The organism is Vibrio sp. 10N.239.312.D08 (assembly GCF_041466145.1).
GTDB lineage: Bacteria > Pseudomonadota > Gammaproteobacteria > Enterobacterales > Vibrionaceae > Vibrio > Vibrio crassostreae_C.
The window spans coordinates 30,990-146,332 of record NZ_JBFSSD010000001.1 but is presented as its reverse complement, the minus strand read 5'-3'; the positions used below and the strand labels follow the sequence as shown (position 1 = coordinate 146,332).

General features: G+C 40.5%; 99 protein-coding genes and 1 pseudogene (1 of these 100 only partly in view). 54 read left to right on the top strand and 46 right to left on the bottom strand.

The features are described 5' to 3' along the window. The 3 genes in view from AB6D58_RS00690 to traF are tightly spaced (at most 18 nt apart) and all read right to left on the bottom strand, a layout consistent with a single transcriptional unit that may run on beyond the window. On the bottom strand, positions 1–2,672 hold the 5' portion of the coding sequence (locus AB6D58_RS00690) for a conjugal transfer protein TraG N-terminal domain-containing protein (RefSeq protein WP_372156097.1). It extends 1,711 nt beyond the left edge of the window; only the first 2,672 of its 4,383 coding nucleotides appear in the window; its start codon is at positions 2,670–2,672; its stop codon lies off the left edge, out of view. 2 nt (positions 2,673–2,674) lie between these two features. Next, positions 2,675–4,237 carry a conjugal transfer protein TraH gene (locus AB6D58_RS00685; RefSeq protein WP_372156096.1) on the bottom strand — a complete coding sequence of 521 codons (1,563 nt, stop codon included), beginning with the start codon at positions 4,235–4,237 and terminating at the stop codon, positions 2,675–2,677. Positions 4,238–4,255: 18 nt separating this feature from the next. Continuing rightward, positions 4,256–5,305 carry a conjugal transfer protein TraF gene (gene traF, locus AB6D58_RS00680; protein ID WP_372156095.1) on the bottom strand — a complete coding sequence of 350 codons (1,050 nt, stop codon included), beginning with the start codon at positions 5,303–5,305 and terminating at the stop codon, positions 4,256–4,258. Positions 5,306–6,087: 782 nt separating this feature from the next. Here traF and AB6D58_RS00675 point away from each other — a divergent pair. The 16 genes from AB6D58_RS00675 to AB6D58_RS00600 all read left to right on the top strand — a co-directional run bounded on the left by AB6D58_RS00675 (position 6,088) and on the right by AB6D58_RS00600 (position 27,104). After that, positions 6,088–6,870, top strand: a complete 783-nt coding sequence (locus tag AB6D58_RS00675) for a hypothetical protein (RefSeq protein WP_372156094.1) — start codon at positions 6,088–6,090, stop codon at positions 6,868–6,870. Positions 6,871–6,919: 49 nt separating this feature from the next. Beyond that, positions 6,920–7,960: a hypothetical protein gene (locus tag AB6D58_RS00670; RefSeq protein ID WP_372156093.1), complete on the top strand. Its 1,041-nt coding sequence runs from the start codon at positions 6,920–6,922 to the stop codon at positions 7,958–7,960. 66 nt (positions 7,961–8,026) lie between these two features. Then, entirely contained in the window at positions 8,027–12,385 is a 4,359-nt protein-coding gene (locus AB6D58_RS00665; RefSeq protein WP_372156091.1) for a TraI domain-containing protein, read from the top strand. A gap of 59 nt (positions 12,386–12,444) precedes the next feature. Next, positions 12,445–14,376 carry a conjugative transfer system coupling protein TraD gene (gene traD / locus AB6D58_RS00660; RefSeq protein WP_372156089.1) on the top strand — a complete coding sequence of 644 codons (1,932 nt, stop codon included), beginning with the start codon at positions 12,445–12,447 and terminating at the stop codon, positions 14,374–14,376. Continuing rightward, positions 14,376–15,026, top strand: a complete 651-nt coding sequence (locus AB6D58_RS00655) for a DUF4400 domain-containing protein (RefSeq protein ID WP_372156088.1) — start codon at positions 14,376–14,378, stop codon at positions 15,024–15,026. The genes traD and AB6D58_RS00655 overlap by 1 nt, the downstream gene beginning before the upstream one ends. A gap of 237 nt (positions 15,027–15,263) precedes the next feature. Next, positions 15,264–15,653, top strand: a complete 390-nt coding sequence (locus AB6D58_RS00650) for a hypothetical protein (protein WP_372156087.1) — start codon at positions 15,264–15,266, stop codon at positions 15,651–15,653. Positions 15,654–15,743: 90 nt separating this feature from the next. Beyond that, positions 15,744–16,037 carry a type IV conjugative transfer system protein TraL gene (locus AB6D58_RS00645; RefSeq protein WP_372156086.1) on the top strand — a complete coding sequence of 98 codons (294 nt, stop codon included), beginning with the start codon at positions 15,744–15,746 and terminating at the stop codon, positions 16,035–16,037. Between the two features lie 5 nt (positions 16,038–16,042). Then, positions 16,043–16,789 (top strand): TraE/TraK family type IV conjugative transfer system protein, encoded by a 747-nt coding sequence (locus AB6D58_RS00640; RefSeq protein ID WP_372156085.1) that lies wholly within the window; start codon positions 16,043–16,045, stop codon positions 16,787–16,789. 20 nt (positions 16,790–16,809) lie between these two features. Beyond that, on the top strand, positions 16,810–18,090 hold the full coding sequence (locus AB6D58_RS00635; protein ID WP_372156084.1) for a hypothetical protein: 1,281 nt from the start codon (positions 16,810–16,812) through the stop codon (positions 18,088–18,090). 12 nt (positions 18,091–18,102) lie between these two features. After that, on the top strand, positions 18,103–19,740 hold the full coding sequence (locus AB6D58_RS00630; protein ID WP_372156083.1) for a TraB/VirB10 family protein: 1,638 nt from the start codon (positions 18,103–18,105) through the stop codon (positions 19,738–19,740). A 46-nt stretch (positions 19,741–19,786) separates the two neighbouring features. Beyond that, a complete protein-coding gene (locus AB6D58_RS00625) occupies positions 19,787–20,368 on the top strand; it encodes a hypothetical protein (protein ID WP_372156081.1) in 582 nt (193 codons plus the stop codon). Beyond that, on the top strand, positions 20,368–21,204 hold the full coding sequence (locus AB6D58_RS00620) for a hypothetical protein (RefSeq protein WP_372156080.1): 837 nt from the start codon (positions 20,368–20,370) through the stop codon (positions 21,202–21,204). The genes AB6D58_RS00625 and AB6D58_RS00620 overlap by 1 nt, the downstream gene beginning before the upstream one ends. After that, the gene (locus AB6D58_RS00615; protein ID WP_372156079.1) at positions 21,204–21,938 is read left to right on the top strand and encodes a TraV family lipoprotein; all 735 of its coding nucleotides are present in this window, start codon (positions 21,204–21,206) and stop codon (positions 21,936–21,938) included. The genes AB6D58_RS00620 and AB6D58_RS00615 overlap by 1 nt, the downstream gene beginning before the upstream one ends. 12 nt (positions 21,939–21,950) lie before the next feature. Then, positions 21,951–24,596 carry a TraC family protein gene (locus AB6D58_RS00610; RefSeq protein ID WP_372156077.1) on the top strand — a complete coding sequence of 882 codons (2,646 nt, stop codon included), beginning with the start codon at positions 21,951–21,953 and terminating at the stop codon, positions 24,594–24,596. A 71-nt stretch (positions 24,597–24,667) separates the two neighbouring features. Then, entirely contained in the window at positions 24,668–25,375 is a 708-nt protein-coding gene (locus tag AB6D58_RS00605) for an HD-GYP domain-containing protein (protein ID WP_372156076.1), read from the top strand. A gap of 424 nt (positions 25,376–25,799) precedes the next feature. Next, entirely contained in the window at positions 25,800–27,104 is a 1,305-nt protein-coding gene (locus AB6D58_RS00600; protein WP_372156075.1) for a ParB N-terminal domain-containing protein, read from the top strand. Positions 27,105–27,187: 83 nt separating this feature from the next. Here the strand turns inward: AB6D58_RS00600 and AB6D58_RS00595 are convergent, their stop codons facing one another. The 3 genes from AB6D58_RS00595 to AB6D58_RS00585 form a co-directional block, all read right to left on the bottom strand. Next, on the bottom strand, positions 27,188–27,490 hold the full coding sequence (locus AB6D58_RS00595; protein WP_372156074.1) for a hypothetical protein: 303 nt from the start codon (positions 27,488–27,490) through the stop codon (positions 27,188–27,190). 169 nt (positions 27,491–27,659) lie between these two features. Next, positions 27,660–28,022 (bottom strand): hypothetical protein, encoded by a 363-nt coding sequence (locus AB6D58_RS00590; RefSeq protein WP_372156073.1) that lies wholly within the window; start codon positions 28,020–28,022, stop codon positions 27,660–27,662. Between the two features lie 57 nt (positions 28,023–28,079). Next, positions 28,080–28,469, bottom strand: a complete 390-nt coding sequence (locus AB6D58_RS00585) for a hypothetical protein (protein WP_372156072.1) — start codon at positions 28,467–28,469, stop codon at positions 28,080–28,082. 257 nt (positions 28,470–28,726) lie between these two features. Between AB6D58_RS00585 and AB6D58_RS00580 the strand changes: the two genes are divergently transcribed. The 3 genes from AB6D58_RS00580 to AB6D58_RS00570 all read left to right on the top strand — a co-directional run bounded on the left by AB6D58_RS00580 (position 28,727) and on the right by AB6D58_RS00570 (position 30,331). Then, complete coding sequence (locus AB6D58_RS00580) at positions 28,727–29,443, top strand: hypothetical protein (protein ID WP_372156071.1); 717 nt, start codon at positions 28,727–28,729, stop codon at positions 29,441–29,443. Between the two features lie 204 nt (positions 29,444–29,647). Beyond that, positions 29,648–29,875 carry a hypothetical protein gene (locus AB6D58_RS00575; RefSeq protein WP_372156070.1) on the top strand — a complete coding sequence of 76 codons (228 nt, stop codon included), beginning with the start codon at positions 29,648–29,650 and terminating at the stop codon, positions 29,873–29,875. A 66-nt stretch (positions 29,876–29,941) separates the two neighbouring features. Continuing rightward, positions 29,942–30,331, top strand: a complete 390-nt coding sequence (locus AB6D58_RS00570; protein WP_372156068.1) for a hypothetical protein — start codon at positions 29,942–29,944, stop codon at positions 30,329–30,331. 360 nt (positions 30,332–30,691) lie between these two features. Here the strand turns inward: AB6D58_RS00570 and AB6D58_RS00565 are convergent, their stop codons facing one another. The 13 genes from AB6D58_RS00565 to AB6D58_RS00505 all read right to left on the bottom strand — a co-directional run bounded on the left by AB6D58_RS00565 (position 30,692) and on the right by AB6D58_RS00505 (position 46,138). Next, a complete protein-coding gene (locus AB6D58_RS00565) occupies positions 30,692–30,919 on the bottom strand; it encodes a hypothetical protein (RefSeq protein WP_372156066.1) in 228 nt (75 codons plus the stop codon). A gap of 336 nt (positions 30,920–31,255) precedes the next feature. Then, positions 31,256–32,419, bottom strand: coding sequence for a hypothetical protein (locus AB6D58_RS00560; RefSeq protein ID WP_372156064.1), 1,164 nt, complete (start codon positions 32,417–32,419; stop codon positions 31,256–31,258). Positions 32,420–33,320: 901 nt separating this feature from the next. Then, positions 33,321–33,851: a hypothetical protein gene (locus tag AB6D58_RS00555; protein ID WP_372156062.1), complete on the bottom strand. Its 531-nt coding sequence runs from the start codon at positions 33,849–33,851 to the stop codon at positions 33,321–33,323. A gap of 223 nt (positions 33,852–34,074) precedes the next feature. After that, on the bottom strand, positions 34,075–34,500 hold the full coding sequence (locus AB6D58_RS00550; protein WP_372156060.1) for a hypothetical protein: 426 nt from the start codon (positions 34,498–34,500) through the stop codon (positions 34,075–34,077). A gap of 59 nt (positions 34,501–34,559) precedes the next feature. Next, complete coding sequence (locus AB6D58_RS00545; RefSeq protein WP_372156058.1) at positions 34,560–36,401, bottom strand: hypothetical protein; 1,842 nt, start codon at positions 36,399–36,401, stop codon at positions 34,560–34,562. 1,497 nt (positions 36,402–37,898) lie between these two features. Further along, positions 37,899–38,513 carry a hypothetical protein gene (locus AB6D58_RS00540; protein ID WP_372156056.1) on the bottom strand — a complete coding sequence of 205 codons (615 nt, stop codon included), beginning with the start codon at positions 38,511–38,513 and terminating at the stop codon, positions 37,899–37,901. A 486-nt stretch (positions 38,514–38,999) separates the two neighbouring features. Then, positions 39,000–39,599, bottom strand: coding sequence for a hypothetical protein (locus tag AB6D58_RS00535; RefSeq protein ID WP_372156054.1), 600 nt, complete (start codon positions 39,597–39,599; stop codon positions 39,000–39,002). 124 nt (positions 39,600–39,723) lie between these two features. Further along, positions 39,724–40,164, bottom strand: coding sequence for a hypothetical protein (locus tag AB6D58_RS00530; protein WP_372156052.1), 441 nt, complete (start codon positions 40,162–40,164; stop codon positions 39,724–39,726). A gap of 164 nt (positions 40,165–40,328) precedes the next feature. Beyond that, positions 40,329–41,093 carry a hypothetical protein gene (locus AB6D58_RS00525; RefSeq protein ID WP_372156050.1) on the bottom strand — a complete coding sequence of 255 codons (765 nt, stop codon included), beginning with the start codon at positions 41,091–41,093 and terminating at the stop codon, positions 40,329–40,331. 345 nt (positions 41,094–41,438) lie between these two features. Beyond that, positions 41,439–42,293, bottom strand: coding sequence for a hypothetical protein (locus tag AB6D58_RS00520; RefSeq protein WP_372156048.1), 855 nt, complete (start codon positions 42,291–42,293; stop codon positions 41,439–41,441). A 435-nt stretch (positions 42,294–42,728) separates the two neighbouring features. Continuing rightward, positions 42,729–43,124: a hypothetical protein gene (locus AB6D58_RS00515; RefSeq protein ID WP_372156047.1), complete on the bottom strand. Its 396-nt coding sequence runs from the start codon at positions 43,122–43,124 to the stop codon at positions 42,729–42,731. 240 nt (positions 43,125–43,364) lie between these two features. Further along, a complete protein-coding gene (locus AB6D58_RS00510; protein ID WP_372156045.1) occupies positions 43,365–44,753 on the bottom strand; it encodes a ParB N-terminal domain-containing protein in 1,389 nt (462 codons plus the stop codon). A 2-nt stretch (positions 44,754–44,755) separates the two neighbouring features. Beyond that, a complete protein-coding gene (locus AB6D58_RS00505) occupies positions 44,756–46,138 on the bottom strand; it encodes an AAA family ATPase (protein WP_372156043.1) in 1,383 nt (460 codons plus the stop codon). A gap of 844 nt (positions 46,139–46,982) precedes the next feature. Between AB6D58_RS00505 and AB6D58_RS00500 the strand changes: the two genes are divergently transcribed. Continuing rightward, a complete protein-coding gene (locus tag AB6D58_RS00500; RefSeq protein WP_372156041.1) occupies positions 46,983–48,293 on the top strand; it encodes a hypothetical protein in 1,311 nt (436 codons plus the stop codon). A 30-nt stretch (positions 48,294–48,323) separates the two neighbouring features. Continuing rightward, positions 48,324–49,535, top strand: a complete 1,212-nt coding sequence (locus AB6D58_RS00495) for an AAA family ATPase (protein WP_372156039.1) — start codon at positions 48,324–48,326, stop codon at positions 49,533–49,535. A 359-nt stretch (positions 49,536–49,894) separates the two neighbouring features. Here AB6D58_RS00495 and AB6D58_RS00490 read toward each other — a convergent pair whose 3' ends face one another. From AB6D58_RS00490 to AB6D58_RS00380, 23 genes are all read right to left on the bottom strand, one after another. Next, positions 49,895–51,121 carry a hypothetical protein gene (locus tag AB6D58_RS00490; protein WP_372156037.1) on the bottom strand — a complete coding sequence of 409 codons (1,227 nt, stop codon included), beginning with the start codon at positions 51,119–51,121 and terminating at the stop codon, positions 49,895–49,897. A gap of 408 nt (positions 51,122–51,529) precedes the next feature. Then, entirely contained in the window at positions 51,530–52,042 is a 513-nt protein-coding gene (locus tag AB6D58_RS00485) for a hypothetical protein (RefSeq protein ID WP_372156035.1), read from the bottom strand. A 246-nt stretch (positions 52,043–52,288) separates the two neighbouring features. Continuing rightward, on the bottom strand, positions 52,289–53,095 hold the full coding sequence (locus AB6D58_RS00480) for a PRTRC system ThiF family protein (protein WP_372156033.1): 807 nt from the start codon (positions 53,093–53,095) through the stop codon (positions 52,289–52,291). A gap of 92 nt (positions 53,096–53,187) precedes the next feature. Beyond that, positions 53,188–54,615, bottom strand: a complete 1,428-nt coding sequence (locus tag AB6D58_RS00475) for a hypothetical protein (RefSeq protein WP_372156031.1) — start codon at positions 54,613–54,615, stop codon at positions 53,188–53,190. A 271-nt stretch (positions 54,616–54,886) separates the two neighbouring features. Next, positions 54,887–56,305, bottom strand: coding sequence for a hypothetical protein (locus AB6D58_RS00470; protein ID WP_372156029.1), 1,419 nt, complete (start codon positions 56,303–56,305; stop codon positions 54,887–54,889). Then, positions 56,305–57,090: a hypothetical protein gene (locus tag AB6D58_RS00465; RefSeq protein WP_372156027.1), complete on the bottom strand. Its 786-nt coding sequence runs from the start codon at positions 57,088–57,090 to the stop codon at positions 56,305–56,307. Before AB6D58_RS00465 ends, AB6D58_RS00470 begins: the two co-directional genes overlap by 1 nt. Positions 57,091–57,364: 274 nt before the next feature. Next, positions 57,365–57,595 carry a hypothetical protein gene (locus AB6D58_RS00460; RefSeq protein WP_372156025.1) on the bottom strand — a complete coding sequence of 77 codons (231 nt, stop codon included), beginning with the start codon at positions 57,593–57,595 and terminating at the stop codon, positions 57,365–57,367. A gap of 17 nt (positions 57,596–57,612) precedes the next feature. Beyond that, positions 57,613–57,837: a PRTRC system protein C gene (locus tag AB6D58_RS00455; RefSeq protein WP_372156023.1), complete on the bottom strand. Its 225-nt coding sequence runs from the start codon at positions 57,835–57,837 to the stop codon at positions 57,613–57,615. Positions 57,838–57,849: 12 nt separating this feature from the next. After that, positions 57,850–58,350: a hypothetical protein gene (locus AB6D58_RS00450; RefSeq protein ID WP_372156021.1), complete on the bottom strand. Its 501-nt coding sequence runs from the start codon at positions 58,348–58,350 to the stop codon at positions 57,850–57,852. A 118-nt stretch (positions 58,351–58,468) separates the two neighbouring features. Next, on the bottom strand, positions 58,469–58,921 hold the full coding sequence (locus AB6D58_RS00445) for a hypothetical protein (protein ID WP_372156019.1): 453 nt from the start codon (positions 58,919–58,921) through the stop codon (positions 58,469–58,471). 259 nt (positions 58,922–59,180) lie between these two features. Beyond that, entirely contained in the window at positions 59,181–61,271 is a 2,091-nt protein-coding gene (locus AB6D58_RS00440; protein ID WP_372156018.1) for a ParB N-terminal domain-containing protein, read from the bottom strand. A gap of 176 nt (positions 61,272–61,447) precedes the next feature. Beyond that, positions 61,448–61,849 carry a hypothetical protein gene (locus AB6D58_RS00435; protein ID WP_372156017.1) on the bottom strand — a complete coding sequence of 134 codons (402 nt, stop codon included), beginning with the start codon at positions 61,847–61,849 and terminating at the stop codon, positions 61,448–61,450. A 112-nt stretch (positions 61,850–61,961) separates the two neighbouring features. After that, positions 61,962–67,007: an N-6 DNA methylase gene (locus tag AB6D58_RS00430; protein WP_372156016.1), complete on the bottom strand. Its 5,046-nt coding sequence runs from the start codon at positions 67,005–67,007 to the stop codon at positions 61,962–61,964. Positions 67,008–67,422: 415 nt separating this feature from the next. Further along, complete coding sequence (locus AB6D58_RS00425; RefSeq protein WP_372156015.1) at positions 67,423–68,046, bottom strand: hypothetical protein; 624 nt, start codon at positions 68,044–68,046, stop codon at positions 67,423–67,425. A gap of 161 nt (positions 68,047–68,207) precedes the next feature. Then, complete coding sequence (locus tag AB6D58_RS00420; protein WP_372156014.1) at positions 68,208–68,831, bottom strand: hypothetical protein; 624 nt, start codon at positions 68,829–68,831, stop codon at positions 68,208–68,210. Between the two features lie 188 nt (positions 68,832–69,019). Continuing rightward, a complete protein-coding gene (locus tag AB6D58_RS00415) occupies positions 69,020–69,448 on the bottom strand; it encodes a hypothetical protein (protein ID WP_372156013.1) in 429 nt (142 codons plus the stop codon). Further along, positions 69,445–69,825: a hypothetical protein gene (locus AB6D58_RS00410; protein ID WP_372156012.1), complete on the bottom strand. Its 381-nt coding sequence runs from the start codon at positions 69,823–69,825 to the stop codon at positions 69,445–69,447. Before AB6D58_RS00410 ends, AB6D58_RS00415 begins: the two co-directional genes overlap by 4 nt. A 10-nt stretch (positions 69,826–69,835) precedes the next feature. Further along, positions 69,836–71,365 (bottom strand): hypothetical protein, encoded by a 1,530-nt coding sequence (locus tag AB6D58_RS00405; RefSeq protein ID WP_372156011.1) that lies wholly within the window; start codon positions 71,363–71,365, stop codon positions 69,836–69,838. A gap of 154 nt (positions 71,366–71,519) precedes the next feature. After that, entirely contained in the window at positions 71,520–72,215 is a 696-nt protein-coding gene (locus AB6D58_RS00400; protein ID WP_372156010.1) for an HAD domain-containing protein, read from the bottom strand. Then, positions 72,208–73,185: a GGDEF domain-containing protein gene (locus tag AB6D58_RS00395; RefSeq protein WP_372156009.1), complete on the bottom strand. Its 978-nt coding sequence runs from the start codon at positions 73,183–73,185 to the stop codon at positions 72,208–72,210. The genes AB6D58_RS00400 and AB6D58_RS00395 overlap by 8 nt, the downstream gene beginning before the upstream one ends. A gap of 2 nt (positions 73,186–73,187) precedes the next feature. Then, positions 73,188–74,009 carry a hypothetical protein gene (locus tag AB6D58_RS00390; protein WP_372156008.1) on the bottom strand — a complete coding sequence of 274 codons (822 nt, stop codon included), beginning with the start codon at positions 74,007–74,009 and terminating at the stop codon, positions 73,188–73,190. Further along, on the bottom strand, positions 73,996–74,274 hold the full coding sequence (locus AB6D58_RS00385) for a hypothetical protein (RefSeq protein ID WP_372156007.1): 279 nt from the start codon (positions 74,272–74,274) through the stop codon (positions 73,996–73,998). Before AB6D58_RS00385 ends, AB6D58_RS00390 begins: the two co-directional genes overlap by 14 nt. Before the next feature lie 170 nt (positions 74,275–74,444). Further along, a complete protein-coding gene (locus AB6D58_RS00380) occupies positions 74,445–76,373 on the bottom strand; it encodes an ATP-binding protein (RefSeq protein ID WP_372156006.1) in 1,929 nt (642 codons plus the stop codon). Between the two features lie 635 nt (positions 76,374–77,008). Between AB6D58_RS00380 and AB6D58_RS00375 the strand changes: the two genes are divergently transcribed. Next, positions 77,009–78,100: a hypothetical protein gene (locus tag AB6D58_RS00375; RefSeq protein ID WP_372156005.1), complete on the top strand. Its 1,092-nt coding sequence runs from the start codon at positions 77,009–77,011 to the stop codon at positions 78,098–78,100. Positions 78,101–78,124: 24 nt separating this feature from the next. Here AB6D58_RS00375 and AB6D58_RS00370 read toward each other — a convergent pair whose 3' ends face one another. Together AB6D58_RS00370 and AB6D58_RS00365 are read right to left on the bottom strand one after the other, a co-directional pair. Then, the gene (locus AB6D58_RS00370) at positions 78,125–79,426 is read right to left on the bottom strand and encodes a DNA cytosine methyltransferase (protein ID WP_372156004.1); all 1,302 of its coding nucleotides are present in this window, start codon (positions 79,424–79,426) and stop codon (positions 78,125–78,127) included. A gap of 39 nt (positions 79,427–79,465) precedes the next feature. After that, complete coding sequence (locus tag AB6D58_RS00365; protein ID WP_372156002.1) at positions 79,466–79,864, bottom strand: hypothetical protein; 399 nt, start codon at positions 79,862–79,864, stop codon at positions 79,466–79,468. A gap of 103 nt (positions 79,865–79,967) precedes the next feature. On the opposite strand from AB6D58_RS00365, the gene AB6D58_RS00360 reads away from it, so the two are divergent. The 5 genes from AB6D58_RS00360 (at position 79,968) to AB6D58_RS00340 (ending at position 83,923) form a co-directional block, all read left to right on the top strand. After that, positions 79,968–80,507, top strand: a complete 540-nt coding sequence (locus AB6D58_RS00360) for a hypothetical protein (protein WP_372156001.1) — start codon at positions 79,968–79,970, stop codon at positions 80,505–80,507. Between the two features lie 122 nt (positions 80,508–80,629). After that, complete coding sequence (locus AB6D58_RS00355; protein ID WP_372156000.1) at positions 80,630–81,796, top strand: PD-(D/E)XK nuclease-like domain-containing protein; 1,167 nt, start codon at positions 80,630–80,632, stop codon at positions 81,794–81,796. Positions 81,797–81,932: 136 nt separating this feature from the next. Beyond that, positions 81,933–82,526, top strand: coding sequence for a hypothetical protein (locus tag AB6D58_RS00350; protein ID WP_372155999.1), 594 nt, complete (start codon positions 81,933–81,935; stop codon positions 82,524–82,526). Between the two features lie 18 nt (positions 82,527–82,544). Further along, positions 82,545–83,321, top strand: coding sequence for a thioredoxin fold domain-containing protein (locus AB6D58_RS00345; protein WP_372155998.1), 777 nt, complete (start codon positions 82,545–82,547; stop codon positions 83,319–83,321). A 5-nt stretch (positions 83,322–83,326) separates the two neighbouring features. Beyond that, a complete protein-coding gene (locus AB6D58_RS00340) occupies positions 83,327–83,923 on the top strand; it encodes a hypothetical protein (RefSeq protein ID WP_372155997.1) in 597 nt (198 codons plus the stop codon). Here the strand turns inward: AB6D58_RS00340 and AB6D58_RS00335 are convergent. Continuing rightward, positions 83,920–84,288: a hypothetical protein gene (locus AB6D58_RS00335; protein ID WP_372155996.1), complete on the bottom strand. Its 369-nt coding sequence runs from the start codon at positions 84,286–84,288 to the stop codon at positions 83,920–83,922. The two genes, AB6D58_RS00340 and AB6D58_RS00335, sit on opposite strands and share 4 nt — an antisense overlap. Positions 84,289–84,481: 193 nt before the next feature. Here AB6D58_RS00335 and AB6D58_RS00330 point away from each other — a divergent pair, with 193 nt between their 5' ends. From AB6D58_RS00330 to traN, 6 genes are all read left to right on the top strand, one after another. After that, a complete protein-coding gene (locus AB6D58_RS00330) occupies positions 84,482–88,804 on the top strand; it encodes a hypothetical protein (RefSeq protein WP_372155995.1) in 4,323 nt (1,440 codons plus the stop codon). Positions 88,805–88,876: 72 nt separating this feature from the next. Continuing rightward, positions 88,877–89,422: a S26 family signal peptidase gene (locus AB6D58_RS00325; RefSeq protein WP_372155994.1), complete on the top strand. Its 546-nt coding sequence runs from the start codon at positions 88,877–88,879 to the stop codon at positions 89,420–89,422. Beyond that, the gene (locus AB6D58_RS00320; protein WP_372155993.1) at positions 89,409–90,839 is read left to right on the top strand and encodes a TrbC family F-type conjugative pilus assembly protein; all 1,431 of its coding nucleotides are present in this window, start codon (positions 89,409–89,411) and stop codon (positions 90,837–90,839) included. The genes AB6D58_RS00325 and AB6D58_RS00320 overlap by 14 nt, the downstream gene beginning before the upstream one ends. Next, positions 90,836–90,970, top strand: coding sequence for a hypothetical protein (locus AB6D58_RS00315; RefSeq protein ID WP_372155992.1), 135 nt, complete (start codon positions 90,836–90,838; stop codon positions 90,968–90,970). Before AB6D58_RS00320 ends, AB6D58_RS00315 begins: the two co-directional genes overlap by 4 nt. Next, a complete protein-coding gene (locus AB6D58_RS00310; RefSeq protein WP_372155991.1) occupies positions 90,967–92,019 on the top strand; it encodes a TraU family protein in 1,053 nt (350 codons plus the stop codon). The genes AB6D58_RS00315 and AB6D58_RS00310 overlap by 4 nt, the downstream gene beginning before the upstream one ends. Positions 92,020–92,220: 201 nt before the next feature. Continuing rightward, the gene (gene traN, locus AB6D58_RS00305) at positions 92,221–96,792 is read left to right on the top strand and encodes a conjugal transfer protein TraN (protein WP_372155990.1); all 4,572 of its coding nucleotides are present in this window, start codon (positions 92,221–92,223) and stop codon (positions 96,790–96,792) included. A gap of 70 nt (positions 96,793–96,862) precedes the next feature. On the opposite strand, the gene AB6D58_RS00300 is transcribed toward traN, so the two are convergent. Then, positions 96,863–97,840, bottom strand: a complete 978-nt coding sequence (locus tag AB6D58_RS00300; RefSeq protein ID WP_372155989.1) for a hypothetical protein — start codon at positions 97,838–97,840, stop codon at positions 96,863–96,865. Positions 97,841–98,011: 171 nt separating this feature from the next. Between AB6D58_RS00300 and AB6D58_RS00295 the strand changes: the two genes are divergently transcribed. The 21 genes and pseudogenes from AB6D58_RS00295 to AB6D58_RS00195 all read left to right on the top strand — a co-directional run. Further along, on the top strand, positions 98,012–99,835 hold the full coding sequence (locus AB6D58_RS00295; RefSeq protein ID WP_372155987.1) for a UvrD-helicase domain-containing protein: 1,824 nt from the start codon (positions 98,012–98,014) through the stop codon (positions 99,833–99,835). 471 nt (positions 99,836–100,306) lie between these two features. Then, entirely contained in the window at positions 100,307–100,558 is a 252-nt protein-coding gene (locus AB6D58_RS00290; protein WP_372155986.1) for a hypothetical protein, read from the top strand. A gap of 250 nt (positions 100,559–100,808) precedes the next feature. After that, complete coding sequence (locus tag AB6D58_RS00285) at positions 100,809–101,261, top strand: hypothetical protein (RefSeq protein ID WP_372155985.1); 453 nt, start codon at positions 100,809–100,811, stop codon at positions 101,259–101,261. Between the two features lie 189 nt (positions 101,262–101,450). Beyond that, positions 101,451–101,861: a hypothetical protein gene (locus AB6D58_RS00280; RefSeq protein ID WP_372155984.1), complete on the top strand. Its 411-nt coding sequence runs from the start codon at positions 101,451–101,453 to the stop codon at positions 101,859–101,861. 161 nt (positions 101,862–102,022) lie between these two features. After that, the gene (locus AB6D58_RS00275) at positions 102,023–102,292 is read left to right on the top strand and encodes a hypothetical protein (protein ID WP_372155982.1); all 270 of its coding nucleotides are present in this window, start codon (positions 102,023–102,025) and stop codon (positions 102,290–102,292) included. A gap of 107 nt (positions 102,293–102,399) precedes the next feature. Further along, a complete protein-coding gene (locus AB6D58_RS00270) occupies positions 102,400–102,588 on the top strand; it encodes a hypothetical protein (protein ID WP_372155980.1) in 189 nt (62 codons plus the stop codon). Between the two features lie 295 nt (positions 102,589–102,883). Then, positions 102,884–103,372 (top strand): hypothetical protein, encoded by a 489-nt coding sequence (locus AB6D58_RS00265; protein ID WP_372155978.1) that lies wholly within the window; start codon positions 102,884–102,886, stop codon positions 103,370–103,372. A gap of 187 nt (positions 103,373–103,559) precedes the next feature. Further along, positions 103,560–103,979 (top strand): annotated as a pseudogene (gene radC, locus AB6D58_RS00260) (DNA repair protein RadC); the annotation flags it as partial. Positions 103,980–104,262: 283 nt separating this feature from the next. After that, positions 104,263–104,733 (top strand): hypothetical protein, encoded by a 471-nt coding sequence (locus AB6D58_RS00255; protein WP_372155976.1) that lies wholly within the window; start codon positions 104,263–104,265, stop codon positions 104,731–104,733. A gap of 243 nt (positions 104,734–104,976) precedes the next feature. After that, a complete protein-coding gene (locus AB6D58_RS00250; protein ID WP_372155974.1) occupies positions 104,977–105,387 on the top strand; it encodes a hypothetical protein in 411 nt (136 codons plus the stop codon). 1 nt (position 105,388) lies between these two features. Beyond that, positions 105,389–105,844: a hypothetical protein gene (locus AB6D58_RS00245; protein ID WP_372155972.1), complete on the top strand. Its 456-nt coding sequence runs from the start codon at positions 105,389–105,391 to the stop codon at positions 105,842–105,844. Positions 105,845–105,896: 52 nt separating this feature from the next. Continuing rightward, entirely contained in the window at positions 105,897–106,415 is a 519-nt protein-coding gene (locus tag AB6D58_RS00240; protein ID WP_372155970.1) for a hypothetical protein, read from the top strand. Positions 106,416–106,874: 459 nt separating this feature from the next. Then, positions 106,875–107,165, top strand: a complete 291-nt coding sequence (locus AB6D58_RS00235; RefSeq protein WP_372155968.1) for a hypothetical protein — start codon at positions 106,875–106,877, stop codon at positions 107,163–107,165. A gap of 77 nt (positions 107,166–107,242) precedes the next feature. Further along, positions 107,243–108,271 (top strand): hypothetical protein, encoded by a 1,029-nt coding sequence (locus AB6D58_RS00230; protein ID WP_372155966.1) that lies wholly within the window; start codon positions 107,243–107,245, stop codon positions 108,269–108,271. A gap of 494 nt (positions 108,272–108,765) precedes the next feature. Then, positions 108,766–109,773, top strand: a complete 1,008-nt coding sequence (locus AB6D58_RS00225; RefSeq protein WP_372155964.1) for a hypothetical protein — start codon at positions 108,766–108,768, stop codon at positions 109,771–109,773. A 119-nt stretch (positions 109,774–109,892) separates the two neighbouring features. Further along, the gene (locus AB6D58_RS00220) at positions 109,893–110,132 is read left to right on the top strand and encodes a hypothetical protein (protein WP_372155962.1); all 240 of its coding nucleotides are present in this window, start codon (positions 109,893–109,895) and stop codon (positions 110,130–110,132) included. Positions 110,133–110,225: 93 nt separating this feature from the next. Then, a complete protein-coding gene (locus AB6D58_RS00215; protein ID WP_372155960.1) occupies positions 110,226–110,402 on the top strand; it encodes a hypothetical protein in 177 nt (58 codons plus the stop codon). A 12-nt stretch (positions 110,403–110,414) separates the two neighbouring features. Next, entirely contained in the window at positions 110,415–111,035 is a 621-nt protein-coding gene (locus AB6D58_RS00210; protein WP_372155958.1) for a hypothetical protein, read from the top strand. Between the two features lie 116 nt (positions 111,036–111,151). Beyond that, the gene (locus AB6D58_RS00205) at positions 111,152–112,711 is read left to right on the top strand and encodes an AAA family ATPase (protein WP_372155956.1); all 1,560 of its coding nucleotides are present in this window, start codon (positions 111,152–111,154) and stop codon (positions 112,709–112,711) included. 80 nt (positions 112,712–112,791) lie between these two features. Continuing rightward, positions 112,792–114,429 carry a DUF3150 domain-containing protein gene (locus tag AB6D58_RS00200; protein WP_372155954.1) on the top strand — a complete coding sequence of 546 codons (1,638 nt, stop codon included), beginning with the start codon at positions 112,792–112,794 and terminating at the stop codon, positions 114,427–114,429. Between the two features lie 63 nt (positions 114,430–114,492). Continuing rightward, positions 114,493–115,343, top strand: an 851-nt coding sequence (locus AB6D58_RS00195) for a hypothetical protein (protein ID WP_372155952.1), incomplete at its 3' end; no start/stop codon positions are given.

Sequence of the window (115,343 nt, the reverse complement as noted above, 5' to 3'; positions counted from 1 at the left end):
GCCTCCATATCACCTTCTGGAATACCAACGTGTCTAGCCATAACGCTATCCACCGACTCGAACGAATAATTTCCATCACCATTTGAAGATATTCCATATTTAGACAAATCTTTGTTGAATGCGGCTACATCTTCCGGAGTTGATTCCTCATTGATACCTGCGTTTTGCTTAATTCGTTCAAATAAAGCTTCTTTGTGGGTATCTTTTAGAGTCTCTGGTGTACCCTCCGATAGATTCTTATGAATAGCCTTCCACTGAGGATCTGCAATATCTTCATTCTTCAAGCCATCAATGCCAGCTGCGTGCATTAAGAACGAAGAGCGTTGAGTGTTCATTAAGTTGTCAGCGCCGTTACTAAAGATTTCCTTGGCTGCTTCAGGTCTTAATGCAGCATCGGCAAAGAAAGTACCGGTCGAGGCTGAAGAACCCATTTTAACTGCATCATTAGCTGCAAGCTCATCGATCCTTGATTTTTGAGCTGCATATTCAGCTGCAACCGCATTGGTCTCATTATCTTGTTCGGTATAAGTATCTGTGTTGTTAGCTTGTATCGTTTTGTTAGATGTATTGGAATAAACATCGTTAATCTGTTCATTTAGCCCCTGAATCTCATTAAGTACCTGTTGAATTCTCTCGGCACGTGTAGAGCCCTCTGCAAATTTTGAATTATCTTCTAGTGCAGCATTAAGTGAGGCTTGTGCTTTGCCGCTTAAATCCAAAACGCCAAAAAGATCTCCACCTGCTGAAATATCAATACCTCCTCCTGCGGCTGCTGCTACCTTACTACCTAACTCTCGAGAAGCTTTTTCATCCACCCCGTAAGTCTTGTCAAAAGTATTCGTGAAGGCATGATTTTTCATCTGTACCTTTGACATCTGGGAGGCGCCAGCTTCAGTAATAGAATTACCATCACCCATAGCTGTACTTTCAGCCACCACCCTTTGGTAGCCGTTAGCATTAGCCACCTTAAATGCTGCCATTTCAGTTTGAGCTGTGGACAATTTACTAGAATAAGTCGTATCAGGATTGATTGACATTTTCTGGTCAGTAGCTGTTCCATCAAGCTGGGTAGCTGACGTTCTATTCACCTTACCGTTGAAATTACCTTCGATATCCTTAGTCTCAGCAATTTGGTCGTTAGAAAATTTGCCAGAACCATCTTTTACAGCGATTGCTTGGTTCGCATGAAGCGTACCCTTACCTATACTTGCGCCTTGAGCCAAGCTAGCACCCATGCCTTGCAATGTGTGTACACCAGCAAAGATTATAAACATTGCAAGCGCTGGCACCATAGCTTGAGCAGTGCCGGCAAAGGCAACAAACGATTCTAGATCAGTCCAAACCGATTCTTGAGCAGAGATTGATGCTAGAGAATTGCCCGCGACATCACCCTTGACTGCAGAAGCTAACCACCTGTTAAAGTATACGTTCAGATAGACATCAACCAGAACGTTACAAACTGGTATTAAAACTATCCAAAGTAAAGCAGTGAAATACTTACCCATCATCTTCAGACCAGCCGCACCAGAAAATAGAACTAAAACTATTGCAAAGGGCGAAATAGCGTAAACAAATCCCTCAATAAAAGTGATCATTGGCCCAAGCATTTCTAAGAAACTTTCGTACTTTGATGCTTCGCTATATCGCCTCTCCATGACCGAATCATATTGAGAAGTACAAGTTTGAACCGCAGCCTCACCAAGTGCAGTAGCTTTTGAACATGCCCCTCTAGACGTGTAATGAGTGATGTAGTTTCGAGATAAGGAAAAGAGGCTTTGTGCATTGTTTGCATTGTCCATGTCTATCCACATATCAAGAACTTTATCGAACGTCTCTGATTTGTTAGCAGTTGAGTCTTCACTAGTTGATGAAAGTAAAGCACCCATTACATGTTGCTCTGCTCGCTCTGCGAGAGCTGTTCCAATATCTCCATGCGCATTGGCACAAGTAGTGTAATAGGAGCGTCCATCAAGCGTTATGTCGATAACCCAACCTTCATCAATAAACAATGATTCCCACTGGTCCTCAGCGTTTATCGAAGCATTGAAATTCTGAACGTATTTCTTCGCATCAGAGTCATACTTTGCAATTGCCATCGCTTTGAATACACAATCGGTATAGTAGGTCTGCATTGATTCTTCAATACCGCTAGATGCATTACCTGGGTCATCTGGATCTGAAAGAAGATCACTCTTCTCGAAATGACCAGTAACATTCGCATTTCGTATCGCAATTAGTGACTCCAACGGAGACAAACCATGATCGAGGATTGCATTGTTGCTAGTCATACCCCAACCATAGTTTACAGCTACGATATTCTCTTTAAATCTCTCAGCTATCTTGTGCCCAATCAAAGAAATATAATGAGCAGGAAACATCACCCCAACAGGGAAGTCGCCAGCAATAGGTCGGTAACCTTCATTCTCTTTGTACAAAGTAATGGTGGTCGTAGATGAAAACATTATTAAGTAAAGAAATATCGCTTGCCAAAAACTTGTCAAAAACCCACTTTTTTGGTCAGTAATATACTTGGCTAAACTCAATAGAGCATTAGCCAAAAGAGCCATAGCAAATATTTGGCCCATGAAGCCATCATTATAAACATGCCCAAGGCCTGTCATAATTGATTCCATGAAGGCCAAATCACCACTTGTGTATATTTCAAGTGCCATGATTATTCATCCTTTCCTTCAGAGTTCTTCACAAGGTTCTCTGCCTTTCTAATCTCGAGAGAACCCTTAACATCACCCGCTAATTTGAGCACAGCAGCCTGAACCTTTTGCCAAACATCGGCAAACTTAGCCTTAGACTGAACTTTCTTGGAAAAGTGGATCATCTCTACAACTACTTTGCTCTCTATACGATCGATAACGTTTTCTGTTTTTTCTCTCACTACTTCTACTAAGGCACCACACTCCACATGACTGTTAACTTCTGTAATATCTAGGTATTCACCCTTAGCATTTAAACGATAAAGGTCACGCGTATATTGAGTGCCAAGTAAAGAAGCAATCCAAGCTTGGCTATCTGTTAGAGTGTTTGTGTAACCATTACCTACGGTTAAGTTCTTAGCAAACATGGAGTCAACACCCTTTTTGACATAATCACCCTCACAAATATCTTCAATCACAGGATTACCTTCACTGTTAATACCCTGAGAACCGAAAACGTCTTCCATAATCTGATACTTCAAAGCAGGAGCTTTCGTTGGGTAAGCTTTTACAACTTCAGTGTATGTTTTCTCGGTATAGTCACAAACAACAAATGAACCAAAAGAAGTAGTGCCAATACTTTTAGTTTCACGACAGTCAGGTAGTGTCAGTGTGCTCATATCTGCAGAGTCACCCATGTTATTCCCATAGATGAAATCTGAATATTGGTGTGCATAGTCAGACTTAGATAAACCACAATAAGAACCATCGGCAGTCTCTTGTGTTTCACTAATACATTTTTTACCTTCAGAAAGAACAGACCAAGTTGCAGCCTTCGCTAAATCTTCATCATAAAAAGGGAATAAGTGACTATGAATGTTTGTATTGTACGCAATAAAAAAACCGATATCGGTAGTGTCTGGTATCTTACCCGGACTCTTTTCAAGCATATCAGCGATTTCAATACCTTTTGCCAAAATACGCTTCAGGTAGTTATCGGTTGTGTCTGAACCTAGATAACTCTCAGGATCAGTCCAACCTTCAACTTTTTGACCAAAAGTATTCCAATCTGAATCAGAAGGCGGTTTGGATTCTTCTTCTTTATCAGCGTCCTCCATAACCTTAAGAGCATCTTGACAACTCATGTTTGCTAAAGCGTTTAGCTTTTCTACCCAAGCTTGAATATTTTGCATGATAGAAGCACAACTTGGGCACACAGAATTAAGCGCGAGCTTAAAGGCATATACAGTTGCTGCTGCCGCTATGTTTCGACCTAACTGGATCACCTCATCGCGACTACCAAAACCTATAGAACCTGCAAAAAAATCAATACCTGAACAACTGGCAGAAACTGAAGGCGGTTGAAAGTCAATAAGTTGTACATCCTCTACTCCAAAGCGCAATGAGTAAGCACCTCCTGTATAAACGTTATCACCAGAACTTGAACGAAAGTTATCTGGACCACCACTGGTAGTAAAGGAACGGTATACACTGTCAGTAAAGTCTCGAAGTGAACCAGCATTTGAAGTTGTCGCTAGAGACAAACTAATACACGCTGCAAGTGAGAGTGTTGCGATTTTCTTCATCACTTAACTCCAATAAAATTAATTAGAATCTGGCACAGTGCCAGGGATATCAAACTCACGATCAGGACCCATATATTTTTCATTAAAAGTCTTGCGGAGCTTGTCAGCTAGGTAGTCAGGATTTTCGTAAAGTTCTTCTTCGTCCACCATCAATGGAGATTCATCGCCATTTGGTACAAGGAGGATGTCTTTAACTTGTTTTGCTGTTTGATATTCGGTTTCAGTTATAACCTCTGTAACACGCATAACATCAAACATTAAAGATTCAAATTTAGTCGCATTGATGTATCCATTGACCATCATTGCTGCTTGACCTGTTTGTTTATTCATAAGATAAAACGTAGGTGTCACTCGAACCGGCATTATTTCGGTTAAAGTACCATCGTCATAAACAGTTTGAGTTGCCCAATCTGGACGGTTAGGAATTGGCATACCATCGATTGATACAGGAAGAATATCAATTGTCTTAAATTTACGTCTTATGATATCCAATTCTTTAAGCATCGCGGCACAGTAAGAACACGAACTAGACATATAAAAGAAAATACCAAAGTTGTCATAGTTATCCGCTACAAGCTTCTTCTTGTGCTTATCAATTTCTTCATTCATAACCAACAATTGGTTACCAGCTGTAGGGCGTCTTAACGTCTCATTTAATGCTTCTTCACGCTGAGAAACCTGACCGTACAAAGTTGAAAAAAGAGTCGCTCGATCAAGCGCAATACGCTGCGCGTACATGTAACGGCGAACATTCTCATACGTTGGATTATCTTGTGCTTCATCCAGCAACAAAGGAAGATTTTCTCTTAACCAAGCAGAGGTGATTTCTACTTCCTTATTAGGCTCTTTTTCCTCTTCGTTTTCTTCTGGTTTTTCTTCTGGTTTTGGTGCGACTTTTTCTTGCTCGACAACAGGTTCAATTTCTTCATCAGGATCTACGTAAAAGTACCAACCGTCAGGTTGGTATTCTTGAGCAAAGCCAGGCACTTCTTCAGAGGCCAAAGAAGGTTGTAAAATTAAACCAGTAATGAGAGCAGAAAGAGTGGCACGTTTAAAAACGCGACTCATACTAGAGCTCCGATACTTAAAATATAAGGATGTGATAGACCAACATTTTAACAAAAACAATGATCACATGAAAGAATCAAATGTCTAATAATCAGACGATAAATGGATATTGCTTGCATTAATCTTATCGACTGTTCACACCATGAACGCTGGTATAGATGGCTTTTCTCCCGATTATAATCTGACAGCAATTTATTGGCTGATTATAATCTGACAGTTATTTTACTGTGGTTGCTACATACAGAAATAAGCGCCATTCTGAAAAATATCTGTCCAGTTAGAGTCAACTCTAATATTAGAATCGGTTTATAATAAGATTAGGCTTCATTCCTTCCATAGATAGCTATAAACCCCGCTCAGGGTTCATACACAACTCAGTAAACCACTCAAATACTCTCACTAAGTGGTAATTGGGGCTTTTCCAAAAATCAGCGTTACTGTATATTTGTTTCCATTCCAAGGTTATGGGCCATCAAAATTTCATAATCATCCAGAAGGTTTCAAACCACCAGAGTTAGACTTACTAAACACTGATCACCTTCTCGAGATTTAGAACGTCCAGATTGTTCGAGATTTAGATCAACTAGATCACCAGGCAATTACGAGCCTCAGTCATAGATCATCTTGGTAGTTTGTATAGCACCAATTGGACCAATAAAATGATCCATTTGAAATGCCTCATTAGGACGTCAAATTGCATTAACAAAATGATTGGAAAAATAATCCAAATTAACCAATGAAAAATCCATTAGAAAACTACACAAATACCTAGGCAAAAAAGAATGGCAAAACGTAGAGTAATTAAGATTGAAGATCACGAGATTGGGGGGCTAGAAAAATTAGTGTTCCCTGCTCTGAAAAATCTTCAAGAAACTTGGGACATAGCAAAGCAAGAAATCGAACGAATACAAGAGTCATATTGGACCAATGTAAAAGCTGAAGTCGAGATACTAAAACATCGTCAAAACAATGCAGTTGCAAAGCTCCCTGCAGAAACATTTCTTAGCTCAACTTTTATTGTGTACAGACCTTACTTTCGTGTGCCAGATAAAATCGCAACGGATACTGTGAGGTTAACTTGGGGTGCAGCTAAGTACCAGATGTCTAAACCTGGCGGTCGAGGTAGTTTCACTAAAACAGATCATATTAAGATCAACGCATCGCAAAGTAGTCTAATGCCTGGGTTCTACGCAGACTCCAAGTTCAAGTACAAAACTGAAGCTGAATGGCAGAAAGAATTTGTGCTTCGCACTGAGAGGGAAATACATCACTACCGGATTCTCATGCACAAGCTACAGATAGGATCTAGGGAACTCACAAGTATTGCTGAAGAACTTAACAAAGTTATTGACAATCCAACGCAACTTCAAGATCCTAATGGCTCTCCACAAGATGACCAAGTTCAACAAGATCCATTGATGGCCGCAGCAGAAGCTCTGTCAGCTGCATATGACAACATAAACGCTATCGATAAGGTACATGCAGAACTTTTAGTTAAAACCGACGATGACACGCTAGAGAGTTACAATATCGATCCTGACATAAAGGATATGTACGTGGGCTAACTCCCTACCCTGATCACCGTAAAATAATTTTCAAACTGAGGATTTGTCGATGACGGATGTATCCAAAGCTGTGGAAAATAAACGTCCAACAGCAAAAAAAACAAAGCCGGAAGCTGATACAAGCATCCAAAAGGAAAAGAACTCTCAAAAAACTGATCAGCAACAAGAAGTTTCAACAGAAAAAAATAACGGTCAACAGGCCTTAGTGGAGGCTCTAGAAGATCAGCAGGCAAAACCAGAAGCAGTAGTCGAAGAAAATAACCGTCAACAGCGTAAACGTGACCAGAACCGTGGTACTAACACGCAACAAGACGAGCAAAATAAACGTCAAGGCAGTCGCCGCCAACAATCTGGTGCAAGCGGTCGCCAAAGAGCTACGCAGAGAATGCTTGCTGCTATCGCTTCTAAGTCAGAAGTAGTTGAGAATGAAGAGGCGCAAAATTACAGCGCGATCACTCCTATCGTTCAGTTCCGCTCACACACATTGTCACGCTATCTAAAATCGGAACTTCAAAACATCATGTTAGCTGCTTCTGATGTGATTCCTTTAATTCAAGCAACACAACGTGTAGAAGAGTTCAACTCACTGTTCGACGACTTCACGAAAGAAACAATCGAAGCCGTTAACGAAGTAAGTAGCTCAAACTTAGAGGTTGTTGGGATCATCAAAGAGAACGATCCGCGTATCGAGCAACGCCTATCTGCAATTGAGATGTCATCTCCGGTGGAATTCAAATTTGTGTTCCTACATCCGTTCTTCTGGGATTACATCAACATGCTGGGTAATGCCGACCAAGCACTACACGAAATTGAGAAAGTAATTCTTACTGGCGCAATGAACAAAGACATGGAGCAACTGAAGACAGATATCATTCAGTCAGTCCGTCAAGCTTTCACCGCTCTGAGCTTCATTTCTAAGATTCGAACTCGAATGGATGCACGCTCTCCTATCAAAGTTGAGCAGTTCAAAAACATTCAATCAAACTTCCGTCGTCGCATGGCAACAGTTTCAGGCGTGAACGATGAAGAGGTTAGTGAAGAATCTGCACAGACGAACGCGACAAAAGAACAAGTCGCTAAAACTGCATAATGTAATCAAACAAAACAAAGGCGGTTTCTACACCGCCTTTTTTTAGCCCTCAACACGATCATCAAGATGAATACAGAAGAACAACAACCACCAGCTGATCAGCAGCAAAAATCAGAGAGTTCAATTTCATTCACTCCAGAGGTCGCACAACAAAATGGAGTGGGTTATGAACAAACGCAAACGCGTGAAGGAATCAAACCGATCTCATCTGTAGACATACTCGATGAAGAGGAGCTAGCAAATTACTTATTGCAGCTACAAAGCCTAAGCGGAGCACCCGAAGCTACAGAGATTTACGAGATTCAAAAAGCGAACCTGATAACTAACGCTACCAACGGAGAAAAGCAGCGACGATTAACGCACCGTGAGGTATACAAAGAGATTCAGGCAAACACCGCAAAAGAAGATCACCAACAGAGTACAAAATCATTCCTTGATCGCGTCCCTGTAATCAAAGGTATTCGTTCGGCATATAAGAACCATGTAGAGAAGAAACTTGCGGAAGATGCGCGTAACAGTGTGGATGATACTTCACTCATGTTGGCCAAGCATTGGCGACAAGATGAACATGATCTTCCTACATTCGATGTGACAGAATCTAAAGAGCAAAGAGATCTCTACTACAACTTCGATACGCTTTACAGACAGCTCATTCTTAACCTTGCAGATTTTGTTGGAAAACTACCAGCAAGTGAGTCCAATCATCACAATTGGCCAGGAGGTCTGCTAAAGCATTCTCTGGAAGTGGCAAGCATCTCTTTCAAATACGCGAAGTCTTGGGATTTACCTCCGATCGCAATGAATGACTATGAGGCTCGTCGCCGTCCTAGATGGCAGTACGCTGCCTGGGTAATTGGTTTGTTCCATGATGTTGGTAAGGCGATCACCGATATGGTTGTTGTTTGCGAGGACGCTAATGGCAAAATCTATCGATGGAACCCGATGCTTAACTCTTTAAATGAGTTCTGTGCAGATCGCAAAATTGTTCGCTACTACATTGATATGAATGATGCGTCTCGTTATATGAACTCAGCAGGTCGTTTCAAACGACATGAAGGTATGGCAAGTTCGTTACTTGATAAACTGTTAACGCCTGAGTCGCGACACTTTCTAACTTCATCCCCTGATCCGGGCTTTGGTCTGTATGAACAAGTAAGTTCGATCCTATCCGGAAAGAAAGGTGGTGATAAATATCTAATGGATGCTCTAAACCGTGGTGAAGAACTATCGGTGCATTTGTCATATAAGAAAATCCGTTCTGATTTCCACCTCAACAATCGTAATGCGAGTATTGCTGAGCTCATGATGCGGGAACTGCCGTATATGCTCGAGTACGAAAACTTCATGAAGAATGTGTTTGTCGTGTCGGGCTACGTAATGTTGCGTTACCCAGAAGCACTTAACCAACTCAAACAGGCAGTAATCAACAAGTCACCAGAGACTAAAGCTATCCTAAACTACAGTGCTATGGAGTTGGGTAAGCAATTAAGCTCGTCAAACTTCATTCGAAAGGTCAATGCAAATAACTTTCTACCCCGCTTCGCACCGACTAAGGAAGTTTTTAAGCGTGATAAGAACACCAGAGAGGAAATGGTTACCTATGAGCGTGAGGTTGGTTTCTGTCCTGTAGTAATTCTGGAGCATGCCGCCCTACTCTTTGGAAAAAACGAGTTGCCGCCATCGATCACAGGTGTATTGAGTTTGAATATGGAACACTCTTTAGAGTTCCTTCGTGACGGTGATGTAATTGAGCATATCCATGAGCGTCCAGCGGAAGAATCAGCTGAGCCGAAAGGCACAGACATTCTTGACCCAGAAGCATCGTTTAACGTTGTCAAGAAAATTAAGACTCAAGTTGATCAAAACGATCCTGACTCAATGCCTGGTGAGAAGACACTTGAGCTTAAAAAAGGTGAAGTTAAAGAACAAACTAATGCACAGGCTGGCTCCAATGCGCAACAAGGGCGTTCTAAGGGAGTTCAACAGCAAAAGCCTAAGCCACAGCAACAAAATCAAGCTACGCCCTCTACAGAAGCATCTAAGCCTAAGCAAAATACTGGCTCTTCATCAAGCAAGCCTGCGCGCCCTCGACAGCAAGCTATGAGGGCAGCCAAGAGCCAGTCGGATGAAAAGAGCCCGGTACAAAGAGCAAGTGTGGATGTTTTCTCTTTAGACCAACCACCAGCAGTTGTCGCGGAAACCAAAGTGCATGATGCTCCAGAAAGTTTAGTGCAAGGCGTAGATTCGTCGGCTGCAGAGATTCCAAATGAAAAGAACGACCGCAAATCACGAAGTGCATTACTAGCCCAAACTGGGGAGGTTACGCCATCAAACGGCTCAACAAATGTAGATACAGGCGAAGCTGTTATAGCAACACCTCAGGATATGCCTTTCACACCTAACAGTGAATCAGTGCCACTGGACATGTATAGCGACATGCCGATGTATGATGAGCAAGAAGGGCCAGATTACGATGATATATTCTCTCTACCACCAGAGATGACTCATGATGCCCCTTTACAAACGGATTTAGCTCCAATGGAACCTAATGCTGGTGGCCAAGAGTTAGCGGTTGGCAATGCTATTGTCTCCCATAAACCGAGAGTAGATGTCATTACCGAGCTATTTGCTGAATGGGTTGGCATAAGTGCCAACAACCGTACTCTGGCAGAAACTAGAAGCATCCCATTCATGCTGTTTAAGTCTCCATTCTTTGTGGATAGCGAGAAAAGAGCGGGCCGTCCTGATTGGGCGTTTAACGGTAACCACGTAGAGCGTCGTAACAAGACTACTGTAAAGCTCAAACAATCATTCGTAGATACGGTATTGGCATATGTTGATGGTAATGCTTTACCTGAAAATGAGTTTAACTTATCCCCTAAAGCGGAAAGTCCGGTACCAGTAGAACCGGCAGCCAGTGTAAATGACGTAAAACATCAGAAAGCACAAACTGACGCATCAAAGTCTGCAGATGAACAGAGTTCAACTAGCGCGGGTGAGGTTAATTCAAATGGCAAAGTTAATAACTCCAACATTCCACCAGCAATGAATCTAAGTGTTTGTGCCGCTGCGGTGCCTGCGGCCCAGTCAAATTTGTCTGTAGCTGAGTTAAAGAAACAAGCACGTAAGAAAGCATCACAAAAGACAGAGTTGGCCTCCGACACTGGTACCGACAAGTCTGCAAGTAAGGGTCAAGCAGAAAAAGCTGATCTGAAGAGTAACCAAGCAGAGGTGGACTCGACTACTTCACCCCAGAAGGAAATCCCGGACCAGCCTGTAATTGGTAAAAGCGTTCTTCTTGAGAGATTGCGGAATCACGTTGTAGGCAACCTAAAGATTGAGCCTAAGTTCAAGAAAGGTTTAGTTCCTAAGCCAATGTTCATCTCTATCCTCAAAGGCATAGATCATACGCCAGAAGAGGCAGAAGCTATTGGCTTGGTGAAAAAAGTAGACGTTCGTAACTACCACATCGATACAGATGTTCTTTACGGGTTTGCAGAACCGAAGGAAACGCATAGTCCGAAACAAGGTTCTAGTAAAACAGAACTGGATACCGACTCTCCATCCAAAGACAGTGGCACCCAATTGTCTGTTCATCATGTGAACACTGAACAGGATGAACCGCTGGTGGACAAAGCAGAGCAAGCTGTTCATGTTGAAAGTGTGGAAGCATCACAAACCGTTAAGGACACATCTGTTAAGGCCAACGAACATACATATGAGCAACTGAAAAACGGTGATGTGGAAGTAGAGTCCTTTAACAATGCTGAAGCAAGTGAAACCCCGCAATCCATTGTGGAACAAGAGGTTGTAGGTATTAATGAACGATATGAAGTGAACACCCAATCGAGTGTTCATGGTGTGAACACTGGGCAGGGTGTGAACTCCGAAATGGTGGATGCTGAGAGTTCTGAAGAAATGACAGTCGATATAAATGGCTCGAGTGATCACGGTGTGATCAGTAAACCAGAGGTTGAGATTGTAACCGAAAACGTTGATCATCAAGACGAGTCACTAGACCATAAACTTGAAGCAGCATTAGAACGAGCTATCTCTAGGCTCGACATAGGTGGTGCAAAGATTCCGGATGTACAAGCAGAATTCATTAAGCTAGACATCTCATGCAATAAAGAGGGAGATTACCCTAACCTTGATTTCATGTCCCTCACGATACTACTGGCAGGGAAAATTAAGAAAGGTGAGGTTATCAGTGTGGACCCAAGCCGTCTAAATCGCGATGGGACGGTAGATATCGTACTTTCCGACTTCATCATTCAGTGTGTTGAGTACCTAGAGAGTAAGCGCGGTACATTCAAGATTCTTTCAAAGTTTGATGAAGATAAGTTAGAGCAAATAGCGACTGGTCTATGGGTACAGAATGCTAGCACCAAAAACAAGATCACCCTTACATACACAAAAGACTAAATAGCTTGGCTCCCAATTGGGGGCCAATACTTTATTAATAGAAAAAGCAGGAATACTCTATGCAGCACTTACGGGGAGTGGGAGACACTAAAGATCTCTTCCGTCCGGAATTTGAGTTCTATATTGGTTCGTCATACGGCGCGGCGAGCATTGCAACAATCGCTATGTCTAACGGTATAGGTCTTGCACCTTATGCCTTGTCAGCAGTAGCTTTAGGATTAGCGGCTAAATATACTTCTAAATCGATGCCTCGTATTAGACAGAAGCAAAGGCTTAAAAATAACTACTTCTGGAAGAAGTCACTTGCAGAACTAAGAAGGTTCAACGTTGAAAATCCAGAACGTGTATTTTTGGGTAAAGGCTTTGAGTGGGGGCCGGAGCACGCAGCTTTGTATGAGCGACTGAATTCCATGAGCTCTGACTTAAGTGACATCCATCTCCCTAAGATATTTGAAAAAGGGGCTCTGGAAGATACTCAAATCTTAGGTGGTAAACCTTATATTCACGGCATTGGTGAAGAGAAAGAGATCGACATCATGGCCAGTGCATTCTATGGTCATACGATCATTCTAGGGTTACCTGGTACCGGTAAGACAACTCTGCTTAATATGCTTTCTACAGGTACCCTTAACCGCCAAAACTTCAATATCATTGTCGATCCTAAGCCAGATGCCGATTGGCGACAGCGAATGAAGAACGAATGTGAAATCATGGGCGTTCCTTTCTATGACTTCTCTACATCCAATGCTACGGATTCAGTGCGTATCGATGTTCTTAAGGACTATGAGAAAGTAACTGATATCGCGTCCCGTATTATGGACGTAACTAAGTCTACTGCAGCTGATGACAGTGATTCGTTTAAAGACTTCGCGTGGAAGTGTATTAACCAGATCGTACAGGCAATGCACTACGTATCTATTCCGGCACAAATCACAACCGTATCCCAGTATCTACGTTACGACTACAATGACTTGGCCGAACGATGCCTAAGTAAGTTCTTTACTGACTTCTTCGGCGGTGAACAGATCTTTGCTAAGAAGCGCTCAAACATGAAGTCAGAGAATGGTGGTGAAGATGGTTCACTACTAGCGATGATTGAATACTACCTGAACGAGCAGAAAGTACCGTCAGTTAAACGTGTTACCGCCGTTAACCTTATTGTGGATTTCGTAAACCACGATAAATCGCACCGTTCAAAAATGCTGGCTTCTACCGACCCACTGTTTGACCAATTAACAGCTTCACCTTTAGATAAGCTGCTATCCCCTCGCCTAAGCGACGAATTATCAGAATCTATTGACGGTAAGGTACTAAACCTTGAAGAAATGCTTTCTGGTGGCGGCTGTCTATACATCAGCCTTAACTCAATGGGTGACTCGAAACTTTCAGGTAATATCGCGAAGCTGATCCTCTCTTCAATATCTTCCGTTGCATCTCGTCGTTACTCGCAAGATGGTGGTAAAGGGCGTCGAGTATCTCTATTTGTAGATGAAGCCCATGCAGCGCTAAATGAGAAGCTGATTGACCTTATGGCGGTCGGTCGAGGGGCTAATTTCGAAGTGTTCCTAAGTACACAAACCGCCAATGACCTTGAGGCTAAGACTGATTCGGCGACCGCGAACCGGGTGCTTGGTCTTGCTTCTAATATGTTCGCCCTAAGGGTGGCGGATATTAAGACGAAAGAGTTTATCGCTTCTAACTTTGATGAAGTTAACGTACAAACTATGTCGTATGCTCGTGGCGACAGAGCTGGTGGTAGTTCTTCTCTTATCGGAGATGCTGCAACAACGTTTACTGAAAACATTGGCCAAGAGAAGGTTGTGGCTTTCCCTCCAGGGGCTCAAAGCAGCATGCCTACCCTGCAATGTATTTGTCGGATGCAGGATGGTAAGAAGTACAAACTGCGAATACCGATCTTACTTGAGGAGTTGAAGGTGCAGAAGGACCCACTTAGAAAGCGCTTTATGAAAAAGCTCGCGGGGGTTGCTTAATGGCAGTCAGTATCGAGAGTGAAAGCAAGGAATATACACTCAAACACAGGGCTATGATTGCGCTTGCGATTGCCGCCTTCGGTTGGGTGATTTTTATGATGGATGTTCAGACCTACATTGTTCAAGTGAACCTCGAAGTTGAAAAAACAAGAGAAGTAATCGGCTCAGGGAACACGGACCAAGTGATAAGTAGAGCGAAGTATTTATTCGAACTTGCCAGTCAATATGTACCAGAGAGAACCATTGATTCCAACTCTAAGGTAGAAGATTTTATTTCTCGTACAGATGAGGCAAGTTGGCTAAATAAAACGTTCGACAGCCTTGGCGAGAAAGCACTACTCATGCTCTACCAGATATTCTTTCGACTCTGCTTATTGCAATACTGGGGTGTAACGATTTTCCCATTTGTTGCGGCGGTGATTATGGAGGGGTACTGGCTACGTAAGATAAAGATGTATGAGTTTAAGCACGCGTCGGCTGTTAAACAGCAAATCTGGCTAAGGACATTCTTTTTCCTTGGATTTATGCTTAACCTTTACATGTTATTGCCGTTCTCAACAGGCTTCGGGCAGTTCTATCCACCGATAGTTTTGATAATTATGGCCTTCATCGCGAAAAACACGATCACTCATGTAACTAAAACGTTGTAATAGTTCGTAGGATGGTTTTATAATGATGCTGATCTCCACTAGAAATTACACAGCACACCATAACTGTATTCAGTTTCGGCAATATATATATCGATTATTCCAGCTATCGTTGTATCTATTGTTTGTGGATTTCAGCCGTCTTTTGGCAAAACGCACACAAAGCAAATAACGTATTAGGAAAAATTACTTTTTTAACTTCGTGTGCATCTCAACTCGATTATAAAAAAGGAAAGTATCATGACTAGCTTACTTAAAGCTGATTTTGAAGTATCTGCACAATCTATGAAAACCGGTCTAATCATGCTGTTAGTTGCAGCTGTGGTCTTTGCGTGTCAATACGCTCTAGCACAAACAGGTAACTCAACAGTTCTGGATGACTCGTTGGATTCTGCGTGGAACGAACTACAAGCCCTTGCAACCGGTAACGGTGGTCGTATCCTAATGATCATTATGATCCTTGGTGGTATCTACTTCTCTGTTATCGCTCCAAACGGCATGTACTTCTTAGCCTGTGTTGGTGGTCTTCTTGTACTATCAAACGTCACAGACCTTATCGACGCTGCCCTTGTTGCTTCATTTGACGCGATGCCTGCGCTTGACATGCTTATGCATGCAGCTGGGAAGTAGTAAGTAACTCCCGAGAAGGTGGTCATGATTTTTGGTGTGCTAACACTGGAATTCTGATCACCTTTCTTTTTTTAAAGGATATAGAAAATAATGTTGGCTCCAAATCAGGATGAAATTCCATATCGTGTAAATGAACCTAAGATGGTAGGTCCTTTCTCTGTAACAGAAGTAGCTCCAATAGCAGTGATGGGAATGATAGGCATCGTTATGAATGCGACCAACTATGGCCTAATGGCTGGTGGCGCACTTACCCTAATTCAGATCAAGTTGGGCAAGAACTTCCCGCCCGGCTATGTAAAGCATTATTTGTGGTTCCAAGGTGTCTTCCCGACGATGGTAACTAAATACTTGCCCGATCCTATTCAACGACGATTCTACCAGTAGATATTATGACCGATAAAAATCAACCTGAAAGCCAAGTCGAACGCATTGCCAACCTTTCTGAAAGTGAACGTCTAAATGCAATCGAAAAAATCCGAAATAAAGTAACTGAACGTCTTCCTCAACTGAAACGATACAACACAGCAATCAACACAAGCATAATTCTATCTGGCGCTTGTCTAGCTTTATCCATTTCTAATGTGATGCTTGTAAGTGAAGTGAACGAAAGACTGATTACTCAAATTGTTACCCCGCCAAACTTTGTTGAAGAAATTTCTATGCGTGGTAACCAAGTATCTGAGTCTTATCAAACTGCATGGGGCGTATTTGTAGCCGAGAAGATAGGTAACATATCCCCTTCAAGGATGGAGTTAACAACTCAAGTAATTCGCAAGATGATCCCAGAGCAAGCTTGGGAAGTCGTTCAAAAAGAAATGAAGCAACAGTTAGCGCGCCTAAACATTCGTAAGATTGAAGAGAAGTTTGGTGCAACAGACGTTTCATTCGATCCAAAGACAAAGGTTGTGTGGGTTACTGGCGAAAAAGAAACAACCTCTATCCGTACAGGTAAAACAACATCAGAACTTTGGACGTTTGAAGTAAAGATCGTTGCTGAAAATGGTTTTCCGAAAATTGTCCATCTGCAGCAATATGCAGGTTCACCAAACACGCGTACCCGTTCTAAGACAATTCAGAACGAAGGTATGAACATGAATCCTGACGAAGCGCAAAACAGCGATGTAGTCGTTAACTAATCCAAGAAGTAGTAAAACCAATGCAAAATAAGACTCTAGTTGCTTTGGCTATTACAAGTGCGATGCTTTCTGGCACCGTATTAGCTGAAGCCAATTTGCCCGATATGTTTACCGCTCCTGCGGCTCAAAGCGACAACATTAAACGTGAAATCAGTGAAGCCGAACGCGCAGCATTAGATGCACACATATTAGATGCGACTTCATCAAATCTACCAGTTGGTAATGAAGTGCTTCGCACAGGAAAAATGCCAGTTGTGGATCAACAAGGTCGCTTACAACAAATTGCTAAGAACTTTGAAGAACAAAATGGCGGTCCAGTAACATACGCTCCAGCTGTATCTCAAACAAATCAGGTAGAAGTTGCGAGTGGTGATGAGATTGCCCCTTTCCCAAAGTTTAACCAGGCTCAACAACAGCAAGTGCCGCAAGGTGCATCATCGGATGCTCAAATTGGTACCGGTAATATACTGTTAGACAAAGCGATGGAGATCTACGCGGTTAACCCAAAGATCACGCTAGCACCGGGCGAACCAACAACAATCACTATCGGCCTAGCACAACCGAACAAATTATCATTCAACTTTGAAGAGTTAGACGTTAGAACCACTAACACTTCGGTTCCAATGATCATTGAAGGTGGTGACCTATATATAACCCCTACGGACATCGAAGAGCCAGTGGGTATTCTGGTAGGTGAATCTGGCGTTCCAGAATCTCAAGTCAACATTCTTTTACTGGCGGCTCCTGTTCCCCAAATTATTGCTGAAGTTAAGGTAAAAATGACTTCTCAAATGCGCAACAAGCGTAAAGCTATTCATGAGAAAGCGGAATCAGAGCGTCTAGCAGCTGAAGCAGAACTGAAAGAGATTGAGAAAGCTCTAGAGCGTGGCGATTCGAAAATGCACAAAGGGAACGATCCGTACGTGTCTCGAATTGTTGATCTATTAGTTGATGTTGCTAAAGAAGATATTCCAAAAGGCTTCAGTCTAAACCTCTCTGTCCCTGAAAAGGATAAATACCCTTGTGACACTTCAAAGCTTGTAATGCACCATGAAACCGTAATGCAGCTTGAGTCAAACAAAGAAATCATTGATATCGTGAAAGTAACTAATGACATCAATGGTTACCGTAGTGTTGAAGATGAATACTGTATCAAGCCTGGCGTGTTTGCGGCAGCTACATACAAAAAATCGCACTTGGGCCCTGGTGAAAGTACGGAGGTCTACGTATTACGCAATAAGAACTTCAAGCAGATGTTCTTAAAAGAACAATCTCGCAAGCGTCCGTCAGTGACACATTAATGGGGTAAAAAGATGAAAATTGTTAGCCCTTTAACCAAAGTAAAAGAAGCCGTAACTAAAGCACTCGCGAAAACTGCCGAACGTGAATATGCCGAGAATTCATTCTGGGCTGATCCTAAAAAGCGTAAATTTATTGTAGCTGCAGTAGCTGTGGGGTTGGCTTATGGCCTTTCAACATACCTACCGGAACCGAGCGTTCGCCCTAGCAGCAGCGGTAATAGCTTTGAGTTTGCAGTAGATGACTTAACAGGTGACGAAAAACATAAACGTCCTAAGTCGATTTTCTCTGAAGCAGGCGCGGATAAACTAGATGCTTTGGAATCTCAAGACCTCGTTAAAGCAATGGAAGAGGAGATGAAAATCCGTGAGCGAGATCTTAATCAGCGAGAAAAACAAGTTACTCAAGATCTTGCAGATAAGGATGACGAGATGGAGCAAATGCACCTTTCTCATAGTCAGACTCTTAGGGACCTAAAGCAAACGAACAACTCGAAACTCAAGCAGCAAGAGATTGATAGTCGTCAACAAGCTCAAAAGTTTGTTAACGCTCTCATCAATGGTGAAGATCCAAACGGTATTATTGATGGTATTAAGGTACCGAATGATATGGTACTGACCAAGCCTGAGAATGTTACAGCTCCAGCAAACATGACACCAACCGTTGTTATTGGTCCTGATGGTAAGCCTCAAAAAACTTCACAGTTTGTTACTGGCACCCGCCGTTCTGTTAACAAAGGTTCGAATAAGCAAGCAGGCTTGCGAATTATGAACTCAACGGGTAATTACCGTGTTGCGAGTGGCCAGACACTTGATATGAACAATCAAGAGTCAATGCGCCAAATGGCTGTAAACAATGGTTCTAGTTCTAATGAACAACACCAAGATGTCTTCGCTAAGCTTGCAGCAAAAAGAGCTGAACTAAACGCTAAGCGTCAGCAAGCTGCAATGAGCCAAGAAATTGAAGAGCAAGAAGCCAAAGCCAAAGAAAAGTTTGATGCCAACATCGTTCCGCTAACAGCTGGTTCAGTATTATCTGGCACATTAATTAACGGTATGTATGTTCCGACTGGATCATCTAGCACTAACGAACCAATGCCAGCCCTATTCCGAATCAAGAAAGAGGCTATCATGCCAAACTTCTTTGTTTCAGATGAAGTGGTTGAATGTGTGATCGTAGCTGCTTCTAAGCCTGCTATTGAATCAATTCGAGTGGTATTCCGCGCATCTACGATTACATGTATTCGTGACGACGGTACTGCTACGGAAGATTCCTTGCGCGCTACCTCTACTGGTCCTGACGGTGTGACTGGCGTACCTGCACAATTGATTTCACGTAACACAGAAATGCTAGCTAAAACAGCTATGGCTGGCTTCCTACAAGGTCTTACAGATATCTTCAGCCAAACCTCACTTGAAGTTAACTCCGAAGATGGTGTGTACGCTATATCAGGTGGCGACCTTGCTCAACTTACTGGTTCTGCAGCTCTCGGTGGTGCGGGTGAAGCGCTAACGCGTTTAGCTGATTACTACATGTCTCTAGCTGACAAGATGCAACCAACACTATTAGTAAACCCTGGTGTAGAAGTTGATTTCCTAGTGACTTCAATGAGTAAGCTTGATTTCAACAAAGCCGGTACAACGGTTAAATAACATTAGAACAGCCTCTAGCACCAGCTAGAGGCTATAAGGATCTATCATGTCAGTTCAAGAACAAGATAAGAATACTGAAGCAAAAACGGATAATGTTTCAGTAGAAAAAAAAACGGACGTTAAAGTTGAGTCAAATACTTCAGCTGAGTCCACCAGCTCCACAAGCGCTACAAATACTGTAGAAACAAAAGTAGATACTGAGACTGTTGAATCAAACGCCAATACTCCTAATAAGACCCCGGATAAACCAAAAAAAGAAACAGACACCATGAACTGGGTATATGTTGCCTTATGTTTATTGGTTATCGTTTCTCTTTGGCAATATCGCCAGATCAATTCACTTCAGAAAGATAACGTTTGGTTAAGCCAGCAATTAACACAACTTGCAAACAAGCCAGAAACCAAAGAGCAGAAGTTTGTGATCATGAGTTTTGATGACACTGTTAAAGCTTGGCAAGCCATTGATCCATCAGGTGAATCAGCTTCAAAAATCCTCAGCCAAACAGTAAAAAGCTACAACGAAAAAGGCTACACCATTTTAGACAGCACTGCCGTTATTGGTGGCAAAGGCAATATCGAATTCATCGACGTTAGTCCAAACAGATACGCGCAAGACGGTGACAAATAATGCTAACTAATTTCAAAAAGACTGTTATCGCCCTATCAGCTACTTTGGCTTTGGGTGCCGCAAATGCAAACGGCCTTGATCCTTTAATGAAAGCTCTACAAAGCCAGCCAAACACGAAAAAGGCTGAATTTCTATCTCCAGCAGCAAAAGGTGCCGAATGGCTAGCTATGCTTCCCGATACAAGCGGCATGTACGCAGTCAAACTTAAAACCGGCCAATTCATGATCATGGACGCACACTTCCGATATGCATTCTACGCCAACAACTTGTTCGACATGATTCGCGGGCAAGAAATCACAACTATTGAAGAACTGAATCAAGTTTGGCTTATCGATGAATCTAAGTTAGACCCAAATACTCTTCCTATCTTCAGCTATGGACTAGAAAAACCCAAAGCTGATATGACTATTCTTGTTGGCGTCCATAAATCTGAAGCTACTGAGATGTTGATGAGTTTCGTAAAGGAAAACCAAGAGAAATATCGCATTGATCTTGTGCTCATGGGAACCACTGGCAAGCGTCAATTATTCTCGGTTATCAACCTATTTTGTGCAAAAGACCGCGTCCTAGCAAAAGAGCGCCTACTAAACCTAGAAATTCCGACATATGGCGATGAAGAATCATTGCTTGATTACCATGCTACATGTAACAGAGAGCACATTATGGCGGGTACAGCCATTTCTAAGATGTACAACGTTACTCACTACCCTTACTTCATTAACAGTAAAGGGCATTCAACAGTCGGCATTCCGAAAGATATAGAAACATTCCTAACGGAAGTACCTGAAAACCCAAGTCACTCAATAGACTTCTCTAACGAAGATTGGAACAAATAATGAAAAACCTAACAAAACTAACAATGGCAATCACTACAACCGCTGTTCTTGGAGGTTGTTCTGCGTTTCAAATTGGGGAAGAGCCACCCGAGTGTTCAGTCGATTCTCATTACGGAGTTGAATGTGTAACTGCTCGTGAAGTTTGGGCCGCTACTGACACTCACGCGAATCTAGAAGGAATGACTGCATCTGAAGTTCGCCGTGAAGCTGCGAAGAATGATCCTTCGAGAGTAAACAACCCAACATCAACCGCTGGTGCAAACGCTGATCTCTACCGTAACAATGAACAGCTAGACAAAGCTGTAAACGTCCCTGACTCACCTCAGAAGCGTGCTGAAGCTTATGGTCGCTTTCAAGAAGAAAGACTACACCTTCCGTCACCTGACCCATTAGCGGTACGTGAGGCTCCGGGTATCCTCCGAGTTACCGTGGCTTCATATGTTGACGAAAGTGACCGTCTTAACTTCCCACCACAGGTCTTTGCGGAAGTAGAAAAGCGAACATGGACTATTGGCACCAAAGCTAATGAAAATACAAACCGTGTTACTCCAACATCAGTCAGAGCTACTTCTCGCTCAATAACGAACACGGGTCTAAATCAACCTACGGATAATAGTGGAATGGGCGTACAAACACGACCAAAAGCACAAGAGTTCAATTTCGAAGGGATCATTCCTTCAGATGAACCTCAGTTGACTTACCCAGACCCATACGCTGACAAGACAAAGCATTAAGGATTATATTAGATGGCTAAGAACGTAATGGAAGTGTACCCAAATCTTTGGGGTGACTCCCTACCCTATTTATCGTATATTCCTGAATTTGAAGGGTTTTTAATGGACGATGGCGCACTAATGTGTACCTTCGTTTGTCAACCACTTAATGGTGTAAACCAAGAAGTGCAGAACGCATTAGAAGACCTATTCAAAAATGATTTTCCTGCTGATATGTTTGTGCAAATATCTATGTTTGCATCACCTGACATTCGCTGGATGCTCAATGCGTATGAGCAAAACCGTGGGCACCGAAATAAAGATACTGACGTTTCGGACCTGCTCGATGGTGTTGCTAAGGATAACGTCTTATTTCTACAACATAAGACGATGGAACCTTTATCTGAGCGCGGAGAGGTTGTAATTCGAGACTTCGAAGTTTGGGTAAGCATGACACTCCCACTACGGAATATGACTCCTGATGCGAAAGAGCTTGATACCTTCCTACGTAAACAAACAGCCCTAAAGAGTACCCTTGAATCAATTCACCTGCAGCCACGAACAATGAATGCTGCAGATTTCCTACACCGAATGAAAGTGATCCATAACTGGGGACCAAATGCATCTTGGCGTCAACGCCCTTACGAACATGATGCATCTAAACTAGTACGTGACCAAATTCTTGATCACGGTCGTCAAATTAAAGTGCACCAAGATGGTATCGAACTTGGAAACACTGAAGACGACACTATGAAGAAAGAAGGTAAGTTCGTAAAGTTCCTGTCAGTAAAGCACTACCCTCGTCAAATGACGTTTGGACAGCTTTATAGCTTGGTTGTTGATTGGCAGAAAGGCCAATCAGGTATTAAGTGTCCATTCTTCATGACTCTTAATATCCATTATCCGAACCAGTTATCTGCAAAAGACAAGTTTACGAAAAACCGTACTTACATGTCGCATATGGCCTCTACCGTATTTGCAAAATGGGTTGAGCGAATCGTATGGCAAAAAGAAGACTACGATACTTTCCATCAGCAGATTGAAAAATATAACGCCCAAATCACTAACGCCTACCTGCAGATTATGTTGTTCTGTGAAGACAAAGCAGATGGCGAACGAGTATCACAACTTGTTGCATCACATGGCGCGCGAACCGGCTGGGCTCTACAAGAAGATAACTACTTCTGTATGCCCTTCTTTAAGTCTGCATTGCCAGGCGGTCAAAACCTTGAACTGATCTCGAAGTTAAACCGTTACTCGACGTTCCCAAGCAATGTATTGAAGCACCTATGCCCAATCGTTTCTGCATGGAAAGGTAATGGATTCAGTAAACCAATCTATCCAATGGTTACGCGTGAAGGCCAGCTGTTCATGTGGGACCCGTTTACATCGGATGGTAACTTCAATATTGCTGTGGCCGCGGCATCTGGTAGTGGTAAATCATTCTGGGTTAACGGTTTGTTTACGAATACGCTAAGCTCTGGCAGCGTTAAGAATCCAAAAGGTTTGTTTTATGAACCGGATGATCCTGATAGACCACTCCACGCACTCTCCACTCATGATGGCGGCCGTGTGTTCGTAATTGATGTTGGTCGTTCATACGAGAAGATCGTAGAGATGGCTGGTGGCCGTTTCGTTGTATTCGATGATGACTTCCAATACTCACTAAACCCATTCAAAACTATTCACGATTTTGGGGGGTCAGAAGGTCAAGCAGACATGCTGATCTCCCTTATTAGTTACATGGCAGCTCCTGAATCTTCATTGGGTCAATACCAGAAATCCGCGCTTACAAACATTATTACGCAAATATGGAATGAGAAAGGTAACAGTGGACGTATCGATGACGTAAAAGCACTGTGCGATGTCGATGATGACAAGCGTATCCAAGATATCGGTGTACAGCTTTCACGTTGGTGTGAAGACGGTGACTATGGTGATTACTTTGCTGATGATAAGCCGCCTATTGACTTCCAAGGGCACTTTATCGTTTTCGAACTAGAAGAACTGAAAGCAAAAAAGGTACTACAACGTGCAGTTCTTCTTCAGTGTATTGCTTCAATTCAACATGAGATGTTCCTGACGGGTAAAGAGAAGCGTAAGATTTTCGGACTTGATGAGGCGTGGGAATTCCTCAGTGATGATGATGGCGGCTCAGAACACATTAAAGCGTTCCTTGAAGCAGGATGGCGTCGATTCCGTAAATACAACGCCTCTGGAATCGCGATAAGCCAATCACTAATGGATTACTACAAATCCTCCGTTGGCGAAGCGATCATCTCTAACTCGCAATGGAAAGTTTTATTGCGTCAGGAACCTGAGCAAGTAGATCAAGCTAAGTCCACTGGTAAGTTCTCCGGGGGAGACCAGGACTTTGAACTATTAAAATCGCTACACACACGCAAAGGAGAATATTCTGAAATATTCATACGTGGCTCATCCGGCGCTCAAATAGTACGTCTGTATGTACCCCGTTATATGCAGCTCATGTTTACCACTGACCCTGACGAACTACGTATGATTGATAAATTCCGTCAAAGTGGCTATTCAATACGTAAAGCAATTGAAATGACGCTGGAAAATGAAGGACATAGTTTGACACCGGAGCTTTCGCAGAAGAAGAAAGAAACGAAGCTCAAAGGTCAAGATATCGTAAGCCGTATCAACGCCATCCACTAAACACTAATAACATTCCAGAGAACGACGCCTGCCGAACCAAGATCGGCAGGTGATATAACAAAGAGATACAAATGAATAATAACTACGAAATTTTCGGTGTTAACATCAAGACTGATGACTACCAAGCTATTGAACATATTGAAAATGTTGTTTTCAAGCTGCTATTTGGCTTTACATCTTTTTGTGAAGTTGATATTTCAGGGTCGATCGCAGATCACAATTACCGTTGTTTAAAAATTGCCAACATTCTATTAGAAAATCTTAATTACAACGCTCTCCCTGAAGAAGACCGAATGCTATTTAAAGCATCTCCTAAAGTAGTCAAATATTTATCATATGCTTGTGCTTTGCATGATTTAGGTAAAGCGGTTGTTCCTGTGCAAATTCTTATAAAACCATCGTCTTTAACAGACCATGAACTGGCGGTAATGAAAGAGCATACCACTAAGCCTGATCTCGATTTCTTTATGAACGCTGGATTGGATGGAAATCTTTTCGTTACAATCATGAGAGATTGCATTCGATCACACCATGAAAACTTCAATGGCGAGAATGGATACCCTGACGGTATTAAAGGCGTGAGTATACCTTTTGCGGGGCGTTTGATGCGTGTAATTGATGTGTTAGATAATCTCCTTCGAAAGTCTACCTATTCTGATGCATTGAGTTTTGAAGAGGCCTTTCAAGAAATCATTAAGCTAAATGGAGTTTTGTTCGATCCGAACATTATTGATGCCTTAATTCGTTCAAAAGAACTAATCAGACAAACAGTTGAATAACAATTTCAAACTTTTCTATCAAAATTTGAACAAAGTCTGAAGAAAGTTTGAATTTCCTCTGACATTTAAAGTCATAAAAAACATATTATAAAGGCAGTCACATGATTGCCTTTTTCTTTGTTTATAAATTTTGTATTGTCAAACGATTGCATTGCAGAATGGTTGCGGTAATATAATGACCCGTTTCGAGCATTATAAACAAAGAAATGTTGCCAATATGTTGATGAAAGAGCATAATCAAAGCGTGCCTGTTCAATAAATTTGGGGATGGGTGACGTGAAACTAAAAGCACACCTAGCAGCGATGCACTAAACTAAAAAGAATTATACCTACCATTAATAAATGGTTCATTATTGTTCCTTTACCATTGAACAAGGTAAAGAAGGTTCTAGCTAAACTAAACACTAGAGCAAAAGGCGGAAATATGAGTCTACACGCACAACATAGCTCTATGGGAGTCCGTAGAGTCGAAGCTAAAAACAATAGCAAAAAAAACAAGCGTTTGGAAGGGGAAGTCCGAACGATTGCAGGCCAAAAAAACGTTCGTATTAAAGATATTACGATCGCTGCCAATGACATCCCTGTGAACGTACAGATTTCAGAATTCAACCCTCGTATTCTTACTTCTGTAAGTAGCAGACATATCTCGCGTCTCGCAAAGGATATAAAAGAGAACGGCCAATTAATGCCTATCTGGGTTTACCAAAGAGAAGATAAGCTCTTTGTGCTGGATGGTGCTTGCCGTAAACGAGCAGTTCAAGAAAACGGTTCCGATTTAAAAGCGAAACTGATCACTGGTGATTTAGACGACGATACGCTGAGGCGCATTGCTAACTCACTTGCCATGTCGGAAGGAATGTCCTTTATTGAGATGGGACGTGTCTGGTCAAAACAGTTCGATGATCTCAATGCGGGTGAAAAGAAGGTTTCTCTTCGTAAATTCTGTTCTGACAACAAGCTTGCCATGAGTATGGTATCTGACGCTATACGTGCTCATAAGTTACCAGAATCTCTTAAGTCGGTATTCCCACGAATTACAACACTAGGCCGTGGCGCATTCACTAAACTTGGTCAGATAAACAATTTGATGACCAAAGCAGCTAACGAAGGACGCATCGATCTAGTAAGATTTTTTGAGAATGATATTCTCAGCGAAATTGACGTTGATGAAATCGAATATGATCATATCAATGAAGTAAAAAGAAAGATTCATGAGTCATACCTCAAGCGTAAGATACGAGCTCAGTTAGCAGAGAACTCCCTTGCTGTGGAAGAAGAGCGTAATGCAATCATTATCGACATTGAGAAACCAGAAGCTGAAGTATCTGATAGTGAGATTAATAAAATAATCTTCCAAAAGATCGAAGAAATACTGAATGAGTCTGGTCTTGTTCCACAAAAAACCGCCAAGTCGAAAAAAGAAAAAGTCGATACACTCACAAATGAGCCTACAGCTTTAACTCATAGTGTTTCTGGCGGAATCCGTATTGACTTGCTAAATGTGAGCAAGAAGAAACAGGAATTTGCAGTAGACTTAAACAAGGCTTTAGTGGCTTCTAAGACTTCTGGAACTGTAAGTGCTAAACGATTGGAAGAAGTGTCTCAAAAGCTTTCTGCAATGGACTCTAGTAAGGCTAAAATGCTACTAGGGCTTATTGAACAAATTGCTGAACAAGAGAACAGTGCTGATATACCAGATAATGTTACTCACATTAGCAAAGCAAGCTAGTTGTGTAAAAAAACAAAAGCAACACATAAAAAAAATAGCTCAACGATTGAGCTATTTTTTTGTTCAAAACAAAGGAAATGGAATTATTGAAGTGACATAAACTCCTGACAGCCACAAGAACAAGTTGGTTTTTGTTCTTCATTGTCAGTCAGTTCAACAAGGTCTGAGATTTCAAAACACTCAGAGCAAATGTAGTGTTGTTCTTCCTTTAGTCTTTCATCCTCAAGCGCATCGAACTCCGCATCCCAAAGCTTATCTGCTTCGATTTTCTCTTTTACTAATTCTTCATCACAATTTGAGTAACGGAATTTAGCATCAAAAGAAACGTAAAGCGCATTAGGGTTGTGAAGTAGTCGTGAGTCATGTAGGTGGTTAAAACCGTTCATATCTTTATCTCCTTTGCTTTGTATATGAACATTATACACAAAAAATGACCACTCTAAGTGATCGCCAGTGAATTTCAAATATGCTTTTTCCACCGTCAGCTAGGATTAGCTTTCAGTGCAACCAAATTCTCTCAAATAGAAAATTTGCCTATGTAAGAATTGAAGAGTTCTAACTATCCGTCAATAAGACCTCCACGAACTTTCTTTGATGGTCTACAGGTATGAGCGCAGGTTTGCCTTGCATAAGCATCGCAGCGGCCTTTTCGTTCGACTGAGGAACTTGATAGTGGTACTGAACTTGACACTCAAGAACTATCACAGTCCAATCACTGTTTGTTGCAATTTTTTTAGCCGATTCTTTGCTATAACCTTTATCCATGTAGTATTGCGTTGCTTCGTTAACCAGGAATGGATCTAATATCGCTATCTCTTGGCCGACTGGCACTACCTGATCGCCATACATACATTCAGCGGCTACGGCCTGACTGCCGACCAAAAAAGAAAGAGATATGATTGGGATTGCTAATCGCATGATTTAACCTTATGGGAGAGCCACCTAGCTAAATAATAACTAGGTGGAAAAAATTGCTTAGATGCGGATGCCGGTTTTATTCCAACGCTTACCGGTGAACTTAAGGTACTGCTCTACCTTTTCGAGCCAATTCAGCGTGTCGCCCTTTGAGTCAGCAAGAACCTTCATCTTCTTGTTTAAATCTATCTTACGACCCAATGGGATACCATCAAAAAGTTTGGATGCTACCTTGCTCAAATTGGTTTTCGTTTCGCTATTGGCGTGAACTTCGACTTCGCCACTTGCTACAAGCTTCAAAGCCTCTTTAGCATTAACGTAGTCAAAACTGTATTTGCCAGTATCTGTATCTTCAGTACGAATGCAAATACGTACTGCAAGTTCTTTGTAGCAAAGATTAACTCGCTTTTCGGCATGCTGCATAGATAGGTAGATGATTTTTTTAAGCATGGTGGATACCTCATATATTTTGTTGCACCCACTATACAAAACCCAAACACACCTCCGCTGATCACCAGATAAATTTAGAACCCAAAGTTTGTCATTGCGCCGAATCTCAACAAAGAGAGTTCGCAACCAGATCACCATAGACTTTATTGGACGTAAGGTTCTTTATTTATCCGCCTCACTGATCATCCTACTCTACAAACGGACATTAGGTTTAACAAAGTAACCTTAGGTGGTCATTAAACAATGAGGCGAAGAATATGAAACAACATCATTCCATCTACAGTATGGCGGCCGAGAGCAGCAATATATCAACGACAAGTAAAACCGATGAAAAAGAGCTCTACCTCGCGACTGGTACCGATGCTGACGAATTGAAATACAAAATTGCGAAGTGGCATGATGATGAATGCGAATTGCCCTTTTTTATATACAATAATCAGCGTGGTTCCGATAAATACGGACGATGCTTTGGCGTGACCTCTAGTGGTCAAGTCTTTGTTCAAATGGATTTGCCTGATCGTTATGATGAGTCACTAACAGAATACGACTTGTCGCAAGCACTAGACTATGTTTCTGAAAAGCCTATACCGACATTACGTACTATTGTCCCTTTACTGAGGGAACTTGGCTGTGATATTTCATTCGACTTACTCATTATGACCGCTGAAGAACTAACTATTGCCCAAAATGATGGTTGTTTTCAATGTGTTGTTGAAGCCGAAGATGATGGCACATTATGTTGGAACAAGTCAGCAAGTCGAGAACAAGAACCTATCCACAAAGTGCGAAAAGGTGAGCGGTTTTGGGTTTGGGACTTTGTGTGCACTGATTCAGGATACACTCACGAGTACACAAGTGGTAAGCCAGTAAAAATCGATACTAACGTAAAACTTAAACTGATATACGCTACGCATGACCATGATGATTTGTTCCTAGCTACATCCAATCTTGATAAATCACCAAAAATCCTTTAACTAATTCTCTGACCGCTAGGGTTAATACTGGCGGTCACCTCCCTCTCTATTAGACAACCTCGATCACCTCTCAATACAACTTAGACTCGGTTTGAAGCAGATATCATTGGATAGTCGGATAGTCTCAACAAGAGAACTATCCAGAGTTTCTCATTTATTCAATGCGGCACCTTAGACTAACCAAATAACTAGAGGTTGAAACCAATGCCAGCAGCAGCTCAATACTATCTAACGTGCACTGGATGCCATGAACTTGCAACTGAGAACAATAAAACGTTATTCGGAGAGACCGATGATTGTGTTCGTGCTGAGGCTGTGGATCTAGGTTGGTGGTCAAATGCTATTGATAGCTTCATTTCAGAACAAGACACAGTGGATTACTGCCCCAAATGCGTTAAGCAAGGCAAACATTTACTTAAGCTAAACGAATAGAATTAATTGATCGCCACTCAGCAACATCACTCTTACTACTAAAACCAAAATTCAAGGAACTACGACATGGCCTATTATACGAATAAAGAATTTGCTCCATACCCAATGCTTAACACAAACCTATTTAATTTGATGTATGACGCGGTTTCGACTGTCGGCTCATATGATCCAGAAGATGTTGTGCCGTATTTTGAAGAAGCACTAACTTTTGAACAATCAACTGTTATGTGGGACCTATTTGCATGGCTGCATACGAATCGTCGTAACTTCGGTACGAACTTCGTAGAGACTTTTGGCGAGTTCTACATTCAATCGAGCCAAGAAATCAAAGACATGGTGGATGGAAAAATAAAGACAGACTTCGACATCAGCAAAATGACACTGACTGAGACACCACCTCCTACCGCATTAAAAATAAACTTAGTCGAAGCCGCGCCACCTACATCCAAAAAATAGTTAAAGATGGTCTATAGCGCTCCATTGGTAAGACTCAATTTGACCAATGCCACAACATGGATTCAGATAGGTATTACTGCCTCAAACAAGCCGTAGACCACGTAAATAGTTATAACAAAACATTGTAATGCCATTTATATAGGAAAGCCCACGAAACGCATGCTAGCGTTTCGTGGGCTTTCTTAGGATGGGTGAGCGACAATGGTAAGGGTTTCGGATTAAATCTTGTTGGTGTGGACCTATCAGACATTCTCATTTCTGACTTTAGGCCTACTGTGGTAATAAAGTTCCGACTAAGAGTTAAAGTCGCATACAAAAGTGGCAGTGCTACAAAGTTTCACTGCCACTCTCCCCTAAAGATCACATTCCCATGCCCGGTGAGTTTGAAATACCTAAGCGCATCTCAGCTTCGTAAACCCTATTTGAATAGGCTGATTTAGCCATAGACTTGTCAGAATATGACTGGGTATTTCCATCGGCATCGGTCACCTCGTATGAGGTAGATAACACGACCCCATTGGAGTCAACTTCTTCCAAGAGAACAAAACTGCACCCGTGTTCAGATAGTAAAGTTGTTTTTCGTTTCATTTTAATTCCTTCTATTTGTACTTCATTTGTCTATCGTTGGTCTCAAACTGATCGTACTGGCCAGTTTTAACCATGAAATTTGTAACCCATAACTAGGGTAACTAACTGATGTTGAACTGCCAACTCATTAAGTAGAGAGTGAGGAAATGGCGGTATATCTGACTTGTACCGCCTAACTATCCGAAAAATCGGGCCTTTACTCTCGATATAGGTATGAGATTCGTGTACTTGAAAGGTGAATCACTCTAGCATTTTCTTCCACAAGGCACCCACAACTTCTAATACCTCTCAAACGTTACCTCCCATATAAATGGACCTTTTGAATATCTAATCTCGTTAGGAGTAGCGGCGCGCTATCTCAGTAATTACTGGTTTAACTATTCTCCAATGCATGTCACCTGCCTGCTCCACAACGTCTTTCTCAACTAATGAATTCAGCGACCGACTCAAAGAACTGCTTGCCAAACCGATATCTGACAATACGGCCTTAGAAGTAAGCTTTTCCGTATGACCTTTTGCAATACCGGCAAGCAACTTCTTCTCATTGGTTGTTAGACTTTGAAGTAAGCCCTTTTCGTCCCGCTCAGAACGATCTACAATTGAGCACCAAGTTTGACGCACAATCGGCACATCAGGTACTTCTTCTTCAAGCCATAGCTCACTACATAGTAAATTTACGTAATATGGATGTCGCTCAGTCAGTTTGAGAATTTCATCGATCACTTTAACGTCAATTTCTTTTTTCCACTCATTAAAAGCCATTTTCGTTATGTGTGGAATGTAGTGCTGACGTTGAATACGCTCCAAGTCGAAACGCGTTGTGTGGTTGTAGAGCGGTCGCTGAGAATCTGTCATTGCCAACTTCATAAGAGTACGTTCAGAACCGCAGAAAACAAAAGCAATGGCTTTCGATAGCTCTAACGAGTCTCTTATCGCTGATTCAAGCTCTTTAGCGGCCTCTGTTTTAGATAGCTCCTGAAATTCATCGATCACAAAGACAACACGAATGTTGGCCTCACAAGCATAGATGTCTAGATTATCCAGCGCATTTCTCAACGTGTCTATCGTAGGGGCTGTATCGTGTCTATCAAACGAAATACTGGGCAACCCTTTCTCGATTTTGATGTTCAAGTCGTGCTTATCAAATTTTGATTTGATGTAATCAGTCAAAGCCTCGGCTTTGGAGTAACCATTTAGATCGGCGTCAATTTGAGCTACTGCACCCATTAACTTGTCAGTGGTCTTTAACAGTTGCTTTATGATGCTCTCTTTGCCGCTGTTAAAGAGAATGTGGCAGCGCTCCATCGCAACATTCAAGCCTTGGGCCTTCATGTCTTCTCCAACCTGAACTAGCAAACTACTTTTTCCGTGACGTCTATGAGCTTGCAGCCAAACACTCGTGCCGCGCTGCAGCATTTTTGATAACCTTTTTCGTTCAACTGTACGATTACAAAACTGATCTCCGGTTACGATGCGTAGCGGAAAACTTTCTTCTTGCATTACCATTCCTCATTCATTTTTTATAAATAATATCAGGCATGAGGAATTTCGCAAGGTGCGTTTCGCATGTTGCGATTCGCAAGGTGCGGAGCTTCATTTTGAGATGATTTCGGCGCCTCGAATTTGATAGCCATTGCAAAGGAAAACAACGACTTGTTAGTAATCCTGATCACCATGATGTCGATGCAAGCCGCTTTGATATATTCAGTATAATTACCTCGATTTAGATATTTCTATTGGCTTAGAATATCTAAATCTAGTCCTCTATGTTTAAGACATTACGAAGCGCCTATCAATCGTTCGCGCCGAACAATTGATTATTAATTTGCTTTTGTATTTTACAGCCCGTCACTGACTACCTCTTAAGCCAGTGATGGGCATTATTTTTCTTAGAAAAGACGACTAGCCCTCAACCCCTCAACCCCACAACTCCCCTACGCTAGAAATGGACCCGGCCATAAATGTTGATCACCACTACACAGGAACACACCAGACTAACGACTTGGGTAGCGATGTAATCCGTCTGACCTATCAACCCTGATCACCATGACAACGATACAAGCCACTTAAAGTTATTCAGTATAATCACCTCGATTTAGAAACTTCTATTAGCTTTTCTAGTCCTGTATTTCGAAGCGATTATCAATGGTTCCCGCCGAATGATTGATAATTACTTTGCTTTTGTATTTACCAGCCCGTCACTGACTACTTCCCAATTTCAGTGATGGGCATTTTTTTTACTTAAAGAAAGGGTCGAGCTTCATTCACCCCACATCTCCCAATCCCCAAAAAAAAGAGACCCAACACTAAAAAAGCATTGGGTCACCTAATTCATCTCTACATACTGAGCAAAAGTGGAACTAAAGACACCAGAACTGGCGAAATCTACTTTCCCTGCTACCTAAACTACTCGAAATATTGACTGAGCATGATCGCCGTAGGACAGAGCCGCGTGGTATCGCTCTAAAGCTAGCAGTTCTTTGGATTCATCATCGCCCCAACCGGCATCAACGGAAAGGTTAGCAGCAGTCCACACTTGAATATCCAAGTCCTCCAAAGCGAAGTCTTCTCGCTCTTCATCTAACAATGATTCCGGATCACCAAAGAATGGGTTTTCAAATACAACTATGTATAATGGCTCACCCTTTGGTGTTGGCCAAGAGCCAGTAAATTTGTGTAGCAATTTGTTGATACAAAAGAGAGCTATTTCCTCTTGAGTACATTGGACTAAATGCTCCCAATCTGGATGCTCAATGCAATCCATTTCAAAGATCTCATTTAGTAACTCAGCGGCTTTGTTTTGATTAGCGATGGCAATATCTGAACCGTCGTAACCATCAGTCATTTCTAAATGGTACAAGTCGAACGCCAGTACAAGCAAAGCTTGCATTGCCGGCTTATTCTCTTCGATAGACATGAAATTATGTTGCATGGTTGGGCACCTTGTTTGTTGGTATTCAGGTCAGTGTAAAGAAACGAAAAGCAAATCTACTGATCTCAAGAGCAAGAGGTTTCAAACCTTATGACCTTTATCCTGCGTCATAACCAAAGAACCCTTTCGCTACCTCGACGATATTAAAAGGGTCCTTCGTGAAATATTTTTATGGGTTGGATAGTAGTGAGTTAATTCCGCTAAGATAACTGATCGCTTAAACCTACAATTCAGAAACTGAAATGTTACGTCCTCTATCACAAACCCCTGATTCATTAAACCACCAAGCTCTTGCTCGATTAATTACATCATCAACAGCTTCTTCTAGAGTATGAGTTGAACCATACCTTCTGCTAAAGGTTTTATAAACGCCCAACGACTTACGATCTATGATAAGTATAACCTTATCGTAGATGCTGTATGAGCCATCAGAAAGCTTCTTACGGGTCGATTTAAAGTGAATTGAAGGAGGAAGATTATTCTTAACTGATTTGTGTTTTATAGTGTTAATACACCAAGGAAACGTCATCGAATCCACTCTATGCGCTAACTCCAACTTGAGTAATTCTACGTCAGCTTCATCACGACAATAATATTGATGTTTTTTACCTTCTATGCATCGATGTACACGTTTAAGACTGCTAGCCACGATTTAATCCTGCTGTGGTTAATAGGAATTAGCACACTCATGCCATGCGGGTGCACAAATCAACTTGTGCTGTATTCACTTAAGTTCGTCCATTTCGCAGACTTCATTTTTGGAATTGAACGTAAGTTATTTATGAGCAAATTAAGTAGATCTGTTTTATGTAACCCTGAAATCTCTAACGCTTCTTGGAACTCATGAGTTTGTAAGTGATTATACAGCTTTAGTCTACGCACTTTAGCATCCAAAAATAAGTTTACATCAGAGGCCGACGAACCCAATATCACAGCAATGGATTCATAAAGCACTTCAAGCTCCATAGGATCATGATATCGAGTTATCAAATACTCTTGACCTACGTCTTTCACCACAAACTTTAAGTAATAACTACTTCTTGCATTCTTGAAAGAAAATAAACTATCGAGTTTTCTTATATGCTCTGGCAAAACATGACGATAAACTTGAGGCTCTTCCATCAATATAGAACGATTAGGATTTTTTCTAGTCGGTAAATTATTTACACCTGGGTTGTACTTGGCACCGGAAACTTCAATCGCTCTCTTTTCGTCTACTGTGATATGAACCAACGATGTGAGATTGGCACTTCCACGAGGATTATGAAATCGAGGTATACAAAACGTTATAGCAAATCCAAATAGGTCAATCTCTATGATATCAACACTTTCAAAAGTTTCGTGATTGATTCTATTTAAAGATTTGAGCTTAAGTTCACCAATCAAATCCTTAACTATAGTTTTGTGGTAACCAGTTTCGTGAACGTTTTCCCACACGATCTTAGTCAGTTCTAGTATGTTTAGCTTTTCGTTATAAAACAGGCTGCTACGCAAGTCAGCATTGGAGTTAGAAAAGTAGATAACTCGCAACGTTTGATATAACCGACTAAATAATGGAGGTAGCGTGCTGGCATGCTTATTCTGGATAAAATGCAATTTGTTTGCTTTCAAATACCCGGTGATCGCAGCGTCCCACTCAATGCTAACAGCGATGTAAGGGTGTTGGCTTTCTTCCAGACCACCTTCCTTTGCACTAATGCCCTTTAGGTGCGTCAAAAAACTAAATTGATCGGTGATGACTTTATCATCTTCCAAGAATGGATTTTCCCTAATGGTATAAATAGACTGTCTATTCTGATCAATAGCTTCGCTTATAGCTGTCCGTTCATTTGTTGAGAAATTCCCACTTTTAATTATGTCGATCATGCGAATCATGAAGCGCGGATTGACAGCCGGATTATCACAGTGGTATTGGAGATTCTGAGTAATTTGGTGATATGACAATTGCAATAAGATCTGCCTTACACGCTGAGCGTAATCATTAACAACACCAACGGCACTGGTTACCTTGTTGACATAAGCTTCACCACCATGTGTGTGTCTTACAGCACGCATTTCATAAACACGTTCGCGCCCTGGTGCGGTCAAAGTGCTAAAGGTATGCGTGTATGGCAACGCAATTTGCGCGTCATCAAGATCATTAAAGGTAATTTGTGGGTGTGGAATATGGCGATCTAAAGTCTCTACGCGAATGAATCTCGCAGGGTTAGCTACAGAATCCGTTTCCTCGGTTAATTCGATTTCGGAGAGTGGTTTTAAAAATATTAGCTTGGTACGGGCACCCGCGGCAACACGCTTATTTGCTTCTTCAGTGTCGAACCATTGATGCTGAGAAAGGTAACTAAAAACAGCTGCTACGGTGCTTCTTGCAAGCCTTGTTTGTTTAAGCACGTCATCCACGGCCACAAACTCAGAACCGAGATGATGCAACTTAAGTGTTATAGATAACACTTCAATGCGCGAACTTTGCGTTTCAGATTTAAGTAAGTAACTAATCGCTTGTTCGCAAAGCTTAGTGTCTTCAAAGTGGAGACAAGTGCTCTTAATCATCGTATTTCAATTCCTTTAATCACCTTAGCGTATTCTAAAACAAAATCGGTAAATGGCAATCCACGAAATATTTTCCAAGTTCCTTAAATAATTAAAGAAATAAATGATCTTTAATGTTTATATTGTTTACACTGATCTAACTGATCATGAGCCAAACACTCCGAGATTTGATGGATTTTACGCACAAAACACAATAACTTGGTTGTTCCTGATTTACGTTCTAATTCTTAAACCCCTGAAAGGTGATCAAGGAACCATTGGAACGATGATCAAGTAATTTTACGATCTGATTCTTAAACAGCACGATCCAAGTGTGAGTAACTTAGATAGTTCACTGTTTATCAACAGCTTAGAATTGTTAGATTTTTATGATTTATGAGATAGATATCACGCACAGAGTTATTCAGATCAAGTTTGGTCAATTTGTGAAGAAGTTAATGTAGACACGTTCTAAGTCTTAGTGATGCCTACTGTATTTCAGAGCGGAATGGTAAAACCTGCTGGAAGTAGTTTATTGACGTTCTATACCTTAGTGATTGGTGGAGGTGTTTGTATTGAGGTCAATTTATCATGAACTTATTAACGGACAGGCCTATCGAACGCCAGTAAGTCTATCCTCAGCGTAATTCAGCACAAAACCGTCATGAAAATTGGAAGTTGATTCGACGATCTAAGTCTTAAAGAAGGCTCAGCGTATTTCAGATCGCAGACGTCAAACCCACTGGAAGTAGTTCTATTGACGTTCCATACCTTATTGATAGCTGGAGCTACTAGTATTGACGACGATTTATCAAGAAGTTAGTCAGAACAGCCATATAGAAATCCACCAAATCAAAACTCAGCGTAACTCAGAACAAAATCGTCATGAAAATTGGAAGTTGAATCTACGTTCTAAGTCTTAATGATGACTCGGCGCATTTCAGAGCGTAGGCGTCAAACCTTCTGGAAGTAGTTCTACTGTCGATCCATATCTTAGTAGTTAACTGAAGGATTAATTTTCATGAAGTTAATAAGAACAGGCCTATCGTACGCCAGTAAGTCTATCCTCAGCGTAATTCAGCACAAAACCGTCATGAAAACTGGAAGTTGATTCGACGCTCTAGGTTTTAAGGAAATCCCGTCATGTATCTGCAGAGTTGTTCTTTGCCAACTTAAGTGTACTTTCGAAACATGATTGATGAATATAGGTCTGCACAAAATCAATTAGTTAGACTTTGAATAAGTTATTTGAGCTACGATCTAAGTCTTAGCCAAGAGCTGTTAAGGTTCTCTGCCTAATAAACGAACATCATTGTGTTTATGGCGTATCTTCCAACCATGCACAGCGTGTTTCGGGCAAAATTAGTCAACCCTAGAAGAAGTTATTAGCAATGTCGTATGAATAGCATCTCAGCGTAACTCGGCAATAATCCGTCTAGGGGTTTGGAAGTTATTAGTGACGTTCTAGGTCTTAGTCCAGCGCGCTCTGAGCAGGAATCCAACTTTAAACTATGATAATTAAATTTGATTGATTTGCTTCATGCGTTTGTGGACGCTTTTTAAAGCTTCAAGTGGATTGGAACTGCCGTAATGACTACTCTTGGTCTGGAAATACATTCGCTGAACATGACTTAGTTCAGTAACCGATTTGGCTGTTTGAGGGTGCTTGAAAACACTACAGCTATATTCAATGGAGCCTGACCCGCAGAGGTCGCGAGAAAGCAGGATTTCGTAATTGGATGTACGAAACGTCCTTACTAAGCCAAAGACTCGCTTCTCAGACAGTTTGTTAATTCCGAAAGTATTGAAAAGCTTTTTGATGGTGTCGAAGCACTGCGCGACTCTTTTGGCTTCTGAAATATCAGCACACTCAATTACAGCTTCTAATGACGTCGAATTCTTACAAAAAGTCACTTCTATCTGGCTGTAATACCGCTTATCTCTCCACTGATCAACGGCATTTTGAAACTGGCTTTTAAAAGCTTCAAAGTCCTTGTTATAGGCCATATCCATAAAGCCCATAGCGATTAAGAACTTACTTGTAGTCGAGGTAGAGTAACATTTTGAGTTGGTAGTATTTGGTATAAGTCGAGCTACAGCTGTATCAGCAAAAGCCACTGTTAGATTTGTCATGTATGACCACCTTATATCATAGTTTGGTTGGGCGTAAGGTGATGGTAAACCTCTCAAACTGATTCAAGCTGATCGCTGGTGGCCTCAAAAGGGTAAAAAAAAGCAGCCTAAAGGCTACTTCTGTGAATTTTCCGGAAACTAAATTAGGTTACGAGTGCGTAAAGATTAAAGTAGGCCAACATACAACAAACAACAACCTATCAAAGTTCAGAGTTCCTCCACTTTAATCTTCACTAAAGAACACTTGATAACAGAGGTACAGAGCCATGACCCCTAACGCTATACCGCCTCCAATTAGAGCATACGCTGACACGTTTCCTCCTACAAAAAGTTATTGGACAGATATTAAATTAACCTCCTCGCCTAATTATCTTCGTAGACAAGGACACTCAGAGTGTAATACGTAACGAAATCGCATACTTAAAAGACCATATCTCAATACATTGGTCTAAGCCAAGGCTGACTAAAATGTATCAGGTTGGTGCGTTAATCGAACAGCTTGATATAGACAGTATTGCTGTCACTAACCCTACCCTCAGAGATCTGAAAAGTAGAAGTCTCATGGAATTTGTCTAACTTGTTCGGTGTAATACCGACCGAGCCATCCGTGACGTTAACGCCATACTTTTTATTCAAGCAATCTTCAATGGTAGCTATATATGAACAGTTCACATATAGGTCGTCTAACTGGGATAGCAGATCAACGGTTTTGGTCTTATTCGCTTTGTGATACGCGACAAAATGAATCGCGGCACAGAACGCAGCCATTTCAATCTCTGTAGCTCGCTCTACATAAGACTCAAACTCATCTAACAAGTCAGAATCAGACTCAATGATCGAGCACGTTAATTCAAAAATTACCGACTGCAAATCACACTGTTGATCGGTAGCTACTACTGCATCTAGGGTTTCAATGATGCTGGTGGTATAGAACGCCGACTTGAATAATCCCTCCAAGTAAAGGCTTGTATTATCACGACTCAAGTTAGAAAAGGCGTCTGAATTTTTGTTCTGAAGAAAAGATACTCTACTGCGGAAACAGTCCGTCGCGTTCTCTGCAGCTTGTTTTTGAAGGGAACTATACATAATAACCTCTTGGTGGTGTTAAGCAGATAAAACGCCGCTAGTTAGATTGGCGTTATTGTTGACAATAAACACCTCAAACAAAAATCAGCTGATCACCAAGCACCTAAAATGTGTAATCAGTTCATCAAAGTAGGTACTTAGCTTCATTAATGAAAGTAGTAATGAAGTTGACTACATTACCAGAGTCCCATTCGTCCTCTTCCGAAAATGATGATAGAAACTCATTTGTAGTCGTCAATTGAGTAAGAACGTGCGCTTCAATTGAACGGACCATAGCTACAATCTCTTCGGCATGTTCCCAGTCAAAACCAGAATCAACTTCCATTGAACGGTTCATTTCCATCGCCGCATTTAATGCCCGAGCGCTCCTGGCATTCTTTACAACCTGGAGCTGCCCTTTTTCGTTCAAGAAGATATCAACACTAGACGGATGGTTGATTAGATTCACAACTGCATAACCGTTGAGAGAAATCTCAACACAAATTCGTTGTTTACCATCAGCGATCTCAACGATGCCATCATCAACAAGTTTAGCGAAGTTAGTTGGGCTTACAGAGGTTAGCATTGTTTAAATTCCTTTATTTGGGGTCGCTTAGCTTCATAATAAACTGACGTTAATAGAAGCCTTCGTTGGAAGAATTTTATTGTCATTAAATGGCGACCAACTGATCACCAATACAAACTAGCATTATTGATAGCTCAGCCATACAGACTGAGCTTTATTGCCGATTAAGCAGCTTGCAGCTTTAGGGCGCGCTTGGTTATAGATACCTTGTCGTACAGGTTGGCAATCACCAATTGATCAGCACTGCCAAACGGAACAGTTTTGATTAAACCCTTTCGGTTACCCATACCGGTAATGTAATCCAGTGATAGGTCTAGATCTGGGACGTCAGATAGCATACTTTCATGTCGAACGAGGAAGTTTTCTAAATCGCCATCAGGCACAGTGACAGGGATCGCTTGGCGACCAATAGTGTCTAAGTAGCAACGATGCTCTCGACCGCGGCTGCAAACTGAAAAAGAATTGTCTCCAACTTTATACTTAAGCCCATAAACAAAAAGCCGTGTGGAAGTTAGACCGTCTTCTTTAGTAACCAATTTTCGAAGAACACCGTATTTTACTGCATCAATTAACATTTGAATGTGATCGACTTTACTTGTAAATACAGTTGGCCAAGCCAAGTATCGCGCTAATCGCTTAGCCTCAACGTTAGTGATAAGGAGCTTGTTATTAAAGCTAGTGATAGCAGATGAATAACTCTCCTCTTTTGCTTTGACCTCCTTCTGCAATGGGTGTTTGATTTGTAGTAAATACAAGCCTGAAGAGATCAGGTCATCACGAATACGCATAGCTTCGCGGTACTCGTCTTCAGAACTGATCGAACTAATTGTAGGGGTAGATAATGCATTCTCGATAACCGGTAGTAAATCGTCAGAAATCACTAAACCACCGTTAGATTCCGCGTCAGATAAGAGTGTCTTAAATAGCATGGGTAGGCTCCATTTCACTGTGTTGCCTACAGTTTACAAGTCTCAATTAGATTCCTGCTGATCACCTCTTTCTATCACGAATAGGTTACGTTTCTGCGCGATTGAGAGACAAAAAAGCGACCATCGTGGTCGCTTCGCTACTTTTTTGTTCTTTATGAGTTTAACCATTCTTGAAAGGTCTTTGGTGGTTTCCGATAACCGACCTCTCCGGATGTGATGTCTAGTCCGTGCTCGTCCGTACAGTTCGTAAGATAGATGTCATACTCGTCTTCCATAGAGCCACGCAATGTGGTTTGGGATTCATTGTTATTCATTTGTAGGGTCCTTAACTTTATTGAGTTCGCGCTATACAAAATGCTCAATAAGGTAACTTGATTCAACCATGCTCGATTTGCGCACCTCTGGTGCCAACTTATTAAACTCAGTTTTGAGAACCAATCGATAACCTTTCTTGTCCGTCCCATTGTCATAACAGACAACAAGTGCGGAATCGAGGACTGTGTTTAACAAGGCATTGAAGTATGAATCGAGTTTTCCAAGAATTGAACTTTCAAGATCCGTAGGCTTACGAGTTGGGCTTACATTTAAATTCGAGTAGAGACGGAACTGGAACCAAGATGGATCTACGTACTGCGTTTTCTTGTTCGTTTTCAAGCCTGAGTAGATAGTATTTAGCATCTTACCCTTATGACGTACAAATGCCTCTTGTTCACCGCCTTCTGGGATGGCGAAAGTGATGTTCTGAATATCGACAAACTTCAAACGTTCACCAAGCGCAGCTGCAAACGATTCATAAATCGGAAGTAGCTGGTGGGCTGATACCCGTATCATAATTTGATTAGGGTGGATATGAAGGCTCGATTGGCCATACAAAGAGTTAGGAACGCCGGCTGTCTCATCAAAAAATAAATCGCAAACCGTATCACTGACCCCAGTTTTTCGTAGGAACGGTGCGTCCATAGTTAGGAAAGCTTTGGTATAAGCATCATAATCAGCACCTGATTTAAACCCATTATACTGAACGCTGCAGTAGTTAGGGGTATCGATGATAAGCGACACAGCAACCATCATGTTTGGATCAAAAGTCTGGATAGCTTCTTCAAACATTCGTTCAATAGTAGGAACCGGGCGAATTTGAGCTGACAATGATTCTGCGGCGTCAGGGTAAGTTTGCAATGGAGAGCGAATGGTATTTAGCATTTTTTGATCCTTAATTTCGTGATAACGACGATAGGATATCAAGCACAAACCAAATGTTACTGATCGCCACTGTAGATAACAAACCGATAGTAGATACAAAAGTTGATACATAAAGAAAAACCCAAGACACAATGATGCACCTTGGGCTGTATAAAAAGCGGAAATGAATACTAAGAACTAAGCCGAATGAAAGATACGCGCTTAGTAAAAGCAAATGTGAGGTATAAGCACAGATGCAAACACAACATCAATACAGAGTAGGTAACCATACTGATAGCAAACATCATACCTTACTTAAGTTGCAGAATCTTAAGAAATTATATTTGATTCTCAATTAATCATTGTGGCCTTCATTAGAAAATCTTCGAAAGGAGCCAGGTCGTCTGATACGGCGCACAGGATAAGGTCATATCTTTGTAGGTTATGCTATTTGAACTAAATCAACGCTTCCAAGGGCTCATTTATCGTTAGAGATAATCCATATATGCCGTTAATGTCGGTTAACTTGACAAGTTTATCTATCAAGTTTGGACCAGTTAATCGGTACACCGGAGGCATGGCGTTAGACGAACCGGTACCTAGATCTGCTATCTCAGGGTCATATGTCGAATGTGTAACTAGCCCTGATTGAATGCTGTTCAACTCATTCCTTTCAACTTCTGGATCTACACGGCCACACAAGTCAAACAACTCTGAGAGTTTCTGTGACACTTCTAAGCCCGTCATGAACTGCAGTCCTTTAGTTGGCCTAACAACAGAAGCACCAATGAAAGCCATATCATCCGAGGTCAACTGCCCCAAAAAATGGCTTTCATAGAATATGCGATACATATAGTGGGCTCGTGAAGCAACGTAAAAAGGTGTTTCTCTGTTTTCTCGAAGTTCAACAAAGTTAGATGCGGGAGATTTAGTAGCGATGCTAACTCACTTGTATTGCAACCATCAAGTAAGTAACAAGCGTTATATATAAACGCTATTCCTCGCAAGTATTTTAACTATTAAAACTCATTTTTGAACCATTAGATAAAAGCCCCGCAATTTTGCAGGGCTATATTAGAATTGATTGGATAACTATTTGTTTTCAGTCTTTTGAATGTGACTGTTTAGAATCTGTGCGACAGCTTGACTTACCTCTTCATAGAGTTCTTGAGGTACGTTACCTAGCTGAATAGAACCTCCGCCTTTTACAGTTTTAGAATTGGCCGTCTTAGGGTCAACTTTAAATTCACCAGTCAATTTGAATCGACGGTTAGAACTTGAAGTGTTCCATTCTTTTGCACCGGCTTCTTCAATGTAGTTAACCTTTTTAACACCAATACTTTTCTGACGCTTATCGCATTCAGCGGCTAATTTCTTACACCCCTTAACAAGACTTGCCGTTTGAAGGCTATGAAGTTCTGCAACGGTAGTTTTTGATTCGTCTTCAACTTCTTCTGCTAGATTATCGTCAATAACATCAGGCTGGTTGGTGTAAAACTCCAAGCACATCATTGCGAACAAAATTTCGTACATGGGTACTTCATCATGCTTCGCATAAGTACCCTCAAAATGCTCAAACACCATTGACACATCAAGTTGAGAGTTTTCAATATATTCTTTAAATACAACGTGAAACTTGGATCGATTCTTCGTATTTACGTAGGTATCAATTGACTCTAGAACAGAAAGTTTCACTTTATGATCAAAAGCGGAAACGAATTTGTTAATACCATCGTAATCAGTAACTTGAAGCAGGTTGTAGTCGTAGAACCCCTTTAAGATCTGCATTGGTGTTCTAAATGCCTTATTAGCGCGTGAAACTGCAGATTCGCTGATACCCATGATAAGAGCAATCTGTCTGCCTAAAAGTTCTTCGCCGTCTTCACCTGAATTCATGCGATGGTAGTTAACTTCAATACCCATATCATAAAGCGAGATCTCTTTAGCTGTTTGTAGCTCTTTAGCAAGTTCGCGCTTGAGCTTTGCATCTAACTCGCTATCACAGACATAAATAGAGAAGTCTTTTCCGGCTTCGTAACAAGCAAGAGAACGACGTTGGCCATCCAGAATCTCAATAAGACCATCAGAATTTCGTACACCATAAGCAGGCATAAGTTGGGTACGTTTGCGAATGGCTTTTGTAAGCGCATTAACATTGTGTGAGTTAACGAGCTCCTTCTCACGGCCATTCGATTTAGTATCAACAAATGTACGATCTCTAATATCTGCTGCTGGGATAACCTCTAACACGAACTTAAGCTCGACATCCCCTGCCGGAATATTCACTGAATCTTTCGAAGAGGAAGCACTTTCGGTGATCGCTTGGGCTTTTTGTTCTGGATCTAATTTATCATTGCTTTTTGCCTTTTTTGCCAATAAAGCAGCAACACCATTTCCGCTAGTAGCGCCTACAATGCGAGTGTTAGGCTGACCAGCGCCTGGAGAGAGTACATCCACTTTATTACCTTGATTATTAGACATAGTTAAACCTCATCATCCATCTTAACTTTGAAACGCGTTATCGTATCAACGAAGTCATCAATGACTTCTTGCATGTTATCTAGCGCTCGCTTACCAATTGTTGAACCTGTTTCAGAGTCTGACAACGGACGTAAGTCAAAAATAGTACATTCTTTAGAAGACGCCTCTGTGAACAATGGGTTCTGATAAATGCGTTTTTTGGACATCGCAGCACCGAAATCTTTATTAGCCAATTTAATAATATGATCTTGAATCCGGTTGTCTTTATTATAATTTACAGGCAATACATAGAAAGATAGTAGGTTTTTGCCTCCACTATGAAGATGGTCGATTCGAGTATCGGCAGAAACTAAGAAGTCACGCGTTGAAATATAATCAAGGTAGTTTGGAGTAAATGGAGCAATCAGCACCTCAACCACATCAAGTAAAAGCCAGTTAATCGGCAGATCTGCTGGTGGCACATCAAACACAATGAAGTCAAACTTAGACTTCAAGATAGGCATAATTACATCGCTGAAAATGCGCGTTAATTCTAGGCGCTGTTCTAATGTTAGATTGTAGAACATCTTAGAAAAGCGGCCATCCTGCGGGAACGCTGGAAGAACCTTTAGATTACCGATATGCGAGTTCATTAATACTGCTTCGATAATCTCATCTAGCGTAGCGCCATGCTCAAGTAACGCTGACACTGTATTAATTGGTAGTTCATTATCAGCATACTCATTGCCAAGAGAGTTGGTTGAACTGCCCAAATAATCTATCTTTTCACCGTGACCCTTTTCAAGCACATGTAGCACGATATCAACCATCGTAACAACAGGTGTGTCTTCATCAAAGTCACGTTGATTCATGGTAGAAACACCGCCACTACCTTGAGGGTCTAAGTCGATGAACAGAACCTTCGCATCTTTTGAGATGTCACTTGCCAAACCAACTGAAAAGTTTGTAGCCGATGTGGTTTTCCCGGTACCACCCTTCTGGTTTGCCATGCCGACAACTGTACAATGATGATCTTGACCCCAACTTCTCATTCCGTAATGATGACGAAGCTTAATAACTGATTCGAATGTCACTTGCTTCATACTGCCGTTGACAATACGTGGCTCGATGAAACCTTCTTCTTCAAACTTCTTGATCACTTTAGAGAAATTTTTACGTTCATCTGCTGTAAGATGATGGTACAGCATGTCCTTAACTTCAGATGTTTTGTAAGAGTGAGATTGAACAAGTGGGTCAACTTCTGTTTCTAGACCATCAAATGCAGACTTATTAACTTTCACTCGACCATTAATGTAGTCACGAAGATCAATAGAGTTTGATTTGATGTTTGTAGCCGCCTGCTTAAGTGCAAAACGCCCTTCAGTCATAGTATTGGGTTCCATCATAGAAATGCCTTACAAATTCGTTGTTTAGGGTAACTGAACAAAACTATATGAGCTTTCTGCGCCCTTGTAAACCAATTTGCGCACTATTTCCTTAAAATTATCAAAAAGTGTGCGCGACACTCTTCTTCTTTCCGCATAAATCTCTCACCCTACGCAAATGATAGAAAAACTGTCCAGCATTCTGACAAACCTAGTCCATTTGGGTTTTCGATCTTGATATAACCTTTGTCTGGTTTGATTGCTGCAAAACTGTAAAAGTGGACAAAAGTTCGACCCTTTAAGTGAGCATAAAAAACTAGACAAAAATGATATCACTTTTGGGTAGCCGGACAAATTTGATATCATTTTTGTCCGGCTCTCATACAAACTACCCAAAAGTTATATCAAAACAAAATAAAGCCGCTTGGTTTGGAAGATTGAAAAACTAGACAAAATTGATATCATTTTTGGGAAGAAAGACAAAATTGATATCAAATTTGTCCACTTCTAAATATACCGCCTACTGTGAAATATACTTAACAAGCTTGATTGAGGAAGTAGACAGATTCTAGTTCTATCGGGCAGGGAATAGATGTAGAATTTGGGGTGTAAGCCAAAATCCACATCAAAGAACTTTACATAAAGAAGAAAAGTACCCAAAATCTATATCTAAAAGGTAGCGGGTACACAAAAGCACCCAAAATCTATATCAAAGATTTTGAGTTGGCTGGAGAGATGCTATTTTTGGTGTGTAAAACCAAAGCACAGCAAATCGGCATCAAGAGATGCTTCAACAACAAGATGTTTTTTAGTAGTGACGACTTAGAAATGATACTAAGTGCTAAGAGCCAAGGAATATAACAAAGTGAAAGAGATCGATCAACGATCAAGTTCTGGGCAGGCAGAAACGGTAGACAACGAATCAGGCTACCAAGGTGTGTCAGCTTCAGACTTTAAACAAAAAAACCCTCAAAAGAAAATATCAAGCACTCTTTTTGATGTCGCGTTCCTGACGCATAAACATACTATTAGTGTTGATGGAAATCTTGTTCTAAACCTTACACCAGAAGACATTGGTTTAATCGCCACAGGTCATAAGCCCTGGGCCGAGACTATAGTAGAGAAACCGTACTGGGTAGATGGTTCGAAATACTGGGATGGTGGAGAAGCACATTACACAAAACTCAAGATGGGTATCTTCAATAGCATTCCGACTACAGATGATCGTCACATTCTTGATGCTTGTATTGCTTATGGCGAACCAATTGATAAAGACACCATAAACCACAAGACTCTTCGTGACGTTTTGTGGGGATGGGAAGACTTCGTTCAAAAGCGCGAGAAGAAGAAAGCCACATCAGAATCAGACGATCGTGATGATGCATACAAGAAAACACATCTACCACAGTGCATCCCATTCGAAAACTTATCGTTAAACGTTAAAGGTACCTACAGCAACCTCGATGACAACTCGATGTTTCGCAGAAAGTACCAATACATCTTTGTAAACTTAGCAGAGATAACACGCCTTCAAGGTCAACGTACTTGTCTTTCGAACAAGAATAAGACACTTGAGGCCTTGCAACGTCTAACTAATACTAAGTTTCGCATAACTCCGAGCACAAGTGACTATTTCGATATGGATAAAGCCATCGACATTGATCTCCTTGATGACCAAATTATAGCGTTCTGCGATTTAAATAATTGTCAAAACCGTAAGAACATATCGCCAAAAACTAAAACGCACATAATCATTGGGATCTCGCGTGCTTATCACGATTCGTTAGCAAGAGATGCATCTATCCCTCGTGATATTTTAATGCAGCGCTATATCGGCCTTAAGAACAAAGCGAACCGAGTAGATTTTATGAAATACCTAGAGTCCAATGCAGATGGTTTCTTTGCTGGCTATGACCTAAATAAAGTGATTCAAAAGTATATGGATAACAAGGTCAAAATTATTGGCTTTGAAGAGAACCCCAATACGGAGACAAAAAGGAAATACAAACTGAAGAAAGCTCTAACAGAAGAAGCTCTAAAAGATGGATTTGCAGCTAAGTTGAGGGAGCTGACTGGGTATTACTTTGTTCAAGTAAGTCCTTTCAAGCACAAGATACAGTACGCACCAGTGAATGATTCACAAACTTTATTCACGAACCCTAAAAACGACTTGTAGAAAAAAATGTATATATCTCGATCATCAAAGATGAAAATCGTGCCTTTTACGCGTGACAACATAGAACAATACACAAAACAGCTAGAGGCAAACTTTGTGCTACCAGGCCTTTCTCGGAAGAAAACAGGCATGATCTATGGGCCACCAAACATTGGTAAATCTTACTTTCTACAATCTCTGGCTTATGAGGTATCTACTGCGAAACCACTCGTAGGCCTTATTGATACCAAAAAAGCTAGTCCGCAAAAAGTGCTGTTCATTTGTCAGGAAGACCGGATTGAAGGTTTTATGAGCCGGGCCAGTGTCCAAACGCAATTTCAGGGATACTTCGGTGATAGAGAAATGGAACTACTGGCTGAGAACTTGAGTCTGTCTGTATTACCTAATGCCCTGATCTCGAGAACTTTACACGACCCAATTAGCACACAGCAAGTTAATGAATTAATAGAAGAAGCTTCTGGTTACGACTTGATTATCATCGACACGGCAAGAAAAGTCATGGGGAATTGCCGCGAGGTAGAAGAAGACAAACTACTTGAAACTGCGCTTGATGCAGTGGCTGAGAATGCGGATGTGGCGATTTTATTAAGCCATCACATTACTAAGCTGCAAGCTGATCGCAACCAATCGACAAAAGTCTTCCTTAATGCCACAGGGGGTAGCGGCCTTACGTCAACTCAAGCAACTTCTAAGTATCACTTGGCATTGTTCTACGGAGACAGCGAACTTGAATGCAAATTATGGCACTCGAAAGATAACTTTGTACCAAGGCACAAAAAAATAAAGGAATCGAATCCGATCACCTTTAAACACAATGAACTTCAGCTATTTATAAATCCTGATATTGGTAGGAATGATGATCACCCTGCTGCATCAGAAGCAGAACCAAGCATTTCATCTACGCAACCCGTTCAACAGAGAGAAACTGAATCATTCGAGATTACAGATAATCAAAATGACACTGATCGTCATGATAAAGAAAGTGCTTCAAGCCAAGTTGAGAGTATCACTGCGAACGATTCGTATGAAAGTTCGGTAGAAAAACCTCTTTTTGAAACTGATCCAAACATACTGATACAACAACAAGAAGTAGTGACAGACAAAAAGTTAAAGAAAATGATCTCAAAACGTAATGATCGAAACAAAGGTGGTGGAATTGAGGTGAAGCACATAGAGTCAGACAGCCCCGAGACAAATCAAGAGCTTGGACTATTCAGACCTACTCCAGACAATAATTACTGATCACGAAATGAACAGCCAACCCTAATTTGCTGATCGCCAGCGTGAACAGAGATAGACAAAAGGATCATTCAAATTCAAAAAGATCCCAAAAGTTTCAATGTAAATTTTTGGTAGTAGGACAAAAGTATGATCAGAAAGGACAAAAGTTTTGTCTTAGTAGACAAAAAGTATCGAACTTTTGTCTAGATAGACAAAAGTGTGATTGAAAAATGACCTGCTTATAATTATCTATAAGTATTATAGATAATTGATCTATATGAAGAGATTTCTCCCTCATGCCATAGCCTTCGGGTGATCCTCAGAAGAACCATTGCTTTACTAGAGGTAAAGCAATGGTTCTTCCGAGGCATATTAAGAGCCTACGTGCGTTGAGGCATGATAAGAGACATTAAAGTGAATGGTTTAGCTTGATCTAATGGAGTAATAAGTACCATAGCAGGATCACTCTCATTGCCATGATTGTTTTTCGCAAGCGTAAGGCTCACCATAGAGCTTTTCATTGAATTAATAGCTTGTTGTAGGAAAGTATAATCAAACGCTGTAACGAGTGATTCAGAGCTTTTTAGTTGTATTTTCTCTGATAGAAAGTCTTCTTCTGTAATTAGATTGGCGTTTTTGAAAGATTCACAGTGCAAGTTACCGTCAGTATTGAAGTTAATTACAATTCGACTTGGAATGTTATTATTAGCTGAGGTACTAATATCAACGGCAATTTTAGCCCTTTCCAATACTTCTATAAATGGTTTAGCTTGGACTACAGCAAATCCCAAGGTTTCACTTGGCATTACTTTGTTCAGATCTGGATATCTAACGTCCACTAGTGATGATTGGAATTTTAATGACCCCACTGTGATTGCCATAGCTGACTTTGCAATAGATATGACGCAATCATCCATTTCAGCAGTAAGCGAAAGGATCATATCAACCACTCTTGTAGGAATTAAAGCGATTAGTTCACCGTCATATGGTTGTGCTAATTTCGCTTTAGCTATTGCCAACCTTAAACCATCAACGGTAGAAGCTGATATAGTGTCAGAACTGACCTTTAGTTGGAGACAACGCATATTTGCTTGAGAACAATCTTCAGTCAGACAAGGTTTAACAGATTGGATCATTTCCTTGAGCAAATTGAGGCTAAAATGAAATGATTTTGCATCTTTTAGAGCTACGTTGCTTCTTGGTACTTCATTCGCTTCAACAACTTCGTTGATATGAATACGTGAACGGCCTGATTTAACTTGTAGTTTGTAGGATGGTTTATTCTCTTTAGAGTTTGAAGGGCGTTCGTTCTCCTTTAAAATTAATTCTACCGACTGATCACCAAAAGTTCGCATCACCCCTAATAGCTTTGTTGATTCAACTGCGATTGCACCACTTTGAATTAATGAGAACTCGGAAGTAGGAATAATACGCTCGTAGCTTTGATTATCTCTCTGCCCGATAATTGCTACACCGTTTTCGTTAGCACCAATTAGAATTTTGTCACAATGTTTTGAACCATCACTACCACGAGCGACTTTTGTCATGCTGCAAGGATGGGATAAGTAGAAACAGAGGTGTTTAGCAGAGTTAAATTTTAAGTGCATAGAGTCACCAACTTTGACAGAGATTAGAACAACTAATGCCATTTTAAATTGTTCAAACCACTACCTACTGATCACCTGTGTAGATGCTAAAGGGGATACAAATGGAGCAATGATTGAGATTTCTAGAATCTGTTGAAATGGTTTGCAAAGTAGATTTTATCTTGAAATTACGGATGTGAAGAATTATATTATGATCATTACCGTTGAAAGTGAATTGAGTAGATTTTTTTGGTCTGCAAGTTTGGTTTTAGTGGTAGTTCCTAAGTGTACTAAACACTTACAAAATTAGTAGTGGGCTATAACGATCACTCTAAACATATAGCGTTTTAGGCGAGTCCGAGGTTTGGTTGCCAGAGACTCGCTCAATCTTTCTTCTACGCCATATCATCAGCTTTACCCTAAATTAACCTATGAAAAAATGCTCTCACTCTTTGATAGGAATGGGCTACTTTTACAATTGAGCAGTAATTCAATGTATGGTGATTTAAGGTTTTCTTGCAGTTCTTCAAGGTTGTGTAAGGCAATGAGTTTACCTTTGACACCGAGTTCTACGATTACAGACTGGTCATTTTCAAAACGAAAAACTTTTGCTAGACCATAATCAGCATACTCTATATTCACATCGCACATGGTGACATTATTGTTTTCAATCAGTTTAGCTGTGAACTGACTCTTAGAAAGTTCAGTTGAGTAAAATTGGTGAATATAAGCCTCAGCTAAACAAGAAACTAAGAATTTCTTATGTTTTAGGTGCGAAATAGCATTATCAAACATTGCAGTTTCGATGGTTTCATCTTGAGTCTTTGACAACAAAATCTCTGCCGAACGAATGGTAGTCACAGACGGTGTGCCACCATTCTTTGTTTCAGTTACCATTTGAAGCAATGCTGCTTCTAGTTGTCGTTCTCTGTTCTTATTCATGGTGTATCCTTATAGAATTAAAAAGTTAAGCGAACGCTCCAAGTGCGATCAGTTCCAGTACGATTAACTACTAAAGTAACGCGCAAACGTAAAAATACAGCTACGACAAATACAGTAGTCCAGTCTCCACCGAACCAATCAAATAAAGTGGTAAAAGTGGTCATTTGTTTACTCCAAGCGAATCCGCTTAGAGCAAACTCGCTTTATGTGGGACGACTCCCAAATCTTGTTTTCATACTGTTCACCCTACGCAGCCGTATCTACTTTTGAATCTACATAGCCATAAATTGCCCATGAGTTTTCTCCAAAAGGTATAGTCATTTCACCACTAATTGAATCAAGGAAAAATCCAGAGATCTCTATTTCACCTTTCAGCATCAATGGTGCAAGGATGCGAAACAGTGCCATAGATGCGAGTGCATCATTAACGCCCAAATTTTGCTTGAGCAGGGCTTCTCGAGCAGAGCAGCTTGGCTCCGATATTTTTGAATCATCAATTTCTTCCCAATCTTGTTTAAATAATTGATATGGGCTTGGTGCGTCACCTGACCCACTATGTGCATATTGTGAACCTATGTAAGCATTACCTCCGTTGCTGCCATTCCCTAAATCCAACCAAAGCTTATCGTTAACGTGGTAGCTAGATAGGGTGGACAGATGTTTTCCAATCTCCAATCGGGCTTTTGCTGAATCTACAGTCGTAATGATTAGGTCGGGCAACCCTTTTAAAGTGTTAACATTGAACTTGCCAACAACGTATTGCCAGTTCATACCTCCGAACTGGTTGTATCGATTTACAAGTAAACTTGCCTTTGGAAATCCAATATCGCTTTCACTCCAAAAATGTTGGCGAATGACATTAGTTTCTGTAACTGTTTTCGGGTCATAGACAGTCACTTCCAAGCCATAATCGCCCACTGCAACAAGACTTTGATGGAGCTTTAGAAGTCGAGCTGCCATTGCCGAGCCAGTACCACCTGCGCCAACGAGAGCGACCTTGGTATGTCGATTGATACCAGAAAATCCTTGAGGTGCTTTTAGTTTTGTATTCATTTGGAACTCCACCTTTAAAGTTAGATTTGCTTATAAGTTGATTTTACTTAGTTGAAATCGACTCTTGCTGATCACCAGGAAACTTTTAATACTTACCAGAAAGATTCAAGACCTCTTGAACTTGCTAACCGAGCAATACTTGTAAGGATCGCATTACATACGAAATGCTCTCGCAGTATTAACTCCAGTTGCTTGGGATCTCTAACATAAGAGTAAGGTTCTTCTTCTTCGTGTAACATTTCGGTATGACCTTGAAAAACCATGCACAACTCTGACTCGAATTCACTTTGTATTGAACCAAAAGCTACGGTCTGCATTACGTGTTGTTCGTTACAATCGAACGCCCCACTCCCAACTGTCTCAGACCCCAAATGATTCACGGCCTTTGGTAGCACCTTGGTAACATACTCAAAAACTTTTTTATCATGTTCGGTAGATGGTTTAGGTAACTCGTTCAACAGGAAAAGCAAAGTTTTATTCATATGGAACTTGTGATCGAAACTGTACTTTTCACTAATCTCAAAATACAAACTTGATTCTTCTTCTACACATTTGCGGAATCTGACGTCTTCTATCATTGATAAGTATGTATCAAAATTATCACCGAAATTAAGTTTTAAGTTATTAGCGAACTTAGTGGCATGAGCTTTTCTCAGTTGCTTTATTTTTCTAAACGAAAGGTCATATCGTTGATCCGATGTAACAGGATTGTATTCACCGTTTTCTGATATTTGTACGTGACTCGGGATTACTGATGCTACTAAGGCTTGGCTATGTAATTTAGCGAATTTGTCCAATGAAAATTCAAGTTTATCTTGTAACGAATCCATATACTCAAAGAGTGGCGAGAGTAGGCTGTAGTTTAGCTCTAATAGTCTTGAGTAGACTGAATAAAATTCTTCTACATACCAACTATGATACATATCACAGGTATCATCTAAGCCCATGTGTCCTATCCCATAACCGCAAAGTGATTGAACTAATGCACCAACCCATTTTCTCATTTCAACACTTAGTTGATCATTCCAGAAGTAAGAACCGACAGCATTTGAAAAGCGTGCTCCGAAAAAATCAGTCGCAATCAAAGAGTTTGGCTGAACTACATCAGTACCAATTGAAATGTCCAAGACGTAACGTAACGCTCCTGATAACTTCAAGTTCTTATCTTGAGAGAATATTGATGGTTCGAGCAAATCAGAGTTAACACTCCGCTCTAGACTATGGATGCCGTTACGTACAGCATGAGTGATTGCTTTTCCATATCGAGAGATTACAAGAGGGTCATTGGATGTAAGAAATTTAGGTGCAGAGTCAACTAACGAATGGCGATTACAAAGATTTGAGTTAGCAATTTGCATCAAGAATTTGAATTGCTGAACATTACCATCATATATAAAATTGATTACTGAAACTTCTTCAAACTGTTTTCTTAAAGCTCTTTCCGTTTCAATAGATTTGGCTATTTCTTCTGTATGTCGAGCAATCTTAGATGATAAATTGAATGGTCTAAAAATTGTCATTTGTCTATTCTCAATAGTTGTAACCTTTATGGAAATAGTAATTATCTCAAATGACTTTAGGCTGATCGCCAGTGTACCCAAATACCGAATATTTTGATTTTCAAGTCAAATCAGATCGCTAGAAAACTTCGGATTTGACTAGAACCACCTATCCGTTTTCCAAAAAAATGACCATGTTTTGCAACAGCTCTAAAGCGTTGTGTGGCTTGGGTTTGTGGCGTTTTTGGAGTGGAAATTTCACGGTGAAATTGACAGGTTTAAATAGGCAGATTTAAAAGACGTTAGAGATATGATCGTCTGTTTTATTCATAAGGCAGAATAGTGCATTTAACAGCGCGGCACTCAATGCTTCAGATTCAATGATATTTGATAAATCATTATGGTCAAACTCTTCAACACCAGTGAAAGAACCCATATTAATTTGCATGAGCGTTTGAGTCTCATAGTTAGCAATCAAGTCATTGATGCTACCTTCTCGGCCTGTCAGATCAGTGTGGATGAAACGCCCCTCTCTAGTGCTTAACTCGTCAGATTTAATATCAGAAAAATGGGTTTCAGAGGCTAATTCTAGAGTACCTTTAAAACACTCTAAGATGGATGCCTCAACTGTTGTAGTTGCTTTTGGCGCACACTTGAGAATTGCCTTTAAATTGCTTGTAACACACTTGCCTGACAGGTTAGGTAAACCAGATATGTTTGGCATTACATCGAAACCAGAGCGTAAGATATCTAGTTCTGGATCAACGTTATAATATTCAGAGATAGACTTGCACAACTCTACTCCACCGATCAACATATCTAAGTCAGATTCGATGTATTCAATGGTATTGTTTAGTGCATGACTAAACCACTCTACTATCTCCTGTTTGTTCCCATCAAACTCAGTTTTGAACTGCAAACAATTAATGAAAGCACTGCTAATAAAATCATATCTTTCTTCATCAGATTCCATCTGCTCAAGAACTGAGGTCGCAAGCTCAAGTAACCTTGGGTTGAAAATAACATTCCTATCTTCGATTTCAGGTAGATAATCATCTAGCAAAGATAATTCTGAGGTATCAAAGAGTTTCGATGGTGTATTAAACCCAACTCCTGCAATGCTTAATTGATCGATGAAGTGACTGAGCCAGAAACCAAAATCTGATGAAAGAGTACGCAAATCAAATCTAGTATAGGTGTAACCTCCATCACCACCGATAATGACTCCCAAGGAATCAACCTTAGAGTCCATTGAGCAAAACGATGATTGATTGAAAAAATCAAAACTTGTAGAGATAACGCTGGATAGAGGTTTTGAACATAGGTCATTAAAAATGGGTAAATGAGCTTCTCTAAGCGGCTCTAATAGCTCTTTATATCTTTTGACGTACTTACGCTCAAAAGTTTTAGAAACGTTCTCGTACATGGCTAATAGGAAGCGAGAGTTGTCCATTTTACTGATCGTTGGGTCAATGTTTTTAGCATCAACTAAATTCGTGTGACAACCAAAACCATTTAACGCTAAATTTGCAATGAAAGCTGTTTGCCCCTTACCGCCCTGAGTAGATGGGTCTATCTTGTCTGAAAAATCAGCAAAATTTGTTTTCCTATTGTTGTTACGTCTTACAAGTTTCTCTGTAAGAATGAAGTCTTCCATTCTTTCCGTGAAGGTAGGAAGTTTGTTCAAGTTAAATGGTTTGAATCCAATCATTACCAACTACCACCGATTGCTTTAAATTGAGACTCTACCCATAGTTCAAGAGTCATTCCCTCTCTGTATGTCACCAATCTATCTACAGGGAACTCTTTATCACCATCAATATCTTTGTAGAAGCGAACGCACTCTGCGTGACCATTACAACCTTTGATGGAGTTCAACTTGAAACCAGAGTAACGTGACTTCAACAACGTATCTTCCATTTCAATGATCGTGCTTGAATTTCGCTGAGGTGGTAAGTGAGCAGAACCTTGACATAAATGAGTGTCGTCATAAATATTTGCTAAAGGGGCGTGATAAATAGGAGTAGACAGATCAGGGCGTAGCTTTGAATTAGTAGCAACAACGGACATTCGATTAATCTTCTTAGACGCAAAGAAAACCAACTGAGGGTGAGGGATACGAGAAAAGTTCTCACCCGAATAATATTGGGGTAGAACTCGATTGGCACTCGAAAACCATACAACCGCATCATCATTTTCAAACAGCAAACGATCATCGAACAATCTACGTGTAGTTGGCATTGCTGCTGACGAAGTAGATAAATCTTTATTCATGGAGTTCACCAGTTTTGAGATCTCCAATGATTCATTTAGAGATTCGATTAACTGATTTTCATTTAGCCACTGACCATCTAAGACATTACCATCTGAATCTACAGGGCAACGCATAATGCCTACGTTAGAGAAAGCAAGGACAAAAGGTGTTACTGGTTCTTGGGCTTTGTTAGCCTGAGATTGTTGATTGGTATTTTGGTCTGAAAACGTAACAACTTGCATGATAACTCTCTTGTTTCAAAGTTTTAAACTATGTTCATTTTAATCACATAAAACCAATTGCTGCTGATCACCTAGCGTTATCAAATGCCAGAATCCCAAAGAGATTGATCACCTATGTTATTTTAAGTTTTCCAAAAAAATGACAACTTTTTGCACCTGCATTTTATTCTTTTAAAACAAAGGTTTAAGTGCGTTTTTTGGGTTGAATTTCACGGTGAAATTGACAGGTATGACAGGGGCGACAATCAAATTGTCGCCCTTGCTTGAGAATCAATTAAATTAGCGGTGGTACTAATGGATGGTCGGCAGCAAACACCTTGGTCTGAACCTTTCCAAAGGCTGATATTAGCCTATTTCCTCTCTCGATTGAGTATTGGGGAGTCTTTGAAGAAGTCGCTAAGATTCGCTGAACACGTACTGACACTTGAGAACTTGGTGAGTTCCTACCATGTAGGTTGGCAGCTTGTTCCAACAGGGAATCGATGTTTAGTTCTGATAAACCCATAGTTTCTATTCCCCTTGTTACCCATTCACTTTAACAGGTGGCACGATGTACTCGTAAAGTAAAACTGGCATACCATCAACTTCATCAGGAACACCATCGTTCTCAAAAACAGTGGTTTGACGAACGACAGGAAAATCTTTTGCGTGAATACCTCTAACATCATGTAGAGAAGCTGTAGGGTCTGGATCATCAAGGAATAATCGACCGAGCTTGAATTTACGTGGTAATGTTTGTAAAGCCATATTTATTTACTCCTAAACACGAAATTCTGAAATATCTAAGCCAACAAACATATCTGACGTTTCGCTTTGTGCTACTTCCTCTGAGGCTTGAGGGCTGCTGTTAGAGTTAGAGGTAGTAGACTCTGGTTTTTTAGCTGTGCTTGCTGATTCAGCACTGCTTTTGCCTGTACCAGTGGTCGCATCTTTCTTGGTTTTTTTCAATGGAGCTTTAGCTGCTTTCTTCTGCTCTTTAAGTAACTCAGAAACACTATCACCCAAATGTTCTACTGCATGGCCTAGATCTTCAATGATATATCCATCAAGCGTTTCAAGCTGACTAACATCGTATTGCCCCATTAATGGTGCTGACAGGGCTTGACGGAGCTTTTGGAGCTTTTCAGAGTCGGTAGGTTTAGCACCAACAACATTGAACTTAACAACAACGGTAGGCTTGGAATTAACAAACTTGAATTGAACAGTGCAATCGTCAAGTTGAGATTGTTTTAGAATGTCGAAGATAGTTGAAGCAATCATTAAAATGTCCTCTTTGCTTTGATGTTAAAATTTTACTAATCTCAATGAACATTCAATTGATCACCAAGATAAAATCAATACCGCAACGTTGCGTGAAGCGGTATTGATTGCTTTGGCTCTAGAAAATGAAGCTGTTATCCAAAACGGAACGGACGATTGCCATTTGTTTAGCCTTACCTGATTGAACCACTTGAGAATAAAGCATTGCATTACGAACTTCGGATGGTTCGGTAACTGGCATAAATGAGGTTTCAACAATTACGAATACATCGTTATCTTGAACGTCTGTAGTGATGTGAGTATTTAGCGTGGAATAGCCAAATTGAGTTGAATTGCCAAGCATTTCATCTGATACGGCTTGAGCCTTTTCAATTGCACTAGCAATTGAATCATCGTCAGACAGCTTATAAGCGACTTTCGCCTTGTGGCGTTGGCTATCTAGAGCTTCAAGAGTGAAAGAAGATTTGGAATAGTCTGCAACTGATACAATTGCTTGCTGACCAGATACAGCTTGATTGGATGTAAGTAGAGCGCAAGAAACTAACGCCAATTTGGAAAGCGACTTGATCATAGTTGACCCCTTTTGTTAATTAAGTTGATAACGAGTTCAATTAAAAAGATACACTTCTCAAAAAGCTGGCAATTGATCACCAGTGAAAAAATAAACAAGTTGATAGTGAACACTGATCGCCTGGAACTTACCTTGATATATTCAACCACTCGACCGTTGAAGAACCTCAACGAAAAAAGCCCTAACACGATAGTTAGGGCTTGGTCGGTAGCGTCTTAATTAAATTGGTTTGGTAGGGGCAATTCCCTACTCTGGCTGTCTATAGTGGTGCAGAGTAAGACAAGCCTAGTTCGATGTAATTTTTTGGTGCAAAGCCTGACCAATCGAAAGAGGTTTTAAGAATTTCAGCAATAACTTCATCTTTACGATGCTTGTTGATGTACGTAGCCCATGCGGTTTCTGATTTATGGATTTCGTTGTATGCTTGCTCAAAGCCCGAATCATCAGCGATATGCCCTAACTGAGTCGTAGTGAATATTTCTAGTAGATCTTTGCTTGGTGTCCAACTCTCAATAATCACAGCTTTCTTAGCTTCTTCTAGCCCTGCTAAATCTCTTGGGTCGTCTGCGTTGTTTTCCATGATGTACCCAAATGATTCACGAAGTACCTTGTTAGCGTTAAAGCCATTTTTATCAGTTGATTCCGAGTCAAGCTGCACGAACTGATTACAGAAATCACCAATGGTAGAGAAAATTAACTGGTTCAGTTCTTCGGGTGTCTTCTTGGTCAAAGACGTAATTGATTCTTTACCTAACTTTGGTTTTCGTAAGTTTGAATCAATCGACTTAACAACAACGGCTAATCCGAAACTCTGATCTGCTGTAACAGTAGCGGTAACAGACTTTTGAATCATGTTTGCGTATGTGCGCTGAATACGTTTTGATAACTTAGCTTCTGATTTTGGCGCACTTTTCGTTTGTGAGTTTGTATTGCTCTCTGTTGACGATTCAGTGTTTAAAGGTTGAGTTTTATCACTGCTAGTACCTTTATCTGCTTTAGGTGAAACAGGCTGACGCTTATTAGCTGCTGCTCTCGCCAAGATCGCTGCTGTATCTTCGGCTGATTCAGATGATACGCTACCCTTTGAAGCATTAGACTTGCCTTTTTTCTCAACAGGAGGGTTCATAGCATCTTTGTGGGCTTTAGATAGCTTGGTGTGGCAATCTAAATCGACACAGATATTTCGCATAGCATCACCAAACTTGCCCTCTTTGGCCGAGTCATACAGATAAACAACGCAGCTTGTGCAATCTGCACAGTCCTTAAGTTGATTTTCGCCAAGGAAATCAGCGACTACTGGACGAACTTGCGTTTCTGGCTTAATTGATGAAACGATTACTGTACCGTATTTTTCAGTTAGTTCTTTCATTCTAACTTGCTCTAACCATTCTTTACTCTTGGTCGTGTAACAAGTTGGATTCGAACACTTCTTATCTTCTTCATCAGAGAACATAAAGCAATAAGCACCGCCTGAGTTAAACTGACAAGAACCACATTCAGTCTGATCGAATTTGGCTTTGTTTAGGCTTATTTCAATGTTTTTAAGGCGTTCTTTAACGTATTTAACAGTGTATGTTGATGGGTCATTAACGATACTTTGAAGCGTATCTTTTTGAATCTTTTCGTCAACCTGACTTAAGGCAATACAGTGACCTTTTTTAACAGGTGACTCTTGAGCATCTAAGGCATCAAGAAGCTCAGAGCAACAGTTGGTTAGTTGTAATAACTCACGGAAAATAGACTCGCTAACATTTAACTTTAATGCTGCTGTAGCAATATCGCCACCCTCAAGGCCAATGTATTCTTTTGCAAGTTCCGCACGTTCTGAAATGGAATCGTCAGAACGCTTGTTGTTTTCATCAAGTGCAATTGCGAGAGCTTCACTATCAGAAATTTTACCTTTGTTCAGACATGGAATTTTAATGCGAACATTCTGTTCAGCTAAAATATCTTGTGCAATCTGCCAACGACCGTAACCTGCTACAACTTCATATACAGCTTCTCCATTTGCGTCAGCTTCACGAATTACAATGTTTTGTAAAATTCCATGAACTAAAACAGACTCTTTAGTTTCTGCAAATTTAACTGGATCGCGTCTTTTACGGTAGTTCCCCATTGGGGTTGCTTGTAGCTGATCTGCGTAAAGGTGAATCAAGGAACTGTCAGATACCGCTTCATTTGTAGCAACATCATTAGTGCTTTCTTCAAATAAAGGGTTTACTGGTTGTGCTTGCTCTAGGTTACCTACCGTTTGCATGGCTTTAGGTGTTTCTGAGTCAATGCTAGTTAAAGAAGAAGCAGAGATACCTTGATCTGATTGAGTTGATTGTTGGGTTTGCTCTAATGACATACACATCACCTGTAAATTGGTTATTTAATTAAGACAGGGCTATTGTATAAGTCTCAAATTAGGCTTAATTGATCACCATAAAGAAATACAAAGGGTAGAAGGTTGGTTAGTTTGGCGGGGAGTAAATGCTGATCACTTGCTGGTTACCTACCAAGCGATCTTACTTGATTTTTAGCTCAGTAAGTCGGACTCAGATAAGATTGGACAATTCTTTGATGGTCACTAGGTAACACTGAACTATTTAGTTGAGCTTTAAGAAGCTGATAGTTAACAGGAACAGGTTTTAATTGGGTTGGTTGGATGCCTTTTACACTGATCATCTTATGCACATAAATAGCACCATCTTCATTTACAAAGAGTTTGTGAGGCTTCGTTTCAGTGATCACCAAGCTTTTATCGTTCAGTGCCGACAAGCAGTAATCAGGTAGTTGAGAACAAACCTGATCAGCAATGGCAATGTTTTCTACCCACTGTTCGATTTGATTCATTGGCAATTCTCTAGGCAAAGGGAGCCGATAGTCTTGTGCAACTACCGAACTCGATACTAAAAGTAGCGATGTAGAAATTAGCTTGATCATAAGTCACCTTTAAACAATGAATAGTTCACTAGATCTGATCTCCTAAACTAAATAAAGTTCAAAAAAAATGCACCGCAATTCTATGCGGTGCTTAAACGATTATTAGCTTAGACTAAGCGGCCTTATCCACCTCAGTAATGTTAGTGTCCTGACCGCTTGTTGCTGCTCTTGTTGCTTCGGCTAATGCGGTAGTTAACTCTTTATTTTTAGCTTGAAGCTCGCGAAGTCTTGAAAGGTCGTATTGGGTTTCGAGTGTAGAATTCATTAACTCAATATCGTTGTTGTGTTTAATGATTCGCTTTTCTGCTTCTTGAGCTACAAACTTAAACGACTGAATAACTCTTATGGCTTCTGCAAGTAGTTTTTTGTTGTGACATTGCTTGCTCAACTGGTACTTGCGACCAGACGGCCCAAGAACAAAACACGCTGAATCTTTATTGCTTTGTACAGTCTGAATACTGAAACTACCAAAGGTAAACAATTCATTGTATCTAGGGCTGAAACAACCCAAGTTAGCGGAACGGATAAAGCTATACTTCTCAAATACTTTCTCGGCTAGCTTCTCAGTAACCTGACTATGAGTAACGTTATCCATGAAAATACTCATGTTTCCATTATCACGATCACCAACCAAAGACTCAAAATCGTTTCGTGCATCTACAACTAATTGCTTCTCTAGCAAAAGGTGGCCTTGGATACGTTCAATTGCATAACGTGTATAACTTTGTTTGTTCAAGAACGAACGATAAGCTGATTCTTCATCAAAAATATGGCGCTCATTTTTCTTTAGTTCAATTAATTCATCCATTCCACTTACAGCAGCCTTAATCTCTCCAAAAGTGATAGTATCGGATTCTAAAGTGATCTGACGTTTTCCGTTTAAGGTGCCACTTCTGAAAGCTGCAACAGTAGCGGTCTTAGCTTCCAGTAATTGATAGTTCCAAGCATCAAGAGAACGTTTCATAGCATAAAGAACTACATCAACACTAAATGACTTAAGAGATTTGATAGCCTCAATATACAATTCATGGCCTTGTCGAATTCCGCGCCCTACCCCTTGCGCTAGTTCTGACGGTGTTAGTGGGGCACTTAAAACACGGATCGCAGATATTCTTTTTTGAATATTCGCCCCTGTTGATAGTTTGGCAAAGCTAGACAAGACAACGCGCTTATTTCCGTTATTGATTGACTCATATAGGAACTGCTTTTGCAGATCAGTATGGAAATCCTGAGTAAATGCAATTTCTCTTGAGTCTACCCCACCATCAATAAGACGTTGTTTGATGTGCTTATAGAGATTGACGTTAACCCCTCTCCACATTTTTAATTCATTCTCGCTTTCCTCACAGCCTAGTCGCGCTTGCTCACGAAGCTTATTAGCGTATTCTTCCTCGCGATCTTTCTCTGCACTTGGCGTACCGTAATCAATAAAGCAAATTTGACATGTAGATTGGCGTTTGTGATCGGCTTGGTGGTATTGCTCAATTACATCATCAATCATCATTTGAGTTTTTGAACCAATAACTGTATCGCTAAGTGCATTTACAGATTGAGGTGATAGTGCCGCTTTACGAGCGTCAGAAATAAGTAGTAAAGCATTGTCATTTGGTACAGGACTAGACTTATAGTTACTTGAACGCTCGACTAAAGTATCCATATAGGAAAGTTCTTCAGCACTGATCTCACATTCTCTAGCTATTGGTTTACCGCCTGTCATTGGTACGATAGCGCAGTGTTCATTACCCTCACTATCAACAATTGGCGGTAATAGTTCTTGTAGTTCCTCAGAAGTAATTGTGAAACTAAAAGAACTAAATAATGCCGCTAGTTCTTCTAAGTTATTGAAGCTCGAACAGCGTCTTTCTAGTTTAACAGTGCCTTGAGGTGTCACTTCGTATTGCTCATTAACTGAGACAAACGTAGTAACGAAATCATCAAGACAGTTAATAGATGCTGCTTTAAGTAGGTGTGGCGCGAGCATACGCGCGTAGCCGTATATTTCAATTAGCGAGTTGGCTAATGATGTACCTGTACCAAAAACAACCCCAGGATTTTTAAATGTATTCAGTAAGTACGAAACTTTGAATGAAACATCAAGCGCAATGTTTGATGGTTCCAAAGTGCCAACACCCTTAACATTCTTTAGAACCGATGTAGAGTAACCAGAGTTCTTTACAGCGTGAGCTTCGTCTACAATTAGTGAATCAAAACCAAGTGATTTAAAGTCGTTACCCTCTTTATAGTTAGACTTGATTTTCTTTAGCTGCTCATTTAATCGCTTAATTTGGTTCTGTACTTCACGAACAGTAGCCTTGTTACTATCTTGTCGCTTAATTTCTTCAAGCTCAGAGATACGGTTTTCGACTTCTAGATCAACAAACTCCATAGGCGGTGCAATCTTAGTGCATGTAGAAAATGGAACGATAACATAGTTAATGTTGCTAGTTTTAATGCGCTCCAATGTCTCTAGACGTTGTTTAGGCGACAGAGATTTGCTATTTAGCACAAGTAGCTTGTTTCTATCGTTAGGGTAAAGGCGTAGCCATTCTGCGCTAGTTTGGCCTACTAGGTGATTTGGAACAGTGATAAAAATACGTTTCTTTAACCCAAGGCGTACAAGTTCATGAGCGCTGAGGCTGTAAACTGCTGTTTTTCCTGATCCAATTGCGGCGTCTAATAGAATGCCATTGTCAATCGCTGATATGTTTCGTTGAATTGCTGCGTTTTGGTGGTTGTAAGGCACAAAACTTGGGTTCAAATCTGGATAGATATTGTTTGTGTAGTTGCTACAAAAGGGAGCAAAGCGGTTAACGATCTCATTGTAACGCTCTTCAATGATTTTGGCTTGTGGCTCAATGAAAGATTTAAAATCTAGCTCAAGATTACGAATTGAACTTTTCAATTGGGCTGTCGCTTCGTGGTCAATACCTACCACTTTTCCATGATCATCATAGATTTTCACTACTTGCTCACCGAATCGAAAAATAAGCATTAAGATACTGCGTAGGTCATGACTAGAGGTTTTGTACTCAACTTGAGAAACGGTATCACCAAGGCCAACAAGGTTAGGCTTCCAAGAACCCAATGTATGAGTCATTTTTGTAGTTGTGCCGAAACCAAGTTTCTCAATCAAAAACTGTTCTAGGATTTCCTTTGGTAACCAGTGAGAGGTTAGACTAACGCTAATATCCCCAAATGATACGTCTTTAGGCATTACAGCCTCTAGAGCTACAATGTTTGCAGCTAGGCGCGTGTCTGTTGCCTCAAGCTGTTTAGCAAGTGCCATTTTAGATTTAACGTCACCAGATAGATACACATCAGCTATCGCGTAATCTCTAAGCTGTGGGTCATAGAAGATTTTCGAACCTAGTAATTGTGTTGTAACAGCTTTTGGTGTTTGGCCTACTAAGCTAGCAATAAGTTCAAAGTCCACTATCCCTGTAAAGGCCAGTGATAAATCAAGGGCATCCTCTACGTTTGCAGCTTCACTAGGAAGAACCCAAGGCTCGTATGCGCGTTTATGGAAAATATCAGCTTTTTTTGCCGTTGGAGCTTTATAAGCAATGCCACTTTCTTTAGCTTCTTGCTTTGTGATTCCAGCATCAAAATCTACTTCAAGTGCCAATAGAGCAGCAAAACGGTTGTCACGCTTGAAAGCAAGAGTATTGGCGCGGTTCGAAATAAAGCCGCACTTCTTAACAAATGCATCATATGTCGAATTTAAGCTATTTCGAAGATCGCTCATTAACGCTTCATTGGCGTTCGCTTTTGCTTCTTCGCTAAATAGTTGCTCTGCAATACGTGCGATGGAAATTAAGCCTGTAATACGCTTATGCTTGATGCCGCCTATTTTTGCGTCAACCTCTAAGAAACCATCGGAATTTTGAAATACTAAGCTATCAACACAAGTAATGTTGAAAGTAAACGGTTCAGCTGTTTTAGGGTCAGCAAGCGCTACGTTAGATAAAGAAGCGATATCTTCATGCTTGAATGGAACATACGTAAAATCTACTAATGAGTTAACAATTGCAGAATAGACCTGATCATCAAGGTTGTTCTTGTCTGCTGCTTCCCAAAGAACCTGTTGTTTATTGAAAAGAAAGGCTTCAACTGGAATAGCGAGGTTGGTGAAGTCGGTTTCAAGAGCCGCATTGTGCGTGTAGTACGAATTGCCACAAGTAGATTCAATTGTATCTACCCAAAGTGGAGCTAATGTTGGTTTGTCTGTACGCTGAAAAGTCAGTACGTCTACAGCCATTTTTGTATTTGATGATGATTCAAATAATTCAAAAGGCACTCGAACCGCACTTACAAGGTTAGCCAATTTTGAAACTTCTGTACGGTCTTTAGAATTGGCTTCATCCATGAATGAAGTCGGTAAAATAAATGTAGCTGTACCCTGCTCTCTCAAGCAGTTAAGAGACTTTAACACAAAGAACGTATGTAACTTTAGGCCAGATAGTGATAGGCCTGTTCGGTCGCTTGTGCGAACAGAGTTAAAAGGTGGATTGGAAACAATCACATCTTGTAGGGGAAGTTTAACGTCTTGGTATTCTGAGTTATGGATTTCAGTATTTGGGTATAGAGTTTGCGCTACTTTATATGAAGTAGGGTCTAACTCAATCAACGTAATATCAGAATCGTTTTTGAGTTGAGTCTCTATTGGGGCAATTAAACGCCCTGTTCCTACTGCTGGATCGGCAATTCGACCTCCATCAAACCCAGAGCTTTTTAGAGCATCCCAGATCGCGGTAGAAATTGAAATAGGAGTATAGAAGCTCGTCAAAGTAGCTTGTTTTGCTTCCTGTAGTTCTTGGGAGCTAAGGTTTTTCTCTAACCATTCTCTACGTGATTTGTGGTTTAGCTTCGATTCATCAAAAATGTTTCGAATTGGACCGAAACCATTGAACGAATAGAGCGAATCAAGATTATCAGGGTTAGTTTTCTTTAGTTCTTCAATAGCTGCTTTAACCAACGCGAAATTTTGAACCTCTGTGTTTCCTACAGTTGGCATTACACGTGAATAATAATCTTCAACAAAAGCAGATCTTGTAATGTCAGCTGAAAGGTCTTTTGTCGATTCAGCTTGTACTTGTGCAGCTTGAGCTCTAACAGCGGTTGAAACACCTTGAGCAATGTTATTGAGTAGAGAAAACATAATCAATCCTGTGCGCTAATATTTTTGGGCTAAGGAGATAATAGCTTTCTCAAAATGACTCTAGCTGATCGCCAAGTGAAAAATTTAAGGCTCAAAGTAGCGCGGATTACGCTGATCACCTAAGAATATTTCAAAAGTTACAGGAGTCACGTTTTCGTGTTTTGGTTTCAAGTCTAGTTGACCTTGATCTCCAAGAGATCACATAGGGTTTTCCACAAAATTGACCACTTTTTGCAACGGTGTTTTTTGTATGTAAATCAAGTGTTTATGGTGCATTTTAGAGTTGAATTTCACGGTGAAATTGACAGTTTTTGATTGCGTTAATTTGGGTGTAAACCTGATCGTCAATGATTATTTGAAAGCTTAAAAAAAACCTCGCTAGAGCGAGGCTTTTTCGTCTAGATGTTTTAGAAATCTAAAATGGAAAATCACAAACTCTGAATTCTTCATGCAGTTCAGTTGGGAATAGATAATTTTCATCGGCTAAATACTTTTTCCTGAATTGTCCAACTTCACGCATGATAAAAAACAATGGGTAGAGTGAGTAGTTATCCCACTTGGAACCAGCTATCCAAGGTTGATTATCTTGGCCTCTTTTAAGCGCCCACTGCAAACTTTCTTTTTGAAAACGAACGTGATCACCTACTGATGGGAAAACTGCATGATAATAATCATTGTAATTTGAATCATGGTGCGCCAGTGTCATATAACCGATACGAGTAAATAAGTCTGTATCAAGGTTAGCATAGCAACTAGGATTAAAAGGAGCTGAAACAATCTCTTCACCCGAAGCGAGCCTTTCTTCGATGGACACTTTAAGGTCTTCAATTTTCCCGATCCCTAGAAATTTTTTTGTTTGGGCAAGTGCTAGGCCGCGAACACAACCATAATCACAATCATCATTATAGTAATCAAAGAAGTTGCAAGTAGGGCATAGGCAGAATTGATGCGGCTTGTATAACTCACAATGTGCAACCATCGTATTAGCGCAGTTAGGGCATTGGCATAGAGTCGTGTAGTCAGATAATTGAAGGGTCATAAATCACCATTTGAAATAAGCAAAATCGCCTACTCATTCTAAAATAACCAAATGGTTATTAGCTGATCGCGCCTGATTACTCTCGCGGTATCAACAAAAAAATAGCCCTCACTGAGTCTTTAGTAAGGGCTTATGTGAAACTTGATCTACTACTTCAACTTCTAGAACGGGATTGAGCAGAACCAACGGTCAAGTCTGATATCATCAATATGAGGTAGGGTGTAACCATTCTCATGGCATTTATCAGCAAAGGAAGGATTACTGGCACATAGGAACAGGAAGACGTCTACCGCTGGGCTAACGTTCGCTAAGTAATCCTGAAAATCATCATCTTTCAAAGAGCATTTCAAATTGGTGATCTGACCGCGAACAATTTGCCTTGAAGAAGGCTTCTCTGATCTGTAGAGATAGTTGTAATATCTTGGCAGCTCTATGAATTGATACAAAGAACTAACTTTACAAAAATTTGAAATTCTAAAGCCATTTTCTTCCATTGCAACAGAGCAGAATGAAGGTTCAAGTGTTTCTTCTCCAGCACTTAATCTACTCTTAATGATATCGTTTATGTGAGCCAGTTTGGTTACGTCGAAAGCTTCTTTTATATACTGAAGCGAGAGTACCCGACTAAGCATCATCTGAGAGTGCTCAGTGTCGTAGTGGAAGTAATGGCACGAAGGACAGAAGTCGAATATCAGGAAGTCATCAAAACCGCTAGTCGTCATCGTCTTTAAACAGTTAGGGCATTTTGCTAGAGCACCGAAGTAAGCGTTTCCTTGGGTGGACATTTAATTGAACTCGCTTTTGGTTATTTAGGGTGTTGATTAACGAGTGTAATATGCTCAAGATAAATTGAGCTGATCACTTCTCAAAGTTATTTGTGAATGCTGCTATCAGCAAATCGGATTAATCAGAGGTCTAGGTAGGGAAGAGGGGATTACCAACTTCTAGACTGGAAGCTGGTAATCCTAAGTCATTATCTGCCGAATTGTGATTTTAACGACTGAAATACAGATAGTTTCTCTTTGCCCGACAGAGCCCTAACTGTCCCATCAACTTCATAACTAAGGCTAGAATCACTGGGTATGGCGCTTGCTCCCGAGTTGTATTTATCGAAGGTGAGGTCCTTCTTAATGCCATTGTTAGATAAGCCATTTTGAGCAACATCAGAATTTATAACAGAATTGGAGTTTTCCGCGCCTTGGTCTGATCTATCAGAACCCTCATCCATATAACTTCTTAGAATTTGAATCGTGTGAGAACAATCATCAAGTTCGTGTCCACACAGTTTTGAGAGCCTTTTATTAAGTTTTAAGATCGTATCCTCTACGATGCTCAAACTTGGCTTTGAATCTAACCATGACTGAGCCCGTTTAGCTTGAGAAAATCCTTTTACTAAGTTCATACATTTTCCTTAGCATCAAATTGGATTCGATCATCTTGATGAAACAAATGTTCTTTTCCCTCTATGGTTACACAATGAGGAATGGGAGCATCTTCATCAAATACGATGATACTAATTGAATTGGCAGCAGCGTATTTAATACAAGTGATGAAGTTATTGCTCATGCCAGAATTAGCACCGACCATTACTTCAAGTTCCCGCCGAACGTGCGCGTCTAAACAAATCGAGTCGTTACAATCGAATGGAGACACAAATAGAACATAACCGGTATTCCTTTCGAGGACTCTATTTGAAAAGTTTGTGCTTATAGAGAGTCGTTCTTGATCTTCTGAGTTTAGAATATAAATAGAAGCGTCAACTGCATTTAATTGATTCATTTCATGGCCCTTAATCAATGTCATATCCAATGAACTCACGGTCGTTGATAAGACCATAGGAGAACTCTTTTCCACCACTACCTGTACTTGATCGTACCGTTATGAAAGCCTGCCATTTAACAGAACCATCATCTAATTCTTCTCTCTGGGAAAAGTAAATACACTCTTGGTTTGCAGTGATGTTTACCTTGCAACGAGTTGCCAGGCTTTCTTTAATTGATGTTTCTATTTCATGTTTAGTGCGGCTATCAGCTTTACTGAGAAGTCTTTTTAAGGTGAATACATCACCATCATTTCTTGAACCTGTTGATAGTCCGTTTTTGTATGGGGATAGCCACGGATTCGCGTTTTTTGCGCTCTTCGCATAGTGATTGTTTGGATTTGAATTGGCCTGTATTGACTTATTGATGTACTTACTGGTGTTAGAAATATCTCTCGAAATACAAGACAACCTATTTTGTCTAGCTGTAGTAGGCGTATAAATTTCCACATTAGTAAATATGAAGTCGCCTAGATATAGTTTTGTTCCGCGCCGAGCTGACGTTTTTACGCATAGATCACCACCTTGAGAGATAAAAAACTCTTTCTTAAGACCTTCACTGGTGATAGCTACAACCTTAAACTTCTCTCGTTTGGTCTTTTCAATTAGCTTTATTGCTTCTGATTGTGCTTCTCTTGATGAATCAAACAAATGCGTTTCAACAGGTCGTCTATATACAGCAGCATCAAGTAGTAACTCTTTGTTGAATCGAATTACTTGGTCAGGATCAAAAGCAGCAGAGTTGCGAGCTTCAAATGAATAGATTTTCTGAATCTCTACATTGGTTGGAACGCGTTTGATTAGCTCTACATAAGGTTGCAGGTGCTTAATTGCTTTTGTGGCCAACAGAATTACTTCGTCCATCACTGTGCTAAATACAGAATTAATAGAATGCTGTTCTATACTGATGAAGCAATCATTGGCAATACGCTGTTCCTTTTTGTTTCCATAAAGGTCAATTACATTAATTGAGAGCAGTACCAATAAATCCATAACATTATCTGCAATTCGACTATTTGAGGTGGGGAAGGGTGGGGCGATACAATGTTTAAGTTCTACTAGCAAATCGATTTGTGAAGACCAGTTCATACTTGCAACTAATGCTTTTGCTTCAATACGTTTTTTTGAGAGATCGTTTTTCGAATGGTAGCTGTGTGTTACGAACTTAACTGCCGGAAGGTAGAGTATCCCGCAGTTAGTAAAATTGAAGCTGTAATGGTCGTAGAAGGCTAGAGCTTTAGAAAGTGGTGATGTTGGGTTAAGGGATACCTCTGATGCAGTTAGGTTGCCATACACGGCTTCTGTAGCGTCGTGAATGGCTTCTTGGTTCAATAAATCTCGTCTAAACTTAGAAGTGATAGGGTTTGTTGTTTGAGATTTTGATATTCCCAAAACTAAGTCTAAAGCCTCGAAATCTAAATTGTCGTTTTCTTTACCACCAAACATAAGGTCAAAGCCACTTAGGTTTATAGCAAAGGGGGTGGGGTATGCAGGGTTCATGTTTATACTGAAATCCGAAAGAGTTTGTATAAGTACGAACATTACACATTTGAAATTACTACTAGCTGATCACCTAGCTAATATGCAGTTGATAAAAAGGCCACGTTGATAGGCGGCCTGAGAAATTTAATGCATTGGTTTATGGCGACTTAGACTAACTAGATAGATAATCTATGATCTCTTCAACGTGTTCTTGTTGAATACCTAAGTAACTCTCAGTACGAATAACTTTGCCGTTGATATTTGGGATGTCGATCTTCTCTGAATCAAGAACTACAAACCTCGTTGGTTCTTTTGACTCTAGGAACATTTCAACTTCTAGACTTCGATTTCGGTCTAGCGGGGCAGGGGTAAACGCAACAATTTTTGAAAATAGGTCATCGCCTAGTTTTTCTTTCAACCAGGGTTCATCACAGTCAGTTCTCCAATCTGACGACACTACCACTTGGGTATCTGGTACAGACTCGAAAATTTGCATGAACCTATCCTTAAATTCCAAGCTCTCATTTTGATTTCTATGCAAAACACCATGAAAGGCCATAATTATTGTTGGTTTACCTGAGCGATAAAAAGGCGAAACCAATTGGTTAATAGAATGGTCTTCGTTGATCGGCAATGGAAATGACGGCTTAGTGTAAGAGTCATTTGACTGATCCTTTTTAGCTTCTTCTTTGAATGTCTTGATTAGGTAGCGATTTACACCAAATACTACAAGTACCATAAATAACAACTGCCAGTTGATTATCTTGTGCCAAGCAATAGCATAATATCCAACTAAGAAAACACCTAAGTCTATGATGGTTGTGATGATAAAATGTTTATTTTTCATTGCTGGTTGTGCTTTAGGCATCGTGTTTCTCCGTTTCTGGCATCGGAATAAAGATCATAGGTTTGTCCGTGTCTCTAACTCTAAAATATCCACGGTTACGTCCATTTTGTTTAGCTAAATACATGAGTTTATCTGCCGCTTCAATGGAACTTTCAACAGGATCACTACTCAACATACAATAGCACCCAGAACTAAATGTAACTTGGTGTTGCTTGATATTGGGAAGTGTAGGGAATTCAAACGGGTTATCATTTGCTGTTTTATATAAGCGACTGAAAACACTTTTTACTTCGGCCCTGTCCCAAACCCTCGGAAGGTAAATTAGAAACTCTTCACCACCCAAACGACTTATTACGTCTGTATTCCTGAATACATCATCAAGAACTTTAGAAAACCACTTAAGAACATCGTCACCAACAGTGTGACCATACTGATCGTTTATTTGTTTGAAGTGGTCAATATCAAGCAACAAAAGCGAACCGGTTTGAACATCGCCTTCGCGAATGGAAAGACTGTTGTTACGTTGGAGTAAATCAGTGATATATCGACGATTATAAATCCCGGTTAAAGGACAATGTTGGCTTTCGTGTCTTAAGCGCTCAGTTGCCTTTTCGTATTCCTTTGTTGAAATGACCTCGTTGGTTACGTCGGTAGCAATAATGAAAATTAAATCGTCACTAAACACAATGTTAATTTGGCAAGCCATTGGCTCTTGTTTAAGAGCATTTGCGGTTAATAATGGTAGAGGATAAGTACAATCTTTCCAGAAGATAAGCTGATCTGAATGTAATTTGCTTCCCTCTAGTAGTGTGTTTACAACCATGTCATCAACTGTGCCTATTTGTAGGAAGCTGTTCCCAGTTTGGTACTCCCAAGTAAATTCAGGGTTTAGGTGACGAAGAAAATATTCATTAACATGCTGTATTTGAAATTGAAGGTTTAGGGTAATAACAGCGAATGGTAATTGTTCAGCTGATACTAAGATGCTCATAACTAGAATCGTTCCTTTAGTATGATGTAAACAGAACAACTTTGATTTTTAGCTGTCGCCATAACGTGAAACATATCTATCTGTTTATCCGTTTGAAAGAGAAGTTTATGAAGCGGTTTATGTGTATTGTTGATGTTTAATGTTTTAGCTGCACCCAGCCGTCTTGCCATTGCTGTCAAGTATTGCCTAAAAACGCTTTCATCTTCAGAAAACGGGTAGAAAATCTGAATCAAGTGCGTTGGTGTGATTCCAGCAATGTAGACGTAATCATCAGACAAGTCATTAGCTTCAAAATGTCGGCTAACAGATTTGTTTTTCTCAATCGTATGATATGCGTTGATCTCACAAAAACAGCCAGCACTCTTTGTCCAAACATTAATCTCTTCAATTGAGTTATAGATTAATGTAAGAGTAGAAGTCTGTTGTTTACTCTGGTTGATGCAAGATGTGTATTGGTAAGCAATCAAATCGAAATCAAGGCATATATTCACAAAGGAATCATTGGTAAAGAATGAGAAACCGGTGGTCGTGAGTGCCATCAATTCAATAGGGTGAGAGCGTCTAGCATCAACGACACTCCTACCATCAAAGAACTTAAATACATTTTGTTGTTCTAATGATTCTAATTGATTGAATTTATGCTGATCGACAACACCTGAGAATACGAAGCAACAATGGAAGTCATTAGGTTTAAAGCCATTGGGTTCGAAATTTTCAACAACCACATGCTCATATTCACACGAAACCTGTTGTGAGTATGTCAAGCAGTGCTCTTTAGCGCCTATACCAGTCCATAACAGTTTTTTGGTTTTAGGTAAGTTCATTTTCTATGTCGCCATAAAACACCAACTCAGTTTTTTCTACATCAACATGAGGGAAGTTCTGATAGATAGCATCAAAAACATACTCTTTTGGTAGCTTAATCTCTAAGTTGGACGAAGGTTGCATTGGTAAAGTTTGATACTTCAACGGATAAAGGCCCATACCACGAACCCAAATGAGATTAAGTTGGCAGTTGGATGTTGCATCATCTAGCTGCTTCTTAAATTCAGTGCAATCAAACGTTTCTTCAATGGAAAAAAAATCCAATAGGTCTATACCTTCGGCAAGAGCAGAAGGTGACGGTATTAAACCAATCTTCATAATTCAAATTTTATTTTATAGGGGTGAGATTCTATATTGCAAGAATTGCTAAGTTGAGTCAATAAAGCCCACGGTTTACTAACTCGTGGGCCATAGAATGAGAAGAGACAAAGGAGTTAAGCTATAACGGTTTGGCCGTTGGTAATATCGATTTTGACAGCTTTGAGCGTATCACCAAGTCTAGTGTGAGATAGGCTGCTTAGGAACTGCTCAAGCGCTTCTTTTAAGGCATCTTTACAATCTGACTTTCGGTTCACAGACAAGAACTGATCAAAGGCAGTGTGTTCATCAAGAAACTCAAGACAAGAACCAGACTCATCTTTACGCGAGATAACTTCATCCAAAAGGATGTTTTCATCGTTTGTGTATGGAACGAACAATGAAACATCATATTCATCTTCCCCAGATGTTGCATAATAATCTGCACCCTCATAGGTGAAACTGAACCCAGGGTTAGCTAGGGCGAAATCATCGCTGTGTTCATCGTTAACCGAGATTCGAATTTGGATAGCATCTGAAAAAATAGTTGGAATCCATATGTCATTGCAATCAAAAGATTGTTCATGCGAATTTCCCGTAGGGATAATTTCGATGTCACACAGCTCTAAGTCTAATGTGTTTTGAGTCAACCATTTAGGCTTGTTGCTTTTTGTAAGAATATTACTAGATACCAAAAGAACCTTACGGCCCTGCTTCGCAAGCTCGTTTGCAAGAATATATGCTGCATTAGCTAACTTGGATAACTCTGACTCAAAGTTGACGAATATTGGGTTATGAGTATTGACCCAGCTTTCTGTGATGACGTCATGTACTGTATCAATATAGTTAAGTCCAATGAACTCAGATTCAAAATTATCAGAGTTGATTGAAATTCTATCAACCAGATCTGCGAAATCTGTCGCAAGAAGAGCATCGAACTTCCAAAAATACGCCTTGAATTCTATCTGGCTCAATAAGTTATAGTGAGACTTAAAGAATTCAAATTTTTCTTTTGGTTTGGCCGACAAAGCATCACAAATAAGTTTCTCGAATCGATTACAAGAAACCTCAATTACGGCTTCACGTAGAGATTTAGAAACGATCTCTTTCATATCGCCGTGAACGGAATTTCTGTCAGGATGAGTAGCTGGGACGTTATCATTTAGAAATGTGACAACCGATTCGCCAAGATTAAATTTTTGGCGATTGTACCTGTAACCTTCCGAGATGTAACCTTCCGAGACAATAATTGGCAATGATTGCAGATAAGCAAGGTCCTCAACATCACAGAAAGTACAGCTAGTAATGACTCGACCTTTGGGTACATAGGTAACACCATACTCAAATGGTACTTTGATATAGTCCTCGTTTTGGTCGAGTTTAGATTGCATCAAATCAGACTCAATCACCTCATTTAATGGAATCTTACGTGATTCTAGGCCATCATTTTGTTTATTGAAGTCGTTGTTGTAAACCTCAGCATTTAGAGTGACTTCAAGTGGGTACGCACGACAATAACTTCGCATAGATTCGATGAGTATATCCGTACAGTTCTGCTTAACTTTATTGAGGTGGATTTTAGTGCCATGAATAAAGTCCGTTTCTGATGCAACTGAACCATTGCCGTTTAAGATGTCATCTTTTGTGAAAGTGTACTTAATCCCGTTGCTTTCTACAGAAATAGACTCAGCGTAAAATAATACAGAAAAGAAGCCAACTCCGTATGAGCGTTCTGCATCTTGAAGTTCCGCGTCCCAGCCAGAGTTAGAAAAACAGAACAGTTTACTGAAATCATCGATGCCCGTACCGTTATCTTGAATGATTATTGAGTTAGTGATGGGAGTGATGTTCGTGTAAGTTTTTTCTGCGGTCGAACGGTGTCCGATAGTTTCAACTTTTGGAGAGCCAGGAACTAAAGTTACAGACAAGCTGGTTGCACCGGCACGGCGGCTATTTTGCATTAGTTCTGTGATACAAGTGCTTGAGCTGGTGAAGATAGTGTCGAGGTTTTTTAGTGTGCCTACGGCATCTACAGTAGCTTTTAGAGGTTTTTGGTTTTTTAGCATGAGATTGAAGTCCTTATAAATCAAGTTATTAGGAGGTGAATACACTCCGCCCCTTAACTGTAAAGAGTTCAAAATAGCTCTAGCTGATCACCCTAATATGATTGAATACCCTAGTTCACAAGAAAATGTGTAGTCAAATGTAAAGTCAATAATTGATACTGAATGATATTCGGATCATAATTAACATACTTGTCAAAAGTGACCGAGGTTATTACTATCTCAATGTTGCTTGCCAACTTTCCCTGAAAATTACGATGAATGAAACCATAGCCTATTTCTACACTGATAGAGCGCGTGCTGATCTAAAGCGATCACAGATACACTCAGCTAATCAAAGCAGTTATATGGTCGTAAGATCAGTTGACTGGGCTCATTCGATTCAGTGGAGTAACGTGTTCCTAGTGATAGTTGATTATGACTCTGATCGACACAATCAAATTAATGATGTTCTCAACAAGATTAGCTGTTTAGACCAGCCGCCTATTGTGGTTGTCGATCCGTTGTATAAATCTGACCAAGCTGAACTCCATAAGGCTAGTGAGTTAGACTATTTCCATTGCATTAGAGAGCCAATAAATCAAAACGATTTGAAGATTCTTATTAAGAGTGCAAGGTCTAGGTTTGCTCAGGAGAAAATGGCGAAGCATAAATGGCCTGTGGTACTCCAAAAAGAGACATTAGTTGAAATCAGAGATTCATTAAGGTCACTCAATCCTGGAGAGATAAATTATGTATTGGGTCAGCTTTATTCGCACAACCAGATCTTCATCAAATTTATCCAAGGTGTGCATAAGTCTAAAGTCGAATCCAAACACATTCTCAAAGTTGCCAAGTTTTATCAATCAAATGCAGAACTATCAGAATCGATGTTAGATGAACTGAAGAGGAGAGGGGATTACTTCATTACCTCCGGTCGGATTCGTGCTGAGATACTGCTTACCAAAAGCAAAACTAATGATGTTGGTGTAGCAAAAACATCCCATGATGAAATCAATCAAATTTTTAAGCAAAGACAAGGTGATAAGCATTTAGCTAGGAAGTTATTAGCAGCAAAAATAAAGTCAGGAGAAAATTTGAACTTGGGCCTAGCCATGCAGAAGTCTTTCGAACCCGGAACGTTAGACAAAGCACTCTTTCTTAATGGCTTAGCAGACATGGCAACGATCTTCTTTAATGAGCTAAATGTCTTAAAACCATCTAAGGTTAGGCATGAGTTTATAGTGTTCCATAATCGGTTAAACCGCCGCGTAAGTTTAGTAGTACAAAGAGAACTGATGGTACATTACCACTCGGTGATCTCTAACCAGTATTACTTAAATCGAAATTATTATGCAGCAAGAGTTCACAGTGAATTGGCACATGAGATTTTTAAAAACCTCAATGTTGAATCACAAAAATCTGTTCTTGTGCCCATAATTTTGATGATGATATGGCGCGGAGATATAACGAACGTTTGTAACTACATTCAGTTCGGAGAAGATAATATAGAGGGGTTTCAGATCAAGGGTGTGTCTTACTCAAACCAAACTAGATACAAAGAACTGAAACACTATCATCATAGAGTGAAAACGGAGTCGTTTACCTTACCTCTACTGAAATCGATTCAAGAGAAATTCCCCAACTCTGAGCTGGAAAGTATAATCTTGCGCAAAGCCAAAAGAGGATACGACGATAGTATTGTTGGTGAGTTGAGAACAAGTAACTCAATAAGGCTAGAAAGAAAATAGCAATCGTCACTGGCAACCTGAGAGTCAAGAACCTCCAGCGAAGAGAGCTACACTTTCAATTAGCTTTTTGTATACCTTATCTCTGATAAGTTTCTGAGATACTTCAGTCTGACCGGGCTCAAACCCCATAAATTTCTCACAATATAGTGGGTTGATAGCCCCTTCATTTAGGCCCATTTCTTTTCCTAAAAAGCCAACTAAACCTCCAAGTGAGCCCGGTCTAGTCAGTCTACTCGAGGTTGTAAAGTTATTCTTGTGGTCATTGCGAATTAGTGAAGCCATTAGCCCCTTTCCCTTGTGAGTGGTTGTACTAGGATTTAGCTGATAATTACGGTCACTAAAGAAAAGTTGCTTTGCTTTGTGGTCAAAACAGCCTTGATAGGGCATTACTTTGAATAAGGTCTTTTCGTGCGTCTTAAGTTCATCATAAGAAAATGGTGATGTATTAAGCGATTCCAGATCTGAATACGCTGCAGGATTTTCATACAGGTCAGCGATCACTTGTAAGATAGCTTGTGCAATATCGACCACAATGCTGTTTCCTAACGCTGCAACTCTATGGCGGCGATAATTACCTTTAGTCTCTAAAGTGACTATTTCTGAAACTAGCTCATCAGAGTGATCTTTTAAGTATGGAAATGTAGTTCCCGGTTGCTTATTTGCAAAGCGCTGTGCAACGACATCAAGAACTTTGGTCTGAGTGTGGTATAGAGGAGAATCTTCGTTGTAAGCGATAACAAACATACGATTACGTAAATATGGGTATCCAAATGAACTAGCAGATATTACAGCCCATTCTACGGAATAACCTTTATCAGATAGGTCTTTGACCATTTCTACTAAACCGCCTTGTCTCAAGTTGTCAGAATTTTCGTAAATTAGGACCTCAGAGTTAAGTAAATCTACCTTTTCCTGGATGGTCTCAATAAGTTGAGATTTGCCGCTTCTTATCCCTTCATTCTCCTTAGTATTTGCAGAACTAAGAGACTGGCAAGGCCATCCTGCTATCATCATTTTCGGCCAAGCTACAACGCCTTCCATTAAGTCATTCATAGTCAGGCTACTGATGCCATTGTTGTACTCGCAAGGCACTATGTCCTCTTCGCATAACTTAGAATAAGGATGCTCATCCTCACTAACGCAAAGGTAATTCAAATCACCATAGATGTTTAATCCCTCTTGATCTAAGTAGGTATTGCAAAACGAATCAACTTCGCACGCTCCGATAGATTCAAAGTCTACGTTACTTATTTTTTTAGCTGCAGTTGAGAAGGCAGAGATACCTGCGCATAGCTCAATGTAGGGAATTGATATTTTAGTGTTCATTATTAATCTCAAGTGGACTTTGAATCAGAATGGTTAGGACTAGGTTAAGTGGATTCCTTGAGCATTTACGACATCTAAACTCAATGAAATGTTAATCTCTTCACCATGCGAGGTGTCGGTCATGCATAGGTACATACAACATTCGCAAAAATCTCCTATATACCAAGAGTTTTGACTATCGTTGATTTCGGCCGTTATCGTGGCTATAAAGTCTTCCTCTTGGCCCATTGGTACATGGACACATAAGATTTCATTATCATCATCGGAGTCGCGTTTTACCCATTTGTTTGAGTCAGGTAAAACATACGACTTTCCTTTGAAAGCATGTTCGATTTGTTGGAAGTATGGGGTTTCTTCATGGTCTTCTATGTCAATGGTCGAGATTTTTACAAATAACGTATCGAGGTGGCATTTGATTGTAGATTCAGTATTGTTCAATTTAGTAATCTCTTAATGAATTGGTTGCTCCATGTTACCCTTTTAAAACAGAAACTAGCCGATCACCTTAAAGGATATAAATCAAAACCATGATAGAGTATTGATGATCACACCTCGCATTCGCATAGAGACACGCAAGATGGCATTAACTAAAACCAAAGCAAAATCACTCCTCCTGATCACCATATTGGGAAGCATCGTTGGTTCACATTATCTTTCATACAAATTTGCAAGCCAGTGGGGACTCGAGCATTACGAATCTCTATCGAAAGAATCAAATCACAATGAAGAAGACAAGCCGTTAGCAAAAAGCAAGGAGCAAAGTTTATTTGAACTTTTGCCCTTGAAATGCAATTTAGGGCCCAATGCCACTTTCGCTGTAGGTCGCCATAAAGATCAACCTATGTACGCGATCAGCTTTAAGCATCCTATGAATGACAGCATCGAATACATGCAACTGAAAAGAAGTCAGATAAGGGGAAGAGGTTACGAATTGGTCGCGAAGAACTTGTCAAAACACCTAAACGTTAGCGTTGATTACGAGGTCACGCCTAGCAAGCAGTTCTATATAACCCTCAACCATGTGAAATACATTACTGACAAACGTTCATATAGATACGACACCGTAAGGTGTGGCAGTTAAATGGTCGGTTGATCATGGGATGAACACTCAACCATAAGCTACAACCCTGATCGCCATGCATAAGATCTAAATACCTATTTGAGATGGATATTCTACCGTCGTAAGACGATGGGAGTGTATCAATGAACGTTGCGATAGATTTAAATTACTTATTCGCCCAAAACTTTGGGTCGGATAATGGTGTGAACAAGTTAATCAATCCTAAACCCAAGATGACGGTTACCACTTCAGGGGTTCAGACATGGGGTAACGAGCCCATAGAAGCCTATCAAAATGGAAAACAGGCATGGATTAGCGATGATGGAGAACTGATCCAAGGCATTTATGTGAATATGCCGGATAAAGAATACCACTCACTCAAAGGGTGCATCTCGTCGTCTTGCTTAAAGAAATTTGCTTTCAACCCTCAAGAGGGATATACATACTATAGCGGTGATTGCGAAAGCAAAGAAATGTCTCCGCAATTACAACGTGCTATGAACGCGGGGCACTTGATTCACGGTCATGTTCTTGAGCCTTGGATCACCGATTACGGAGTTAATAAGCCATTAACGATCGATGAACTCAACAGTAAAGGTTTCAAAGTTCTTGCTGACCATGCAGCTCTGAAGGCCGAGATGGATCATTACGAGCTAAAGGGTGGCAACCGCAAGATAGCTGATAAACTAAAACTTCTACGTACAGAAATTGACGATAGCTACCTTTACTACCCAGACCATTTGGATGAAGTCAAAGCTAAGAGTAGTCGGTATTTAGATTTAGAAGATTATGATCGAGCTATTAAAGCTGCTGAAGTGTTTTCAGAATCTCACCTATACAATCGTAATTACAAACATGGTGGATATTCAGAACTAACCATTATTGCTTACTGTGAAGATACAGGTATGTGGTTAAAAGCACGAATCGATAGGGTTGATGCCAAAAATAGAATGCTAGATCTTAAAACGATTCATACACTAAGTGCGTATCAAATGAAGCACGAAATCGAAGAACGTTTATACGCTATTCAAGGTGCATTCTATCATCGAGTGGCAAGGCTGGCCGGATTTGAACTGCAAAACCTCTTTGCAGTAACTTTCATCGAATGGGATGAATTCATACGCTTTGAAAATGCTATTATCACAGAGCGTAGTTGGGAACAGTCCAAGGTATATGAAGAAGAGATTTTCTACGATTTTGTCGATTGGCACAGAACAGTAGAGCAGAAAAATAGCTTAAATTATTCTGGTGAAGTTATGCTAGAACTCTCATTTTTCAAGTTATCAAGGAGACCAAGGGTAAATTCATAGGTCATCCGATCGAGTGTTCACACCATGAACAGCTAAAGGGAAGCAAGGTAGGGCGAACGTTTTCGCCCTTTTTTGTTTTTATCTGGTCGCAGATATTGCTACTATCAACGGAAAGCTATTGATAAGAGTGACACAAATGTACCAACCCGCTGTTTTTACCCAAGAGATCCAACGTCGTCTAAGAGATGAACAAACGGCAACGGTAATAGAAGTAACCGACATTATCGAACTTCTAACTAACCGAACGATTTCACTTATTAAACGGCTTGCAACAATTTCAGGCCAGTATGGGCTATCGGGAACAAATTTATTGATGACTCTGATCAGAGAGTTAGATATTATCCTAGAAGATTTCATCTCAAATAATGATGCAGACATCGATTTGTTTGTTAAGCTGCTAGTACAAAATGCAGTGTATCCGGCTCGAACCATAGTCAAAGAACAAGCTACTTTTGAAATAGAAGAAGCACTTAAAGTATTGTCCCTTGACTCTTCAAACCCTGATCACCTCTGTAAATATGAGGCAGATGGGACGGCTGGGGATGAGGCAACTATCGAATTAAGAAATCTATTCGGACTAGCATCATACAGAGAAGAACTTTTTCCTGAATCAAAACCTGATGTTGTAACTCCCGACGACGTGGATATGGCCCTATGGCTTGCCATGCTTGGTATCACTTACTTAGTGATGCTAGATCTTGTTATGCAAGATAGCGGAGGTTGCCACTAAATTACCTAGGACAATCCTGTGAAACGTTTACTATTAGCTACGGCTATCACTTTAACTTCGATAGCCTCCACATCCTTTGCAAACCCTCTTCCATCACTAATCACCGATATGCAGAATAAAGGCTTTTTAAAGGTCATTGATAGCGTTAAAGTGAAAGAAGCAGTGGGCATGACGGCTGTCATGGTTCAAGATAAATCGGAAGGTCAATTTCACGTTTATTGGATTGATGACGAAAAGCAGATGATCTTTACTGGTGATATGGTTACTAACGAAGGCCTCAATCTGACTAACATTTACCACAACAAGTTGGTTCCGAGTCAAGCTGACACTTTTAATGAAGTTTTTGAGAAAGGCCTTATATTGGGTGACCAACCAACAGACAAAGACTCAAATAACGCACTATATGTATTCTACGAACCATTCTGTGGATACTGTAGAAAATTACATAAGAAGCTCCAACCGTTCATCAAACAAGGTCTAAACGTACAATACATTCCTGTTGCGTGGATTCGTCCGAACTCTCCTGACGTTATAGCTACAGTTGCAAAAAGTGAAGATGTTACCAAAGCTATATTTATGAATGATGCTGGTATTTTGGATATTACGGAAAAAGCTGATAAAGAAATCCGACGTAAAGTTCAACAAAATAGTGTCGTAATGAGATCTATGGGTATTCGTGGTACTCCGGGTCTAGTTTACCGAAATGGGGAAGGCAAAGTCGTAGTTGCGCGCAATTACTCTGATGAACAGCTTCAGGACCTCTATAAAGAGCTTATGTCTCGAAATAAGGGTTAAGCATAATGAAACCAGTAAAGTGCTTTTTACTTACATCTCTAATAACTACTAGCGTTGTAGCGGATGAGTTGACAATTCAGTTGAAACCTCATATTAACTCTGACGAAACATTCATAGCTAAAAAGAATGATGTAGCGATACTAGGTGAGCAAGGAAACCTTGGTATTCGCAAAGATCTTGAAGAGAAGGTCAAAGAGCACGCTATGGGTTACAAGGAGAGAACTCGACAAATTCTGGTTCATACGAGAGCTCATGACTTATTTATGACGGCAGAAACGCCAGAACAGGCATACAACGCTTATTTGTTGATGACAGCCGCTCAGAAATGCCTAGCATCCAAGGACGGTGTAGGTGAAAGTGGGGCGAGCAATATCTTATTTAATATTGCTCAGCACCAAATCGACACTGAAGTGAGAAGACAAGCTGTAGTAAGGTCAGAATACATGTTGAAAAGAGGTGATTTTCCATCGTTAGACATTAATTTGGAAAACTCGAGCTTTTGTCAATATACCAATCAACCGATCATCGTTAATAAAGAGCTCCAAAAGTTCATATCTAGCGAACAGAAACACAAAAAAGACGATGATAAAACATCGAGTTAGTTAACTTTTCTAAAAACAGCGTGGAGTGAGATTTCTTGCTCCACTTCTCCTTTCTTGAGGTTATAGTTCATCAAGCCACTAAAAAACTGACGACGGTTACCTACAACTTGAGATACAAAAGAATCTCCAATTATCTTCACTCCATCAACTGTAATATGTTCGATCACTTTTATTAAACTGCTATCTAAAGTATTTGCGAAGTTGAGACCATTTGAGCAGAACATATCCTCATCAGGCTCTACAATTGTGGAAAATTCTAGCTCACACACGTTTGCAGGCAACAAGTTTTTGCTTATTGCTTCTTGAGCGCCTTCTACAATGTTGATGTTGATAGCTTGTTTTACAAACATGATTTCATTGTTCATCTTCTTCAATGTCCCGTAATTGATATGAGCTCAAGTATACCTTCTAAGTCACATTTCGCAGCTGATCACCCAGATACATAATAACTATAAGTAAAAATCTAGTTACTAAATGAGCGAGTTAGGGTATTCTAGAAAGGCAAATCTCCAGAAGAACTCCACATTTTAACTGTCAAACGGCAGGGATTACGCATATATGATGTCTAAAACTAAATGGTTAAATACCACTTTGGTAGCTAGTGCTGTGTCAGCAGCTCTATTTCCAAGCACGGTGGTCTTAGCTAAGTCTGTTACGGTGACAGGTGATATTCAAACGAAATCACCACAAGTTACTGTCATCGCTGCGAAACCAACAGTAGAAGCTTTTGTAGAGCCTGCAGTTATTACCGTGAAAGAGGGTAATAATTCTGGGTGTACGCTAACTACGGATGAGACCATTGCTAAAGATGCAAAGAACAACGATGGGTTGACGTGTCAGTATGACTTCACTCCGCCGTTTAACATGCAAAAAGTTGCTACAAATGGCTACACAGAGTGGTCATTGAGTGGTCTTATTGATCAGGTTGGTTCAGTTGCGATTCCAATTACTTCCATTTTCTATAGTGGTAGTGCAAATACACCTATCAACATTCCAACTTCAGCTATAAATATTCAATCGGTACCTCCTATTCCGCTTAATGTTTTGAATGTTGATTACACGTCGGCTAACCAGTGGAAAGGTAGTGGCGATGTATTTGAAGTTAACTCGCCAGATCAAGGGCGAAAAATTAACGTTACTTTAAATACAGAAACAAAAGACTATGACAGAACATTATTTTTGCCTGAATATGGCGAGTGTATAATTCGTTCTGGTAAGTCTGAAGCTTGTACTGTCGCATTAAGTGATTTTCAATTTGGTAATGAAGATGACCGATACGGGCAAGTTGTAATTAACGCCTATGCAGATGCGCACAATGATTACTTTGCTCAAAACCAGGTTAATATTGTCCGCCCTATCACCATCAAATGGGATTCTCGTCTACCCGAATTCATAAAAATGGCCAGCGGTGACAACCCCGACAGTAAAACGATCTCACTTGATGATGGTACAGTTCTAACTGCAGAAGACGGAACTTGGGTTATTGCTCTTAAAACACCACACTATGCTCGTAGTGATAACTGGTGGAATCTTAGTGGGCGCGGTAGATTAACCCCTGATATTCTCGGCCACGAAGATGTACCAGATGTAATAATTAACGGTGTAAACTATTCCTACATGTGGAAGAGTCGCGGAACTCCGAGTTCTGGTATAATTTCACCGATGAAAATTGAGTACGTAGGTGAGTATGTTGTAATGACATACGATGTAACTTCAACGACATCTGGCGACTACTCAATTGCATTTGAGTTCGAAGACCAATTAGGAAATGGTATTAGTGTTGATCAGCAATCGATTATCGAAAACGTTGATATTGAATTCCTTTCATTCATAGCTGGTCGTGAATCCTCTGAAACCAAAGCATATCCTGCATTCTTCCCATCAGATGTACAATTTGCAATGTTCTCTCGCTTCCGTGAGTTAACAATTGAAGAGGTAAGTATCAACGGTAAGTCGGCTACATTTGAGGATGTAAACGGTGAGAATGCTCATTTTAGATTGACATCATTCCCGGTAGATACACCTAGCGGCCAAGCTCTAGAGATGATTGTTAAAGTTCGCGACAACCAAAACAAACTCTATGAGTACAAAACACCTCTGATTGTACAACCTTTTGGCCTCACGGTTCGTAATGAAGATGCTTATTCCAACGTTCAAAAATACGAAGCAGATTTACGTCAAAACTCAACTGTGAGTGGTACTCGAGATTGTCTATTATATGATGATATTGATGATGCTCGTGATTCAAAATTTGAGTTTAGCTCAGAACTCCACTGTTACATCGACTGGGTTAACTTAGATGATTCAATGGAACGTCAATCAATGCGAAGCAAATACCTGCTGAAAGGTATCCCTGAATCGCCAAATCCAAACTACAATTATCGCGTTGTATTCTTTGACTCGCACGGGAACACATCAACCTCGGAAGTTAAGTCAATCGACTTGATTGGTCTTGATGTTCCTGAGATTTACTTGTCTATCGAGAATGGTGAAGTGATAGAAGGTGATGCAATGCAGGCTTTCGCAACACCAGTTGCTGGTGGCCGAGTTGCTGAAATCAAAGCGAAAATGATCAATGCTGATGGTACGATTGTCGCCGCTAACCCATTTGGTGATGATATTGTGTCCTCTGTTCGTCAAAGCGGTGCATCAACCTCAACAACACCACGTTCTACAATCAAGGTTTATACCGATCCTGGTCAACTATGGACTGTGGCTGATCTGACCGTTAAAGTTGGTTATGACCATGATGACGCCCATGATAAAGAAGAACAAATTCGAATGGTTTATGTACCAGATGAAGATGTTACTGCACTTATCGACATGGAAGATATCAACATTGTCAATAGCTCACCTTACACGATGACTACTGGTATTGGCGTCTACGATAAGAAGACAAAGGAATACTGGTACGACAAACACACCCACGGTGAGTGGCAGGTGAAGCTTCAGCAATACATCGGTAACAAAGAATATAAAGACGTAGCAGGTCCTCAACCTCTACAAGAAAGTGGTCAATCAGTCTTTACATTCGACCCTGCTGATTTAATTGGTGCAGAAAACTATCGCTTCCGTATCGTGGCTGATATTGAATCTAAGTACGATGGGTATGCTCGAACCATCCAAAGTCGTGATACTACGTTCAAAGTGCATAAAGGTGGTCCAATTGATGGCTACATTAGTGCGAGCACGACCGAACGTACTATTCCGTTTAAATATCGCGGGACGCTTGAGTTCGACACTAAAGCCGATAAGAAGGCCTATGGTGACATTACATGGCACTACCGCAATATTAAGAACAACAACTGGATTCAAGTGAGCCCAAGTCGTCCAGAGCGCTTTGAATACACCTTTAATGATGTAGGTACTTATGAAGTGCGTGCAACAGTAGAGAACTCATTTACAGGTGCTACATCAGTAATATTAGCAGAACAGGTGCTGGCATATGAAGAAGTAGAAGGTACATTGATTTACAATGGTACTGAATACGTCAATCAGCCTAACGTTGTATCGCTAGATCTTCCAAAAGACGCATCCTACTATGATGTTGAATGGTCGGAAGATAAGTGTGAGACATTCGTTTCTGGTGGTTTATCACACACCTTTGTACGTGCGGAACCAACGAAAGTAGATGTTTGTGTCCGCGTAGCTGTGAAAGAAACAGAACAAGCAGGCAATAAGCGTTGGACCGAAATCAAGAAGAAAGTTCAAGTTAAAGAACCTTCTCCACTTAAGGTTAAAGTTAAAACTGATAAAACTTCAGAAGTTGGCTTCCCTACAACGTTAACGGCCACAGTTCAAACAGACTCGTATATTGGTCATGAAGCGGTTGCATCTTGGTACCGTCCTGATGGTACAATTATTCCAACCACACTTGAAAAAGTGTCATCGAACAAATACAACCTGATTGCCGAGTACACAATTACGGAAGATGACTTGCTTTCATTCCAGCAAACTCTACCTTTCTATGTTGAAGCTCAGCTTCCAGCTGTCGCAGAAACATTTGCAAGAACTGAAGCTCGTATGGCGGTTCTAGCTTATGAGTTCCCTGAGTTTGAAATGACAATCGACCAAGACTACATCTTCGCTCCAACTGAAGTTGATGTATTTTTGAAAATGGTTGAAGAGCCAGATGTCGATATGACTTTCACTTACGAATGGTTAACTCGTGACGGAAGTAGACTAGATAGTTCACGTGATTCTCGCACAGGATCTCGTGCTAAATACTATGTCAATGAAGCTGGACTAAATGAATTTGCTGTTCTTGTCACTGATGAACGTAATAATCAAGTTCTACTAACAGGTCAAAGCGCAGCAAACGAACCAAAGCCTACAGAAGTTGAGTTGAAGACGTCATATAGTAATGATCATATGCGTTATCCGCTTGATGTAGTTATTCGTCCTTCAGTCGATTATGACCATAAGAGTGATAAGGTACTTAGAGCTGAATACTACGTTAATGGCCAGCTCGAATTGGATGCAAAATCAGGTACTAAGCTTTACTACACCGCTGAAGAAGCAGGTGAGGTCACGATTAAGTATGTGGTCTTCTCGAATCTGGGTGTGACAGATGAAAAAGAAGTTTCATTTACTGTTATACCTAATATTCGACCTGTTTGTGAACTGGAAATGAGTGAAGCAACGTCATCTTACAACTTCAAATCAAGCTGTACTGATGAAGATGGCCGCGTTAAACAATATCTAATGGAGTTCCCAGAACTTGGTCTAAGCGGTACTACGAAAGAATACCGACTAACTAAGAACGCAACGGAGCTTGTTGGAAAGACGCAATTAACTGTTCGCATGACAGCTACGGATGACTCATTTGAAGACACAGTTATTGAGAAGATCTTCATTATTTCTCAACCTGATGAAGAGTAAATCTTAAGGCGATAGGCAAAAGCCCAGTGGTGACCCGCTGGGCTTTTTTATTTATGAAAAGGGTATGCTAGAATGCTGATCACCATTCGAAAAAAGAATTCTGAAACTAAAACTTTTGGTTTCCCAAAACCTAACCTGACCAAGAGATTGGCGTTAAGCGCTTTGACATGCGTACTTGGCTATGCCGGTATGAATGCCTTCATTGAACGCTACACGATCATGATCGATTACACGGGTTACCGTTGTCTTGACGCAAGAGTTCTACTAGTTGATAAATTTGATAAGACATATGAGGTAGGCGATATCGTGGCTATTGATGGCCGTGGTGTTCCAGTATTACCAGACGAGCATCGCTACATTAAATTAGTGGCAGGGATGTCTGGTGATACCGTTACTTTTTATGGTGAACGAGTTAAATCAACAAGTGGATTCAACCGTGTGGCGCCTTTAGGGGCTGAATACGAGAATGCAAAGAAAAAGTACAACCTAGGTACTGAATGGACACTCACGAATAACGAAATTTTACTAATTGGTGATACCCCTCATTCCCTTGATGGCAGGGTGGTAGGACCAAGTAACCCTGACCATATTATCGGTAAAGCATATGTCTTACTTTAAATTGGGAGCTATTACGCTTCTAATGCTGTCTACAGGAACGATGGCAAATGGAACTAATCAAGTTCCAACCCAAACAGAAATTGAAGCTTTGAGAAGTACACATTCACAGTTTGAAGGGTTAGAACTTGATGGAGAAAGTGCTTACTCAAAATCAAAAGAGTATCTAGATAGTATTTCTACAGACCCTACAAACGTTAAGTTTCCTGGGGCAGTAGTTTTTACTAAAGACGACGCAAAGCTATTTAGTGAGTCTTACAAGAAAGCACAAGAATTAGGTTTGGCAGAAAAAGATAAGCCTGAGTGGATACAACCAAACGCAAACTCCAAATGGATTGAAGAAAGCCAGCAAATCAGCAGTGAGGCCAATTCTTTAGTAGAGAATCGAATTCGTGAAGCATACCCAGATACCAAGGGTGAAGACATTCAGGTGGTCCGAGGAAATGACGATCAAAACGGATATTTGAACCAAAATGAGGATCTTTACTTTTTCATCTCTAGCAGTATGAAATCTAATGAGATTAGTGATGTACTTACTTCAGCGAAGCGAACTGGCGCCACAGTAGTTCTAAGGGGAATGATTCCCAATACTACTGTACTAACTGATACTTCAAGGTATCTGCTTAAAATCCTTAAAGATGCCAAATTACAAAACAGTCCACCTAAAGTAATTATCGACCCTCGCTTATTTAACATCTACTCGATTGATAGCGCACCATCAATGGTCTATGCGCGAGATGACGTAATTCAAATTGCTTCAGGTTTTGCTTCCCCTGACTGGTTTGTTGAAGAGGGTAGGGCTCTAACAGAAGCTAAAAATCTGCCATCTCTGTCGTCAACTGAAATCATTGTAGAAGAAGACCTTGTTGAGTTACTTAAGCGTAAATATGCAGAAATCGATGTAAAAGAACAGCGTAAAAAAGCAATAGCCAGTTACTTCTCTAGACAATCTTTTAAGCCATTTCCTATCCCTGAAGAAGATAAAGACTTTGAAATTGACCCTCGCATCATTTTTACAAAGGATGTTTATGCAGGTGATAAATTAATGGCTAAGAAAGGAGATATAGTAAATCCCCTTGCTGGATTTGAAGGCCATAACCGTTCCTTGTTCATCATTGACCCAAGAGACCCAAGGCAAAAATCCTTAATCAAAGACAGACTACATACCGACTCAATAGCAAACCCAACAATTGTAGTTAGCCATTTAGATGCAGATAAGCAATTCGATGGCATCGGTGAATTGCAACAAGAATTCAAACATAGAATCTACATGCTCCAACCTAGCTATGTGGACAGATTCAAAATAACGGCTCTACCAATCAGGATCGATATTGTCGGCGGTAAGGGTATTTGGATCAAAGAATACGGTGTAGAAACCTTAAATAAAATCCATGCAAAATTTCAAGGAGAAATCAGATGAATTGGCTAAGTGTAATTATTGGTATTGTGATTGGTGTTTTCATTGCAGCTCACAGCCCTGAGACTGCTGCACACATTCGCGGATACTCCCTTGAAATCATGCAAGCAGTTCAAGGAATTATTAGACAATGAAAATCTTAAAAAAGATTGGCACTGTGCTCCTTATCAATCTCCTTTTACTTTCTAAAAGTAATGCTGGAGGGTTGGATAGCGAGTGTCCCGACTCTGAATACTTCGCTGGTCTAATTACTGATATTTGTTGGACCTGCGTAATTCCTATTAGTTTATTCGGCCTCTCTGATCCACCGGAGGGGGCATACGATGAGTTCTTATGTTCTTGTCCAGACTTGCTAGGCATTCCACAGCCCGGAATGGCTGTTGGATTCTTCTCTCCAGATCAAATAATGGAAGTTAGTACGATTCCTTACTGTTCTCCAACACTCGGCGGTATTCAGTTATTTGATGACTACACTCATATTGGTACTTCAAAAGATGAAAAATCAGTAGGTGATGCCAATAGTGCAGAAAATGAACAAGCTAAACTAGTGTCTTATCACTATAACTACCTTGCATCACCAGTATTAAAAATGATGCAAGTTTTAGCCATCCCAGAGTGTGATAAACAGCCTGGTTACGTAGATTTAGATATTATGTTTATGTCACCAATGACGGTTGAGTGGTACGACGATCTTATGTCATTTGTTTTGAATCCTGATGCAGTGGCGTTTGCTAATCCTGTAGGACAAGCAATGTGTATGTACGATTGTGCTGAAACCATGTTGACTGGTGAAGCGGCGCAAACGAATTGGCATTGTGCAGGTTGTGACGGATCGTTATACCCTCTGACTGGTAACATTATGGGTGCAGCAGATAATCCAATTCAATCCAGTTCTTTAATCACTCAGCGAGCTTTGGCTAAAACGCATCGACTTGGTTTGTCACCTTTAACGATGGGCGAAGAATCTATGTGTAAATTCGTATACACACCTATGATTCCAAAATCACAATATAAGGTTCAAATGGCATTCCCTAGTACCCAAGCATCAGGCACTTGCTGTCAACCATTGGGTGAGAACTGGATGAAATGGGGTCTTGGTCGAATGGCGCCAGGGGGGGGGAAAGACACTACGTTCGTTTACAATATTTTTCGTTGGGCCGATTGTTGTATGCCACTACTATAGGGTTAAATTCTAATGTTTAGACGATTAAAACAACTTATTGTCACATACATCAGTTTAGTAGTATTGCTACTTCAAGGTGCATACTCTGTGTCAGCTCCGTATCGAGCGATGGGTTTATTAACTTCATATACGCAAGTAGTGGCAAATCCTGCGCTTCTATTTCCTAGCTTGGGAGTAGGTTTGGGGACCGCGGCATCGCTAATGTCTACCAAGACAAAAGCTACAGTTCTGGAATCACCAGATTACTCTTGTCCTTCAGGATATTTGAAGTCGGGTGGCGATTGTGTATTGAAAGAGTACAGAGAGATAATTCCTGTTTGTCCGAATGGATACACTCCAAAACTCGTGTATGAAGAATCTGTAGGTATACCAGTAAATACGTGTGTGGCTTCTCTGAATAAGACAGCTGAAGTTATTTGCTCCACTGGGTGGGAAACCGGCGGAACACACAATCAACAGTGCAGGCACGAAAAAGCCCCTGATGCTTATGGGAACTGCGCCCAAGGGTATACCAAGTCTGGAAATATATGTGTAACCCCTTGGGAGTTCCAGCAAACTAACAAGTATGTATGTGCCGATTTATGTGATGATAGCTATACGTTACCATCTCCTACTTCGAAATGCCCTGCCGAATATGATCCAATTGAAATAGCAAAAAGTTCGAATGCTGCAATATGCGGTTCAGAGTTAGCTGCTGAGGGTAAGTGTGTAGAAGGGCAAACTGTTTATGTAACAATGCCAGAACAAGAATGGGTAATTGAAAACCCGCTACAAGCCCCTTCTGCTTCAAATCCTGTAATGTGCTATCGAAAGCATTATGAGTCCCAAAAAAGGGAGTGCCCGACACCAAACAGTCACGAGCAGAGCAATGGCGAGCCTATTTGGGAGTTTCCTTCTGGGATTGATGCTGACAACCCTTCATACTGGGACGAGGAAACGGGAGAAGCCACTCATTGTATGAGAACTTCGTGGGCGGACGTCATTGTAGAGTGTAAAGAAGGACAAGTTTTTGACCCTGTACTAAACGGATGTATGTTAGCAGAATCATTGGAATGCCCTGAAGGTACACAATATTCCAACGGTCAATGTCTTGGTGGAGACGGAAAGCAATGTCCTAAAACGCACGAATACGACGAAAAATCTGCCATGTGTGTTCCGAAACTTACAGACCCAAATGACTTTGACCAGCAATATAGGTCAGGCGCAGACTTGGCGTGGGCTATTGGTGGCCTCCAAAACAGTAAGAAGCAACAAGCCAATTCTCAAGGAGACGTAACCCTGTCTATGGGCTTGCTTAACCAAGAAGCTGATGCCAACTTGCAAAGTAAAGCAGACGACTATAAAAATGTTGTTGCAATTGGAGAAAATGATAGAACCCACAATCAGTATGCAAGCATAAATCAGACTTTTGGAGATGAAAGGAATCAGACGTCAGTAATACAAACAAACCACGCCTCTTATACGTCTTATCTAAATGACCCGAATGCCGAGAATCAAAATTTAGCGGCTGAAGCATATGCTTTGGTAGACGACACTATTGACAAAAATAGACCTCCTGAAATTGACCCTAATAATGACTGGCTTGATAACAGCCGAGACATTATTGAGGGAATAGGGAATGGTACAGATCCATATTTTGGAGATTGTGAGGAGAACGGCACGAAAAAAGTTCTTAACCCAGATAAACAAATAGTAACTCAACATACTTGTACTCAACCTGTGGTTAAAAACTTTAGTTCTTGTGAGGTTTCACGCTATATAGAAGAACCCGTATTAAAAATTATCGAAGGAGCAGATAAGGCTGAAGTAGAAATTATCGCGAACGACAAAATAAGAATCACAATGGGGGAGATTTGCGATAACTGTCTAAATGACGGAGGTACGCCTTGTAAAACTTACCAGCAAAGTGTGGTCGTTCAGATGATGAATGATGTGCAAGTTATAGATGCTCGCTTTAAGAAATCTCTTTATGACGACATGATCGTGATCGCTGCTGATGGAAACGAAGTGTTTAGAGCTGCGAAGTCACCGTGGGACCAATCTGGTTGGCCAGCACCGGGACAAAGTTGTGAGAACGGTACTTCTTATACGTGGAATGGTGACAAGGATGTAACCACAGCATTTCAAGACGCCTTAGCTAACGATAATCGAATCGACTTTAACTATAAAATTGGGGTTGGCGGCGGTGGCGAGGCTCATGCTGTTGTTGAGATCCAATTCGATAGAGATATTCGTACGGATTGGTACGATGAACCTAGATACCAACCAGAAGATTGCTTTGCTCGATACCAATCAGGCGAATGCACTGCATCAAGCTGGGAGTGTGACATAGAAATGCCACCACAAACCCTTGGGATGGAGCATTGGGAAGAATGGGATGGCGTAAAAAATTGGAATATTACGAACCAAGGCTATGATGCTCGCTCGACTCAAAATGGACCATTTTCAGCTTATGGATCGATGACAGATGTAGGGGAACTTTGGTTTAAAGGCGATGTTACAGTCCCTTCCGATGATGATGATTCATTTGGCTTTATGATTGGGTATCCAGAGGAACCGTATTTCAATAAAGATCCTAACGACTCGAATTACAATCCGAATGCTGATGACGATGAAAACAATCATTATTATGTATTGCTATGGACTTCAAACCACGGTGGAAGTAATGGGAGTTATTACGGCTTGTCCTTCTACAAGAGTTATGTACCGTATTCAACTTTGGAGTCGAGATTTCCTTCTTATTGGGGCATCAATTTCCATAGCGACATGTATGAGACAGACCGTTTTGGTAATAATGTAAAGGTATTAGACGTCATTCAATCAGATCGATCACCGTGGTCGCCTGGAAGGAAGTATGAGATTGAATACAAGCAAGACCAATTTGGATACATAAGATTTTGGATTGATAGCCTCCTAAGAATCGAAATCACACCTGAAATAGAAAAGGTCAAAACAGGTCGGTTCGGCTTTGCAACAATATCATTGAATAATGTGTTATTTGAGGGGATGGAAAAAATCGTTCCTTATGATTTCGGCCCTCTATTCCCTGGTGACTCTGATCCATCAAAATGTATTGTAGGTCATGCAAAAGATTTCAGGTGCGGGGTTCTTGCTTCAAATAATTCAATACTTGGTCCGCACGGGTCGGTTTGGAATCTGGAGGATATAAAGAACCAAGAAGATACTTGTGAGCAATATTCTAATAGAGAAGACTGTTCATGGGCCGGAAGGGAATGTGTAGAAGGGTTTGAACAACCTGACGGCTCTTGTTTAATGGAGCAAGAAGTATGGGAGTGTGTCGATAATTCACAAGCTTGGGAAGAAGTTCCAATGGAAACTACATGTGACTTTCTCCCATGCAGTGATGGTAATTGTGAACATCGAGGCGATGAAGAAAATACCGATTTTGGCGACGCAATAACGCAGATTGGTATTATTAATGAAATGAAGGAGTTCATTGATTGTTCCGATCCGGATGACGTTAATACATGCCAGGTCTATCGAGGTGAAAAGCGAGTTTGTTCTTATGACCAATTTGGCATGATCGATTGCTGTGAAGAGTTTAAAGGTAAGACTCTAGACCTGTTTGCTTTCACAACCGCTATGTTTACAGTGATGAGCTTTGAAACTGAAATGAATAACTCTGAATCAAGCCTAGCTAACCAAGCTATGAATACAGTAGAGGGTTGGTTGCCAGAAGTTGATCTATCAGATTCTTACATAGGTGGTATTGGACAAGAAATCGATGGTTTATATACGGATGTGAAAACCGGTACCTCAGAGTTTGTGGATTCTGCATGGGAAGCTGTTGGCTTTGCTGAAGACCAGAAAACCAATAGCCAGCACGACACTGCGGGTGGTGAGTCTGATGTTTCTAAATCTCCAACAGGAGAAGACGGTATGCCATCTACATCAGATCGTATTATGGATATGGCGTTAGGGATGATTAAAGGTCGTGTAATTGAATCAATGGTAAGCCTCGCGGTAGACCTTGTTGTTCAAATGCTTCCAGAGATGATGCAACAAGCTGTACTCGATGCAGGTATGGCATTGGCAAGTGAACAAGCAGCCAAAGAACTTACAAAAACAGCAACGGAACAAAGCGTAGAGGCAGCTGCCCAAGAAGCAGCGACCCAAATGATTGGTCAAATGGTTGCATTTATGGGAATGGTTTCAATGGCGATGGCGATTATTTCTATTGCACAAATGCTCTATCAGTTATTGAATGGCTGTGAAGAATCTGAAATGGATATGCCGCAAATCTTAAAGGAGAAACGTTGTTTTTACGGGTATACAAAGGATTGTAATAAGAAACTTGGTATTTGCACTCGTAAATATGCTAAGCAATGGTGCTGTTTCTCATCATTAATGTCCAAGTTGATAATGGAGCAAGCAACCAAGCAGCCAAATGTTTTTGGGGGTAGATCTTACTCAAATAAAGAATGGATAACAGAACAAAACTGTCGAGGTCTTACGCTGGGGGAATTACCGTTAGTCGATTTCAATGAGATAAATCTTGATGAATGGTACGATCTCATGGTCCAAAGCGGTGCTTTGCCAGACGGTACCGAAACTCTAGAAGAGTGGACTCAAGAAAACTCATTAGCTAATCCGCATGGTCGTATAGACTCCTTAACGGTACAAGAATCGCGCGGTCTAGACGGTATTACTGATTACCATTCAGCTATGGACGCGGAAGACGTCATGGGACAGATTGACTGTTCACAAACATCTAATTCCTATGGATGCCGAACCGGTATATTGGACGACTAAAACAAAGAGCTCGCATTGCGAGCTCTTTTTCTATCACACTTATGAACACCTAATTAGAGTATGAGCAGATTTACTTATAACCGTACTCTAGAAATGTATTTTGCTCTAGGCTGTAAACTGAAGATTGAGGTTTTAGAATCCAAGGGTCAACGAAAGCATCTCTTTGCTTATCATCTAATGTTGAAATGTATTGGAATGACTTACGACCTCTCAAATATGGTTCTTCTGGTAATACAACAAACATATCCTTACCGTCATCAAAATCTGCTAATTTTGAAAGTGGGAAAGTCAAAGGTAAAGAGATAGTAGAAACAGTGAACTGACCTTTAGGTAGAATGTTATTGTAATCTAAGTCGTTATTCCAAGTATTGTAAAATGGAAAGGAATACAATGCGCAACTTGCGTTTTTGTAGTTTAATTCTTCCACTTTGAGGTCAAATATTTCAGAAGCTTTCTCATGCTTATGGCAAGCATAAATGGAATCAGAACTTTCTACAAAAGGAGCGACAACAAGGTTACTAGATAGGTCTGAAGCGGTACCAATGGTTTTGGTTTCAACGCCAATTCTATTGTATGCAAAAGAAATTGCCTTATTTAAATCGTTTCTAGACTTAACTAGGGCATTTTTGACGGATTTATGGTCTAAAGAATCTACCTTATTAAATTTTACCAACTCTATGCGAAGATAAGAGGGGGCCACATCATTTCGGTTTCGTTCAAGGCCCATAACGTGAGTCATTCCTTCACCGATTGAAACACGACCAGTCATCATACTTATAAGTTGAAGGCTTTGTGCAATTGTAACATCGCTATTAATCAAAACGTCTGCAGAACGATTTCTATCAAAGTCATTAAAGCCAGCCACCTTAACGCCGGTCGTCACAGTGCCGACGTGAGCTGCATCACTATTCTTGGAAGTTAATAAGTATTCTGAAGTAGTTTTCAAGTTATCAATTGATGATTGAGCTTTATCTTGAGTGCTTGCACAGCCAGATAAAATGGTTGAGGCCAAAATCGCAGCAGTAGAGTATTTAAGCTTGAGTTTCATTTAAATCGTCCTGTTGATTTCTTTAATATGTGCTCACTGTATCATGGCAACACATTTTTTAGCTGATCGCCAATGTATATTAGGAACCGTAAATGAACTGAGACCTAGTTTGATTTTGGCGCCTTGAAATTGTATTGTTTGTTCCCCACATAATAAAATTATTATTGCTATATGTCATTAACCGACCGTCAACAAGCTGTTGTTGATACACGGGGTCATTGCGCCTGCATAGCATTGCCTGGCTCTGGAAAATCGCATACCTGTGTTCATCATATTGTCGAACGCTTAAATACTGTACCCAATTGCTACTATCAAGCCATTAGCTTTACCCGGAAAGCGGCGGCAGAACTGCGTGAAAGAATCATCGGAGAGATTGGTTATGAACGATACAAGGCGCAAGTGAAGGTATCGACCTTTGATAGTTTGTTTATACAGCAACTAAAAGCGGCTAGTAATGGACAAAAAATTCAAATAATGAGCAACCCTGAGAAACACAATCTCATCCGACGCACTTTACAGCATCTAGATTTGCCGAAAGAGTCAAAGATTAAACATCAGGACGCGACAAAATTTATCGATTACTTCGGTGGCTTCATCGAAATCCCTCAAGTGGAAGTAGACAATAACCCTGTTGGGTACAAAATCTATGCACAATTCGACGCATTTCGTCGTGAGAAAAAAATGTGGGACTTTCCCTCAATCGCTAAAGTTGTTGTTAGAGGCCAAGAGACAGGTGCAATTCCTCTGCTCAATATTACCCATCTCCAGTGTGATGAATTTCAGGATACTTCTGACATTCAATACCGTTGGGTAAAAGCCTATGCAAATCCAAATGCAAATGTAGAAGTAATCACAGTAGGTGATGACGATCAGAGCATCTATAGTTTTAGGGGTTCTAATGGCTATGAAAACTTCTTAAACTTTAAGGAAGACTTCAAGCCAACTATGCACGTTCTTAACACCTGTTTTCGATGCAAACCGGGCATTCTTTATGCTGCCAAACACTTAATTGAGCATAATGAAAATCGAGTACAGAAGGATATGAAAAGTATCGTCGACAAGGGTGGCGTCGTTAAACTGCATGCGTTCAAAGACGATAAAATCGAGCTTGAGGAAATCGCTTTATGTTTAATGGAACAAACCAATTACAATGATTGGGCGGTATTGGCACGCACAAACAAGCGACTCTGGAATTTAGCAGCTCTTCTTACTGCAATGGAAGTACCATTTACAACCAAAGAGACTGAAGGCCTGCTAAGTAACCCATTCGTAGATATGGTCTACAAGATAGTTAAATCGTATTTAATCCAGAGTAAAAAGCACGCTCCAGATATTCTTTCTTGGCTGGGGGCTAAAGAGGAAGAGATACAGCTATCCAGAGAGGGAGGGGGGTTAAGCCGTAGATTCAGTATGGCCAACTATGAACTCCCTGATGGACAAGATCTGCCGACAACAATAGATGAACAGCTATTCAGTGCTTGGTCTGAGTTTATCTCTGGAGGCTTGTTAACAAACGATGGTATCCGCCAGTTAGATAACCTTATTACAGGCTGTCGAACATTGAACAAAGGTGAATTGAAGTTACTTCAAATAACAACCGATATTATGCGCTCTGCAAATCAAGACATGTTTGAAGACAGCATGAGAACTTTTTGCAAGATGGTAGAGAATGGCCAGAAGACCCGCGATGACGATGAAGATTCAGAGGATGATGAAGAAGCAGTGGAGCTACTTACACTTCATAGCTCTAAGGGACTCCAGTGGAAAAACGTGTGGATTATGGGATGTACTCTAGGTCAACTACCTGCACCACCTAAAGACGAAGTTGAAGATGAGGATGCTTATGAAGCCGAAGAGCGTCGCTTGTTGTTTGTGGGTATGACAAGGGCTATGGACCACTGCTCTATGTCTTACACCACCGGCAAAGAGTCGATCTTTATCAAAGAACTTCGCCCATTCCTAGATTCTGATGAATACTTGAAATATCTACGCTAAAATATAAGCCCCTGTTATTGACAGCGATGGCAGGGAGCTATAACATCAATTCAACACTTCGCTCCGGCCAGATGGAGCACCTATAAATATAGGCTTGCTATGTTAACCGATAAACATATGCACTCTGCGCGGGCTTTCTATCTATACCTACTCTCTAGTAAAAATACCTAAGAGCTATCTCTTAGGTATTTTTACTCGTTCTCTCCCAACACATTTTTGATTTACACATCAAATCTAAGATTGATCACAATCTACTTTAACCATCATATTAGATTGGTTTCGGTTTATTGAGTGGTTGTAACTTCGGTTACGCGTATCCCCACTGAACGGAAATGATATACAAACAAACTTCACAAAAATCGCAACTTAGAGAGATCTAGATATGTCGATAAAAAAACAACCTAGCAGGGTATAACACCCTAAGGGTCGTTCCTCTGCTTTTTAAAAAATTTAAAAAATAGAGGTGATTATATGTTCGATCTACAATTATTGGCTTTCATAGCCCAAACCAAAATCCAAAAACTTCACTTATTTGTTGCTGGTACCGAGTTTAAAAAATTCAAGTTAGCATCTGCTAAATACTTGGATAAAACAGGTAATGCTTTTTTCACTGGCGGTCTATTTGGTGCATTCATCAACCAAGACCAAATGTGGATTTGTTTAGCTGCTGCTCTAATTGGATTCATCCAAATGCAAATCGCTGATAAACTAAACAAAAAGTAACATCACAATAGTAACTTGGAGGTTACTTTATGGATACGCTATTTATTATAGGACTATTAATTGCCGCTTTCGGCCTAGTAGTTCTTTATTTACCTAGCATTCTCAGCCTAGTAGAACGTTTTCTTTCTAAGCTGACAAAATAATTTAACACTAGTTAAGCTCTCTGCTTAACACCCTAAGAGGGAACCATGAATCCCTCTAGGGATGATTGTGTTCTTCTTAGGTTAAATAAACTTAAAAGGATACAATCATGAAAACTATCAAAACTACTACCACTTCCAATACCACTGAATCTTCTTATATTTCCGTTTTCGGTTTTAAGAAAAAGTATGATAAGACGACTAAAACGGTCACTACGGTTACAGAATCTACGCAAATAGAAGTAACTCCTGAAGTTATCGAAAGAGGCAAGATTCTGAAGTATTTAGGAAGACGTACTGCCTCAAACAAGTGCATAAAATATATTCCAGAACAAACTAAGACTAAGAACCGCTACAAACGCGCATTACTACTTGCACGTGGTAACGTACATTGGCTAAACGCTATGTCTTACGGTGTCAGTGGCGGTGTACTAACTAACATCCTTACCGGAACTGGTGATATTGATGTTAACGTAGCACTACTTGCTCTTACTACTACAGTGATTACTATTACTGGTCTTGTAAAAGTGTACTTCGATGTTCAATTCAAGGATTCAGGCTAATAAAAACCATACTCAATTGTTTGGTTTTTTTTGTTAGTTAAGGATCACTTATGAATTTTGAATACGAAATTATGGGATTAACGTTCCATTCTCGCTTGGAACTAGCAATAGCGCTAGTTTTCATCTGTCTGTCAATAAAATTGCTGACAGTAGCAGCCTTTAAAAACTTTCTTATGAGAGATAAAGGTAATGAAGTTCACTAATACTATAGAAAAGAAAGATGGAGACTACACGCGTCCTCGTATACGTGTGCACAATGCACATATCGATGCAAGTAAACGTGACAAGTCACTATTCTTTCGACGTAAACCAGTTAAAATTATCAACACTACTACCAAACAATGGGCTGTTGCCGATTGTCTTGGTTCTGGTGGAATAAAGGGTTTGACTAAATCTACTCTAGCAATGGAGTATGACACAGCAGATCAATTAGGTATTCGCGTTGGTCAACAGTGCGATTTAAACGTAACAAACGCCACTTACTTAGATATGCTTGTATGGTCTTGGCAACACCCAGATTATATGAGTCGTATGTCTTACCAACACATGATTCTAGGTACTTTCCTAGCTATAGTTGGCATGTTTAGCGCTTTAATTTGACATCAAAAGGTAACCACAATGGACCCAGTAACACTAGCTACAGCGTCATTTGTTATCACAGTTGTAATTCAACTGTTTTTTTAATTTACAACCCTGTCGGGCTAAACGCCTGATCATGGGATGAACGTTTAGCCCTTAAACCAACCATTTAAGGAGCTACCATGTTCAACCAACCAAACCACCAACTAATCGACTTAATGACCTTTGAGCAAATGACATCATTTGAACAGAGTGAAATTGAAAAATATACTTTTTTAGCAGAAACTGCTTTTGACGATTTACGCCAAAAAGCTGAAAAATCTGCTAGTGAGTATGTCAATGCTGTCGATCTATTTGAATTGAAATATCTGTTAAAAAAGGCGGGCTTCGGCGTTAGCTTACCAATGGCAACAATTGCCTTTGCGCAGCGTAATACCGCGACCGTTCATTAACATAACTAGAATTCCAACCTGACATATGCTTTGCATGTTTCTGGTTGGGTTCAACCTAATGCCTATTTCCATAGTAGGTATTAGTGAACCCAACTGGAGAACTACTCATGCAAGCAACGTTAGACGCAAACACAAACATCATCACAATTGGAACGACTTCTATTGCTCTACAGCACGGCCATATTTTTAACCGTTTTAGTAGCAACAAAGCAGAGTCACTTTTAAAAAAGTGGCTTGTGAAGTCTAATCTAATTTCAAATGATGCTTCTGTTTCAATTGTGGGCTTGCACCAGTAAGCCTAATTAATCAAAGGCATTTAGGAATGAGTGCTTTTCGTTAATTCCATCCCAACACCTCATTTATTGAAGTTAGTTACTCATCTATCGACGCCTAATCGCGCTTCGAAAGTTCAGTAAACAGAAAGTCACTGTGGCCATGACGAACCTTGAAGCAACAAGCAAAAATGCTTAATAAGAACTCCTAGAGCTCTTTACCAAACAAACAACCATGTTGAATCAACTTTTGTATCAACATATCCCGTTGGGCATACCAACGGTGTGCTCTATATCTTTTACTAGGAGCTACACCAATATGACCCAAACAACTCTACCTCAACTGGCTCAAATGATGCTTGGCGTTAATGCCAATGAAGCTAAACGAGTCGATGTAACAAAAATGAATGAAGATGAATTTGCTATTGCTAGCGAACTCTCTGAGTTTAAAGCTTGCTTTGATAACTCTTATAGATACCTAGAGTACACCGGTGCTACTTATGTACTTGGCTATGTCAATGTAGGCTTTCCAATTGAACATGCCTTTATCAAAGTAGGGGATAGATATATCGATCCAACTTATGAAGTTTTTGGTATTGAAGTCTCTGAGTATTACTCGGTTTTAGAGGTTCCCCTATCTCATATGTTTAAAATTGTTACTGAAATTTCAGAACATACAAACGACATACCTAGAGCACCTATGCTTCATGGATTACGTTGTCATCCAGAATATAAACACAAATTCATTAACCAACGGACTCAAATGCGCGATTTATTAAACATGAATCAAATTACAGTCCAAGGCTAAAAGCCAACCAAACCATTTTACCCGTAGGGCCATCACCCTAACGGGCTGTATGGCTTTATACGGGTTCCAAAATTAGGAGCTACACATGAAGTTATACATCAAACAAACAACCGAACTACCAGGTGCCTTTGACATTCGCGAAGCAACACTTGAAGACTATAAACAGATGATTCCAGACGATATCAAGCTAAAGCTAGCTGAAGAATATCTTTATGAGTCACAGATAAAAACAGAACCGCTGACTTCACCAGATCTCACTAAACTTTACCTTAGTACAAAGGTAGTGCATGAAGAGCGAGAAGTATTCGGCGTAATGTTCTTAAGTAAGCAACATCACGTTATCCATGATGAAATCATGTTTAAAGGTACTATTGATGCCGCTTCTGTTTACCCAAGAGAAGTTGTAAAAACTGCCTTAAAACACAATGCTGCTGCATTGATTTTTTACCACAACCATCCGTCTGGAGTAGCTGAACCATCACAAGCTGACAGACGAATTACCCGCAGGCTTGCAGATGCTCTAGAGCTCGTTGATGTACGAGTTCTTGACCACTTTGTAGTAGGTAAGGGTCAAATAGTTTCATTCGCTGAACGCGGTTTGATCTAGATTTAATTTAAACCATCTTTGTGATGGTTTTCTAAAGCATCTTGCTTTAGAAAGCGATTACAAATTTTCATACCCATAACAACATTTTCAACTTTTAGTTGCGTTGTTCGTAACTCCCTAATCCCGTCCTATAAGGTTCGGAACGAATGAGTTATCAGAAGTCCACTGAGGAAATACGACAGTTAAACGCATTAAATTGCACTTAAAAAACCACCTGCGAGGGCATTACAGACGCCCTCGGGCAGAGTAGTAGCTTTCGTTAACCAACAACTAAGGAGCTACCATGCACTCTGTATTTAAAACTTACCTATCGCCAAATGATGACACCTCTTTTGAGAATGTTATGCAAGCCGCGTTTACTCTCAACCAAGAAGATTTTCTTTCTAACGTCAGCGCCGTAAAGGACTTCGCTACAAATTGTCGTGTCATTGATTTGAAGCCAAAGGCTGAACGCTTATTCGTTTTTCTAATGAGTGAAGTAGCACATCAATTTCTAGGCAAACAAATGAAACAACCGGCTACGCACTCTTACATGATGGCTAGTCCTTCTCATATGTTGATCTCGTTCTCTGAAGAAGAAGGCTATCGACCCATTACTGGTGGTGACACCATTAATCATGCTCGTGCCAATGAGAAAAAGCTACATATCGCCTATTATTGCGAAGGTGATGTCACGGAATATCAATTCACTGACCTCGAATCATATATGTCCGAATTAACCTCTTTTGAAGAGTTCTTTAAGGAGGAATTTTGATGTTCAAGTCACTCGAGAACAAGACAAGCCAAGTTATTGAAGTAACAAGTGAATGTCATTTGAATGATTTGACTGTTGACACATCAATGATGAAGTCATCGTTTGATAAACTAACCAGACTCCGCACGACAAAACAGAAATCTCTTAGCTATACAGCAAATTTGAATATCTTTATTACTCACTAAACCATAACCCTAGTAGGGAACTTCCCTACATAATAGGGGAGTTCCGTAAGGAGCTATCATGAAGAATGAACCAATCGTAAACCTACCTATCGTACACCCAGCTACATCTATATTTTTACCAGATGTGACAATGACAATAGAAGGTTATGAATCCAATCAGCCTAATGTAAAGCTGGAATTAGACTACCGCGACATTTCATACACTAGTCGTCAGCCAAATGCGTCAAAGTATGAAAAGATTCTAGCAAAAGCAATCAACAAGCAAGCAATGTTGATTGGCTGGTGGCTAATAAAGCTGAATCAGTTAGATGTACACCCAACAGCGCCGTTCAATATTAGTCGCAACTTTAAAGTTGTGATTGGTCCTTGGAGTTACACTCTTCGCTCGGAGTTAACGCGATTAAACTTTTCGTGTTACTCAGTAGGCAAGGTAAATGGCAAGAATTCACTAATTCAATTAGGAGAATGATATGGCTGTTTATCACACTACGGCTGGCGAAAAGTATCTATATAAATTTGGAGATAAATACTGGAGGAACTCAGAAGGTATCTTGATTGAAGATCTTGCAACTGACAACCTTCCGGTTCCACAACTTTATTCTGAAGAAGGCACACCGACTCACGAAGGTTACTTCAACTGTAAAATTCATTGTCTTACAACGGACTTGGTACATGAGCTGAAACTACATTCTGTAGATGAAATGATCATGAAATGCACGAGTTTATACCCCGGCGTAGACATGACCATTGGGCAAAAAGCTGAATTACAGGAAGCGTTAAACCTTACTGAAGATGAAGCTGACAGCTTAGCAGAAATGATTCCCTATGCGATAAATGAAGGTTTTGAGCTATCAGGGGATCGTTATGAATACGACTCTTACGAGTTTGGTACAAAACCAAAGCTGTTCGATTGGGAAATACTTTAAAACCACCCACTGGGGCTTACCCAGGTGGGGTAAGTTCCATTTAGGAACTATCATGATGAATACAAAAGTTAGTAATACAATCCAAAACATCCTCAAAAAATCTCGCTTCAACCAGAACAACTGCAGATTTCGAACTGCTGATCTAGAAGCCAACATCAACATTGCAAACTTATATAAGGGTGCTGATTTCATTCTAGTGGATCGCTCCTACGGCTCACTGGTATTTCCAGTTGGACGCGGCTGCGCTCCTGGCTGGATGAAAGCATACAGCTCTTATCAAGAAGCAATTTGGTATCAGATAGATGCAGATGGTACAGGACGAGAAATTAATCAGGATGAAGCAATGCGACTTATAGAAAAACTCCCACAGAGTGAGGGTGTTTCGAAGTACAGCTTGCTTAGAAACTTGGTCATAATGCTAAAAGATGGCAACGTTACTAACTCCGGAATGGTCGCTTGTAGTCTTACTACGAAATCAACTATTGGAGAATGGAAGCGTTGGTTTAGAAACTCAGGTAACAATGTAATGCTCGACTTCATAATCAACGTGGAGAAAAAGTTATATGTTTAACCCTGATAAAAAATTGTATCGAAAAGATGTAGAACATTTATTGTCTACTAATTGTGGGCTCAGTATTAATGATGTGTCGGTTGAATACATTGACCAATGCAACGAATGCGGACAGCCACCTAGAGAGTGTTTTGACGAACTTGTGAAAAAGTACGACTTAAACACTTTCTAACCTAATCTAACATACTGTGAGGCTAATAGGCTTCACAGATGTTATCAGGTGCTTTAGGAAGTCATCGCAACCGCGGTCACCTCCTAAATCACCTCCCACCGCTTTTTATTTTGTCTATGACAAAATTTTTAGCTTAGCCAGCTAAACCATCATTGCATAAGTGTATATGACGGTTTAATTGGGCATTAGTCTGATGTGGAAAAAAGACAAAAAACCAAACCGATCTTTCGATCAACTTAAACCTAACCGCTCATCGAGCAACTTTACAACCAAACGGAGATTTTACAATGCCGGAAATGCTTTCCCTTTTTGTATTTATCATTACTGTCGTGACGCTATTCTTTGCATATTTAACATATCGCAATATTAGAAACGTCAAACGCTCAAAATCAATTAACCAAATTAAGTTTGATAACAACCTTAAAGCGGAAAAAATTGAAGAATACAGCGCCATGTCATCTTTAGGTACATTAGATAGTCACTTTGTGAAAAATCAGCATGAACCAAAAGAAATGACAGTCAGTAAAACGACTAATCAATTCAAGCCGTCAAACGACTTGCAACAATTAGTTTTTTAATCTCAACAACTAACCTAAACCACCCATAGGGTTTCACTTCCTTATGGGAAGTAGCCCGATTTTAAGGAGCTATCATTATGTTTAATCTAGAGAACTACCTAAGCGGTCTTAACGCAGAGTTAACATTCTTATATGTATTACTGCTAGCTAGTCTTGTTTTATGCGTTATCTCTGTTATTACTTGGGTTGCTACAACAACTCTTAACTTAACAGTGTTTCGTAAGCAAGTTAGCAAACTCAAAGCCGAAATCAAATTGCAAAAGCAATACGATAAAAAGCTAAGTAAGCTATACAAAACAGTAAACGTAAACCCATTCGTTACAGTAGTTAATGCATTTTCAAATGCACTGCGTAACGTAAAGGTAAACGGAATTGCTTTTACTTCACCTGTTCAACCTGAACGAGTTTCTATCACTGATATCAAACTTTCGAACGTGTTTCCAAAGTGGGGTGTTATGCTAGAAAGTAACTTCAAATATGGTCACACAATCAAAGCTTCTTCAGAAGTGGATATTGACGATCAAAAAGTAGAATTTGCAAAAATTGCTGCTGAAACTAAGAAAGAAGCTAAAAAGCTAGGCCTATCACCAGAGACCGCGCAAAAAGAACTTCTTTCAAAGACTTCTCACATCAAGAAAACGATTGAGAAGAAAGAGAAGATGTCCAAATCATTACGACAAAACGTATACGTTTCATCTGATATGGCTGCTCAAACCCAAGAGACTTCTATCGAAATCTCGTTCCGTGACGAATTCTTCAGGAATTCAGTTGCAAAAGGAACTTTCTACTATGATGCAGAGGTTGTTAAATCAGCACATGGTAAAAGTGGTCGCAAGCAAGCACGTAAAGCTATTCAACAAATGAAGGCTAACCAATCAGCAACTGAGACTGTTCAACAACAACCAAAAGCTGTACCTGCATCTCAACCAGAGAAGCAAGAAGCTACAGTAGTTGAACAACCTGTAGTGACGCAACCTGTGGTCGCTCAACAACCTGAACCTGTTCAACCATCGAATATCGTACACATCGATTTAGATGCTCTAGAGCAAGAGGAACAAGCTGTTTTCCAAAATCAATGGGAAGAAGTTCCAAATTACGGTTCATAACCTACCGAACTCAAGTTTACTCAAGAACCAATTTAGGTTCTTGGGTTGCTTGACCTCTTTATCTAAAAACCCTATCATCAAGTCTAATCTTCATATCTCTGCCAGCTGAGAGCCTTACATCAAGTAAGGTGGGGAAATTACCCCAAGTAACCCGCTAAGGGTGAAATGCTGAGTGGGCTTCCTTCTAGTATTCAAAATTCCACTATCTATTCCTTCAGGATGTTTACCTGGTGGCTTGATTCTTTCGAGCTAAAAGATAAACACCCTGCATTACTCTCTATTTAATCTATTTGATTATTTACGGTAATCCGTAAGACACGACGAACCACCTCCGGGCTTGGCAGATCGTTCTTAACAGATCCTCACTGTGGAAATGAGAAACAAAAACCAAAGCGAAAGCTACAAAAAACTTAACTACCCAATGGGAGAATTGAATACTCCATTACGGTAGTGCTCCTTTCTTTCCATCTGGAAACCCCAAGGAGCTACTAACTATGTCAGTACCACACAAAACTGAACTCGAATGGTCTGGAAACATTGGATCTATCGAATACACTAACAACCAATGCCTAAAACTCAGTATCGGCTCAAACCGCACTCGCTCAGAGCAAGGAACAAGTACAGCATGGATGACAGTAATTTTCACAAAAGGACAAACAAATACGTTTGGACCGAAATTTGCTGTCGGCGATGCTCTTCATGTGAAGGGGGATCTTAGTCTTAGCACTTATCAAAATGTTAAAACTACGACACTATTTGTTCGACAGGTTATAGAGCATGAACCGAAAGGCGTTCGTTACCTAGCTAAACTTCACACAACCGCTGCGAAACTTGGTAACCAACAAGTGCTAAATTTTCTTAGAGATGAAGTTCAACTTCATAACTTATTTTGGCACATGATGGGTCAGATGTTCCCAGGAACACCTATGCCACAGCAATTGGAACGACAGAATAAAAATCAAGCACCTGCTCCGATTAATAATGCCGCTCCTGTACAACAGCAACAAACGCATACACAGCAGCAATCGTATGCCCCGCAGCCAGAGCAACCTGTTCAGCAGCAATCGTATGCCCCGCAGCCAGAGCAACCTGTTCAGCAGCAGTCGTATGCCCCGCAGCCAGAGCAACAAGTTCAGCCGCAAACGTACACACCGCAGCCAGAACATCCTGTTAGCCAACAGCAAGCACGTGCCCAGCAACCTACTCAGGTACAAGCTGAGCCCGCGCGAGCACCTGTACAACAGAATGTTCAAGTGAAGCCAAATGCGCAGACGCAAAACTCAGTTCAACAATTAGGTCAGGTAGATATTTCATCATTACCGCAAGGTATCCTCGACCAAATCATGAACTACCAAAGTGAAGGTGGAGCTCCTCTACAATCAGGAACCCCAGATTTCCTAAATAACCCAGAAATGACAGTTCCTGATGCAGTCAAGGCTCATGCCCATGAGATCGCATCTGCAGAATTGCAAAATACCGAAAATTTTTTCAAACACCAATAAACCACTGAGGAACACCACTATGAATTCATTCCGTAAAGCAATGGCCAAAAATGACCCTGTACGTTTTGCTCGTATGCAAAAACTAGAGGTTCGCGGCAATCTTACACGGGAGGCAGGTCATGTCTTCAGTGCTAATTGAATGTATAAGAAAATACCCAGAAGGTGTACGTTCTTACCGATCATTAGAAGTTGATGGAAAACAAGTTACTCTGTTTTTATCACGTAAGAAATTCTTCCCCAAAGCGGGATATCTAATGATAAAAGGTGAGGATAGCTTAGAGGTTAAGGATGTTCCCGAAGTGGAGTTATCCCAAGCAACTAAGATTTTCGAAGAAGAAATTAAGTTAAATCAAAAATAAACCATTCATTAACAACTAACCCTATCGGGAACGAAAGCCCGATCATGGGTGAGTAGTGACCTTTAGGATACAACCAAATATAAGGGGCTACTCATGTTGCTTTACAACGACCACAACCTAACTCTAACGTTACGCCAAAACGGTGAAACACACTTGGTGAAAAATTTCGGCAACTCTCGAGTTCTAGCACGTATGGACTTTTTAGAGCGTCGAGCTGAAGTGATTAAATACTGCACTTACAAATTTCATCAAACTGTTTTATTCGCTTAAGGAGTAACTTCTATGCCTATTTTCTCTACAAAAGTATCTGTGCATGAATTACAGAAATACTTCGACATCGATGAAATAATTAAGATGACTGAAGTTGATGAATATGACGCAGAAAAAGAGCTTTACGAACTAGATTTCACAAATGTGCAGATTAAAAAAATTGCACAAGCACAAATGAACCTGATAGTTGACGACCTACGTTGTCATCAGTTACATGGGTTCGGTTCTGATCATTACCAATCGGCTTACGCCTTTGTAGGTACAAATGATTTTATAGAACTTTGTGAAACACTAGGGACAAGCAGAGATGCAGCTGAGTATACGCAGAAGTGGTTCTTATACCGTTACACTCCTGAATACGACAAAGCTCTACAGGCTGCAGCTGAAGGTGAGAGTTATCCAGAATACATTTGCAAAACTCGTTTTGCTTATGAACTGGCGAACTACTTGTTCGAAAATCGTAATAATTTACGTAAATTTGTTGACACCTACATTGGTGACAAAAGTTTAACCTATTGGGAAGAAATGAGTAAGCAAGGCCTTAAGTCCTACGCTTGCAGGTCAATGCTAACTGGCTTGTTCGCTGAGAACAGAAACAAAGGCATGACTAACCATGATGAAGAAAGTGAATAACTTTTCTTTGTAACCATTTCCACCAAAAAATTCACCTTAACGGGGCTGCAATTACCCCGTTAGGGAAAATGTAGCCCCGTTAAGGTGATAAACCACTTCAATAAGGAGCTACACGCATGACAAATCAAACTAATACAGCTGAAAAGCTAGACCAAGAACAACCACAATCAAACGCAGAACCACAAGCGGCAAACGAAAATGTTGTAGTTGAAGAAGTTTTTTCAACAGACTACGACAAATTCAAAGCCATGAAACCTGAGAAGTTATCTGAAATCTACTTTGATTTATCAAAGAGAGAACAACGCTTGATTGACAGGTTACCATGTTGGCGTGAGGTGCTCTGGGTTAAACCAGTTGATACCTTCGGGGATTATTGGTCTGGCTTAAACAACAACATTCCAAAGCGCTTATATCGACACCCAAGCTGTCCAAATGATGTTCCAGCAAGTTATCACCCTGACCAAGATTTATTGGTTGATACGGTGCTATTTGCGACAGGTAAACGACATTTATCAATGGGCATTTACGGGGATACCGGTACAGGCAAAACCGAAATGGCACGATACGTTGCCGATAAGTTAAACATTCCATTCTTATCAGTCTCACTTACTAAGTCTTCGAGAGAAGATAAAGTTACAGGCACTTACTTAATTGAAGATGGCGAAACTTTCTTTGATTGGTCTTTAATACCTATCGCCTACGACGCTAAAGGTCCGGGCTACATGCTGTGTATTAATGAAATCGATAAGGGCTGTGATTCCGTAATTGCAAAATTACACGATATCGCAGACTACAAACCATTCACAATTGATGACACTGCTGAAGAGGTTCTACCTCATCCACAGTTCCGTCTACTTGTCACCGGCCAAACTTCTGGCTCAGGTGACCCGAGAGGTTTGTACAAAGTGGAACCTTTGGATAGAGCGTTTATTGCTCGATTCTTTTGGGTTCGTGCAACTTATCCGAGCAAGGACGTAATGAAGTCAATTCTGAAGCAAGAGTTTCCGCGACTGCTTAATGCAACGCTAGACCCAATGTGTACGTTCTACGAACTGTGTACACAAGCTTTAGAAAACTCACACCTAGATATTGAGGGAGAGGACCTAATTAACGTCGGTCAGAGTGAGTCGAATCAAGGTGAGCAATTAATTTTCTCAACTCCTACTTCAATTCGTTTGATGAAGGGGTGGGGCGATTTATTGCTTAAGTACGAAGGTCATCGCAACGTAGATAATGTCTACAAAATGTGTATTGGCCAAAGTGCAAACCCTGACGATCGTCGCCCAATGTTACGTTTACTGGAAATGTGTTTCGGTGATGCTCTTGAACAGCCTGCTTTAATTGAGGCGTATGTTCCTGAGTTTCCAGAATCAGAACCTCAAGATATTAGCGATGTAGATTTCGCTTTATTTCTTCACAAAGAAGATGAGGCTAACAAGGTCTGGATGATTGGCTGCGACTTCCGCGGTACTCATACCTTATACACGCACCCAGTGAACAACAAAACGGTTTATTTCCACAAGCCACTATCTGACTTTAATGATGACATTCAGCAACAGCAAACTTATATGAAATCAAAAGGGACAGAGAAGAAGATGAAAGGCTACGTTATGCAGCCTGGTTTGTACCGATACGACATCGAGAACGATAAGCTTCTTTACGGCACTAAAAAGTAACTTTTAACCACCCTGTAGGGCAAATCTCCCTACAGGAGATAGCCCTATTTTGTACATTTAAACCAAGTAGGAGCTATCACATGGCTAACCAAATCAACACCCAAACAATCAACGACAACAATAGCAGCGTTGCTGTTGCAGTAGAAAACACGCTAGAAGCAACGAAAGGTCATGAAGGCGTTTTTGTCATTATCCCTTTCTCAGTTAGTGTGCCATCACCTAGCCGTACTGTTGGTACCTTGAAACACACCAACAGTTCAGGACAGGATGTTACAGACAACCGCAAGGTTGGCAATGCAACAGTGGAGATGTTTTCTCCCAAGGAAATCAACTTTGGCAAAGTTATCCGTGATCGAGTTCGAGCTATGTTCCGTGAACACGGTTTTAACTTAGGTAATGGTCTTTTCCTCATTAGTGAAACGAAAGTGGAGTGGGTTTATAGCCAAATCCTTTCATCACTAACTGAATTCGAGCAAAGCGTAGAAACATTCTTAGATGAGTACCCATCTCTAATTAAGAAGCAAATGTTTCTGCAGCCAAAACTCCGCGAAGAGATCAGTAAATACCACCCCTCAGTTGAGAACCTAAGAAAAGCTTTCCGATTTCGTATCGGCGCACCACAAGCAGTACAAGTGCATAGTTGTGTTCAGTCAGTACAAAACCTGTTTTCTAACAGTAATGTTCAAACTGAAATTGCAGCTGGTCTTATCGATCCAATCGTTGAGTCACTTGCTCAGGATATGAAGCACTTCTGGAACTACAACATTCGTAGTGTCAGAAAGGCTATGGAACAACCTGAATATCGAGAGGATTTTACAAATCCATCAAATCGACGCTCTGGTATCCGAGGCGTGTTTCTTACTATCCTGCAAAATATGCAATCCAAAGTGAAAGAAGCTGAGAAGCTAGAGCCGTCACTTGCAAAAGTGTCAGCTGAGTTCGACAAGATGATGAAGAATATTCCTGATTCGAAGTCGATCACTAAGGAAAGCATGTACTTCAATTATGAAGTTGGTGTGAAAATCAATGAATTTGCAACCCGCATGAGCGAAGCAGAGTATTTAATGGCTCTTATTAACGCTGAAAAGGGTGCAAAAGAAACTGTTGATCATGCTACAGCTATTGCTGAATTAGCTGCAAAACATCAACTAGAAGCTGAGAGTGAAGAAGAAAGAGAGGTAAGCCTTACTGACTTCTTATGCGGTAATGTTGACCTTGATTTTGGTGAAGAATCCGAACCAACGAAAGAGACAAGCATTGCAGCCGATGCAGAAACAAATATTGAAGTAGAATCGCAAGAAGCTACTGATATTGATGTCGAAGCACCATCAGGTGAAGTTGATTTAGCGGATATCGTTGAACCTAACAAACAACAAGCGAAAGTTGTTGATGTTCAAACAGAAAAAGTAGATACAAAAGTTGATACGAAAGTAGAAACTCCGATTGAAACTCCTGCGGCTAAAATGCCGATTGAACAAGAACAACCTATGCTTGATGCACAGCGAGAAACAGACTCTGTGACAATTGAAACAAGTTCAGTAGAATTCGACGCGCTCTCAGTGACGATTGATTCTGAACAGCTTCAGGCAGGGAACGTAACTCAAAAGACTGCGCAAGCACAACAGGCAGTAATCGAAGAAGAGCATGAACCTGAGTTGCAGACAATTGCTTCGTTATCTAACGAAGTCGATTTGGAAGCACTTTTTGCTGATCTTTAATTACATACCCCTAGAAGGGACTCCTTCTAGGGGTCCTTTTCATCTACATGAAAGGAGCTAAAAGTGAGTGCTTTAAATAATCGTTCTATACAAAATAGTCTCGGCGTTATTAGTAACGCTTTGGCTGGTGGCGGAATTGCCTTAAATCTATGCGAAGCTAATGTAGCGTTTTGTTACGAAGATTCGCCAAAAGCTGCAACTAGGCATTCTAGTGTAAATATACCTAATGCCGACTTCAGCGATAAAGGCAATATGGAAATTGCAGAAGGGCAAGCTGTACATGAATCGCTTCATCATATATTTAGCGATCCAGAAGCAAAGAGTATGTTAACGAAAGATGCTTTTAGTGGATTTCGTAATAATGTATTTGACTCAGCTGAAGATGCATATATCGAAGATATGGGGCAACGAAAATGGAGAGGTATCCGAAAGGTACTAAACCGGCGCCTAGTGCATTACAAGCGAAAATGCTTTTTCCAAAAAACTGAGGAACTTGAGGTTATAGAGCTAATTGAGCAGTATATATACTGTTTCATGTCAGTGGAGAGAAACAATGCAACCCCATTGGATTCACTCTATTCCCAAGCTAAATTTCGTATGATTATGGAGTTAGGTTTTGAGAATTTTGATCACCTCAATGAACTGCTACCCAACGGACTAAAGACAACATCTAGTTTAGAAAATGTTGAATTTGCAGAAAGCATTGCTAATTGGTTGAAAGGTTTAATTCCAAATCAACCACAGCAACAACAACAGCAGCAACCTGAACCTAACAAAGATAAGCAAGGTGATACCTCTGACGGTGAAAACCAACAGGGCGACACTGGCGAGTCACAGCAAGGTGAATCTGGCGAGGACAAGCAAGGTGATACCTCTGACGGTGAAAACCAACAGGGCGACACTGGCGAGTCACA

Coding starts and splice junctions, on each gene's coding strand:
- AB6D58_RS00685 (WP_372156096.1), bottom strand. CDS start 4,237: ATGAAGAAAATCGCAACACTCTCACTTGCAGCGTGTATTAGTTTGTCT.
- traF (WP_372156095.1), bottom strand. CDS start 5,305: ATGAGTCGCGTTTTTAAACGTGCCACTCTTTCTGCTCTCATTACTGGT.
- AB6D58_RS00675 (WP_372156094.1), top strand. CDS start 6,088: ATGGCAAAACGTAGAGTAATTAAGATTGAAGATCACGAGATTGGGGGG.
- AB6D58_RS00670 (WP_372156093.1), top strand. CDS start 6,920: ATGACGGATGTATCCAAAGCTGTGGAAAATAAACGTCCAACAGCAAAA.
- AB6D58_RS00665 (WP_372156091.1), top strand. CDS start 8,027: ATGAATACAGAAGAACAACAACCACCAGCTGATCAGCAGCAAAAATCA.
- traD (WP_372156089.1), top strand. CDS start 12,445: ATGCAGCACTTACGGGGAGTGGGAGACACTAAAGATCTCTTCCGTCCG.
- AB6D58_RS00655 (WP_372156088.1), top strand. CDS start 14,376: ATGGCAGTCAGTATCGAGAGTGAAAGCAAGGAATATACACTCAAACAC.
- AB6D58_RS00650 (WP_372156087.1), top strand. CDS start 15,264: ATGACTAGCTTACTTAAAGCTGATTTTGAAGTATCTGCACAATCTATG.
- AB6D58_RS00645 (WP_372156086.1), top strand. CDS start 15,744: ATGTTGGCTCCAAATCAGGATGAAATTCCATATCGTGTAAATGAACCT.
- AB6D58_RS00640 (WP_372156085.1), top strand. CDS start 16,043: ATGACCGATAAAAATCAACCTGAAAGCCAAGTCGAACGCATTGCCAAC.
- AB6D58_RS00635 (WP_372156084.1), top strand. CDS start 16,810: ATGCAAAATAAGACTCTAGTTGCTTTGGCTATTACAAGTGCGATGCTT.
- AB6D58_RS00630 (WP_372156083.1), top strand. CDS start 18,103: ATGAAAATTGTTAGCCCTTTAACCAAAGTAAAAGAAGCCGTAACTAAA.
- AB6D58_RS00625 (WP_372156081.1), top strand. CDS start 19,787: ATGTCAGTTCAAGAACAAGATAAGAATACTGAAGCAAAAACGGATAAT.
- AB6D58_RS00620 (WP_372156080.1), top strand. CDS start 20,368: ATGCTAACTAATTTCAAAAAGACTGTTATCGCCCTATCAGCTACTTTG.
- AB6D58_RS00615 (WP_372156079.1), top strand. CDS start 21,204: ATGAAAAACCTAACAAAACTAACAATGGCAATCACTACAACCGCTGTT.
- AB6D58_RS00610 (WP_372156077.1), top strand. CDS start 21,951: ATGGCTAAGAACGTAATGGAAGTGTACCCAAATCTTTGGGGTGACTCC.
- AB6D58_RS00605 (WP_372156076.1), top strand. CDS start 24,668: ATGAATAATAACTACGAAATTTTCGGTGTTAACATCAAGACTGATGAC.
- AB6D58_RS00600 (WP_372156075.1), top strand. CDS start 25,800: ATGAGTCTACACGCACAACATAGCTCTATGGGAGTCCGTAGAGTCGAA.
- AB6D58_RS00595 (WP_372156074.1), bottom strand. CDS start 27,490: ATGAACGGTTTTAACCACCTACATGACTCACGACTACTTCACAACCCT.
- AB6D58_RS00590 (WP_372156073.1), bottom strand. CDS start 28,022: ATGCGATTAGCAATCCCAATCATATCTCTTTCTTTTTTGGTCGGCAGT.
- AB6D58_RS00585 (WP_372156072.1), bottom strand. CDS start 28,469: ATGCTTAAAAAAATCATCTACCTATCTATGCAGCATGCCGAAAAGCGA.
- AB6D58_RS00580 (WP_372156071.1), top strand. CDS start 28,727: ATGAAACAACATCATTCCATCTACAGTATGGCGGCCGAGAGCAGCAAT.
- AB6D58_RS00575 (WP_372156070.1), top strand. CDS start 29,648: ATGCCAGCAGCAGCTCAATACTATCTAACGTGCACTGGATGCCATGAA.
- AB6D58_RS00570 (WP_372156068.1), top strand. CDS start 29,942: ATGGCCTATTATACGAATAAAGAATTTGCTCCATACCCAATGCTTAAC.
- AB6D58_RS00565 (WP_372156066.1), bottom strand. CDS start 30,919: ATGAAACGAAAAACAACTTTACTATCTGAACACGGGTGCAGTTTTGTT.
- AB6D58_RS00560 (WP_372156064.1), bottom strand. CDS start 32,419: ATGCAAGAAGAAAGTTTTCCGCTACGCATCGTAACCGGAGATCAGTTT.
- AB6D58_RS00555 (WP_372156062.1), bottom strand. CDS start 33,851: ATGCAACATAATTTCATGTCTATCGAAGAGAATAAGCCGGCAATGCAA.
- AB6D58_RS00545 (WP_372156058.1), bottom strand. CDS start 36,401: ATGATTAAGAGCACTTGTCTCCACTTTGAAGACACTAAGCTTTGCGAA.
- AB6D58_RS00540 (WP_372156056.1), bottom strand. CDS start 38,513: ATGACAAATCTAACAGTGGCTTTTGCTGATACAGCTGTAGCTCGACTT.
- AB6D58_RS00535 (WP_372156054.1), bottom strand. CDS start 39,599: ATGTATAGTTCCCTTCAAAAACAAGCTGCAGAGAACGCGACGGACTGT.
- AB6D58_RS00530 (WP_372156052.1), bottom strand. CDS start 40,164: ATGCTAACCTCTGTAAGCCCAACTAACTTCGCTAAACTTGTTGATGAT.
- AB6D58_RS00525 (WP_372156050.1), bottom strand. CDS start 41,093: ATGCTATTTAAGACACTCTTATCTGACGCGGAATCTAACGGTGGTTTA.
- AB6D58_RS00520 (WP_372156048.1), bottom strand. CDS start 42,293: ATGCTAAATACCATTCGCTCTCCATTGCAAACTTACCCTGACGCCGCA.
- AB6D58_RS00515 (WP_372156047.1), bottom strand. CDS start 43,124: ATGTATCGCATATTCTATGAAAGCCATTTTTTGGGGCAGTTGACCTCG.
- AB6D58_RS00510 (WP_372156045.1), bottom strand. CDS start 44,753: ATGTCTAATAATCAAGGTAATAAAGTGGATGTACTCTCTCCAGGCGCT.
- AB6D58_RS00505 (WP_372156043.1), bottom strand. CDS start 46,138: ATGATGGAACCCAATACTATGACTGAAGGGCGTTTTGCACTTAAGCAG.
- AB6D58_RS00495 (WP_372156039.1), top strand. CDS start 48,324: ATGAAAATCGTGCCTTTTACGCGTGACAACATAGAACAATACACAAAA.
- AB6D58_RS00490 (WP_372156037.1), bottom strand. CDS start 51,121: ATGCACTTAAAATTTAACTCTGCTAAACACCTCTGTTTCTACTTATCC.
- AB6D58_RS00485 (WP_372156035.1), bottom strand. CDS start 52,042: ATGAATAAGAACAGAGAACGACAACTAGAAGCAGCATTGCTTCAAATG.
- AB6D58_RS00480 (WP_372156033.1), bottom strand. CDS start 53,095: ATGAATACAAAACTAAAAGCACCTCAAGGATTTTCTGGTATCAATCGA.
- AB6D58_RS00475 (WP_372156031.1), bottom strand. CDS start 54,615: ATGACAATTTTTAGACCATTCAATTTATCATCTAAGATTGCTCGACAT.
- AB6D58_RS00470 (WP_372156029.1), bottom strand. CDS start 56,305: ATGATTGGATTCAAACCATTTAACTTGAACAAACTTCCTACCTTCACG.
- AB6D58_RS00465 (WP_372156027.1), bottom strand. CDS start 57,090: ATGCAAGTTGTTACGTTTTCAGACCAAAATACCAATCAACAATCTCAG.
- AB6D58_RS00460 (WP_372156025.1), bottom strand. CDS start 57,595: ATGGGTTTATCAGAACTAAACATCGATTCCCTGTTGGAACAAGCTGCC.
- AB6D58_RS00455 (WP_372156023.1), bottom strand. CDS start 57,837: ATGGCTTTACAAACATTACCACGTAAATTCAAGCTCGGTCGATTATTC.
- AB6D58_RS00450 (WP_372156021.1), bottom strand. CDS start 58,350: ATGATTGCTTCAACTATCTTCGACATTCTAAAACAATCTCAACTTGAC.
- AB6D58_RS00445 (WP_372156019.1), bottom strand. CDS start 58,921: ATGATCAAGTCGCTTTCCAAATTGGCGTTAGTTTCTTGCGCTCTACTT.
- AB6D58_RS00440 (WP_372156018.1), bottom strand. CDS start 61,271: ATGTCATTAGAGCAAACCCAACAATCAACTCAATCAGATCAAGGTATC.
- AB6D58_RS00435 (WP_372156017.1), bottom strand. CDS start 61,849: ATGATCAAGCTAATTTCTACATCGCTACTTTTAGTATCGAGTTCGGTA.
- AB6D58_RS00430 (WP_372156016.1), bottom strand. CDS start 67,007: ATGTTTTCTCTACTCAATAACATTGCTCAAGGTGTTTCAACCGCTGTT.
- AB6D58_RS00425 (WP_372156015.1), bottom strand. CDS start 68,046: ATGACCCTTCAATTATCTGACTACACGACTCTATGCCAATGCCCTAAC.
- AB6D58_RS00420 (WP_372156014.1), bottom strand. CDS start 68,831: ATGTCCACCCAAGGAAACGCTTACTTCGGTGCTCTAGCAAAATGCCCT.
- AB6D58_RS00415 (WP_372156013.1), bottom strand. CDS start 69,448: ATGAACTTAGTAAAAGGATTTTCTCAAGCTAAACGGGCTCAGTCATGG.
- AB6D58_RS00410 (WP_372156012.1), bottom strand. CDS start 69,825: ATGAATCAATTAAATGCAGTTGACGCTTCTATTTATATTCTAAACTCA.
- AB6D58_RS00405 (WP_372156011.1), bottom strand. CDS start 71,365: ATGAACCCTGCATACCCCACCCCCTTTGCTATAAACCTAAGTGGCTTT.
- AB6D58_RS00400 (WP_372156010.1), bottom strand. CDS start 72,215: ATGCCTAAAGCACAACCAGCAATGAAAAATAAACATTTTATCATCACA.
- AB6D58_RS00395 (WP_372156009.1), bottom strand. CDS start 73,185: ATGAGCATCTTAGTATCAGCTGAACAATTACCATTCGCTGTTATTACC.
- AB6D58_RS00390 (WP_372156008.1), bottom strand. CDS start 74,009: ATGAACTTACCTAAAACCAAAAAACTGTTATGGACTGGTATAGGCGCT.
- AB6D58_RS00380 (WP_372156006.1), bottom strand. CDS start 76,373: ATGCTAAAAAACCAAAAACCTCTAAAAGCTACTGTAGATGCCGTAGGC.
- AB6D58_RS00375 (WP_372156005.1), top strand. CDS start 77,009: ATGGCGAAGCATAAATGGCCTGTGGTACTCCAAAAAGAGACATTAGTT.
- AB6D58_RS00370 (WP_372156004.1), bottom strand. CDS start 79,426: ATGAACACTAAAATATCAATTCCCTACATTGAGCTATGCGCAGGTATC.
- AB6D58_RS00360 (WP_372156001.1), top strand. CDS start 79,968: ATGATCACACCTCGCATTCGCATAGAGACACGCAAGATGGCATTAACT.
- AB6D58_RS00355 (WP_372156000.1), top strand. CDS start 80,630: ATGAACGTTGCGATAGATTTAAATTACTTATTCGCCCAAAACTTTGGG.
- AB6D58_RS00350 (WP_372155999.1), top strand. CDS start 81,933: ATGTACCAACCCGCTGTTTTTACCCAAGAGATCCAACGTCGTCTAAGA.
- AB6D58_RS00340 (WP_372155997.1), top strand. CDS start 83,327: ATGAAACCAGTAAAGTGCTTTTTACTTACATCTCTAATAACTACTAGC.
- AB6D58_RS00335 (WP_372155996.1), bottom strand. CDS start 84,288: ATGAACAATGAAATCATGTTTGTAAAACAAGCTATCAACATCAACATT.
- AB6D58_RS00330 (WP_372155995.1), top strand. CDS start 84,482: ATGATGTCTAAAACTAAATGGTTAAATACCACTTTGGTAGCTAGTGCT.
- AB6D58_RS00325 (WP_372155994.1), top strand. CDS start 88,877: ATGCTGATCACCATTCGAAAAAAGAATTCTGAAACTAAAACTTTTGGT.
- AB6D58_RS00320 (WP_372155993.1), top strand. CDS start 89,409: ATGTCTTACTTTAAATTGGGAGCTATTACGCTTCTAATGCTGTCTACA.
- AB6D58_RS00315 (WP_372155992.1), top strand. CDS start 90,836: ATGAATTGGCTAAGTGTAATTATTGGTATTGTGATTGGTGTTTTCATT.
- AB6D58_RS00310 (WP_372155991.1), top strand. CDS start 90,967: ATGAAAATCTTAAAAAAGATTGGCACTGTGCTCCTTATCAATCTCCTT.
- traN (WP_372155990.1), top strand. CDS start 92,221: ATGTCTACCAAGACAAAAGCTACAGTTCTGGAATCACCAGATTACTCT.
- AB6D58_RS00300 (WP_372155989.1), bottom strand. CDS start 97,840: ATGAAACTCAAGCTTAAATACTCTACTGCTGCGATTTTGGCCTCAACC.
- AB6D58_RS00295 (WP_372155987.1), top strand. CDS start 98,012: ATGTCATTAACCGACCGTCAACAAGCTGTTGTTGATACACGGGGTCAT.
- AB6D58_RS00290 (WP_372155986.1), top strand. CDS start 100,307: ATGTTCGATCTACAATTATTGGCTTTCATAGCCCAAACCAAAATCCAA.
- AB6D58_RS00285 (WP_372155985.1), top strand. CDS start 100,809: ATGAAAACTATCAAAACTACTACCACTTCCAATACCACTGAATCTTCT.
- AB6D58_RS00280 (WP_372155984.1), top strand. CDS start 101,451: ATGAAGTTCACTAATACTATAGAAAAGAAAGATGGAGACTACACGCGT.
- AB6D58_RS00275 (WP_372155982.1), top strand. CDS start 102,023: ATGTTCAACCAACCAAACCACCAACTAATCGACTTAATGACCTTTGAG.
- AB6D58_RS00270 (WP_372155980.1), top strand. CDS start 102,400: ATGCAAGCAACGTTAGACGCAAACACAAACATCATCACAATTGGAACG.
- AB6D58_RS00265 (WP_372155978.1), top strand. CDS start 102,884: ATGACCCAAACAACTCTACCTCAACTGGCTCAAATGATGCTTGGCGTT.
- AB6D58_RS00255 (WP_372155976.1), top strand. CDS start 104,263: ATGCACTCTGTATTTAAAACTTACCTATCGCCAAATGATGACACCTCT.
- AB6D58_RS00250 (WP_372155974.1), top strand. CDS start 104,977: ATGAAGAATGAACCAATCGTAAACCTACCTATCGTACACCCAGCTACA.
- AB6D58_RS00245 (WP_372155972.1), top strand. CDS start 105,389: ATGGCTGTTTATCACACTACGGCTGGCGAAAAGTATCTATATAAATTT.
- AB6D58_RS00240 (WP_372155970.1), top strand. CDS start 105,897: ATGATGAATACAAAAGTTAGTAATACAATCCAAAACATCCTCAAAAAA.
- AB6D58_RS00235 (WP_372155968.1), top strand. CDS start 106,875: ATGCCGGAAATGCTTTCCCTTTTTGTATTTATCATTACTGTCGTGACG.
- AB6D58_RS00230 (WP_372155966.1), top strand. CDS start 107,243: ATGTTTAATCTAGAGAACTACCTAAGCGGTCTTAACGCAGAGTTAACA.
- AB6D58_RS00225 (WP_372155964.1), top strand. CDS start 108,766: ATGTCAGTACCACACAAAACTGAACTCGAATGGTCTGGAAACATTGGA.
- AB6D58_RS00220 (WP_372155962.1), top strand. CDS start 109,893: ATGTCTTCAGTGCTAATTGAATGTATAAGAAAATACCCAGAAGGTGTA.
- AB6D58_RS00215 (WP_372155960.1), top strand. CDS start 110,226: ATGTTGCTTTACAACGACCACAACCTAACTCTAACGTTACGCCAAAAC.
- AB6D58_RS00210 (WP_372155958.1), top strand. CDS start 110,415: ATGCCTATTTTCTCTACAAAAGTATCTGTGCATGAATTACAGAAATAC.
- AB6D58_RS00205 (WP_372155956.1), top strand. CDS start 111,152: ATGACAAATCAAACTAATACAGCTGAAAAGCTAGACCAAGAACAACCA.
- AB6D58_RS00200 (WP_372155954.1), top strand. CDS start 112,792: ATGGCTAACCAAATCAACACCCAAACAATCAACGACAACAATAGCAGC.